This window comes from Peptoniphilus asaccharolyticus DSM 20463 (genome assembly GCF_900176115.1).
Taxonomy (GTDB): domain Bacteria; phylum Bacillota; class Clostridia; order Tissierellales; family Peptoniphilaceae; genus Peptoniphilus; species Peptoniphilus asaccharolyticus.
This window is the reverse complement of record NZ_FWWR01000009.1, coordinates 749,728-865,070: the sequence shown is the minus strand read 5'-3', so window position 1 is coordinate 865,070 and position 115,343 is coordinate 749,728. Positions and strand designations below refer to the sequence as shown.

Genomic DNA, 115,343 nt, shown 5'->3' with positions numbered 1-115,343 from the left:
TCTAATCTGCCTGATTCCACTGTATCTGCTTCCCAGTGGCCTAATTCTTGCCTTCTGTATATCTCTTTAGGTCTTTTCTTAATTGTTCTACCTTTATCATTGAATTTTCCTCTTTTTCTGCTGGCCTTTTAAATTTAGCTTTTCTTCTCAAATTTTTCATACTAGTTTTTGGCAGCTTTTTGGCGTGTATCATTCTATATATCGTTGATGTAGATGGTAATTCATGAATCTCATTTGTGTTTCTATTTGATATTTGTTCAGGGGACCAATGTTCGTTAATCCTTACAGTTAAATAATCAATAACATCTTTAGAAAATTTACTTTTTCTATGGCAGTCTTTTCTTCTATCAATATATTTATCATTTGCCTTTATCGGAAAGTACTTAGTGTAACTTCCCCTACTAACTTTTATCTTAGATGAATTTCTTTTAATTTCTCTAGATATTGTACTAGGTGACCTTTTAAGTGCTTGTGCAATTTTTCCTTATACTCATTCCTAAATTTAAAAATTGGTAAATACAAGATCTTTCTTCTATGGTAAGATGGTTATAGCTCATAGTTAATCACTCCTTTTAATATGTTTTGTTTGGTCACTTACATATTAACACAGCTGATTAGCTATGAGTTTATTTATGTTGCACTTGTTATGATAAATTATCCTCCAAAATAAATGTTTTTAATTTTATACCCTAATGTATAAAATGCTAAAAGGTTTTGGAATTAGATCTAAATTTCAAAATTATATAAACTTGTAATTAAAATATAAATTAAATTTAATTTTAAAAGCTTTAGATTATGATTTTAACACAATATTATAAATGTGTCATTTTAAGAATTTATTATGATAGAAAAAATGCATTGAAGAGCATTAGTGGAATTGTTTTCGAAAGATAGTTAAAAGAGTTGAATAAAAAATAAGGTATGTTACAATAAAATTGAATGATAAATACATAGTAAATAAAAAGGAGAGATAAAATGAAAGCGTTAATGGTTGACTACATGTCAGAAGTAATTGATGAAGGTTTAAAGGATTTAGGTATAGAATTAGATAAGGAAATGCTTCCTACAAGTGAAAGACTTGCAAGTATAATAGCTCCTTATGATATTCTTATCATGAGAGTTGACCCATTCATAAACAAAGAAGTTTTAGATGCAGCAACAAACCTTAAAGCTATCTTCGTAGGTTCAACAGGAACTAACCATATAGATAAAGAATATGCTAACGAAAAGAACATTCCAATTTTCAACTCACCAGGACAAAATGCAAACGCAGTAGCAGAACTTGTAATTGCAAAAGTTCTTGATCTTTATAGAAATACAGTTCAAGCTCAAAACGAAGTTAAGGGCGGAATCTGGAACAAATATAGATGGATTGGTCGTGAAATGAGAAACAAAACTATGGGCATCATAGGATTTGGTGCAATCGGTAGACGTGTTGCTGAATTCGCTAATGTTTTCCATATGAATGTTATCGCTTATGACCCATTCTTAAAACCAGAAGACATCAAACAAGAATATGTAAAACTTACTACATTAGACGAAGTTATTGAAAATTCAGACGTAGTTACTCTACACGTTCCACTAACTCCTGATACAAAGGATATGTTCAATGACGAATCTATGGCTAGAATGAAAGATGGAGCAATCATAATCAATGCTGCACGTGGCGGAATTGTAAATGAAGAAGCTCTTTACAAATATATCAAAAATGGTAAATTAGGTGGAGCAAACTTAGACACTATTTCTAACGAATTAGGAAGTGGCGGACTTGACACTATGGACGTTCCAGTTGAATCACCATTATTTGAACTTGATAGAGTTTATGTAACTCCTCACATTGGTGGATCTACAATCGATGCACAAGATGATATCGGAGCAGTTGTAATCAACAACTTAAAAACTCACTTCAATTTATAATTAAAAATTTGAGCTGGCTTAGCTGGCTCTTTTTTTATTGCCAAAAATCTTTTGTTTTTTTTAAAAACCGAGTTTCTGTGGTAAAATTTAAATAAAGAGGTGAATTTATGAATCAGTACGAAGGAGCCTATCATATTTTGGGAATGGTAGTTTTAATATATGCCGTTATATTTTTGTTTGGGCAATATCAAAAAAGTTCCTATTTAAAAAGCCTTATGCATATAACATACAGTAGGTTTGGAAAAGAAGAGACGGATGTAAAATTATCCGAAGATGTGTTAAAAGAAATATATGAAGAAAATCCGTCCGACGTGGATGATATAACTTTTAAGGATTTGGAATTCTATAGACTTTATAAAAAATTAAATCACACTGATTCAATCATGGGTTCTCAAGCTCTATACAATATGCTGAGAAATCAACATTATACTATTAAAGAACAAGAGGTTTTGAGAAATAAAATAGTAGAACTTGAAGAAAAAGCTGACCTGACAAAAGAAATCAAGTTTGAATTTGCAAAGGTGGGTTTCTTTAAAAAATCTCTAACCAATTTATTAAAAAATGGTATTGATTATGAAAAGTTTAAAAATCTAAAACTTCCAACTCGTATTATGAGATTTGGGATAGTATTTGTGGCATTAGCCGTACTTGTAGACAAAATGTTTGCAGTGATGGTTTTATTTTTGGTTCTGCTAGCTAATTTTTATATCTATAGAGAACTTAATAAAGCAACTGCAGGGAGTATTTTAGATATTGTAAATTTAAGATCAATATTTAATCTGGGGATACAAATAGGAAAATATAAAATAGATTCTCTATCAGAAGAAATAGCTGAAATAAATGAACTTAACAGTAGACTAAAGAGAATACAAAAAAAATCTAAAGGCATAAGATATTTTAAAACATTTGATGAGTCTGAGGGGATAAGAAAGATATTTGACTTGTTGTTCTTAAATGAGGCAAATAAGTTTTATTCAATAGCTGATGAAATAAACAAGAGTAGAGAAGATCTTTTAAAATTATATGAAAAGCTTGGCTATATAAATGCACTAACATCAATTGTTTCATACAAGATAGCAAAGAATTTGAATTTTGTAGAATTTGTTGAAGAAGATTTTATCTTAGAAGCAGAAAGTTTAAGACATCCTCTACTTGGAGAAGAACAAGTGTCTCAAGATTTTGATTTTTCAAATAAAGATATATTGATAACTGGCTCAAATGCCTCAGGTAAATCAACTTTCTTAAGAAATTTGGGCATAAACGTTATCTTGGCAAACTCGCTTGGGCTAACTCATTCTAAGCGATTAAAGACTTCTTTCTTCAAAGTGGAATCTGCGATTGATATATCAGACTCTTTAGAAGAAAAGATGAGTTATTTTATGGCTGAGACAAAGGCGATAAAGAGAATGATAGAGAGTTTTGAAATTAAAAAACTCCTTATTTTGGATGAGATATTCAAAGGAACAAATACAATAGATAGAATATCTGCGGCTTACAACACACTTAGTTATATTGCTAAATCAGCTACTGTTGTTGCTGCAACGCACGATATAGAACTTACAGAACTTTTAAAAGAGTATACCAACTACCATTTTGAAGAGCAGATAGAAGATGAAGATATAAGATTTGACTATAAGTTAAAGATTGGTAGAGCTGAATCAAGAAATGCAATAGCAATTTTAAATCTTATGGGTTATCCAAGAGAAATAATAGATGGCTCATATAAATTGGCTAGTTATTTGGAGGATAAGAAGAATATTTGAAAATATATTTAACAAGACATGGGGAGACTGAATGGAACAAGATGGATAGAGTTCAAGGAATATTGGACTCTAAACTCACTGAAGATGGAATAAAAATGGCAGAAATTCTCAGAGAGAAATCTAAAGATATAAAATTTGACAAGGTTTATTCTTCAGATTTAAAAAGAGCAGAAGATACTGCTAAGATAGTGGCTCCAGAAAATAAAATTATCACTACACCATATCTAAGAGAAATAGACGTTGGGAATTGGAGTGGAAGATATTTTTATACCCTAAAAGAAGATGATGAAGAACTATACACTACGTATTTTAAAGAACCACACAAATATGAAAGACCTGATGGGGAGTCTTTGCACGATGTTATGAATAGAGTTGAAAAATTCTTTGAAGAATATATTTTAAACTCTGAAGATGAAAATATTTTGGTAGTGAGCCACGGAGTTACTATTGTTGCAATACTTGATTATGTAGAAAAAATAGATTTAAAAAATTTCTGGACGAATAGAGTTCTTAGAAATGCAACTTTCAACATAATTGAGTATGTAGATGGTGAACTAAAAGTAATTAAAAAAGCACCTAAAAATCCAGTGGCAACAATTTAATTAAATTGATTAATTATAAATAAAATATTATAATAAGTATAGGAGAAATAAATGGCAATTCAAAAATTTAAAGTAAATGAAAATTCAAATGTAAAGCACACAATAGGAATAGTGAGTGGAAAAGGTGGAGTAGGAAAGAGTTTTGTATGCCAAAGTTTGGCGTCTGAACTTAGCAGACAAGGTTATAAAGTAGGTATTCTTGATGCTGATATAACAGGTCCATCAGTTCCAAGTGCATTCGGTATTTCAGAAAAAGTGCTTAGTGATGGTAAAAATATAAATCCGGCAGTTACAAGCAAAGGCATTAAGTTAGTGAGTGTAAACTTGATACTTCAAAATACAACTGATCCGGTTCTTTGGAGAGCACCGGTAGTTGGTTCTGCAATTTCTCAATTTTATCAAAATGTAAATTGGGGAGAGTTAGATTATCTATTAGTGGATATGCCTCCTGGAACAAGCGACGTTCAACTTACAGTGTACCAATCAATACCGCTTGATGGAGTTGTAATAGTCTCAACACCTCAAGATTTAGTACAAATGATAGTAGAAAAAGCAGTTAAGATGGCACAAATGATGAATGTTAAAATTCTTGGCTTAGTTGAAAATATGTCATATTTTAAATGTGGACATTGTGGTGAAGTAACTTATATATATGGAGAAAGTAAAATAGAATCTGAAGCAGCAAAACATGAAATCAAAAACACTTTGAAATTGCCAATAGATCCTGACTTTTCAAGATTAGTTGATGAAGGACTAATAGAAAGTTTGAAATTAGACGGTATGGAAGATTTTGCAAAATCATTGGGTGTTTGATTATGTATGATTTGATAATAATAGGCGGAGGGCCAGCTGGGCTTTCCGCTTGTGTATATGCAGGCAGAGGTCTTTTAAACACTTTGATAATTGAAAAAAAGAGTTTCGGTGGAAGAATAAAAGACACTGAGATGGTTAAAAATTATCCTGGAATAAGACAGACAAGTGGAATAGAATTATCTGATATGTTCAGAGTGCATGCTCTTGGTATAGAAAATGTAGAGCGAATTAAAACTACTGTAACAGGTGTCGAAAAAGATGGAGATGTATTCAAAGTACATACTAAGAGAAGAGGTACTTTTGAAGCTAAAGCGGTTATATTAGCTCTTGGAACCAGAGAGAAAATCCTTGGGATAGAAGGGGAAATAGAGTTTTCCGGTAGAGGCGTAAGTTATTGTGCAACTTGTGATGCAGAATTTGTAAAAGACAAAGACGTGCATATACTGGGAAGTGGGAATGTGGCACTTGAAGAAGCTGAATACATTTCAAAATTTGCCAACAAGGTAACTATAATTTCAATCCATCCTGATGGAGTTGTGGATGCTGATAAAGATATTTTTAAACAAGTTTTGAGAAATCCTAAAATAGATATAATCTATAATTCATATCTAACCAAGATTCAAGGAGAAGAATATGTAAATTCAATCACTTTATCTACTCTAGGAAAAGAAAAAGACTTGGAAACAGATGGGATATTTATGTTTGTTGGAATGGAACCTCAAACGGAGATAGTTGCAGATTTAGGTATACTCAATGAAAATCATTTTATAGAGGTTGACGATAGAAAGATGACTAAAATTCCTGGGCTATTTGCAGTGGGAGATTGCACTGACACAGTTTTAAGACAAGCTGTTGTAGCAGCTTCGGATGGAGCGATAGCCGCAGTATATGTAGATAAATATTTAAGGGGGGAATACCGATGATATTACCGACAGGCACTACGATCTATAAAAAAGAAAAGTGTTGTAGCGGATATAACTTAGTAGCTACTCCAAACTCTGGTGTTTTATTATTTGATATGAATGGAAATGAAATAAAGCACTTCAAAATGAATGCAATGCCTGCCAAGATGTTGAGTAATGGTAATGTGATTGGTACGACCAAGTTTAGAAAATCAGATTATTCTTCACAAGATGGAGAGAGTTTAATTGAAGTAAATCAAGATGGTAAAGTTGTCTGGTCATATAACAAATTTAGGTTTCTTGAAAAAGAGTCTATATGGAGTGCAAGAGCTCATGGAGATTACCACAGACTAGAGAATGGGAATACGCTTATCTTAGGTCATGACACAATAGTAAACACAGAAGTTTCTGATAAAAAATTACTTGATGAAGTAATATACGAAGTGGATTTAAATGGGAATGTAGTTTGGAAATTTTCTTTTTCAAACCATTTTAATGAAATAGGATATACGGAAGTACAAAAAAATGTAATCTATAGAAATCCAAATATAATTTCAAACTTAGAGCTTGGCGACTATTTGCACATATCTTCGTTTGGATTGGTTGGAGAGAACAAGTGGTATGAGCAAGGCGATAGACGTTTTAATCCTGAAAATATAATCTTTGCTTCAAGGCAATCTAATTTTATAGGAATAATTGATAAAAAGAAGCGAAAAATAGTTTGGCAAATAGGACCAAAGGAAGACAGTTTGTTTAGAAAGCTACATGGGATAATAGGTCCTACTCATATACAAATTATTCCAAAGGGGCTAAATGGAGAGGGCAATATTCTTTTATTTGAAAGTGGAGCAGAGTCAGGCTACGGAGTTCCAAATCTGAATTCAAGCACAGGTATAAATAACTATAGAAGGGCTTATTCGAGAGTATTGGAATTTAACCCTATAACTTATGATATCAAGTGGATGATAAGTCCAAGAAATTTAGGATACTCAACTTCATTAAATGGATACAAGTTCTATTCTCCATACGGAGGAAGTTTGCAGAGACTTCAAAATGGAAACACTTTGGTATCTATGGGTTCTGCCGGCACGATTTATGAAATAACAGAAGACCATGAGGTGGTTTGGAGGTGGGTTTGCCCTTATAGAGTAAATTCGGAACAGGACTTTGCAATTAAAAACTATATATATCAAGGGTTTAGATACCCTTACGAATATTTAGACAGAGAAAAGCCGGAGGAAATTTCCATAGACCAAAACCAGGAAATTAAATTTAATAACTTTGTGAAAGTAGAAGAGACCTTTGTAGAAGGAGCTCAAATACAAAATGATATAGATTTCATGACCATGGCTATGGAAAATGAAGATGAAATAGCACTTCAAAGAGAAATAATAAGCATGGAGTCTTCAAAAGTTAAATTTATATCTACAAAGAATTTTGAAAAGAGAATTTCTGAAAATCCTAAATCAATTGTAATCTATGGAGGAAAGAGTTGCGTTCATTGCAAGAGCGTAAGAGAGATAGTAATTGAGTTGATAGAAGAAGAATTTGACGAAATATCAGCATTTTACTTAGACATAGACGAAAACAAATCTGTGAGAAGAACTCAAAACATAGATAATGTCCCATTAACGGTGATGTATAAAAATGGTGTAGAAGTCCATAGATTTGTAGGAGAAGTTACCTACGATGATATGGCTCTCAAGATAGAGGAGTATCTACTATAGACTATAGCTTATAGCACTTTGGGATAATATAACTTCAAAACGATTGTTAAGTGCTGTAAAATATGGTAGAATTAATTAACTAAATTAATATTGAGGAGGTAATTTTAATGAACAAACGATTCAAAGGTTTAGTAGCATTACTAATCTTAACAGCAGTATTCCTAACTGCATGTGGTGGAAGCAAGTCCGCTAATACAGCTGTAGAAGGAACAGTACTTGTAGTAAACAATGGTAGTGAACCAGGGACTTTAGACCCAGCACTTTCACAAGGAACTCACGAATCATACTTACTTAACCACTTATTTACTGGTCTTTTAAGATATGATAAAGAAGGTAATTTAGCTCCTGGTATGGCTAAAGACATGCCAACAGTATCTGAAGATGGATTAACTTACACATTCACACTTAAAGATGATGTTAAGTGGTCAAACGGAGATCCTGTAACAGCAAAAGATTTCGAATTCTCTTGGTTAAGAGTATTAGATCCTGAAACTGCATCTCTATATGCATTCCAACTTTACTATGTAAAGGGTGGGGAAGCTTACAATACAGTTGAAAGACCTGGCGTATACTATGTAAAAGACGCTGATGGAAACGACACTAAAGAAGTTGACCACGAAGTAGTAATTACAGATGCTGACAAAGGAGGTCTTGACCTTAAAGGAAAGAGCGAAGACGAAATCGCTGATGCAGTATATGCTAAATGGTTAGAAGCTAAAAGAGCGGAAGTTGGAGTAAAAGCTATTGATGACAAAACTTTAGAAGTTACTTTAGAAAAACCAACACCATACTTCACAGACTTAACAGCATTCTACACACTATATCCAGTAAATCAAAAAGTTGTTGAAGAAAATCCTGATTGGGCAAAAGATGCTTCAACATTTGTATCAAACGGTGCCTTCAAGCTAATCAACTGGGAACACAATTCAAAAGTTGAAACAGCTAAGAATGAAAATTGGTTTGATGCATCTGAAGTTAAACTTGGCGGAATTACTTGGGAAATTCTTGAAGATAACAACACTGCATACCAAAACTTTGATACTAAAAAATATGGAGTTCTAACAGATCCTCCAACAGAAGTTTTAGCACAAAAGATTTCTGAAAATGATCCAGTTGTAGTAATTGGAAAACAAGTAGGAACTTACTACTATACTTTAAATATGCTTCCAAAGGATGGAAAGAATCCATTTACAAATCTTAAAATTAGACAAGCCTTCTCAATGGCTCTTGATCGTAAATCAATAGTTGAAAATATCACTAAGGGTGGACAAATTCCTGCAGAAGGTATGGTACCATTTGGTTTAATCGATGAAAACAACAAAGAGTGGAGAGATCTTAACGGCAATTTAATTAAAGAAGATGTAGCAGAAGCTAAGAAATTACTTGAAGAAGGAATGCAAGAATCTGGAATAACTATCGAAGATATCAACAAGCAAGTTCTTCTTTATAACACAAGTGAATCTCACAAGAAGATAGCTCAAGCAGTTCAACAAATGTGGAACCAAAACCTTGGCGTAACAGTAGGTCTTGAAAATGCAGACTTTAACGTTAAGTTAGCTCGTGAAAACGCTCATGACTTTGATCTAAGCCGTGGTGGATGGGTTGGAGACTACTATGACCCAATGACTATGTTAGACTTATTCGTAACAGGTGGAGAACAAAACTATCCAAGTTATTCAAACCCAGAATTTGACGCTCTTATCAAAGAAGCTAAAAACACTGGCGACCAAGCTGTAAGAATGGAAAATATGAGAAAAGCAGAAAAGATATTAATGGAAGATATGCCAATAATACCTGTATATTTCTACACTCAACCTTACTTTGTACAAGAAAATGTTAAAGGAGTTTACAAACCACTTCTTCAATATCCAATCTTAACTTACGCAGAAGTTGAATAGAAAAATATTATGAGCCCCATTTGAGGGGCTCTGCTTTTTAGAAAGGAATAAAGATGTTAAAGTTTATAGGAAAAAGATTTGCAATGTCATTTTTGACAATATTCTTCATAATAACTCTTACATTTTTTCTAATGCATGCTGTACCAGGAAACCCACTACAACAAGAAGGTAAAATTCCGGCAACAGTTTATAGGAATTTGGAGATAAAATACGGACTTGATAAACCTGTATTTGAACAATATAAAATGTATTTATCAAATGTTATTAAATTAGATTTCGGAGAAAGTATGAAATCTAACACTGAAACAGTAAATCAAATGATACAAAGAGGATTCCCAGTTTCTTTAAGACTAGGATTGCAAGCACTTATTTGGGCGCTTATATTTGGACCTACTTTAGGTTCTTTAGCAGCTCTTTATCAAAATAGATTCCCAGATTACATAGCTATGTTAATCGCCATAATAGGTATCTCAGTACCATCATTTATAATGGGTACTCTGTTAATACAGGTAGTAGGTAGGAATTTAGGTTTGCCACTTAGTGGTTGGGGTTCATTTGCCCACACAATTATGCCATCAATTGCACTTTGTATGATGCCAACAGCTCAAATAGCAAGACTTATGAGATCTTCAATGCTTGAAGTATTGGGACAAGATTATATTAAGACTGCAAAAAGTAAGGGGATATCAAGTTCAGCTGTAATTTTAAAACACGCTGTTAGAAACTCAATATTACCAATCGTATCTATTTTAGGAACACTTACAGCAGATTTGTTGATGGGTTCATTTGTAGTTGAAAAAATATTTGGTATTCCAGGGCTTGGAAGATTCTTTATAAAGGCAATAACTGACCGTGATTATACACTTATAATGGGAACTACAGTATTTTATGGAATAGTATTAGTACTTATGATTTTACTTGTAGATATAGCTTATGTACTTGTTGATCCAAGAATCAAATTTGAAGGAGGGGGAAAAGCATAATGGAAAGACAATTTTCTCCTGAATTATTTAAAAAAGTTGATAGAAATGCAGCACATGCAGAAAGAATAAAAAGACCAACTATAAAATATTGGGCAGATGTTTGGAGAAGACTAAAAAATAATAAACTTGCTATGTTTGGTTTAATAATAATAGTTTTAATGGTGCTCTTCGCAATAATAGGCCCGATGATTAGTGGATATACTTATTATGAAATGGACATGGTTAAGACAAATCAAAGACCTTCAGCGGATTTTTGGTTTGGTACAGACTCTTTAGGTCGTGATTTATTTACTCGTGCAACATATGGAGCTAGATTCTCTCTATTAATTGGTTTCTTAGCTGCATTTATAAATATAACTGTTGGAGTTTTATACGGTGGTATAGCCGGTATGAGCTCTGGAAAAGTGGATGCTATATTAATGCGTATAGCAGAAATAATTTATTCAATTCCATACTTATTGATAGTAATCTTACTATCAGTTGTATTTGCTGAAAAAGGTTCAGGAACTTCATTTGCGGTAATGGTATTCGCAATGACATTATCCGGATGGATTCCTACAGCGATTTTAGTAAGAGGACAAGTGCTTTCATTAAAACAATCTGAGTATGTTATGGCAGCACGTTCTATGGGAGCTAATGATGCTTGGGTTTTATTTAAACACATAATTCCTAATACATTAGGACCTATACTTGTCAATTTAACACTTATTATACCTAGAGCGATATTTTCAGAAGCAACACTATCTTTCGTTTCATTAGGTTTACAAGACCCACTTCCATCACTTGGAAACTTAGCTAACAGTGGTCTTGAAGTACTTGCTATAGGATTAAGTTATCAAATGATAGTACCAGCGCTTATGATTTCGCTAATAATGTTTGGATTTAACGTATTGGGAGACGGACTAAGAGACGCTTTAGACCCAAGACTTAGAAAGTAGGAGAAGGAATGGATAAATTACTAGAAGTAAAAGATTTAAAGATATCATTCAAAACTTTCTTTGGAGAAGTTGAAGCGGTTAGAGGGATATCTTTCAATGTAAATAAAAAAGAAACTGTAGCAATTGTAGGAGAAAGTGGATGTGGGAAGAGTGTAACAGCTAATTCCATTATGAAACTTCTACCTAATCCACCAGCTTTTTATAAGGGTGGTTCAATACTATTTGATGGAGAAGAAATTATTACAAAGTCTGAAAAGGAAATGCAAGATATCAGAGGAAAACAAATTTCTATGGTATTTCAAGACCCTATGACTTCTCTAAATCCAACAATGAAAGTTGGAGACCAAATAATAGAAGGTTTAATGAAACATGAAAAAATTTCAAAAGCAGATGCTTTGAAAAAAGCCATAAGAATTCTTGATATGGTAAGTGTGCCAGAACCTGAAACAAGAATAAACCAATATCCACATGAATTTTCAGGTGGTATGAGACAACGTGTTATGTTGGCGATAGCTCTTGTAATGAATCCGAAGCTTATGATTGCGGACGAACCTACAACAGCACTTGACGTAACAGTACAAGCTCAAATTTTGGAACTTATGAAACAACTACAAGATGAATTTGGAATGAGTATAATCCTTATTACCCACGACCTTGGAGTTGTAGCGGATATGAGTAATAGAGTTGAAGTAATGTATGCGGGACAAATTATGGAAGAGGGAACAACAGATGATATCTTCTACAATACTAAGCACCCATACACTAAAAAACTACTATTGTCAGTTCCAAGACTTGATATGAGCAAAGAAGAAAAACTTCATGCAATTCATGGTTCACCACCAGATCTGTATATCCCACCAAAGGGATGTCCATTTTTTGACAGATGTGACGAAGCAATGATAATCTGTGAAGACAATATGCCGCCAGTTACTGAACATGGCGAAGGTCATAGATGTAGATGTTGGTTACACAGTGAAGAGTACTTAAAGGAGGCTAATAATGACTGAAAATAAGAATACTAATATAAGTCCTCTAATAAGTGCAAGGGGAGTAAAAAAATATTTCAACGTAAAAAAAGGATTATTAAAAGCTGTAGATAATGTTAGTTTTGATATATATCCTGGAGAAACATTTGGACTTGTAGGAGAAAGTGGTTGTGGTAAATCTACAACAGGTAGAACTATTACAAGACTTTTAAATCCAACAGGTGGAGAAATGTTCTTCGATGGAGAAGATTTATTCAAATTATCAGAGTCAAAGCTTAGAAAGAAAAGACGTGATTTTCAATTTATCTTTCAAGATCCTTATGCTTCTCTAAATCCAAGAATGACAGTTGAGTCATTAGTTGAAGAACCAATGCTTATAAATGGACTTTATAAAAATGATGCGGAGAGAAGAGAAAAAGTAATTGAATTGCTTAACTTAGTAGGATTATCTGAAGAACACGCATCTCGTTTTCCACATGAGTTTTCAGGAGGACAAAGACAACGTGTTGGTATAGCAAGAGCATTGGCACTTAATCCAAAATTTATAGTTTGTGACGAACCTATCTCAGCACTTGATGTATCTATACAAGCCCAAGTAATAAATATACTTATAGAATTACAAAAGAAAATGAATTTGACTTATCTTTTCATAGCACATGACCTTTCAATGGTTAGATATATATCTGATAGAGTTGGGGTAATGTATTTGGGAAATATGATGGAAGTTGCGACTTCTGATGAATTATATTCAAACCCAATACATCCGTACACAATAGCTCTTAAGTCAGCTATACCATTAGCAGATCCAAATCTTCAAAGATCAAGAAAGAGAATCATGCTTGAAGGAGAAGTACCAAGTCCAATAGATCCTCCAAACTGTTGTCCTTTTGTAGACAGATGTCCAAGAGCTCAAGCAATTTGTAGAGAATCTAAACCAGAATTAAAAGAGAGAAATGAAGGTCATTTTGTGGCTTGTCATTTAGTTTAAAAGTGAGTTTAAAGACTCACTTTTTTTAATGACGAATTGTCAAATCAAATGCAACACCTATGGTAAGAGACCAAAAAGTTCTTCTTTAGGTGTTTTATATTTTATACATTTTCTAGGTCTATTATTCATTAAACTTAAGTTATAATTTAATTCATCAATATTCACTTCTGATAAATCCATACCCTTAGGATAAAAACTCCCTCAAAAGTCCGTTACTATTTTCATTTGTACCTTTTTGCCATGCACAATAGGGATCACAAAAATAAGTTTTGCATCCTAATTCTTTTTCTATTTTCTCAAATTCTGAAAATTCTTTACCTCTATCAAAGGTTATTGTTTTTACTAATTCTTTTGGATAATCTTTTAATGCATTTATTATTGCTGGTGTTACGCTTTCCGACTTTCTATTTTCAACTAGGATTGCTATATAATATCTAGATTTTCTTTCTGCTAAAGTTACGAAACAACATCTACTTTTCCTTTTATGATCTAATCTGCCTGATTCCACTGTATCTGCTTCCCAGTGGCCTAATTCTTGCCTTCTGTATATCTCTTTAGGTCTTTTCTTAATTGTTCTACCTTTATCATTGAATTTTCCTCTTTTTTCTGCTGGCCTTTTAAATTTAGCTTTTCTTCTCAAATTTTTCATACTAGTTTTTGGCAGCTTTTTGGCGTGTATCATTCTATATATCGTTGATGTAGATGGTAATTCATGAATCTCATTTGTGTTTCTATTTGATATTTTGTTCAGGGGACCAATGTTCGTTAATCTTTACAGTTAAATAATCAATAACATCTTTAGAAAATTTACTTTTTCTATGGCAGTCTTTTCTTCTATCAATATATTTATCATTTGCCTTTATCGGAAAGTACTTAGTGTAACTTCCCCTACTAACTTTTATCTTAGATGAATTTCTTTTAATTTCTCTAGATATTGTACTAGGTGACCTTTTAAGTGCTTGTGCAATTTCCTTATACTCATTCCTAAATTTAAAAATTGGTAAATACAAGATCTTTCTTCTATGGTAAGATGGTTATAGCTCATAGTTAATCACTCCTTTTAATATGTTTTGTTTGGTCACTTACATATTAACACAGCTGATTAGCTATGAGTTTATTTATGTTGCACTTGTTATGATAAATTATCTAATGAATAAATTCTCAAAATAAAAAACAATAAAAGTAATATTCTTTAAAAATAAATGTATTTAGTATTAAAAATTTAGGGTATATTCAAGAAACATAGTTTTTAATACTATAGTAACTTATGGAGGAATTAATATGAAAAATATTTTAGATACAATAGGTAATACGAGCTTAGTTAGACTTAATAATATAGGTAATGGAAATATATATGTAAAGATAGAAAAAGAAAATCCAGCAGGATCAGTAAAAGATAGACCAGCATACCAAATGATAAAAGGAGCTATAGAAGATGGCAAATTAAAAGAGAGTATGAAAATCGTAGAACCAACAAGTGGTAACACAGGGATAGCAATATCTATGATAGGTAAAAATTTGGGATATCCAGTAACTATAGTAATGCCGGCCTCAATGTCTGTAGAAAGAAGAAAATTGATGCAGTCTTATGGATCTGAACTAATATTGACAGGAGAAGGCGGAATGCAAGCTGCCGTAGATAAGGCGAAAGAACTTGAAGCGACAGGCGAATACTATATGCCAAACCAATTTAAAAATAAATATAATGCAGTTGCACATGAAAAAACAACAGGGCCTGAAATATATGACGAGCTACCTGAAATAAAAGGATTTATCGCTGGAATTGGAACTGGAGGTACAGTTACAGGAGTTGGGCACTACCTAAAAGATAAAGACCAAAGTATAAAAGTTTGGGGATTAGAACCTGAAGAATCACCGCTCCTAACTAAAAATATAGCTGGGCCACATAAGATTCAAGGTATAGGAGCTAATTTTATACCAGAAGTTTTAGACAGAAAAGTTTTAGATAATGTCGTAACAGTTAAAGGAGAAGAAGCCATTGAAATGGCAAAGAGACTTTCGAGAGAAGAAGGAATTTTAGTAGGCATCTCATCAGGAGCTAATGTAGTTGGAGCTTTAAAAATGCTAGAAGAAGTCCAAGGACCTATAGTAACAGTGTTGCCTGATACAGGAGAAAGATATATATCAACAGAGTTATTCGACTATGAGTAAGTTTATTAAAACATTAATAGAACATGGAGATTTTATTTTAAAAAAAGATCCAGCATGTAAAAGTAGATTTGAAGCAATATTTTTGTATCCAATAGTTAGAGCTATGGTATATCATAGAATAGCACATCACTTTTACAAGAAAGGTAACACTTTAATTGCAAGATGGATTTCACAAAAAAGTAGGAAAAAAACTGGCATAGAAATTCATCCAGGAGCTAAAATAGGAAAAAATTTATTTATAGACCATGCAATGGCAGTTGTGATAGGAGAAACTGCAGAAATAGGAGATAATTGTCATTTTTACCATAATATAACACTTGGTGGAACGGGAAATGAGAAAGAAGAAAAACGACATCCATCAATTGGAAACAATGTAATTATCGGAACAGGAGCAACAGTTTTAGGACCAGTTAAAATTGGAGACGGAGCAAAAATTGGAGCAGGAGCAATAGTTTTAATAGATGTTCCGGCTGGGAAGACAGCAGTTGGATTACCTGCCAAAATAGTTGATTAAAATAGAGAGGAATATTCCTCTCTACTTTTGTAAATCTTAATAATTTTACTTGAATAAGTAATAGAAAAATTGATATAATCTAAAAGTTATTAATGTGGGAGAATCTAGAAGTTGTAATAGTGTATTCCATAACCAAAAGAAAGAGGATTAAATTTGTGAAATATATAAAAATAAATAATAAAAATTCTAAGCTTAAAATTTTAAATTTGGGATTAGCATCTTTAATGCTAAGTGGAGTTGTATTTACTACGCCAAATTTTGTAAACGCAATGGAAACTACAACTGCAGCAGTTGTAGAAGCTAAAAAAGAAATAGATATTAACGATTATGATATTATAGAAAGTTATACAACCATAGTTACTGATGCAAATTTAAAAGTATATAGAACTAAAGCGGCAGGAGAAGTTGTTAAAACAGCTGAAAATCCTGTGACTCTTTTCGGAGCTACGTGGCCACAATTATTAGGATATCGTGAGTTTAAAGCACAAGAAAAAGAAAATTGGATTTTTAAAGGTTGGAGATTTGAACAAAAATATAAAGGTCAAGAACTGTGGAATAGAAAAGATGCATTAAACCGCTATTCATTTACAAACACTCATGAGCATTGGACTGAAGAATATAAGTATATAGAAGGCGATACAATATCTGTAAATAGGATAACTACTTATGGAGAAACAGTTGGAAATCCAATGGAATATAAAATTTATGCCGACTACAACCCAACAATAATAGTTTCTACATCTAAAGAAGGAGAAATAACAAATCTTACAGATAAACCTGAAGAGATAGAATATCACGGAAATAAAAATTATGAGATTAAAGCGCCAGAAGGCTATGAAATAGAAAGTGTAATATTAAATGGAGAACCAATTCAAAATATTAAAAATGTTAAAACATATACTCATGAATTTAAAAATGTAATTGAACCACAAAAATTACATGCAAATTTAGTTAAGGTTAAAAATCAAGAACCACCAAAAGCACCAAAAGAAAAAGAAAATGTGAAACCTAACAAACCAGTTGTTCCTAAACAAGAAGAAAGAGACAACAGTTGGATAAGATTAGATATAACACATTTAAGCCCAACAAAACTACTACCACCACAAGGGAAAGTGGATAAAAAAGTTGAAAATGTGGAAATTCATGAAGCATACATGAAAGGATATCCAGATGGAACAATAAAACCACAAGGTTTGGTTACAAGAGCAGAAGCAGCAGCATTGGTGGCAAGATTAGAAAAGTTAAGTCTAACAGATACAACAAAATCAATGTTTAAAGATGCGGAAGATAACGCATGGTATACTCCATATATAAATGCAGTAGTTAATAAGAACTTACTATTAGCAGATGAAGATGGGAACATCAGACCAAACGAACCAATCACAAGAGCTGAGTTCGTAAGAATGTTAGCTCCAATAGATAAAAAGAATTCAACAGCATCAATATTTGCAGATATTAAGGGACACAAATTCGAAGCTGAAATAAACCAAGAATTTGGAAATAAAGTAATTGAAGGCTATGAGGATGGAACATTTAGGCCAGAAGGAAAAATTACAAGAGCAGAAACTACAGCTATGTTAAATAGAAAATATGATAGAGTTGCAGATGCAGATGGAATGGTGATGGATTACAAGGCAAAAATAGCTAAGTTTACAGACCTTGATGAGTCTAGCTGGTACTATTTTGAAATGATTGATGCAACAAATACTCATAAACTAACAAGAAGAGACACTAAAGATAAATACGGCAGAACAAACACAATCTGGAAAGAAATCATAAAAGAAGATGTGAAATAATATAAATATAATGCAGAGCTTAGGCTCTGTATTTTTATGGAATAAAATTAAACTTGTAGATAGGAATACAGATTAAAAATAGGGTGCGCAAGAGCGAAGTGAAGCCGTACCGTTTATAGTATAAGAAGGAAAAAAGGATAAGTTTTGTTGAAATATTTATATGATGATTGTTAACGAGTATTTTATGTTTCAACAATGATAGGGGCTTTTGTTTGGAGAATATATGCAAAAGGGCATCACTGTGTTTGTGCGTACCCTAAAAATTATTATATGTTTGTTTCAACAACAATACTTGTCTTTTTATAGGGATTACACAAAACTGCCACATATTCGTGTAATCCCTACAGCTTATAGATTTTTTTGTTCCAACATACCAGTTAAATCAATCTTTTCTGAATTTATAATATTCAAATTTGCTTTAATAAGAAATGCTATTGCAAGTAACAATAAAATAATTATAAATGATAATCCTAATAGATTGTCTACTTTTATTGAAACATGCCTATTTAATATCAAAATTAAGGCCATCAAAGGATATGAAAAATTTTTTAGTCTATATACAGAGTAAAATAGTTCATTGCACAATAAGACAATGATTATCCACATCACATTAGCTAAATAAGTTTGAGGCATTACAAGACCATTAAATAATATATCTGCTAACATAGAAACTACCAAAATTGAAACAACAATTTTAAATTTTGTTCTCACACAAGTTAAATAAATTTGCTTAGGAGTTATTGGAAGTCCTATGAGAGCAAGAGGAGCAAATCCATTTTCGTAAAATGTAAGTATTGCCATAGTGATGAACAATACATTATAGTTTAGCCCAGAAGTTATATAGTCAAGCCCATTAAGAGAAATATACACAATAAAAATTAATATTGAAAATGGACTTAATGATGACCACTTTAGTTTATTTACAATATTAATAGAATTTAGATTTTTCTCTAAAGAAGATTTATATCTTAATCTACCTTTAAATGTATTTCTGCGTTTTTTAGATTTCTTTTCTTTAATCCACCCCCAATTTAAAAATACAATCAGAACATAGAAAGCTAAAATAAATATTGTACTTCCTAAAAAGTAACTTGTTCTATCCAAAAATCTAATAGATAAACCAAGCAAAGGATTTATAAGCAAATATAATATAAAATTCATAAAACCATTGCTAAAAGTTCCATTTTTATTTTCAAAATGAGCCATTTTAAATAGTACTGCCATGATAGATATACTTGTAAATATATAACACAAATTTAAAGATAAAGGTAAATCCAAAAACCATTCATACAATAAAAATGTAGAAATATAGATAATATTGAACATAAAATACAAACAAATTAACACAACTGGATAGAGGTGTATTTTTTGTATCGGCATAGTTGAAAGCACAATTTTATCATAAGGCAAAGATGTAATCAAAAGCATTTGCGTTACAAGACAGCAACATAAAACTATTTTAAGCAACCCAGATTCATGGACCATTTCAGGGTGTAGTATAGTCGCAGATACATTTAAAATTAGAAATCCCAAATATATACAGAACAGAACTACAGAATAAAATTTAGAAGGATAAAGTGTCATTTTAAACATCTTTTTTAAGTCTTTCATATAATATCACCCCTTTGAGGAATTTTAAAATTATAATCTAGCTTTTCAGAATTCACCTTTAATATCTTATATACAATTATCGCAACTAGAATAATCAATAAAACACTATCTATACTTAAAAAAACTTTGGCATTGTAATTTGCAGGTGAAAAGTTTTTAAAAGTTGTTATGAGATAAATGAATGGCAAGAAAAATGCCTCATACTTAAATCTATTTGGCTTGTATACATATTCAAACAGAATTAAGAATGATAGTAACACTGTAAATTGCACTGCATAAGCATTTATGTGAACAGTTTTAATAAAAATATATTCAGCTGCAATATAGAGTGAAGAAACTACTAATATCAAAATAGCTCGTGTCTTAAGAGTGGCTAAATATATTTGTTTTGGAGTGATTGGAAGTCCTATAAGAGAGACAATTCCATTTCCATTTTCATATGCAAACAGAAAAAACAATACAATGTAGAGTAAGAAAAAATTATTTCCGCTTACAAAAGCATCTATTTTAAAAACATACAAAATAGCAGCAAATGTAAAAGCAAGTAAAAAGTGACCTAGTTTTGAATAAGTACTAAATTTAACATGAAGTATTAATTTAGTAATAGACATATTTTCTATTTTTCTTGCATCATTTTTAAGTCTTTTAATTTCTTTTTCAGTAGTTTTTGATCTCTTTAGCTTTTTAATATCTGTCTGCCAAGGGTCGCTCTTAATAGAAACTATTAATATAGTGGTTATTGCAACTACTGCAAAAATTTCAGGCAAGTAAATTATCCAATGTTCATTAATTTCAGGCACATATACCAAAAAACTTGAGAAGAATATTAAGACAACAATTGCGCCTGAAAGAGAACTTAATATGCTTGTCTGGAAGTAACCATAGCTGTTTATAATTCTAAATACATGTATAAACAAGACGATATTTATTAAACCCAAGAACAATCTATTGCTAATATCAAGTTCTGTAAAGTATTCAGAAAGCATTTGAACAACTATGTATGGCACTACCATGCTAAGATTTGCCAGTAGAGATGCAAAACGGTATATCTTTAAATTTATTAAAGGCATACTCTTTAGAATTTCTATACTAGTGGCTAAAGTTGGAGTGAAGAACAACTGAACCGCCATGCATAAAACCATTGCCGAACTCGAAAATATAAAGACTCCAAATCCGCCTCTATCTGTAGGATGGCTAAGTAAATTAACAGAGGCAAAAAATAGATAAATGGAAAATAAAATTCTAAATGGGAATAAAGCATTTATAATTTCCATCTTATACATTTTTTTGAAATCAGACATTGTTTTGTCCTCCATAATACATTATGTCTTGGATAGATGCGTCGCTAAAAGGAACTCCTTTCGGTAAATTTTCTTTAGACACAAGACCTGTAAAGAATGTTTCGTCCTCTTCATAGCCGAGAAAATCACTTTTGTTAAAAGCTCTTGCTTCATCATTATAGACTTTGATTATTTTATAGCTATCTCTTATAGATTCGATATCCTTGGAGAAAACCAATTTACCCTTGTTAATAAAAGTTAAATAGTCTGCGAAAGTTTCTAAATCCTCTGTCAAATGAGTTGAGTAGAGAATTGAGCAGTTTGTTTTGTCTCTATATTCACGCAGAATTTTTAAAGTCTCTTTGCGTACAATTGGGTCCAAGCCTGCAGTTGGTTCATCCATTACTATGAGTTTTGCGTTGTGGCTTAGAGCTAAGGCGATTTGCACCTTCATATTTTGTCCTTTAGATAAATCTTTAAAACTTTTTTCTTTACTTACCTTTAGACGTTTAACCAGTTCATTAAAATATTCTTGGTCGAAATTTGAAAAGACAACTTTGTGTATAGCTTCCATTTTTTCGAGGTTAAAGTTAGGAGGTAATATATTTTGGTCAAAAACAAAACCGATTTTATCTTTGATTTCAACGTTGTTTGATGGAGTGTTTTCCAAACCAAAAATTTTAATCTCGCCACCAGTTGGGAAGATTATGTTCATTATCAAGTTTATTATAGTAGTTTTGCCGGCACCGTTTGGACCTATAAGCCCCATAACATAACCCTCATCAAGAGAAAAACTTACATTTTTAAGTTCAAATCCAAAATCAAAATAATCTTTCGATACATTTAAAAGTTCTAACATAGCACACCTCACAATAAATTTATTATTTCAATAACCTTAGACTTGGAAATACCATGATTTTTTGCATCAATAAGTATTTCAGACAACTTGCCTTCTAGTTCAATCATCTTATACTCTCTAATAGTTTCCAAATTTTGATAATTAACAAAGGTACCCTTACCGGGGACGGTGTAGGAGAGACCTAACTCTTCCATAGTGTCGTAGGCTTTCTTGGCTGTTACCAAAGACACATTCATGCTCTTTGCAAGACTACGTATTGAAGGGAGTGGGTCATCGCTCTTTAACCGACCAGTTAGAATATCATGTTTAAAATTCTCAACTATCTGTAAGTATATAGGTAATTTTTCGTTATTAAATTTTTCCACAAAATCACCTCTCAGTTACAACTGTTATTGCTATTAATTAAATTATAATAACAGTTGTAACAGAAAGTCAAGGATTTAATTAATAATATAAAATTTGTTGTGATATAATTAATTCATGGTTATTAAAGGTTGTAGGGTGAAACTTAGAATTTTTTCACCGAACAGTTTGAAAGAGAAGAGAAGAATTTTAAAATCTTTAATTCAAAGAATGCAAAGTCGCTTTAAAAATGTATCAATTGCAGAAGTTGGAGATAACGATCTATGGCAAAGCGCTATTATAGGTATGGCGATAGTGTCAAAAGATATAAAATATGCAGATGAAGTGATGGATAAGTGTATAGATTTTATAGATGCATTTGGAGAAGTTGAGATTGTGGAGATAGATGTAGAGTATATATGAGAAAAATTTTAACTAAAAAAGAGGCAGATGAGGTTTTAGATTTATTAGAAGAACTACATCCCGACGCAAGGTGTGAATTGGAACACAGAACACCTTTTGAGCTCTTAATAGCAACTATACTTTCTGCGCAGTGTACGGATGTGAGAGTGAATGCTGTTACGGAAGAGCTTTTTAAAGTTGCAAATACCCCAAAAGATTTTGTTGAGATGGGAATTGAAGAGATAAAGAGATGGATAAAACCATGTGGGTTCTATAATAATAAAGCTAAAAATATATTGAGTGCATCAGAAGTATTGATAAGCGAGTACAATTCAGAAATTCCAACGACCATAGAAGAGCTTATGCAGTTGCCTGGAGTTGGTAGAAAGACGGCAAATGTTGTTGCATCAAATTGTTTTGGAGTGCCTGCTATAGCAGTTGACACCCATGTATTTAGACTTTCTAACAGAATTGGATTTGTAAATGAAAAAGATGTAGAAAAGACAGAACTTGCGCTCCAAAGGAAAATAGACAAAAAGAGATGGACTTTGGCTCACCACACTCTTATATTTCATGGTAGAAGAGTTTGTAAGGCGAGAAAACCGTTATGCGAAAATTGTAATATAACGGAATATTGTAGACATTATTTGGGAGGAGATAATGGTTGATAAAGTTTTAGAAAAATTAAAAGACAAAAAAATCCTCTCGGCAGTTTGTGTTGGAGTTTTATTTTTAATTTCTTTAATATATTATAACTATGAAATTAAAAATATCGATATACACAGCGGAGTGGGAATAGCGGGGATAAATATTTCAAATTTATCTAAAGAAGAGGCATTGAAAAAAGTTTCAGAACAAAAGCTAGAAGAGTTAAAAACTAAAAAAATGTCATTTTTACTTGAAGATAAGACTATAGAAATACCATACGAAAAGCTTGGATACCATGTAGATATTGAAAGGGCAGTGGATAAAGCTTATTCAGTGGGACGGACTGGAAATATATTGGTAGATTATTTCAACATAGTCACACCGTTTTTTAGAAAAAATATTGAGCTAAATGAAAAATTTGACGTGAGCAGCTTAGATAGATCTGTAGCTTACTTGGTGGATAAAGTGTTTAAAGAACCAGTTAATGCAGATGTAGTGACTACAGAAGATAAAGCATTTAAAGTTGTTGCATCAGAAACAGGAAGATTCTTAGACGCACAAGTCACAAGAGATAGTATTTTATCAAACATAAGTAAAAATGAAATAGTGCAGTTGAAAGTAAACACTTCATATCCAAAGATAACTGAAGAAAAATTTGAGGGTATAGATGCAATCTTAAGTGAATTTACCACAGATTACTCAAGTTCTGCACAAGGCAGAAAAGAAAATGTGGCAATAGGTTCAGGATTTTTCAACGGATTGGTAATAGATCCAGGTCAAAATATTTCATTTAACGGAACTGTGGGAGAAATTTCAGTAAAAAATGGTTTTCAAAAAGCCGGAGTTTTGGTGAATGGAGAGTTGGAGCAAGGCGTTGGCGGTGGAATTTGTCAAGTGTCTACAACACTATACAATGCACTTTTATTATCAAATATTCAAATAGACGAAAGACATAACCACACCAGACCTATAGCATACGTAGATATAGGAACAGATGCGGCAGTAGTTGAAGGCTATAAAGATTTAAAATTTACTAATAACCTAGCGCACAAGATTTATCTAAAGGCAGAAGCTGATGGGAAGAAGTTAACTTTCCAAGTTTTTGGAAACAAGGCTGATAAAATATATGATGTTGAAATATTTACAAAACTTTTGGGCTCAGAAGAACCAAGGACAATCACAAAATACACTTCCAAGCTTTATGAAGATGACAAAGAAGTCGAATCCTCAGGAGCAAAAGGTTATTCTTACGCAACGTATAAAAAGTTAAAAAAGGGAGAAGAAGAAAAGACAGAAAAGATTTCAAACTCCTATTATTTACCAAAAGACAAAGTAATATTAGTTGGAACAAAAGAGAGAGATAGCTCAAAAGATAAAAATAAAGACACAAAAGAAATCGCATCAAGAAAAGAAAAAAGCAAAAAGACAGTGGATTAAAACTCCATTGTCTTTTTTTTCTGTAATATATTAAATAAAGTTGTGTCGTTGTAGATAAATGTTTCATTTGGTAGCGACTTTAGATACTGTTCGACGATTTCTCGTATAGTTCCGAACTTATCATTGTTAGGTGTTTCGGTAGAAGAAATTATTTTTTGAACAGAGGAGTTTCTTAGTGGACCTCTATCGCAAGTTAAATAATTCATTCTGTATTGGTTCATGCCAATTGTGAGCACGTCTGAATCTAAAATTGGTTCCCCGGAGAGATATTGCAAATCAATAACTATGTCCTCTCTACTCAAATCGAGATTGTATTTAATATTTCCAAATATATCCAAGGTCTTATACTTAAATCGAGCACGTCTTTCTGAAATTTCAACATTGCCGTCAACTAATGAAAAATATCTGTAGCTCCAGTTGATATATTTTCTGAGTTGTTCTCCGGTTATCTTATAGACTGTTATTTCTCCACCGGTATAAGAATATATTTTAGATAGCTTGCTAAGAGTTAGTGGGCCATTTTTCAATACGGGGTTTTTAAAGTCAAATTGAAATGCCATTACATCACATGGATAGTATGATTTTATCGCATGGGTAAACAGATGAATTAGCGGGCCATCTTCCAAGTCGTAGTCATAGTCACCTTCCACGTTTTCTAAGTAGCCAATGACTCTACAAATGTTGTCGTAGATACTACGGTGAAAAGGGAGTAGCTTTTCCAATAAATCTGAATCGGGATAGAAATTTTTAGTCTGTATCAGCTTTGAACTCTTATTTGTGAGAATCTTATTTGAAAATTCAAGCTCTATAAGGGAGACAGACTTTGCATAAGCACCTGGTTGGGTGATTAGTGTGTCGCCTATATATCTTCTTTCTATCTCTTCGTGGGTATGTCCCGCTATGACAATGTCAAATGGAATTTGTAAGTCTTTTAAAATTGACTCAACTCCTGTATGCTCAATCGAATTTTCGTTTGTCATGCCGACATGAAAAAGGCCGATTATCACATCAGCTTTGGATTTGATTTCGGGCATTATTTTATTTAGGGTATCGACAGGATCTGTTATTGGTGGGTGAGACAACGTGTCGTTCCCAAAAGAATTTACCATCAGTGTATCAATACCAACAAATGCAATTTTAATCCCATCTCGTTCTATAATTTTATACGACTCCATAATTGGATGGTCTATATTTGCAATTAAGGCAGTGTTTTTAAATGCAGACACATTTTTTAAGAGAATTTCTTCTCCAAAGTTGAATTCGTGGTTTCCCATATTCCATATATCATATCCTATGTCGTTAATGGACATGATTGCGGGGTTATATTTATTTACGAAGTTTTCTACAAAGTTACCTTGTATCAAATCGCCATTGTCTATGATTATGGAATTTTCATCTGCAAGTGAATTTATAAGTGTTTTTATGTGGCAAATTGAAGAGTTTGACTCAGACATATTTCTATAGTCATAGGGATATAATTTGCCATGTATATCAGTTGTTGCAAAAATTTTTATCATATTTAAAATTCCTTTCATACTAAATTTAACATAATATAAAAAATTTTTAAAGGTGTGTTTAATATGGTAAAATTATTAGAGATTAGGAGGATGTCATGGGAAAAAGTTTAATCTTAGCTGAAAAACCTTCAGTGGCAAGAGATATTGCAAGAGTGCTTAATGTAAATGGAAATAGAAAGGGATATTTAGAATCGGATGAAAAAATAGTAACTTGGGCACTTGGACATCTGGTAACTTTAGCTACACCGGAAGAATATAATAAAACTTATGAAAAATGGAGAGCAGAAGATTTGCCTATAATTCCGGAACAAATGAAATTAAAGGTGATTCAATCTTCAAAAGCTCAATTTAATATAGTAAAAGAACTTATAAATAGAAAAGATGTTTCAGAAATTGTAATAGCAACTGACGCAGGAAGAGAGGGCGAACTGGTTGCAAGGCTTATTTTAAAGATGAGCGGAAATAGAAAACCTCTAAAGAGACTTTGGATTTCATCTGTAACTGATAAGGCAATAAGAGAGGGATTTAAAAATCTAAAGCCGGGAGATAACTATTTGAATCTATATAGCTCTGCAGATGCTAGAAGCCAAGCAGACTGGATTGTTGGGATAAATGCAAGCAGAGCCCTTACTGTTAAACACAATGCGAGTTTATCGTGCGGTAGGGTGCAAACTCCAACTCTGAATCTAATAAAGATTAGAGAAGATGCTATAAATAGTTTTAGAGAGGAAGAATACTACAGCCTTAGCATAATGGCGGGTGGTGTTGAATTCAAACCTGTAAAGGCTAAAAATTATAGTGATAAGAAAGAAATAGAGGGAGTAAAAAATAAATTTGGAAATAGCATAGAAATTAAAGAGATAGATACCAAGACTAAAAAGAAATATCCATCTCAACTTTACGATTTAACAAATTTACAAAAAGATGCTAACTCTAAATTTGGATATTCAGCAAAAGAAACTTTGAGTTTAATGCAAACTCTTTATGAAAGACACAAAGTCTTAACTTATCCTAGAACGGATTCAAGATATTTAACAGAAGATATTGTACCGACTTTGGAAGATAGGCTTAGCGCAATTAATATAAAAAATTATAGAGAAGATATACGTGAGATAAGAAAAAATGGAATTAAGGCATCAAACAGATTTGTAGATGACAAGAAAGTTTCAGACCATCATGCGATAATTCCAACAGAGGAGCCTGTGAGGATTGAGGAACTTAGCGACAAAGAGTTTAAAATATTTGATTTGGTAGTTAAGAGATTTATAGAAAATCTATTGCCACCGGAGGAATATTCAGAAACTACAATCACAGCAATGGCTGGGGATGTTGAGTTAAAAGCCAAGGCAAATGAGTGTAAACTTGAAAAGGGAAAGGTTAGAATAGATGAGGTAAAGATAAACATTCACCACACTAGACAACCTGAATATTATAACGAAGGAACACTTCTGCTTGCTATGGAAAATCCTACTTCGGCAGTTAAGGATTTGTCGGGAAAAGAGACAAAAATTTTAAAATCTACCGGTGGAATAGGGACAGTTGCCACTAGGGGTGATATAATAGAGAAACTCTATAGTGCTGATTTAATAGAAAATGTAGATGGAAAAATAAAGATAACTTCAAAGGGAAGACAACTTTTAGAAATAGTTCCTGAGCAGTTAAAGAGTCCTAAAATGACAGCTGATTGGGAGCAAAAGCTACTTAGTATTGAAAAAGGCGAATTAAAAGCTGAAGAGTTTTTAAAAGAGATAAAAGGCTACTCTAAAGAGAGCGTTGGGGAGATATTAAACTCTGAAAAACAGTATAGACACCAAAATGTGACCACTACAAAGTGTGAAATATGCGGAAAGCCAATGCTTAAAGTGAATAGAAAAGATAAAGAAATGATAATATGTCAGGATCCTAATTGTAGTGGAAGAAAAGCTATATCAGTTATGACAAAATCAAGGTGCCCTAATTGTCATAAGAGATTGAAACTTGTCATGGATAGTGGACAATATATTTGCGAAACTTGTGGCTATAGAACTTCAAAAGAGTCTATGGAGAAGAAATTTAAAGAAAAGGCAAACCAACCTAAGAAGGGTGAAATTAAGAAATTTTTAAACAAACAAGAAGACACCAGTATAAACAATTCACTTGGAGATCTTTTAAAGGGACTGAAGTTAGATGAGTAGAAAAGATTCAATATACCAAAAGCTTATGGTAGAAGGGCGAACTGACTTTGCAGAATATAGGGCAGTGGAAGATAGAACGGGAACGGAAGAATTATTAAAAGCAGTCATGGACTACTATGAACGTGACAAAGAATCAATCGAAGAGTTTACAGAGTATTTTAAATATCATAGAGCAGAAAATATATGGAATGAATTTACGAGTAGACTATTTTCTTTAGAAGATTTTAAAGAAGATAAATTAGTAGGACTTTCAATTTTACTTATGAGAGATACAAAAAGTATTGAAGCTATAAAATTCGGTATGTTATTGACACAACTTTACATACTGAATAATGTATCAGCAGCATTTAAACTCATTGCAGATTTGGCGGTATTAGATGAATTCTATGAGTTAGGAATAGAAACATTGAAGAGTGTTAGAATTTTTCCAGTTATAAGAGATAGTATAAACAGAAAGAGGGACTATGAAACTAGGTAGACACAAATTAACAGTAAAAAAAGCAAGACCGAATGTAATACTTACTGATGGTAGAGAAGAAATTGAATTAAAAGAAAAGAGAGACCTTGAAGTTGGCGAAGTGGTTAGTGCATTTATTTACGACACTTCAAAAGACAGAAGAGTTGCAACTTTAGACAAGCCATATATAGAAGTTGGCGAAATTAAAGAATTAAAGGTAGTTGGAAAGGCTGGAGTTGGATACTTTGTAGATATCGGTCTTGATAAAGATATATTCCTACCATACCAAGAAAGAGCCGGCAGAATAGACGTTGGAGGTTCATATCTAATGGCTCTTTATATAGACAAGTCAGATAGATATTGTGTAACTATGAATATAAAAGAAAAGCTTAAGAAAAATGATAAGTTCAAAGTGAACGATATTGTAAAAGGTACAATATATCTTTTAGATGCAAGAGGAGCTCATGTTGCCATAGATGGAAAATATGACGGACTTGTTTTAAAAGAAGAACTTAAAGGAATTTATAAAGTTGGGGACGAAGTTGAAGCTAGAATTCAAAGAATTTTAAAAGACAACAGAATCACTCTAACACTTAGAGAAAAAGCATATAAGCAAATGCACTCAGATGCTGATATGTTGCTTGAGATGATAGAAGACAACGATGGAGTTCTAAACATTGGAGATAAGACTGACCCTGAGATAATAAAGGCAGTTACAGGACTTTCAAAATCAGCTTTCAAGAGAGCTGAAGGAACTCTTTATAGATTGAGAAAGATAGATTTATATCCTAATAAGATTGAGTTGAGACATGGACGTTAAGATTATAGATTTTGATCATAAGGGAAGAGGATTTGGCAGATACGAAGGCAAATCATTATTTTTAGACGGTGGCGTAATAGGAGACACCGTCTCTTTTGAAGTTACGGAGTCGAAAAAGAAATTTGATATAGGTAGAATAACAGAAATCATAGAACCGTCTATAGATAGAGTTGAGTCAAAATGCCCATATTCTAAAAAATGCGGAGGATGTGACTTTTTAGAATATAAATATTCTATGCAAAAGAAGTGGAAGAGAGACAATGTGTCTGCGACTATGCAAAAAATAGGTGGAGTGGATACTAAGGTAGAGCCTACAATAGGTATGGAAAACCCATTTTATTATAGAAATCACATTCAGCTCAAAGTAGAAGATGGCAAATTGGGATACTACGCCAAAAACAGCAATACACTTGTTGAAGTGAAAAGATGTTTGATAGCTGAAAAAGAGATGAACAAAGCAATAGACGTTTTAAGAAATTGGAAAGACCTTAAAAGTGTTGACGAGATAGTAGTCAGACAAAACAATGTGTCAGAGCTTATGATTGTACTTATAACCAAGACAGAAGTCAAAAAAGTGAATGGACTTTTAAGTGAGTTATTGGATTTGAATTTGAAGAGTTTATTTATAAATTACAGAAAGAATTCAAGATTTAGATTTGGAAGAGAATTTAAAAAAGTATACGGAGAAGATTATATTGAAGATGAACTATGCGGATTTAAATTCAGACTTTCAGCAGAATCATTTTTCCAAGTAAACAGAATTCAAACAGAAAAACTATACAAAACAGCGGTAAACTATATGGAAATCAAGCCTGATGATGTGGTTATGGACTTGTATAGCGGAATAGGTTCGATAAGTTTGTTGATGACAGGAGCAAAAGAAGTTGTCGGTGTGGAAGTTGTTGGGGCGGCGGTTGAAAACGCTAGACAAAACTCAGAACTAAACGGCAAATATAACACTAGATTTATTGCGGGAAAAGTTGAAGATGTGATAGATAAACTGGTTGAAGAAGGCACAAGATTTAACAAAATAATGTTGGACCCGCCAAGAGCTGGTGTTGACGAGAGTGTAATTGAAAAGATAAACGAATTGCAACCAGAGAGAATAGTATACGTTTCATGCAACCCATCCACACAAGCCAAAGACCTAAAGCTTTTCAAAGATTATAAAGTAGAAAAAATCCAGCCGGTTGATATGTTTTGTAACAGCGTGCATTGCGAATGCATCTGCCAGTTGAGCAGGGTTAATTAGAAAAATAAGTGCCAATATGGTTAAGACATAGAGTTAATTTATGTGAAATATAAATAAACCTAAGGGAGGAATATTATGGCTTATGAGACACCATTAACAATAGCTGAAGTAATGAAAGATATTACCGCAAATAAGTATGTTTTACCATCTATTCAGCGAGAATATGTTTGGGATACTGATCAGATTGAAGCTTTGTTTGATTCGCTTATGCGTGACTATTCAATTGGGACATTCCTTTTCTGGGAGATAAGTAAGGAACACGTAAACGACTATGACTTTTACGGGTTTATTAGAAATTATCATGAGTATAAAGGTGCGCATAATAAGAAAGTCGATTTAAAAGGTTTGGATGGCGTGACAGCTGTTCTTGATGGACAGCAACGTCTCACCTCAATTTATATAGGGCTTAAGGGAACATATGCCTATAAACTTAAATATATGGCAAAGAAAAATCAGGATGCATACCCAACTAGGAAATTATACTTAAACTTACTATCGAATCCTACGGACAGTAGTAACGAGTATGAGTTCAAATTTCTTACAAATAAAGAAGTGCAAAATGATGAAAATACATACTGGTTCGAAGTCGGTGAAATCCTTAATATGAAACAAGATGGTGACGTTGCGATGTTTGTCACTAAAAATATAGGCTTTTCAAAGGAGTTTGAGTATACAGAAGAACAGACAATATTCGCTATTAATGCTCTGTCTAAGCTATATAACATTATTAATAAAGTTGGCACAATTAGTTATTATAGAGAGAAGACGGTAAAACTAGATAAAGTTTTAAATATATTTATTAGAGTCAACAGTGGAGGGACACCTCTAAGTTACTCTGACTTGCTTTTATCCATAGCTTCCGCACAGTGGGAAAACCATGATGCTAGAGAAGAAATTATTGAATTTGTAGATGATGTAAATGCAGTAGGAGAAGGGTTTAAAATCAATAAAGATTTTGTGCTGAAGACGGCACTGGTTCTTAGCGATTTTACGGATATTGCTTTTAAGGTGGACAATTTTAACAAACAAAACATGACTAAAATTGAAAACAATTGGGATAATATAAAGAAAGCTATTAAACAGGCGGTTCTTTTGGTTTCATCATTTGGTTATTCAGGTGAAACACTAACATCAAATAATGCACTGATTCCAATTGCATATTACCTTTTTATTAATGGTATGCCGGATAACTTTGTTGATTCAGGGACAAACAAGAATAATAAGGATAAAATAAAGAAGTGGCTTATACGTTCTCTGTTAAAGAAGACATTCAGTGGACAACCAGATAATGTTATTAGACCAATTCGTGAAATTCTCAAAGTGAACGGAACAAATGAGTTTCCATTAGACAGTATCATCGACAAGTTTAAAGGTACAAATAAATCCATACAGTTCACGGATGAAGATATCGAGGAGTTCCTTTTGAAACTTAAATATGGAAAGAGTGACACACTTTCAACTCTTATGTTGCTATATCCATCACTAGATTTCAGTAATAAATTCCATGAAGATCATATGTATCCGAAGAGCAAATTTACAAAAACTTATCTCCAAAAACATGGTGTTCCTGAGGAACAATTAGATTGGTACATTGCAACGGTTAATGATATAAGTAACCTTCAGCTTCTTGCTGCACAGCTTAATGAAGAGAAGCTTGCTACTGATTTTGATGAGTGGTTTAACGAACAACATCCTACAGATACAGATAAGATTCAGTATAGGACTGTGAATTATCTGCCAGATATGGACTACTCATATGAAAATTATCCAAAGTTTATAGAGGAGAGAAAAGCGCTTCTAAAAAAACAGTTAAGTGCAGTTCTGCTTTAGGATAATATGGGTTGTTATACTAATAAAAGTGATATGTTCCCAAGAACTGACAAAGATATAAAAACATGGGTGATATGTTCCCAAGAACTATTAAGTCAACAGAATGTGCCAATGTAAGCTATGGTATCAGCTCGTCCCATGTGGAGACTGTCTGTTTGATGTCAAAAGTGCAGGACTAGAATCACCCAAACCGTTAAAAAAACAAGCTATCTGGTATAATATTTATTGGATTATTGCTTACACATTTTAGTAAGTGAGGAGAACCAAAATGAGCGAAATCGTAAAAGAGGAAAAATTGATGGATTTAAATAGACGTTTTAATAGAGAAAAAATAAAGAAGTTTCAGATTTTAAATGGTGCGCAACTCAAGTATATTGCATTTCTTTCAATGCTAATAGACCATGTAAATAACGGGGTAGTAGCACCGCTTTTAGATGGCAAAGGAGCGCTTCTATATATTTCAAATATATTTTCAATTCTAGGAAGGATTGCCTTTCCAATATTTATATTTTTCGTTGTTGAAGGATTTTTCAAAACCAGGAATACGAAAAAATATCTTATAAATTTAATTTTATTTGGAATTATTGCAGAAGTTCCATTCGATATATTCACTTCAAAAGTGTTTTACAATCCAAATTGGAACAATATAATGTTCACATTAGCCCTTTGCCTAGTAACGGTTTGGATAATCGATGAGTTTAAAGGCAAGGTAAAAAATAAATTTCTTTGGTACGGAATTTCTGTTGTAATCGTGATGACATTCGGACTTTTGGCGATGCTACTTAGCCTTGACTACGATTACCACGCAATTATCCTTGCATATGTTTTCTATATTTTCTACGATAGACCTGTGATGAGTGCTGCAATTGGATATATTTCTATAATCAAGGAGCTATATTCATTCTTAGGATTTGCTATGACCATAACATACAATGGCAAGAGGGGTAAACAGTACAAATGGTTCAATTATCTCTTCTATCCAGTCCATCTTTTAATAATTGGGATTATTCGTTTTTACTTTAATCTCTAATTATGCCGCAGTTAAGACTTGCTATTTATAAGAAATTATTGCTTCATAAGTATACCGAAGACAGAGCCACCAATGAAACCAACAACATCTTCGATATTGCACAAAAGAGAAGTGTGTGGAAGTTTTGTGGCATGGACAATTTGTCAGACTTTTCGTTTGATGATCATGTGTTTTTGAAAGACTACAAATATGAAGCAGAGATTTAAGAAGAGTATGAACTAGAACAAGAGGAAGAATTTCAATCTAGAATTGAAAAGACTATTAAATGAATAATCTAATAAAATAGCATACTTTCGCAAGAGGACTGAGTAGATGATTAAGAACAATAAAAGATGCTATAACCATTGAAAAATAGTGCTATAACCGATTATGCATGAAATAGCCTAATAATTTCATGTGGAGACTATAGTTCTACTGTCAAGAAAGTAAGAAGAAAAAGTATAGAAAAGCATTGAAATCAAAGGATTTAGAGAAAAATGCATAGGTTTGGACAGCGGGTTTAAATTATGCTTTTAAAGCGTTTGACAATAGTTCTGACCACTGGAAATAGGTGGCTGTGACTATAGAACTACTTTTTTCTCGTGCCGAGACTGTAGGACTATTGTCAAATAGGCTTTTTAGTGTATGGAGAGAATAGAATTATTGTCAAATTTTTTTGATTAAGAATTACGAGAATAGACTAATAATCATTATGCTAAATAAATGATTTAATTATACTAAAGTTGAAATAGGACTCGAGTTTGGATGAACTAAATAGAATTCCTGAAAATATAACAGTGATACAACCTCGGAGAGTGATTAGGGATTATGCTGTTGGTATCTATGCTCAAACCGTAAGGAACAAATGGAGAGCTTGGCTACACAAGTATCAGGACTTACTAGATTGGCATCAGCTCATAGGACTTGGTTTGTAGCAGATATTTTTCTAGATGTTACTTCTGCTAAAACAGCAACATCTAGAACCGAATTCAATAGGATGATAAGTGAATGTGAGAACGGGAGCATTGATATTATTCTTACAAAAAGCATCAGCCGATTTGGACGTGATACACAGGAATGTCTGGAAGCTATCCGGAAGATTCGTGCAGCAGGAAAAAGAATTATTTTTGAAAGAGATAAGATTGATACAGAAGCAATTGGCGATGAATTACTTATCAGTGTGATTGAAGCCTGTGAACAGTCTGAAAATAAATGGAGAAGCGAAAATATACGATGGGGAATGAAGAAGAGGGCAGAGAACGATACATCGGGATTATATAATCGTCCTTGCTATGGATATAAAAAAGATAAACACGGTATGCTTGTCATAAACGATGAGCAGGAGAATGTGTTCAGAAATATCTTCAACTGGTATTTGGAAGTGTACAGTATTGGCGGAATTATAAAGAGATTGGAAACAAACGGTATTAAATCGCCGAAAGGAAAAGACCACTGGAGCAAAAAAAGAAATTGAATCCACATTTACTAGGCATAAGTATATAGGAGATGTGGCAATTGCCGATTCCGGCGGCTTCGAGAATCAGTATTTGAATAAGAATCACTATGAAGGAATAATATCAAAAGAGCAATTTGAAGCAGTTCAACTTGAGATGGCGTCTCGCAGCAATGTGGAAGTTTTAGAAGATGGAACAGTGTGTAGAAAGAATAAAAAATATAGTTCGAAGAGATGGGAGGATATATATGGGAGATAAATATTCTAAGTCAAATATTAATAAGTTTTCAGGAAATGTTTTTAATGGACCAACTAATATCGTGGCAGGAAATAATAAATTTAGTGAACATGAAGAAGATAGGGCTGCTAAATATACACCAGATCCTGTTTGGAGAAGCCCTATAACGATGGCATTACTTTCATGGATGGGATTTTTCATTTCGTTGATAGGGGTTTTTCCGATGTATAAAGCATTAGAACCTGTAATTAATTTATTGACCAACAAGAGTAATCAAGTTAATACAAACAATAATATATATGCCGTAATTTTTGCTGTAACAATGCTGGTTTTGGTGCTGATATTCTGGTTAAGGAGTATCACAAAAAAAGAAACTAGACATCCATTATTCTTTAATTATGCAATAAGTGGACTTGGAAGGAAGATTACAATAGAAAAAATTCATATTGAAAAATGTCCTATATGTGGTGGAAAAATGAAATACTTCAATAAACCAGTAGAATTGATAGATGTACTAAATTCAGATGGGAAAATAAAACGTGAGGTTACAAAAAAGAGTGCCTGCATTACAGTGTAAAAGAAATTCAGAACATTGGTATAGAGTTGATCCAGCTGAAGACAAGTTAAGATAGATTTGTTGATTTGCAATAATTATTGCGACACTTAGCTTAATAAATTTAATTCATGTATAAAACATTCAAATGGTGTATCAAACTCTAGGCATTTTCTCGGTCTAGAGTTTATTTTATAAATAGCATCTATTAAATCTTCCTCTTCAATTTTAGCTAAGTCAGTTTTCTTGGAAAAAAACTCTCTAAGTAAACCATTGCTATTTTCGTTAGTTTCCATTTGCCAAGCACTATATGGATCTGCGAAATAAAAGTCTATATTTAATTCACTTTCTATATCTTCATAACAAGCAAATTCTTTACCTCTATCTGAAGTAAATGTCTTGAATGCTCCTTGTGGTAATTTTTTTGTTAAAGTGTGTATAGCATCTAACATAGATTTTTTACTGCGATCAGGCATTTTTATTGCAAAATATGCACGAGTCTTCATTTCTGCAAATGTCGCTAAGCATCCTTTACTTTTACCTCTAGATGATACTACTGTATCAAGCTCCCAATGACCAAATTCTACGCGTTTTTTTACAACTTTGGGTCTTTTAGCAATAGATGTTCCTATATTAAATTTACCTCTTGTTTCTCTAGAGTTTAAAGATTTTCCTTTTCTTCTTAAAACTTTAACTGATATATCTAAAAGCCCTTTATATAGCCAATTATAGATTGTTTTAAAGCTTAATTCACCTTTAAAACATCTGCCTACTATTTGTTTGGGAGACCAGGTGGCTTTTAGCTTTTCTTTGATAAATTGTTTTAACTCTTCAGTAAGTTTTGACTTTCTACCTTTGTTTTTAGAATTAATAGAATAATCAAGATCAGCCTTTTTTGCATCGTATTTGTCTTTACATTTTTTTAGCTCTCTACTAATTGATGAATGATGATAACCTAATATTTTTGCTATTTTTCTGGCTGAGTAACCTTCATTATTTAAAACTTCTATTTTATTTCTACAATCCATGATAATATATTTATGACTCATAACAATCTCCTTCATGTCTATGTTTTTGTGGTAATTACATTTTACATGAATTGATTTTGTTATGGGTTTTTATTTTATACTAGTGTCGCATTTTATTTTACAATATATCATATTAAAATAGGCATTAAAAATATAGGTGATATATTTGGATGACTAGTACTTAATAATATTTAAAAATATATGTTGATTACCACACATGAACTAGTATTAAGATATTTATTCAAAGTACTTATCGGTTAATTGCGAATGCATTTGCCAGTTGAGCAGGGTATAGTGGATAAATCTTGAGTTAGTTGTAATAGAATATAAAAATTATTATTAAATTATGGATAAAAACAAGACTTCTGTTAAAATATAAGAAGATGAATTAAAAGACAAAGTAAATAATATAGTCAGAAAGAGGAGAGAGAATATGTGTACAGAAAATAAAAAGATTGCAATTCAAGATACTTATGGTGAAAGATTCCAACATTGTTGGGGATGTGGGCCTAAAAATGAAGATGGACTTCACTTACATTCTTATCCAAGTGAAGATGGCGAATCTTGCATTTGCCAGTTTGTGCCGGACAAGAAATATACTGGAGGAGTGCCAGCTAATTTATATGGTGGTATGATTGCTATGCTTTTTGACTGCCACGGGACAGCATCTGCAGCATGGTTTGCACATAAAAACAAGGGACTTGAGCTTACAGAAGACACTGTAATTGGTCGTTTTATCACAGCAAGATTAGAGATTGACTTCAAAAAACCAGTTCCAATGGAAGAGGTTATAACTGTAACAGCAAGAGCTGAAGAACTTGGCGAAAGAAAGGCTATTATTGTAATGGAAATGGAAGCCAAGGGAGAAATCAGAGCCAAAGCTAAAATGGTTGCTGTGAGCGTTAAGGACAATATGTAGTTTTATATTCAATTTTTAATATTAGTGTTACGGAGTGAGTAAACATTCTGTAGCACTATTTTTAGTTTATTAGGGTGTAATACCAAAATAATTTTTCAATTTAAAAAATACAATTTACAAAACATGCGGACTTCGTTCCACTCATGTCGCCCCTACATAGTTGTGTAAGCAATTAAAATATAAAATTATAGGGAACGCACGAATGAAATGAGGTCGTTAAGCGTATTCAAAATTACACGAAACATAGGAAAAGTATCAAGAATAAATTTAAATCAATACAAGTGAGTTAAATTGTTATATGTTTTATTTTAAAGAAATTAACTTAGAAAAAATTATTGACAATTAATCTCTAAGGGTATATCCTTTAAGGGCAGCAATGAAATGAAGTTTGCAGGAAAGTGGTTTTTTAACCTACCGAAGGAGTAAAACTCTCAGGTGTCTTATTTTAAGATGAAAACTGTAAATGGATCATTACTCTGGAGAAGTCTTACCACAGCACTAGGTAAGATGCCGAAGGTGCAACACTGCTAAAAACAGTGAAATCTCTCAGGCAAAAGGGACAGAGATGCGGAAATAAAAATGTTTTGATTATTAATTTTTCTTTTTGTACATGGGCAAAAGGTTTTGTTTGTGTTGTTTTTTTGAATGGTTAATTTTCAAAATAAAAATATCAAAGTTTTACTTATAAAGTATTACTGACTATTTAACTATTATTATCCACATATTCCATTTTGACTTTGAGACCGTTTATGGTCTTTTTTTGTTTTTGTGTAACAAATTATAGTCTTACGGTCTAGGGTCTATTCGTTTTCCAGAAACGAAACAAATTCCAATCTGTTGCTGCAGAAAGGACTTGTAAAATGTTAAATGTAATTAATAATTTCTTAGTAAGAGTGGACGATTTAGTATGGGGAATTCCTCTGATGGTTTTAATTTTATCAGGCGGTATGTTTTTAACTCTAAGGCTAAAAGGACTACAAATTCACAAATTACCATTGGCTTTAAAATGGATGTACAACAATGAAAAAGGTGGTAAGGGCGAGGTATCAAGTTTTGCTGCTCTATGTACTGCACTATCTGCAACAATAGGTACAGGAAACATTGTAGGGGTGGCAACAGCTATTTCAACGGGTGGCCCTGGGGCTTTATTTTGGATGGAAGTGGCAGCATTTTTCGGTATGGCTACAAAGTACGCCGAAGGTTTACTTGCAATCAAGTATAGAACTGTTGCCGAAGACGGACATAGTCTAGGTGGACCATTTTACTACATTGAAAAGGGTATGGGTGAAAAATGGAAATGGCTTGCTAAAGCATTTTCAGTTTTCGGAGTATGCGTTGGACTTTTTGGTATAGGAACTTTCAGTCAAGTAAACGGAATTGCTAGTGCAGTTCAAGGTCTATTTGACCCTAATCACATTCACACTGTGGCTTTACCGAGACTAGGAGATTATTCAATAGCAGTTGTAATCTCATCTCTAATACTAACTTTTTGTGTTGCAGCAATATTAGTTGGTGGTCTTAAACGTATAGCAACTGTAAGTCAAATAATAGTTCCATTTATGGCAGTAATATATTTAGTTTTTGCAATTTTACTTATGATTTTTAATTATAAAGAGATACCAGGAGCATTTGCTCTAATCATTAAATCAGCTTTTGAACCAACAGCTTTAGCTGGAGGGATGATAGGAACGATGACTGTGGCAATGCAAAAGGGTATTGCGAGAGGTATCTTCTCAAATGAAGCCGGACTTGGTTCAGCACCGATTGCAGCTGCAGCAGCTCAAACAAAAGAACCTGTACGTCAAGGACTTGTTAGCATGACAGGAACTTTTATAGACACAATTTGTATCTGTACTATGACAGGACTTGCAATTGTTTTAACAGGGGCTTGGCAAGTTGAAGGGATAGAAGGAGTTCAAATAACTACTTACGCATTCCAAAATGGACTACCATTTTCACCACTACTATCTAATGCAGTGTTAGTAATGTGTTTAATATTCTTTGCATTTACAACTATTCTTGGTTGGGATTACTACAGTGAAAGATGTTTAGAGTATTTAACAGATGGAAATGAAAGAGTTATAAAAGGCTACCGTTACCTTTATATCTTAGCAATTTTTATCGGACCATATATGACAGTGAGCGCAGTTTGGACTATAGCTGATATATTTAATGGACTTATGGCTATTCCAAATATGATTGCAATCTTCGCTCTAAGTGGTGTCATAGTTAAGGAAACAAAAGACTTCTTTGAAGCTGAAAAACACTTTGACGAAAAAGCTGTAAGAAGAATAAAATTAGAAGGAAATGTTATGTAGACCTGGGCTTAGCCTAGGTTTTCTTTTGTTTTAAGGCAAATATTCAATGATATAGTATATTGTGTTAGAATGGATATTAAATTGAAGTATAGGAGGAAACATGCGTATATTAACAAGTATATTAAAAGCTATCATAGTAGTATCCATTATGACAGCATTTAATTGGATTTTTAGAAACAGAGAGAATAATAGTCTTTTAAATAAAATATACATTATCTTAGTTACAATCTTTTGGATATTGGCTGTGATTGTCACAGGCTTATTATATTGGGCTGGTGTAGGATATATTATGGAAGGAAACAGCAGTGTTGGAATAAAACTTTTGGTAACAGGAGTTGTGATGACACTTAGCGTTGGAAGTAGAGTTTATTTTTGGCTGAAAAAGTAAATTACAAAAAACTACAAATATTTATTAAACAAATCAAATTATGATTTGTAAAAATTATACTTAACATAAACAAAATTTTTAGTAAAGGAGAAGCAAAATAGGAGAGGTAGATTAGAGATGAAGTTTAGAAGTAGAAGTAAAAAATTATTTAAAGAAGTAGAAAAGCTTAAAGTATATTCTAAGATTGATGAAATACCAAGAGGGCAAGCTTCAGAAAATTTGACTAAAGGATGTTTGGTTATTGAAGGCGGAGCATTTCGTGGAGTTTACAATCAAGGGGTATTGGACGCTTTTATGTTAAATGATTTTAATTTTGAATCTGTAATAGGAGTTAGCGCTGGAGCACTTGCTGGAATCAATTATGTTTCAGGGCAAATAGGAAGATCGGCAAGAATAAATTTAAAATACAGACACGATTCGGAATACATAGGGATAAAAGCTCTTAGAATTAGTCACAGCCCTCTTAATTTAGATTTCATACTCCACACAAATAATAAAATAGAAGAATTAGATAGAGAAAGGTTCGAGAATTCAAAACAGAGATTTGTGGCTGTGGCTACAAATTGCCTGACAGGAGAAGCAGAATATTTTGAGAAGGGAAAGTGCTCAGATATTTTAGAAGCAGTTAAAGCATCTGCATCAATGCCATATCTTTCACCAATGGTTGATTTAGATGGCAAGCCATATTTGGATGGAGGTTGTAGTTGCAAAATTGCATACCAATGGGCGATTGATCAAGGATATGAAAAAATTATTGTAATAAAGACAAGAGAAAGAGGATTTAGAAAAACGGTTATTGAAAAGAAATACCACAGTGTAATATATAGAAATTTTCCAGAGTTTATGGAAAAATTTGAAAATAGCAATGCATATTACAATATGCAATGTGATGAGATAGATAGACTTGAAAAAGAAAAAAGAATTTTTGTGATTGCTCCATCTGAACCAGTTAGAGTTGGAAGACTTGAACCGAATATTGAAAAATTAGGTGGACTATATTGGCTTGGCTATAATGATGCAATGGCAGACATGGAAAGTCTAAAAGAATATTTAAAATAATAAGATAGGCTCTTTTGGTTTAAGTTAAATGAATTTTTAGACCAAAAATAAATTGCCATACAACTAAATATATGTTTTTAAATCAATACCAGCTAACTATTTTAATAGGTTTAGGTGGTATTTATTATATAAAGGATTGTATAATAAAAGAGATTTTTAATAAAAGAAAGAAAGAATTATATGTTGGCATTTTTGACTTCTGTAGTGAGTATTTTACCGATAATTTTTTTAATTATAATAGGATATTTAATGCAGAAATTTGGTTGGTTTGAAGATTCTTTTGCAAACAATATCTCTAAATTAATTATGAATATTGCTTTACCGTCCTCTGTATTTATGTCTGTTATGAAATATTTGACCGTAGATTTGTTGATGGATTTGTCGAATGGATTTATATATACGGGTTCGGCTCTAATTTTAAGTTTTGTGGCGGGATATATATTTTCGAAGCTTTTAAAAGTTAGGGTTGGAAGACGAGGTGCATTTATAAATATGTTTGCCATTTCAAACACTATATTTATAGGCATACCTTTGAATATGGCGCTATTTGGAGATAAAGGACTCCCTTATTTTTTGATATATTACATACCTAATATAATAGCTACTTGGACGATAGGAGCTATTATAATTGCAAATGACACGACTGAAAAGAAAGATACTACCATCCAATGGAGAAAGTTAATCCCAATTCCTTTTACTGGGATTATATTTGGAACTATATTTTTAATTTTTAATATTCCTGTGCCAACTGTTATGAGCTCAACTCTAACTTATCTTGGCAATATGGTAACTCCACTATCGCTAATATATATTGGAATAATATCTGCTAAGTCTGATTTTAAAAGTGTTAAGTTTGATTTGGATACTGTTGTTGCATTGGCGGGGCGATTCATAATTTCTCCTATGATAGTTTATCTTTTAGTCAAGACGGGGACTGCTCTTGGTGGTGGGGTTTCCGGAATGGAGTATCAAATCTATATGGTGCAATCGGCAACGGCGGGTGCGGCTGTGACTCCTATATTGGTCAATGAGGCTAAAGGTGATGTTGAGTATGCTACGGGTATAATAACTATTAGTATGATGCTCTGTATAATAGTGGTGCCACTACTCACTGCTATAATAATTTGATATGCAGTGGCAAGATAGTTATTGTTTGTGTAATATTGAATAAATTTTATATTTAATTTTGACTTTTCATTACTTTTTATTCACTTATTCTTCACAAAATATAACTATTATTAATTAAAAGTGATTTGGAGGTAAAGAGATGGAAGAAAATTATGGATATTATGATAAGAAACGCAAAAAAAAGAATAATAATATAGTAATAGTAGCTCTTATATGTGCAATAATAGGTGGAATTATAGGTTCTGCAATATCTTATGCAGTGATTAGAGAGCAAGCTGCAACTCCTACTATATCTGAAGAGGCTAAGAAGGTTGTTATAAATGCCAAGGATTCTACAACTGTTGCTTCAGCTGTTGCGGAAAAGGCAATGCCATCTGTAGTTGGAATTACAACTAAGGGTGTGGTTGAGACTTGGATGGGACAAGCTCAAGTTGGAGGAACCGGTTCTGGGATTGTGGTTGATAAGGAAGGTTATATCTTAACTAATGCACACGTTGTAAAGCTTAACGGGCAGACTATAGAAAAGCCAAGCATTCAGTTATATGATGGGACAACTGTTGAAGGGCACACTGTTTGGGTGGATTCAACTATAGATATAGCCATAGTTAAAATAGATTCAAAAGTGAACTTAGTGCCGGCAGAACTTGGTGATTCAGATTCACTAAAAATAGGACAATCTGCCATAGCTATAGGGAATCCTCTTGACTTAGCTTTTCAAAGAAGTGTTACACAAGGTATAATTTCTGGTTTGAATAGATATGTTGGCCAAGTTTCAGGCGGCGGATATATGAATGGTCTTATTCAAACAGACGCTTCAATAAATGGCGGAAATTCAGGTGGACCTTTGCTTGATGCTGAAGGAAAAGTAATAGGCATAAACACAGTGAAAGTTTCTACTGCTGAAGGTTTGGGATTTGCAATTCCAATAAATAGTGTAAAAACTATTTTAGAAGAGGTTATAAAAACTGGTGATTACAAAGTTGTTTCATTGGGTGTTCAAACTATGGATATGGTTTTGGCCAAGAGATATTACAATTTAAACACCAACTTGGATGCTGGAGTACTTATTATGGAAGTTATGAAGGAAACTCCGGCAGATGCTTCTGGATTAAAGAAGAGTGATGTAATTTTAAAGATAGGTGATACAAAAATAGAGGGTGTAGATTCTCTAAAAGCTGCTCTATATAAATACAAAGTTGGAGATACAGCTAAATTAAACATCTTGAGAAATGGAAAGACTATGGATATAGAAGTCAAATTTAATGAATATTCAATTTCTGATGATGAAAATTCACAAAAAGATAATAGATTTATGTTGCCAGATGCGGAACAAAGTAATTAGTAAATTGACAAATGTGATATTATTTTGTATAGTTATTTGACAATGTTAGAAGAGGCCTACAGACGTAAATTTAAGTTGTAGGCCTTTTATATGCGGTAAAAAGTTGTTTATAGAAAGGAAAATAATGAAAGATAAGTATTATGTTACAGGGCATAAAAATCCCGACACTGACTCAATATGCGCTGCTATAGCTTATGCAGAATTGAAGAGAAAGAAGACAGGCTTTGATGTTGAGGCAATTAGACTTGGAGAATTAAATCAAGAGACTAAATTTGTATTAGATTATTTTGGAGTAAAGCCATCGAGATTAAAGGACACTATCCAAGCTCAAGTAAAAGATTTGGAAATGGATAAGGCGTATTGTGTTTCTGAAAGTATTTCACTGTATAAAGCACTTCAATTGATACAAGAAAATGGGGTGAACTCTCTTCCTATAACAGATCAAGATGAAAAATTGTTGGGAATTGCAAGTTTATCTAATATAACCATGTCTTATATGGATGTTTGGGATGACTCAATACTTGGCAGAAGCAACACTTCATATCAAAATATATTAGAGGTTTTGGCTGGAAAATTTATCTATCAACCTGAAGTTTTAAAGGACATAGATGGAAAGATAACCGTCTATGCAATGAGTCCGGAGCATATAGGAGATAAGATTTCCAAAGGTGATATCATCATCTTAGGTGATAGAAAAGATGCTCAATTGGATGCGATGGATAGAGAAGTTAGCTTGATAATTGTAACCGGTGGATTTGAAATTGATGGCGAAGTTATAGAAAAGGCCAAAGCAACTGGCACAACAATAATCTCTACAAATTACAATACATTTATGGCAGGCAGATTACTTCCTCAAGCTGTACCTATATCTCATGTAATGACAAACAAAGATTTAGTCACTTTTGATTTAGAGGACACTGTGGAAGAAGTCAAAAAGATTATGGGTATGAGCAGATTTAGATCTTATCCTGTGCTTGACAACAAGGGAAGAGTTATCGGCTCAATAGGCAGATTTCATTTGATTTCGGGAAATAAAAAGCAATTGATTTTAGTGGATCATAATGAAAAAAATCAATCTATAGATGATATTGATTCAGCTGTTATAAGAGAGATAATAGACCACCACAGAGTAGCTAACATAGCAACTGATGAGCCTGTATATTTTAGAAATGAGCCAGTGGGTTCAACTTGTACAATAGTAGCAGAGATGTATTATGAAGCGGGTATAATGCCATCAAGAGAGATAGCTGGATTGTTGAGTGCAGCTATAATCTCAGATACTTTATTATTCAAATCTCCAACTGCAACTGAAACTGACAAGAGAATGTTGGATAGACTTTCTAAAGTAACAGGAATTGACCATGAAAATTTTGCCATGGAGATGTTCAGAGAAGGAACAAAACTTGAAAATAAATCTATGGACGATTTGGTTAATGGAGATGTTAAAAAATTTGTAGTTGATGATGAAAGTGTGAGAGTGTGTCAGATTTTTACAATGAATTTAGACGGACTTGGAAACATTGAAGATGGACTCAAGAAGAAAATGGAAGAGGTCAGAGTTTTAAATGGCGAAGCTACATTTGTAATGATGTTGACAGATATTTTCAAAGAAATTTCTGAAGTGATAGTAGTGGGAGAATACGTTGAAAGTATAAAAGATGTTTTCGGAGCAACTTCTGATTCTAATTCATTTAAAGTGCCGGGGTTATTATCCAGAAAAAAACAATTGATTCCAAATATAACAAGGGCTATACAAAAATAATTATCTTAAGATAATTATTTAATAATTGGGTAATAAGTAGACATAAAATTTAAAGGGGATGATTTTATAAACATTTCAAGTATTTTTAAAAATCTAAGAAGTGCATCTAATGTAGTTTATAATGATAAAAATAAATTTAGTAAGCTTATAAAAAATGCAGTTGATAAGTCAAATGGCAATGAAAATTTGTCAGCTATTAAACAAGATTTGATAACCATATTAAATCTTTCTAAGGATTTTTTGTCTGGGAGATATAAGGGGGTTAGCAAAAAATCTATGATAATGATTATAGCGGCTCTTATATACTTGGTTAACCCTATGGATATAGTGCCGGATATGTTGCTTGGAATTGGGTTTTTAGATGATATAAGTGTGTTTACTTATCTTATAGCGAAGATAAAATCGGAAATTGACAAGTATGATGAATGGTCACTTAGAAATCAATATTGAAAATATTTTAGATAGGGATTTTTATAAGAGAGATACTTTAGTTGTGGCGAGAGAGCTACTCGGCAAATATTTAATACGGAAGATAAATGGTCACACACTTATTTCTAAGATTGTTGAAGTGGAAGCTTATTTGGGTTTTGAAGACAAAGCTTCGCACACCTATGCTGGAAGAATGACAAAACGCAATGAAGTGATGTATGGTGAGTCGGGACTTGCTTATGTGTATTTTACTTATGGAATGCACAATATGTTAAATGTTGTTACAAGGGAAGAATCTATCGGTGAAGCGGTACTCATAAGGGGAGTTGAACCAATTTCAAACATCGACATTTTTTCAGATTTCAGATTTGGAAAAGAGTATATTAATTTAAGTTCGTATCAAAGAAAAAACATAACCAATGGACCAGCCAAGTTGACAAAAGCCATGGCTATCGACACTTCTTATAATGGTATGGATATGACAAAGAGTGATGAGCTTTATATAGTTCATGGAGAGAGTGATTTGAAAATCGTATCTTCAAGGAGAATTGGAATAGATTATGCTGAGGAGGCAATTGATTATTTATATAGATTTTATGTAGAAGATAATAGTTTTGTTTCAAAGTAATATTTCCAAAATATGTTTAAATATTATATATAGAGGTATATATAATTTAAGTTAGAAAGTTGTTGAAGAAGAAAGGAAGAAAAATTATGATAGCTTGGTTAATTTTAGGAGCTTTAGCTGGCTGGATAGCTAGTAAGATAATGAAGCGTGACGAACAAATGGGAGCTATTGCAAATATAGTGGTTGGTATAATAGGAGCCTTTATTGGAGGGTTCTTAGGTACTAAATTTTTAGGCGTTGATGTAACAGGGCTTAACATCACTTCTATACTACTTTCAGTTTTAGGAGCGGTTATATTACTTGCAATTTTAGGCGGTATTAAAAAATAAAATAATTTTTATTTCCTATGGAGAAATCCATAGGATTTTTTTGTTTGTATTTAAAATTAATATTGACTATCGAAGATTATAAGAATAAAATGAAGTTAGTATATATGAATAGATTTTCATAGGTTCATAGGAGGGGTTATGGAGAAAAATTTTGAATATAAAATTAAATTGAAAGGTCTTAACTGTGCAAATTGTGCTGCGAAAATAGAAGATAAGACTAGAAAACTAAAAGGTGTTGCAACAGCTGAATTCAATTTATCGAATCAAATATTCACTTTGGGTTTAGAAGAGAATTTGGATAGAGATAAGTTGATAAAGAATGTGAAAGAGATAGTTGATGAGACTGAACCTGGAGTTGAAACTCTTAGTATGGATGAGGAATTTCAAACTGAAAACAGCTATGCAGAGATTATAAAATCTGCCTTTGTATTTTTGGGTTTAATTTTAAATATAAGTGTTGAGCATAAATATAAATTTTTTGTGTTTTTACTGTTGTATCTTGTAGCGGGATATGAAGTTATATTCTCTGCGTTAAAAAAGATAAAGACAGGTGATTTTTTAGATGAAGAATTTTTGATGAGCATTGCGTCAATCGGAGCTTTTGTCATTGGAGAATATCCAGAAGGTATAGCAGTTATGCTATTTTATAGTGTTGGAGAATTTTTCCAAGATAGAGCAGTGGATAAATCGAGGGATTCAATCCAATCAGCTTTAAAATTAAAACCTGAATATGCAAATATAGAATCTAACGGAGAGCTGGTAAGAGTATCTCCAAGTGATATTTCAATAGGTGATGTGATAGTTGTAAAACCGGGTGAAAAAATTCCTTTGGATGGTGAAGTTATAGAGGGAAGTTCAAATCTTGATACGTCTATGATTTCAGGAGAGTCACTACCTAGGTTTGTAGATGTTGGCGACAATGTAGTTTCAGGTTGCTTAAATACAACATCTCTTTTAAAAATAAGAGTACATTCAACTTATGAAAATACAACTATAGCCAAGATAGTGGATATGGTAGAGAATGCATCATCAAGAAAGAGTGATACAGAGAGATTGATTACAAGATTTTCAAGGATTTATACTCCGATAGTGGTAGGAATAGCTATTTTGATGGCACTTTCTCCTATAGTTGGAATTCTTGAATGGAAAGATGCTCTTTTTAGAGCTTGTACATTTTTAGTAGTTTCTTGTCCATGTGCTTTTGTACTATCTGTGCCACTTGGAGTGTTTGCAGGTATAGGAGCAGCTTCTAAAGAGGGAATTTTTGTAAAAGGTGGAAATTATCTTGAAGCGTTGGCAAATATAAATCAATTGTTTTTCGACAAGACAGGAACTCTAACAAAAGGTATGTTCACTGTGACTAAAGTGGTGAGCAAAAAAGGAACTGAAGAAGATATTTTAAAGCTTGCGTATTCTGCAGAGAGAAATTCAAATCATCCAATAGCAAGAGCAATAGTGTCGGCATATAGTGGTAAGGCTGTAGAAGTTGAAGAATTAAGAGAGATAGCCGGACAGGGAATTGAATACACTTATGATAATAAAAGAGTGTTGGTTGGAAGTGATAAGTTATTAAATAGATATGGTGGAAATTTATCAGCAAATGAAAATGGAGTTGTAGTTTATGTGGCTGAAGATGATGAGGTGCTTGGATATTTAGTTGTTGAGGACACTTTGAAAAATGGTGTGGCGGATGATTTACAGAAGCTAAACGCACAGGGAATAAATTTAACTCTATTGTCAGGGGATAAGATAGAGAATGTAAGAGAAGTTGCAAATGAACTTGGAATAGACAATTTCTATGGCGAGCTGTTGCCAGCTGATAAAGTTAGATTGCTTGAAGAGAATATGAATTCAAGTGGAAAGGTTGCCTTTGTTGGAGATGGCGTGAACGATGCTCCTGTGCTTGCGAGAGCTGATATAGGTATAGCCATGGGAAGTATAGGTTCTGACATAGCGATAGAGTCTGCGGATGTAGTGCTTATGACTGATGAAATTTCTAAAATTATAAAAGGTATGAAAATTTCTAAAAAGACAAATAGCATAGTAAAACAGAATATAACTTTCGCATTACTTGTGAAATTTGCTGTTTTAATTTTAGGTTTCTTTGGGGTTGCAAGTATGTGGGCGGCAGTGTTTGCTGATGTAGGAGTTACTATAATTGCAATTTTTAATTCAATGAGAGCTTTGAATTCATAAATTTACTTTTACTTTTCAACCAATCCATTGTATATTTATTATTAATAAAAATAAGTAGGAGAGTTTATGGAGTATAGAAAAGCGAAAATTGATGAAATTGAAATAATAAATGAAATGTATAGAGCCGGTTCAAAAACTTTAAATGAACGTGGAGTAGATCAATGGCAAGGGGTAAATTTGCCAGTGGCATCTTTAGAGAACATAGAAAAAATTTATGTGTTAGAAGATGAAGAAGAAATAGTTTCAACTGCACTACACATGGACCATGACCCTGACTATAATAAAATCTATGAAGGTAAATGGTTGAGTGATGGTAGCTACTATGCAATTCATAGAGTTACAACCCAAATTTCTAAAAGTGGCAAAGGCTATACAAATAAAATGTTTGATGAAATAGAAAAGCTGGCTAAAGAAAATGGTAAAGATTCTGTAAGAGTTGATACACATAAGGACAATATGGCGATGCAAAAAACTCTTGCGAAGAGCGGATATACAAATTGTGGGATAGTATATCTTTATAATGGAGCGCCACGTTTAGCGTATGAAAAGCTTATAAAATAAAAAAGACCTCGGAGAAATCCGAGGTTATATTAATTTTGTGAGGAATACAGATGCAAGACCTAAGAATATAAAAAATCCGCATGTATCTGTAAAAGTTGTTAAAAATATTGACGATGCAACAGCAGGGTCGATATTTATTTTATCTAAGACAAGTGGTATTAAGAAACCTGTTATACCGGCTAAGATTATATTCAGTATCATTGAGAAGAACATAATTACCCCTAAGAAAGGATTTGAATATATAACAGCCAATATTATACCAGCTCCGACACCTATAATAGCTCCGTTTAAAAGACCAAGTCCAATCTCCTTGAAAATTAATCTCCAGTCTTTAAATAAATCCATATCTCCTCTTGCCAAAGAAGTCAGTACGATAGCAAGGGTTTGGTTTCCGGCATTACCACCCATTCCAGTTACAATTGGCATGGCAGCTGAAAGAGCAACTACTGCTTCTATGGTGTTTGAGAACATCCCAACAACAGCAGCAGCTAAGAAGGCGGTAAATAAATTCACTATAAGCCAAGGAATTCTATTTTTAAAACTCTCGAAAAATTCAGAGTCAAATTCTTCGTCTTGACTTACACCCCCCATTGCCAAGATGTCTTCTGTGTACTCTTGGTCAATGACTGAAACTATGTCATCAGCAGTGATAACACCCAGCACAGCCATGCTCTTATTTACAACGGGTAATATTTCTAAGTCGTACTTTGTAATCATATTAGAAGCTTCTTCCTGGTCATCAGTTGCAAACACATAGAAAGGGAAGTCTTCCAACAAATCTTTTAAAAGAGTGGTGTCATCAGCCACGAGAAGTTGTCGTAAATCGACTATACCTTGTAGCTTATGAAGTTTATCTGTAATTAAAAGATAATCGATTATTTCTGTAGTAGGTGCGATTTCTTTGATTTTTGTAATAGCTTGTCTAACGGTTAGATTTTCTTTTAGAGCGATGAACTCGGTGGTCATGATACCACCGCAACTCTCTGCGTCAAAAGATAAGATAAGTTTTAGGATATCTGAGTCGGAGGACTTCATATATCTCAAAAGTTCTTTTCGACGAGAAGTTGAGATAAAGCCTAATAAATCGGCTACGTCTGCATTAGTCATGTAAGAAAATATATTTACAAGCTCGGCATTTGTAAAAAATGGAGTAACAAGTAATTGGAAATCGTCCCAACTACTCTCCAACAGACCGGCTACATCTTCAAAAGGTAGTAACTTTACAAATGTTCTAACTTGGTCATCTTCCATTTCATCTAGTGCCTCGCAAATATCTACATAATGGACTTCTTTACATAAATTAACAGCACCTTCTGCGTCATTTGATGATACTATGTTTTCTATTCTCTGGATTATTTCTTTTTCCATGTCCATATCTATTTCCATAAGACACCTCCTCAGTATTTTGAAATTTCATTAATAAATGGCGAACTCAATACAGCTTGAGAATTATGCGTTTTGGGAGTTAAGAGATATAGAGATTCCTTAGCTCTTGTCATAGCAACATAAAATAATCTGCGTTCTTCTTCTGAATCTAGTTCATTTGTACTTTGGTTAGATGGTATGACTCCATCTACAATATCAACAACAAAGACGCAATCAAACTCCAATCCTTTTACGGAATGGATAGTTGAGAGTGTTAAGTTGGAATTTTTTACAGTTGGTTTTGAAAGGAGAGTTTCTAAATGTTTTAATCTTCCTATAAGGCTTTCTAAATCTTCAGAGCCTTCGGCTATAAATTTTAGATAGTGAATAAACTCCGCAAGAGAGTTGTAACTGAATCCAAATTTGTTGGCGAAGTCATTTAAATAATTATCGTATCCCATTGAATATAGAACATATTCTATTTGCTCATGAATTTTAAGAGATTTTAGTTTTTTAAAATCATTCATAAGAGAGAATATATTATCTCTATAGTATGTTGGGAGGTCAGGATAATTAATTAAAGCTCGAAGTATATTTTTAGAATAACTCTTTTTCAAAAATAAAATATGTTTTTTTGAAATATAACCTTTTATCTTATAATATATTTCAGAAAACAAATCTATATCATCCATATTATAACTAAAATTTATAATGTTTAGTACATCTCTAACTACAAAATGATTAAAAAATTTAAGTCTGTTTCCCTTTACATTAAAATCAATCTCGCTTCTTTCGAAGTATTCGACTAATCCTAAAGAAGAAAGATTGTTTCTGTATATGACTGCATAGGATTTGTCAGGAGATTTTAACATAGTTTTTTTAATAAATTTATACTGCTCTTTATTGTCCTCAACTTTAATTATATTAACAGGAGAGAAATAGTCATTCACTGTTACAATATTCTTTTCAAACCTATTCTTATTATTTTTAATAAAAAGATTTGAAGTTGAAACTATGTTTTTAGACGAACGAAAATTATACTGTAGATAGTAAAGTTTTACATCTTTATAAACATTTTTTATATTTAGCAGATAATTAGGATTGGCACCTCTAAAGGCATATATAGATTGGTCGTCATCAGCCACAATAAATAAGTTGTGGTTTGGAGCGGTTAGATATTTTAAGAGTTCAAATTGAGAAATAGAAGTGTCCTGTCCCTCATCAAGTTGAACATATTTATACATATTTTTATATTTGTTTCTTAAATTCGGCTCTGTTTTTAAAACATCTAAAGCTTTTACAACCATATCATCAAAATCAATCAGATTATTTTCATCTTTATATTTTTCATAAGCATTATATATTTTAGTGAAATTAATAATTTTAGCAGTCTTGTCAGTGGGAATTTCTAATGAGTTTTTGAAATAAGAAATTTTAGAAATAATTTGTTCAAGAGTTTCTTCACCTACTGTTTTGTGATTGATTTGAAAATATAATTTTCTAAGAATATCATATTTCCCCGAAGAACCATCATCTATTAAAAGCATATCTCTACCTTTTAGACGATAGTAGTCACGAATTATCTTGTATGCGTGAGCATGGATTGTAGAAAAATGGGGTTTAATAGAAAATGGTGTATCCATTTTTTCGAATCTATTTTTCATATCCATTTGAGAAGCTTTAGAAAAAGTGATGGTCAAAATTTCAGAAGGGTTAACTCCTGAATCAATAAGTTTTAAAATCCTGTGTAAAAGCATTGTCGTCTTTCCAGAACCGGGCACGGCAAGGGTAAGAGCAGGGCCTGTTTTGTGTTCAATGGCTTTTTTTTGTTCTGATGATAATTTCAACTCTCAATCCCCCTTAGATATAATTGTAATATAAATTAAGTAAAAGTTAAAGAAATAAGGATTTATAATTATATTTTAGCCAGATCTTTTATAACATAAATTAGTAAAAAATTTTTAAAGCCTGTAACCGTCTTGTTTACAGGCTTTATTTTTTCATTTGTTGTCCATTTGTTGTCCAAATATTACATCTAATTTGGTTGCTAAAGTTTCACTTTTATTCGTCCCCACATACATTTTTAAAGTTGTTGTTACTTGAGCATGACCTAAAATTTTAGCAACGTCTGCTATTGGAATACCGGTGTTAATTAATTTTGTCGCGAAATAATGCCTGAATTGGTGAAAATGATATTTACTTTTATAACGTCTTTTGAATAAATTATCTATATCATTGGTAGTAATAAACTCGCCATATTCATTTCTAAATACAAAATCCAACTCATTATTTTCTGATATAACAATATTATCACATTCTAAAGAATAATTTATTTTTGTTTTAATAAATTTCTTTAATTCTAATAATAAATCTTTCAATAAATTACTCATTGGAACTACTCTAATGGATGAATTGTTTTTTGGAAGAGTTAATTTATTAAACCTATTTAAATTTTTGTTAACAATTATAATATTATTCTCAAAATCTATTTTGTCCCACTTCAGAGCTAATATTTCACCTTTACGCATACCAGTTAATAGTGCAAATTTAAAAATATAATAATAAATGGTTTCAATAAAATCGTTTAAAATCGAATTTATTTCATCTTCATTTAAAATATCATTTCTGACTTTAGATGTTGTTTTAGGTAAAATAACTTTATTAAATTTTGGTTTATAATTAATAACTTCTGCAATATCATTTCCAAAGTTAAAGACTTGTTTTACTTTACTAAAAACTAATTTTATTGTAGATGGTTTTAGATCCAAAGAATTTATAAAATTTTGTAAATCCAAAACTTTAATATCTTTAATTAAATAATCTTTAAAAAATTCTATTGAATATGATAGCTGATACGCGGAAGAGACAAAAGTTGTTTCTCTAACATTATTTTTATGATATTCCAAAAACATATTAGCCAAATCTACATAATAAATTTTATTGTCTCTATAGCTTGTATCAGAAATATTTAATTCGTGCTCTAGAGCGATAGCTTCTTTTTCACATTCTTTTTTGGTTTTAAATCCGCCTTTGGTTATTCGGTTACGGCGGCCATCATTTCTAGGGCCTTCTACAACAAATGTCCAAGTGTTTCCTCTTTTATATATATTTATTTAAACTCACCTCCAAAGTTAGTTAAAATAACATCTATAACAAAAATAAAATCTCTATTTAAAGAGATATTATTTTTATTATTAAATCTAATTGATCAAGAATTAAATTTCTATTTTTATTTGAAATTAATCCGTCTTTATAAGTTAATTTATCATCTAAAGCAATTTGTTGTTTTAAATCGTTGATTAAAATCTCAATATCGTGAATTCCATTTTTTGTTGCTTGTCTTATTTTTGATGCCATGTCGGCATCATTTATATAATCACTTCGCCCTAATAAGTAATCAATACTAGTATTTAATAAAGATGCAATTTCTGGTAATTTTTCAGCCGTTGGAGTTATGTTACCATTTTCATAGTTTGTAATAGTCGAACGTTGAATATTTAATTTCTCTGATATTTCCCTCTGATTTAATCCTAATTGTAATCTTCTTGATTTAAATCTATCAGCAAAGAATTTTTTGGTATTCATAGGACCACCTCTTATTAGAAATAATAACATAAAAATAAATAAAAGTAAATAAAAATAACCTCAAATAAATATAAAAAAATAAAATTTAGAAGTTTTTTAAAAATGATAATAACACAATTGATATTAAACTAACAACCAAGTATGTTTTTCTATTTGGGTCCTCTTTTTTTACAGATAATTTATCATAACAAGTGCAACATAAATAAACTCATAGCTAATCAGCTGTGTTAATATGTAAGTGACCAAACAAAACATATTAAAAGGAGTGATTAACTATGAGCTATAACCATCTTACCATAGAAGAAAGATCTTGTATTTACCAATTTTTAAATTTAGGAATGAGTATAAGGAAAATTGCACAAGCACTTAAAAGGTCACCTAGTACAATATCTAGAGAAATTAAAAGAAATTCATCTAAGATAAAAGTTAGTAGGGGAAGTTACACTAAGTACTTTCCGATAAAGGCAAATGATAAATATATTGATAGAAGAAAAGACTGCCATAGAAAAAGTAAATTTTCTAAAGATGTTATTGATTATTTAACTGTAAAGATTAACGAACATTGGTCCCCTGAACAAATATCAAATAGAAACACAAATGAGATTCATGAATTACCATCTACATCAACGATATATAGAATGATACACGCCAAAAAGCTGCCAAAAACTAGTATGAAAAATTTGAGAAGAAAAGCTAAATTTAAAAGGCCAGCAGAAAAAAGAGGAAAATTCAATGATAAAGGTAGAACAATTAAGAAAAGACCTAAAGAGATATACAGAAGGCAAGAATTAGGCCACTGGGAAGCAGATACAGTGGAATCAGGCAGATTAGATCATAAAAGGAAAAGTAGATGTTGTTTCGTAACTTTAGCAGAAAGAAAATCTAGATATTATATAGCAATCCTAGTTGAAAATAGAAAGTCGGAAAGCGTAACACCAGCAATAATAAATGCATTAAAAGATTATCCAAAAGAATTAGTAAAAACAATAACCTTTGATAGAGGTAAAGAATTTTCAGAATTTGAGAAAATAGAAAAAGAATTAGGATGCAAAACTTATTTTTGTGATCCCTATTGTGCATGGCAAAAAGGTACAAATGAAAATAGTAACGGACTTTTGAGGGAGTTTTATCCTAAGGGTATGGATTTATCAGAAGTGAATATTGATGAATTAAATTATAACTTAAGTTTAATGAATAATAGACCTAGAAAATGTATAAAATATAAAACACCTAAAGAAGAACTTTTTGGTCTCTTACCATAGGTGTTGCATTTGATTTGACAATTCGTCTTACAAAATAATAGATAATTCCAACTATTGGGAGTAACAAACATATTACTAATAATAATTTATTTGTCTTCAAACTTAATCATCCCCTTTTATAACTAATTATAACATATTATAACTATTTGTATGTACAAAACTCATCAAATATGTTATTATTTATAACATACGGAGGTATAAAAAATGAAAAACAAAGGAGTTAGTTTAAAAGTTTCAAAAAATCAACTAAACCAATTAGATGATTTAGTTGAATTTTTTGAATCAGATAAAGGGAAAATTATTAGACGGGGAATTTATTTGATTAATAAGTATAATTTAGATTATTCAGAAATTCAAGATGAAGGAAGTAAAATTGAAATTATTAGAAGTAATTTTTCTGATGAAGATATGAAAATTATAAATAAAATTACGAATGAGTATAACATTAAAATGCAAGATTTAATAAGATTTTCCATAAATTTACAATACAATATTTTGGAAGATTTAAAAGAATATGAAAAGAAATTATTAACTGGAAGATAGTCCAGTTAATTTTTTTGCAAAAAAGTGTGTACAAATGGGGAAAAACACGTTATTATATAAATATAAGGTAACTTAAAGTTACTTAAATAAAAAACAAGGAGGTGCTTAAATGAAGAATAAAAAAATCAAGACCATACACTCGCAAAGTTAGTCTTGATTACAGTTACCGTCGAATTAATTACAAAGATAATTGATTTGATAGTAGCGATTATTAAGTTAGTAACAGGCAGTTAGCCAGTTACTAACCTAATAATAACATTTTATTTTTCATTTGTAAACTATGTTAAAAATTATTTTATTAGTTATTCAAATCATATTGTTAATTAAAATTATTAAGGAGGTATTAAATGTATTACATTAAAGGATTTATAGGAGATTGGAAACCCGTTTCGAAAGCTGAAGCGTTAGAATACGGAAAAAACCGATTAAAAGCTTTAGGTTTAAATCCTAACAACAAACACTTAGAACAAGAAGTAACTCAAGTAATTAAACGACACGTACAAGGAATTGATATAAAGGAATTTGAGATTAATGGGTAGAAAAATGAAAATTACAGGGGGTTTTAAAGCAACCCCCTCCGACGTAGAAAGAATTATCGATATTCAAAATCTATTAGGAGTTAGTCGAGCAAAAGCAGTTAGATCTGCTATCGAAAAACTTTATGAAGAAGAAAAAAATTAGATGATGAGCGAATAGAAGTTCATTTTTTCCACGATGAACAATTAAAAAGAAAGATCGAATTTCTAGAGAATAAGCTAAAACTCAACAAAAGTAGTATTTACAGACTAGCAATTAGATGGTTCTAAAAAGGACTTGAACAGATGTTCGAATAATACTATAATAAAAACAAAAATTTGAGGAGGAATAAAATATGCCTACAGTTAATCAAGAATTTATTGAAGAAGCGAAGAAGATTTTAAGTATTGAGAGCCTAACTTTAGAAGAAAGACTAAATATTATAATTTATATCAATTTAACAAGAAATAATGATGATGAATAGCACTAATAAGAAATAAAAAGCCCATAGAACGCGTTCTGGATGATGTTTCAAAAAGTTATAAAAAAATAACAAAAAACTATATATAAGTTAGAAAAAATAAAGTATAATATATAACAAATAAAACAAAGGAGATTGATAGAATGAATAAGTTTGAAAAAGATTTAATTAAAGATTTAGAAAAATTAGGATATAACGCTCACGTCTATAAAGGAACATTAAATGTTTTTATAGATGAGGACCCAGTGCTATATGCTTATGTAAATAAAAAGGAAATATGTACAGACGCACCTGGTTATGAGGAGATGTTATCTATTGAAGAACGCGATGAGCTGGTAAATACAGTTATTAAACATTTTATTTAAAAGGTTATTATTTCTAACTTAAAGGAAATTTATAATGAAAATAATAAGAGAGAATTTTAACTCAATTCAAGAGATGCTAAAAATTTTAAATGAAAGAAAAAATAATAATGTAATGATAGATGAATTTAGTTCACAAAAAAAGGATAGTCCCGACTGGTACGGGACTAATTCCTATGAAGAAGCTGAAGAATTAATAACAAATGGATATATTGAAATCTTAGATAAAATTAAAGCTGGTATAAAATTTGATGCTTCGGAAAATTCAAAAATAGTTCCTGAAAATAATGTTTTTGGATATATTCCAAATGTACCTAACGCCATGATGAATCTTCCAAAGTCTATGATTTATGCTAAAAGAATTCCAAGAAAAATAAATACAGTCGATTTGGTATATTGCCCGGTTGGTGCTGCTTTCACAGAACCACAAGAATTTATAGATAATGGAATTAAAGTTTTAAACGTTATAAATTCACTCGAAAAAAATAACATTAGAGTTAGTTTAAAGGTTGCGTTAAAATGCTCAGAATGTGGAAATGAAGTTACTCTTGCAACTGTAACTTTAAAGAATTTTAAAGAAAAATTAAATCTTCAAAAAATATGTTTTCCGATCGCTCATCCGTCAATGCTAAGAAGGTTTGGTTTTAAATGGTTAGAAACTACGCCTGAATTAACCAATCCTCTATGGACTGGCGGTTATGGAAGAACAACTACAAATTATCCCGAAACAAAGAAAATAATCTTCGGACTTACTGACATTGAAAATTTAAATGAAGAACAAATTATAAGTAGATTTATTAAAAGAATGTGAAAAAAGTTCTTTTTTTATATCTAGAAGTTATAAATAATAACAAATGGTAATTGAAGCAATCGAGAGCTTTAAATACCAAGATTATAAAATAAGTTTTAAAGGAGATTTATAATGAAAGTTTTAAAAGTTTTAGAAGGCGGATTATTAGAGATTAAAAATATTCCTGAGAGTTTAAAAGCTTCCCAGGAAGAAGTTGGAGGTCTTATAGATATAATAGAAATTAATGATAAAATTGATTTAGTAGTAAATGATGAATTCTTATTAAATGGATCAGAACCAACTTTATTTTTAAATAATAACTTAATTGTTTGTGGAGATTGTTTTTTTATGAATCAAAATGGAGATTTAACAGAAGAACAAATAAATTATTTATTTAGAAAAATGAGAAGATTAAAAAATGGAATTTTAGTTTGGATAGGTAATGTTTAAGGAGGAAATATGTTAGTTATTATTGATAAAGAAGTTAATGATAAATATAGAAACCAATATTTAAATTTAATTATGAAAGAAATAGAAGATGTAAAAGTTGTAGATTTTAGGGAATCTACAACTTTAAAAAATTATAAAAGTATTTTAGTATTAGAACCGATCGATGAAAAATTTAAATCCCAAATGAAAGATTTTTTTGCAGTTTATCCTGAGAAAGATATTGAAGGAAGTTATACAAAAAAATTAACCATAACAGCCGAATCTATTTTAAGTGTTTTGCCGATCAATTTACAATCTAAAACTCTTGTAATTATTAATCAGTCCGAAATTTTTGGAAAACCTCTTGCAAAAGAATTAATTGATAGGGGAGCTAATGTAATTAATTTAAATTCAAAATGCGTTATAACTTTTGAAATTTTAAAAACTAGACCTGATATTTTGATTTCTGCTTCTGGAAATAAAGAATTTAAAATTCCCGAAGAACTTTTAAAAAATATTGATTTAAAAATTGATTTGTCAAATGATTTGGTTACGAAAGACAAAATAACTTCAATCCCCACTATTGAAATTCTCAAAAAAAGATACAAAAAGTTATAAAAAATAACAAAAAACTATGTACAAGTTAGAAAAAATAAAGTATAATATATATAACAAATAAAACAAAGGAGAAAATAAAAAAATGACAAAGAAAATTGATAGTAGATTAATGGCGAAAGAAATAAACAGAATTCAAGAAAAAACAAATAAAAATGGTGTTGAAATTCACACATTAAATAATAAAGACGAACTAGATTTTAGAGTTAATCTAGGAATCAACTGGTCAGCTAAAGGAACTGTATCAATAGAAGAAGCTAAACAATTTATAAAAGATTTACAAGAAGCAGTAGAAGAAGCCGAAAATTTTAAATATGCTGGTTGCAAACCAAATTATGATTGGGAAAAATAATATTAAAAATGTTATAAAAAATAACAAAAAAGGAGATTTTTATGAACATATTAGCTACCGGAGAAAAAATTCAAGTTGTTGCAAAAACAGAAGATATTATTAAATCAAGAAAAATATTTTATGTAATTTACCAAAACGGAACTTATGAAACTACTGAATCTTTTAAATGTATAAGTCCTGGTCACGAAGACAAATATTTATATACAAACTTAAGAGGAGAATTTTTAGATTTAAAAGATGAAGCTGAAATTGAGTTCGATCGATTAACATTTACTTTAAATCCAAAGAGACCTGAAAGGAATTTAGGAGTTGCTCTTGAGGATATGATGCTCAGGGTTTTAGCGGAACAATCCACTGATAAAGTTTTGGAAATCGCAAAACCAATGCTTGATGAACATATAAAAGAAACTTATGGAACTCTTCCTCAAAAGTTCGAAGTTAAAACACCAAAAGCAACTTTTAAAGGCGAAGGTGTAACTCATGAAAAATTCGAAGATGTTTTAAATCTAGTAAATCTTGATATACCAGTTTATTTGGAAGGTCCAGCTGGTACTGGTAAAAACGTAATTTGTAAACAAGTTGCTGATAGCTTAGGACTAGAATTTTATTTCACAAATGCAGTTACTCAAGAATATAAATTAACTGGTTTTATAGATGCTAATGGAAATTATCAAGAAACTCAATTTTATAAAGCTTTTAAAGATGGGGGATTATTCTTCTTAGATGAAATGGATGCTTCAATTCCAGAAGTTTTAATTATCTTAAATGCAGCTTTAGCAAATAAGTATTTTGATTTTCCAAATGGCAAAATCGAAGCCCATGAAGATTTTAGAGTGATTGCAGCTGGAAACACTATGGGAACCGGTGCCACCAATGAATATGTAGGAAGGTTCCAACTAGATGAAGCTTCATTGGACAGGTTCGCTTTAGTGCATATTGATTATAGTCCACGCATTGAAGAATATCTTGCTCAAGGAGATGAAGAGTTGCTTCATTTTATTCGAGCTTTTAGAAGCACTACAGAGGATGCGGGAATTTACTGTATTTGTTCTTATAGGACAATCGAGAGAATCAAAAAATTAGAAGGTTTATTTGAGATAAAGGAAATCTTAAAGATGAGTTTAATTAAATCTCTCAATGTGGATGATGTGCAAATGATAAAAAATAATATTAATGATGAATCAAAATATGCGAAAGCCCTGTAAAAATTTATGCAAAAAGTTATAAAAAATAACAAAAAACTATGTACAAGTTAGAAAAAATAAAGTATAATATATATAGATTAAAGAGAGGTGGCAATGAGGCCACCCTCTAGGTTATTATTTATAACACAAAGGAGATTAAAAATGAAAAACAAACATTATTTAAACAAAATGAAAAATTATGATTCACTAAGAAACAATGGATTAAATGATGAAAGACTACTAAAACTTGATAAAAATATTAAAAAAGATGAAATTGGAATTTATGTTGAAGATATGGAAAGATTATGTAATTATAACACGTTATCAATAATTCTGAATAAAATGACAAGCGGAGTTTCACTTGAAAAAACTTTGGAATTAAATCATAAGATGTATGACGTAAAAGCAAAATTAAATATTTAACACAAAGGAGATTAAAAAAATGAAAAAAACTTTAAACGAAATCATGGCCGCCCTTCAAGAAAACGAAAGTTTAGAATTTGACAACGGACAATACACTTATTGGATCCACTTAAATGGAACTGAAATCATAGATGGCATCAATAAAGCAGACATGAGTTTCAGCAGTGCGTTTGATTATGATGTACAAGATGATTCCTATGACTGGGAAAATGAAGACAACCAAGAATTTATGAATTGTGTTGAAGATTTGACTAACCAAGTGAATACTTATTTATTCTAAAGGTTATTATTTATAACATATGAGAAAGGAGGTGATTAATTAATGAAGCTTTATACAGTAGCAGAAATTGCAGAAATTTTAAAAGTAAATAAAAACGCCGTTTATGAATTAATTAATTCGGGTGAACTTCCAGCAATTAAAGGTTTAGGAAGAATAAAAATTTCTGAAGATGCGTTTATTAACTATATTAAAAAAATTGAAGGGAGTAATGATGAAACCAATTAAAGGATATAATGTGGCAACTTCAACCATAACTAGTATTATTTACGGATTTAACTGGAAAGGAGTTGATTAAAATGTCAAGTATTAAGCTTTTTGAATATCAAGAAAAGATTTTAGACAAAACAAAAATATTTAATAATGTAGCTTATTACTTGGATTAGCAAGCCATGGGACTTGGTAAAACTTTTGTCGGTTCTGAAAAATTAATCCAACTGGGTGAAAAAATCAATTTAGTAGTTTGTCAAAAATCAAAAATTAATGATTGGTATCACCATTTTTGCGAATTTTATGGAGTTGGAAATGTGATTTTTAATTTAACTAATAAACAAGAATTTGATCAATTTATAAATTTTCCAAAGTATAACCAAAACTTAATTGGGATTATAAATTATGATTTGATTTTTAGAAGGCCAGAACTTTTAAAGTTAAAAGATTTTACCCTTTTATTAGATGAATCTTCACAAATTCAAAATGATAAAGCTAAAAGAACCGAATTCATTTTAAAGTTAAAATCTAAAAATAATATTTTATTATCAGGTACACCAGTTTCTGGAAAATATGAAAACTTGTGGAGTCAAGCTCAACTAATAGGTTGGAACATTTCAAAAAGAGTTTATGCGAAACAATTTATAAAATTTAAAGAAATTCAAGTTGAAGGTTTACCAATAAAAATTGTAGATGGTTATAAAAACGTCGATCGGTTAAAGCAAAAATTTAGAGATAATGGAGCCGTATTTTTAAAAACTGAAGAAGTTTTAAATTTACCAGACCAAAATTTTATTAATATTTCGTGCGAGTTAAATCCGGAATATAAAAAATTTAAGAAATCTAAAATTATTTCTATAAATAATAAAGATTTTATTGGAAGTAGGATTCTAACTTTTAGATTATATCTTAGAATGATGGCCGGATTATTTAATAAAAATAAACTTGATGCTTTTAAGGATTTAGTGGATTCTACAAACGATCGGTTAATAGTTTTCTATAACTTTAAAGAAGAATTAAATTTATTAAAAGAACATTGTTCAAGAGACCATATTTCTTATGTAAATGGAGATATTGAAGATTTGGAAGCTTATGAAAATTATGAGGATTCGATAACTTTTATCCAATACCAGGCTGGAGCTATGGGATTAAATCTTCAAAAAGCTAATAAAATTATATATTTTAGCCCAACTGAATCAAGTGAATTATTTGAACAATCAAAAAAGAGAATTCATAGAGTTGGTCAAGATAAACATTGTTTCTATTATTTATTAATTACAAAAAATTCAATAGAAGAAAAAATTTATGAAAATTTAAAACAAAGGAGAAATTATACAAATGAACTATTTAAAAAAGATATATCTTAATTGGTTTACTTTAGGTTTAACTATAGGTTTAATACCTTATGTATTCACATTAATTTTAAATAATAACAAAATAATTTTAAGTTCTTTTGCTTATATATTTTGTTTATTAATTCCAACATTGGTTTTAATAATATCAAGGAGGATTAAATTTAAAAATGCTAGAAAGATTATATGAATTAACGATAAAGAAAAAAGAAATTGAGGCTGAATTAAAAGCTATTAACGAAGAAATATTAAATAACGTTGATAATTTAGAATTAGAAGATGACCACATAAAGGTTTCTATTATTCCAGAAAGTTCTTATAAAACTCTAGATATGACTAAAGTTAAAAATAAAGAACCTGAATTATATAATGAGCTTTTAGATGTTTATCCAAAAGAAGTTTCAAGAAAAGCTTATGTAAAGGTAAAAATTAAATGAAAGAAAAAACCTTTGAAAATAAAATAAAAGGTTTTTTAAAGGATAATAATTGCTATTTTATAAAATACTGGGGAGGAGGTTACTTTACTGAATCCGGAGTTCCTGATTTGTTGGTTTGTTGTAATGGTTATTTTTTAGGTTTAGAAATTAAAGCCGATAATGGTATAGTTTCAGACCTACAAAAATATAATATTGAACAAATTAAAAAAGCAGGTGGTATGGCAATGGTTGTTTATCCAAAAGATTTTGATCGATTAAAAGAACTAATAAGGAGGTTAAATAATGAATAATTTATTATGGGCTGAATGGTCAAATGTAGATGAAGACAATGTAGACGAAGTTAAACATATTTTAAAAGCTTTTGAAGATGTGATTAATGGCTTGTCAACTTTAGAAGATTCGGATTGGATTTTTAATAATTTAAATTCTTCTGAATCTGAAAAAGATTGCTATTTTAATTTACATGGAGAATTAGATGGCGGTTTTATTGGTTTATCAGAAGAATTTGAAAAATTAAGAAGTGTTTTATTAGGTGGAGTTCTTGATTGGAACGAAATCAAGAGAAGTTTAGGATGAAATGGTCTTACTCTAGAGCTGAACTTTTAAAACAATGTCCTTATAAATTTAAATTAAGATATATTGACAAACTAGAAACCATTCCAAATCAGGATTTTAATAATCCTCTATATCTTGGAACTTGCCTTCATAAATCAATAGAAACTAATTTTGAAATTGCTAAAAAAGAACTTTATAAAAATTTTTATATAACAAATGATTCAATTGAAAATGAATTAATTAAAATTGAATATTTAACTACTAAATTAAATTTACCAATTGGAGAACATGAAATTCTTATAGAAAATAGTTTTTATAAAGGTTATATAGATTTTATGGATTTAGATAATAATTTATATGATTTTAAATATTCAAATAACATTGATAATTATTTAGATTCAGGCCAATTACATGTTTACAAATATTTTTATGAAAAAATAACTGGTAAAAAAATAAACAAATTATATTACTTATTTTTTCCGAAAACTTTTATAAGACAAAAAAAGTCTGAAACTCTAGAACAATTTAGAAATAGGTTAAGAGACACCTTAAAAGAGCTTGAGATAAAAAAAGTTGAGGTTCCATATAATCCAGAAAAAGTTAAGGAATTTATGGAAATTACAAAAACTTTACCAAAAGATTTTCCCAGAAATCCCAATAAGTTTTGCGATTTTTGTGAATATAAAAATTATTGTTACAAAGGAGATGATTTAATGATTTTGCCAGAAAATAAGAGAAGGGACTTAAACGAAGTTACTAAAAAAACTATTTGGTTATATGGAAAGCCATTCAGTGGAAAAACTACATTTGCTAATAAATTTCCTGATCCATTGATGCTAAATACTGATGGAAATATTAAGTTTGTAGATGCGCCGTTTATTCCAATTAGAGATGAGGTTTCTGTAACGGGAAGATTAACGCATAGAAAATTTGCTTGGCAAGTTTTTAAGGAAGCAGTAGATGAACTAGAAAAAAAGGAAAATTCATTTAAAACTATTATAGTTGACCTTTTAGAAGACTTGTACGAATATTGCAGGTTGTATATGTATGACCAACTTGGAATTACTCACGAATCAGATGATTCTTTTAGAGCTTGGGACAAAGTTAGGATTGAATTTTTATCCACTATTAAAAGACTTATGAATCTAGATTATGAAAATATTATTTTAATTTCGCATGAAGATTCTTCAAAGGATATTACTAAAAGAACCGGAGATAAGGTAACGACAATTAAACCTAATTTAAATGATAAGGTGGCAAATAAAATTGCTGGAATGGTTGATATAGTGGCAAGAGTTTATGTTGATGAAAAACAAAGAATTTTATCTTTTAAGGCTGATGAAGTAGTTTTTGGTGGAGGTCGTTTAAAACTTAGAACCAAAGAAATTGAACTAGATTATGAAAAATTTGAGGAGGTTTACAAATGAAATTAGAAAAATTTTTAGAAAAAACCGCAGCTTATTATTTAACAATAAAAAATAGACAAGGTTTTACAAATGCAAATGATTATTTAAAAGATTGTTTTACTAACTATTATATGACTGAACACGAAGAAGAACTTGCAGAACTTGTTTGTGATTATATAAATGAAAAATATCTTGAAGATAATGTTTTAGGTAAAATGGAACAATATGTAAATAATAATGAAGTAGATACAAAAAAATTAGAAGATTTAATAGCGATTATGGAGGAATTAATATGAGTAACATTTGGGAAAAATTTGATAAAGAAATTGATAAAGATATACAAAAACAAATCGAAGATGCAGAGAATTCTGAATATGCAGAAGTACCTCTTGGGGATTATGAAGTTAAAGTAGATAACATGGAACTTAAAATTTCTAAAAGTGGAAATCCAATGGTCAGTATTTGGTTTAGAATTATAGCAGGTGATTATAATAATAATTTACTATTTATGAACCAAGTTATAAATCAACCTTTCCAAATTGGCCTTGCTAATAAAATTTTAAGAGCTCTATACCCTAATAAAAATATTGAATTTGAAACTTATAGCCAATACGCAAATTTAATCATGGATATTTACGAAGAAATCGATGGAAAATTTGAATATGCTATTAGATACGGCGAAAAGAAAGGATTTTCTACTTTTGAAGTTCTAGATATTTTTGAGGTCTAAAAGGTTATAATTAATAACATAGAGGGTATTAATTGATGCCCTCTATAAAGGAGGTAAATATGATTTTTTATGACTTCGAAGTTTTTCAATATGATTGGCTTGTAGTTTTTATAAATCCGATCGAAAAGGAAAAGAAAATTATAGTAAACAATCCTGAGGAGTTAGAAAAATTTTGTACCAAAAATAAAAATGAGATTTTCATTGGTTGGAACTCAAAACATTATGACCAATACATTTTAAAAGGGATTTTACTTGGAATGAATCCAAAAATTATTAATGATGAAATAATTATTAATAATAAAAAAGGTTGGGAAATTTCACCTGAATTTAGAAAAGTAACCTTTTATAATTACGACTTAAAAGAAAGAAATGACCCAAGCCTTAAAACGATTGAAGGTTTTATGGGAAATAACATTAAAGAATCATCGGTTCCTTTTGATATTAAAAGAAAATTAACCGAAGATGAGATTCAAGAGACTATTGAATATTGTACTTGGGACGTTGAACAAACAATGGAAGTTTTTCTAAAAAGAAAAAAGTCTTTTAGTAGTCACTTAGATTTAGCAACTATAGCAAATAATGGAGTTTTAGATTTAAGTTTATTAAATAAAACTAAAACTCAATTATCAACTATGATTTTAAAGGCTCGAAAAAAAGATTATGATGATGAATTTGATTTAATAATTCCCAAAAATCTAAAAATTAAAAAATATAAAGAATGTATTGATTGGTATTTAAACCCAGAAAATTTATGTTATACAAAAAACGTAGAGGGAAAATCGGGAAAAACTTTAAAAGAAAAAAATCAACTTGATATTAATATTGCAAATGTACCTCACGTTTTAGGTTATGGAGGAATCCATGGAGCAATTGATAAATATCACGGAGTTGGAAATTTCGTTTTAATGGACGTTACAAGCTTATATCCAAGTTTAATGATCGAATATGATTTACTTTCAAGGTCGGTTCCTAAACCAGAAAACTTTAAAGAAGTTTACCAAAAGAATTTAGACTTAAAAGCAGCAGGTAGAAAAGCAGAACGTGAAGCTTATAAGTTAACATGTAATTCAACTTATGGAGCCATGAAAGATAAATATAATGGATTGTTTGACCCAAGAATGGCAAATAATGTTTGTATTCACGGACAACTATTTCTAGTTGATTTAATAGAACACTTAGAGCCTTATTGTGAAATTATTCAATCAAATACTGATGGTATTTTGGTAAAATATGAAGATTTTTCTAAAGTAAAAGAAGTTGCTGATGAGTGGCAAAAAAGAACAAACCTGGAACTTGAATTTGATTTTTTCAAGGAAATTTACCAAAAAGATGTAAATAATTATATTTTCATTTCAGAAGATGGTTACAAAACAAAAGGTGGATTTGTTAAACAATTAAATGCTTTAGATAATGATTTACCAATTATTAATAAGGCAATAGTTAATTATTTAGTTAAAAAAATACCAGTAGAAGAAACTATTTGGTCTGAAAATAAGTTAAAAGAATTTCAAATGATTAGAAAAATTACTAATAAATTCGAGCATATTCTTTATGATAACAAAATTCTAAATGAAAAATGTGTTAGGATTTTCGCTTCAAAATCTATTCATGATGGAGGAATTTTTCAAAAATCGGCAAGAACAGGAGCTTATGGAAAAATAACTGATTCACCCGAAAGATGTTTTTTAGATAACGAAGATGTGAATGATAAACTAGTTCCAAAAAAATTGGACAAAAATTGGTATATAAATTTAGCAAAACACAGACTTCAACTTTTTGGAGTGGTCGCTTGATTAAGGTTCCTTGTGAAAAATGTGATTATAGAGAAGTTGGTTGCCACTCAAAATGTAAACAATATAAAGAATTTAGAAAGTTAAAGGATAAAGAAAATGACAGAAGAAAAAGGGAGGCCTACAAATATGATAAACATTTTCAAAGGATTTATAGAAGTTAAGGATAAAAAAGCCGTAGAATCCTTTAAAAATGTTAAAAATTTAAAAAATCTAAATGAAGTTAAAAATTTAAATGGTTATGCTGGAGTTTTAGCAAAAAATACCATTCTTATTGATATTGACGATAAAGAACAAGCTGATATTTTATATAAGATTCTTAAAGATTTAAAAATAAAAAGTTTAATATTAGAAACTTCAAGAGGTAAACACTTTTATTTTAAAAATACAGAAGTTAAAAAATGTTTTACGCACTCAAATTTAGCAATCGGTTTAAAAGCTGATATTAAATCAGGATTTACGAATTGCTATGGAGTTTTAAAAAATGACGGACTTGAAAGAAAAATTTTAGAAAATCCTGAAAGTTTAGATGAACTTCCAAAGTGGTTAATTCCAATAAATTCAAACATGGATTTTTTAAATCTCGGAGCTGGAGAAGGTAGAAATCAATCTCTATTTGGTTATATTTTGCCTTTACAAACTAATGGATTTAATAAAGAAGAAGCAAGAGAAGTTATAAGGTTAATTAACGATTATATTTTAAAAGAACCTCTAACTGTAGATGAATTAGAAACTATTTTAAGAGATGAAGCCTTCTCAAAGGAAATTTTCTTTAATAACAAGACTTTTTTATTCGATGATTTTGCAAAATTTCTAATAGCAAATGATTATGTAATTAAGTTAAACAATCAATTACATGTTTATCATAATGGAGTTTATTTTAATAATGATGATTATATTGAGAAAAAAATGATTGAGCATATTCCAAGACTTAGTTCTGCAAGAAGAAGCGAGACTTTAAAATATATAAATTTACTTGCTGAATCTAAAGAAAGCCACGATGAAAATTTAATTGCTTTTAAAAATGGAATTTTCGATATAACTTCAAACGAGCTTTTAGAATTTAGTCCTGATTATATTATTACTAACTTAATTGATTGGAATTATGATTCTGAAGCTTATAACGAACTTACGGATAAAACCCTTAATAAATTAGCTTGTGGAGATAAAGAAATAAGAGCCTTATTAGAAGAAATGATTGGTTATTGCTTTTTTAGAAGAAATGAACTTAGGAAAGCTTTTGTTCTAATTGGAGGAACTCAAAACGGTAAATCTACATTTTTAGATTTAATAGCCTATATTTTAGGAGATTCTAATATTAGTTCTTTAGATTTAAAGGAATTAGACCAACGATTTAAGACAGCAGAACTTTTTGGAAAACTTGCAAATATTGGAGATGATATAGGAGATTCTTATATTCCTGATACTGCAATATTTAAAAAATTAGTTTCAGGAGATAGGTTAAACGTTGAAAGAAAAGGCCAAGACCCTTTTGATTTTAACAATTATTCTAAATTAATTTTCTCTGCAAATAATATTCCAAGAATTGGTTCAGGCCAAGATTCGTCGGCCATAATGAATAGGTTAATTATAATTCCTTTTAATGCGAGATTTTCAAAGTCAGACCCTGATTTTGATCCTTTTATTAAATATAAACTGAGAAAAGAATCTAGCATTGAATATTTAATTAAATTAGGTTTAGAAGGTTTACAGAGAGTTTTAACTAATGGTTTTACTATTTCAGAAAAAATTGAAAAAGAACTTAGAGAATATGAAATTATCAATAACCCTATGATTGAATTTTTAGAAGAAGTAAATCCTGAAAATAAATCTACAAAAGATGTTTATAAAGCTTATAAAGAATTTTGTCTTATGAATGGAAATAATCCAGTAGGCCATACAAAACTTAGTCAATATATAAAAACTAATTTAGATTTAGATATTGTTAACAAAAAGATAGGAGGAAAGGTTTTTAAAACGTTTATAAGAAAATGAAACTATATTTAAAAATAACAAAATTAATGAAAGAAAAAAATCTAATTCAAGCTAGACTGCTCGAAAAAATAGATTTAGACCAACCGAGATTGTCGGCCATCATGACTGGAAAAGAAGCGAAAAATATTAGTCTTAGAACAGCTTTACAAATTTGTAAAGGCTTAGATGTAGATATTTATGAATTAATAGAAGGAACTGAATATGACGAAGAAAACGCCGATGTATAACGTAACTTTTAAAGATATAGAAAATTATATCCAAAAAGGCTATGAAAAAGGAAGGAAAGAAACCATAGAAAGAGCTAGTCAATTATCAATGGCGGTTCCAATTATGGTCCTTCGAGATGAATTTGGTTTTGGTGAAAAAAGAATTGATAAATTCATAGTTGCTTATATTGAATTATATAATTCTATATCTGAAGGCTATTTAGATTTAAACGATATTATAAAAACAATAAATGAAGAAACAGGAGTGAAAATAGTTGAAAGAAATCGCTGAAAAATTAGTAAAAATTTACGAAGAAAAAAACAAACAATATGGAAACAGTTTTACAGAACTTTATAACGAGTTAGGTCCTATCAGTGCAATTACTCAAATTCTTCATAAGTCAAATAGATTAAAAGCCTTAGTTAAAACTAATAATATAGATTCTATTAAGGACACTTTAATTGATTTAGCAAATTATTCTATGATGACTTTACAGGAGATTGAAAAACGTGAACAACTTTCAAAAGATAACACAAAATATTAATTCTCTATTAGATTTTTTAGTAGAGAACACTCAATATTCTAGAGAATATTGGCTTGAGTATTTACAAAAGGAGGTTGAATATGAATAATGAGGTTTTCACTACTTTAGGAGTTTCTAATAGAGAAAGAGCTAAACATGATTATTATGCGACAGATCCGAAAGCCGTTGAAATGCTTTTAGAGTTAGAAGAGATAAGACCTATAGTATTAGAACCTTTTTGTGGAGAAGGTCACATTTCAAAAGTTTTATTAAATCACGGTCACCACGTTATATCAAGTGATTTAATCGATAGAGGCTTTGGATTTAGATCTGATATTAAAGAATATAAATTAAAAGATAATAATTTATATTGTAGAGATAAATTAGTTCTTGATACTGATTTTGATATTGTTACAAATCCACCTTATAAACATACAAATGAATTTACAGAATATGTTTTAAACTTGTTAAGACCTGAATGTAAATTAATTCAATTTTTAAAATTACAATTTTTAGAAACTAAAGGAAGAAGAGAATTATTTAAAAAATATCCTTTAAAAAAATTGTATGTTAGCTCAAGTAGGTTAGTAGCAGCAAAAAATGGAGATTTTTCAAAGGAAAAAGGAAGCGCTATTGCTTATGGTTGGTTTGTTTGGGAAAAAGGATTTTATGAAGATCCAATTATTAAATGGTTTAATTAACAGGAGGATGAATATGAGAATAATAATTGAAGGCGCTGATGGCGTTGGTAAATCAACTATAACTAAAAAAGTTGCTGATAAATTTAATTTAAGTTTAGTTCATTTTACAAATAAAGACCCTAGAGATTTAAATTTTTATTATCAATCCCTTAGAAAAGATAATGTTATATATGATAGAAGTTTTTTATCTGAAATGATTTATCCAAAGATCTTTAATAGACCTCAAAAATTAAAAGAATATGAGTTTCAATATTTATTAGAAAAAGCAAAAGAACTAGATATTAAAATATTAATTATTAATAACTATGATTTTAATCTAAAAAATTTTGAAGAAAAGGTTATTAAAGATAACATAAATTTAATAAAAGATGATTATTTAAAACTTGCTGGAAAATATAATATCCCTATAGCAAAAAAATGAGGAGGAAGTATGGAAAATATTAGCGTGAAAATTTTAAATCCAGAAGCGATCCCCCATATTGAAAAAATGGTGGCTTTTACTGCTAGATTAACTCAAAGAGGTCAAAAGCTTAAAAGTTTAGATGATTGTATAGATTTGTATAATAAACCCTATAAATCATTAAAACCTTTTTGTGATGTACCTCATCCGACTTTACAAAAATTTGGAACTATTGATGTGATAGTTTTTGGAGCTTCAAGAAGATTTTTAGCTCAAATTACTAGACACCAAAACGAAGTAAAGTTTATGAGCGCAAGTTTACAATATTCTGATTATTCAGGAAATTATGATTTTGTAGTTCCAGAAGGTATTTCTAATAAAGATGCTTATTTAAAATCTTGTGAGCAATCAATGAAGAATTACGAAGAATTAATCAAAAATGGAACAAATAATGATGATGCTGGTTATTTAGCACCGCAAGCTTTAAGAAATATTTTAATTATTAGCGCAATGCCTTTTGAGTGGAAGCATATTATAAATCAAAGAATTTGTTCAAGAAATACTAGAGAGATGCAATATGTTATGGAACTTATTTATAAAGAATTAAGTAAATATGAATTATTTCAATATGGAGTAGGTCCATTTTGTCACTTCGGACCTTGTAAAGAAGGGAAGATGTCTTGTGGTAAAAAATACGAATTTTAAAGAAGGACAACTTATTATTTATAAAAATATGATTGGAAAAATAAAAAAGATTAGAAATCATGAAGCCTTTATTTGGTTTCATACTGGAGATACAGCAGCTTTAACAAATTTAGATGATTGTATTCCAATTATTAATGATTATTGTATTGAGGAATTATTGAAAAAATGATTCTTTACCTAGGAGTAACGACTGACGAATTTGAACTTCCTTTATGTGTTTCAGATACTGCAGCAGAACTCGCAAGAATGTATGGAATGACCCCTAATGCAGTATATTGCAATATATATAATAATCAAGATGGAACGAGAAATGGAATTAAGTTTTTAAGAATAGAGGTAGAAGATGAAACGCACGAGAAAGAAAATCCTTAATAAAGGAGATATATATTTAATTTTACAAGAAGTTATGTATAGCGTTGTAGATTTAGCTAATAAGGATTGTGATGACCCCTTAGAAACTGCAAAAGATATTAAATACGGTTTAAATGTAATTATGGAACAAATTGATAAACATTATGTGGAGGTAGAAGATGAAACTGAAAGTTAAATTTGATTTTGTGCATGATTTAAATAAACAAATGGAAGAGGCTTCTGAGGAAGAACTTAGAGAATATAAAGAAAATAAAGATGATTTTATAAAACGAGGAATTGAAGATTTTAAAGAAAATCTAAAAAATGAATTAAATTACGATGATTATTGCTGGATTGAAAATTTAGAGGTGGAATATGAAGATTAAGTTATTAAATTTTGGTGGGATTAAACCTGATAGAGCTCATTATAATGATGCTGGAGCTGATGTTTTTAGTTTAGATAATTATGTTATTAATCCAGGAGAGACTTTAAAAGTCCCTCTTGGAATTGGTCTTGAAATTCCTGATGGTTATGTTGGTTTTATTTGTCCGAAGTCTGGTTTATCTAGCAGGGGATTAGTTTCAGAACTTTCACCAATAGATTCAGGCTATAGAGGAGAAGTTCATGTGATTTTGCATAACCAAAGCGATGAAAAAATTATGATTAATAAGAACAAAAAGATCGGCCAAGTGGTAATTTTACCTGTAGTTTTAGCTGAATTTACTGAAAATTTGGATAATTCTAGGGGAACTGGAGCCTTCGGGAGCACGGGATTGTGATGGTTTTGTGAAGATTGATAAAAAATTATTTTCAAATGGATATAAATAATTACAAAAAAATAAAATGATTTTTTACAAATAGTTAAATTTAGATATATTTAGATAAACTAACAAATGGTTAAAATTAGATAAATTTAGATAAAGAAAAAAGGTTACTCTTTTAATAAATAGTTATATTTAATTAAACATAGATATACAAAAGGGTAACTTTGAGTGTTTAGATAAATATAGTTAAACCTAAGCATGATTTGGTAAATGTTTAGATACATTTAGTTATATTTAGATAAAGAAAAAAGGGTAACCTTTTTTGTGAAGATTTTGTGAAAGAGTAACCTTTTATGTTTGTGTGATAATACAATAAAATATTGTATAAAATAAATACAATTCATTTGGATACATTTAGATAAAAAGGTTACTCTTTGGTTACTCTTTTAAAAACAAAAGAGTAACCCACTCTAGGTATTGGAATTCCAATGTTTGTTGACAATTGGTCGGTTACCCTTTTTTGATGCTTTTTTGAAAAGAGTAACCTCAATAGATGTGTAGATTCCAATACTTTAAGGGAAAAAGGTTACTCTTTTACTGTTTTTCTGCATACTTAGAACATTTTAGAAAATGGTACAAAAAATAAAATAAATAAATAAATATATAGTATATAGAGAAAGAGTAACCTGTAACTATATAGGAAGTGTTAAAAAATTAACAATCTTTTTTGAGTTTTTTATGATTTTTAAGGTGTGAAATTACATTGAACGTTATTTAGAATGACCAGAATATACCCAGAATTGATTTTTAATTTTTGCTAATATAAATCAATGAGTAAAAAGGAAAGTGAGTTTAGAGGCCATTATGGATGAATTAAATGAGATTTTAGTTTTTAAAGAAAAGATGAAAATTTTACAGGAGGAGATTGTGAAATTGGAAACTTTAATCACAAAAATAAATAAGGAATTAAATCCTATTGTTGTCCAAACTTCAAAATTGGTTAACAATGAAGATTTAATTTTAGAACTTATTGAAATGAAGAACGAATATTTAAACAAAAGCGTGGAATTTGCGAAATTAAAACGAAAAATCATTAAGAAAATTATAAAAATGAAAAATAAAAATGAAATTGTTTTGATTTATAGAAGATATGTTTTGGGAATGAAACTTACAGAAGTTGCTAAAAGTATGAAAATAACGTATAAATGGGCTCAAGTCCTTCATCAAAGGGGTGTTAATTCCTTTAAAAACATAGTATAATAGTATTAGTATAAAAGGCTTTCTAGGGGAAGTCTTTTTTTTATTGTGCAATTAAATGATTGATTAGTAATCAAAAGATTACAAAAAAGAGGTGAAAAATGGTGTCTAAACAGCTCAAACCCAATGTTTGTGGAGCTAAAAAGACAAACAAGGAAGGGACTTGTAAATTACCAGCTGGATATGGAACAGATCACCTTGGAAGTGGAAGATGTAAATGGCACGGAGGTTGTTCTACTGGTCCTAAAAAATATAATGCTGGAAAAAATGGAGAAAGAAACGGATTATTTGCTAAATATTTACCTGATGAAACCATGGAAATTGTTAATGGAATCGAAGATTTAAATTCTGAGATGATTCTATGGGATAACATTAAAATTCAATATGCAGCAATTTTAAGAGCTCAAACAATTATGGAAGTTAAATCTAAAAAAGATTTGGTTAAAGAATTAAAATCTTTTAAAGAGCTTCCTAATGGAATGACACAAGAAGAATTTGAAATTCAGTTTGCTTGGGACCGTCAAGAGAGATTTTTAAATTCTCAAGCAAGAGCTATGACAAATTTGACTAATATGATTAGTAAATATGAAGAACTTATTAATAAACATATTACTACAGAAGAACAAATCCTAAAAGTTGAGAAATTAAAGGTTGAAATTGATACTTTAAAGGGAATTAATCAGGAAATTGAAGATTTATCTGGAATTCAAGAGGCTATTTATGGTAAAAAAGAAGACAATTAATTTTAATTTCTCAGAAAAACATATTGATTATATAAGGTCTTGCTTAGATAGTACCTATAATATAGCAGAAGGTGCAGTTCGTGCTGGTAAAACAGTTGATAATATTTTCGCTTTTGCCCATGATTTGATGTTGTCAGAAGATAGGATTCATCTTGCGACTGGTTCTACTGTTGCAAATGCTAAATTAAATATTGGAGATGCTAATGGTTTTGGTCTTGAATATATTTTTAGAGGTCAATGTAAATGGTCTAAATATAAAGATAATGAGGCCTTAATTATCAAAGGTATTTATACTGGAAATAAAGAAAGAATTATTATTTTTGCTGGTGGTGCTAAAGCGGATTCATTTAAAAAGATAAGAGGTAATTCCTATGGAATGTGGATTGCAACGGAAATAAACCTTCATCATAATGACACTATTAAAGAAGCTTTTAATAGAACAGCAGCAGCAAAAACAAGAAAATTCTTTTGGGATTTAAACCCGTCACACCCTAAACATTGGATTTATACTGATTATATTGATAAGTATATTGGAAATGATTTATTAAAAGTAAATTATGAACACTTTACTATTGATGATAATATAAACATTTCAGAACAAAGAAGAAATGAGATAAAAGCACAATATGATAAGAATAGTGTTTGGTATAGAAGAGATATTTTAGGTTTAAGAAGTGTTGCAGAAGGTTTAATTTATAGACAATTTGCTGATAATATTAATGAATTTTCATGTAATGGTATGAATTACATGACAATAAATATTGGAGTTGACTTTGGAGGAAATAAATCAAAGCATGCTTTTGTTGCTACTGGAATAACTCATCATTATAAGGATTTAGTAGTTCTTAAAAGTGTTCGAGTTGAGCCTGAAGATATTAATTCTTTAGTAAATGCTTTTTTAAATTTTGTTTTGGAAATTCAAAGAAAATTTGGATCTATAACTGCTATTTATGCAGACTCTGCGGAACAAGTTTTAATAAAAACCTTACAAAATGCTTTGTTAGAAAACAATATAAATATAAAAGTTAGAAATTCAATTAAAAATGAAATTGTAGATAGAATAAGAATAGTTAATAGATTGATCGCTGAAAGGCGATTTTTTTATTTGGAAGATACTGAAAGTTTACAAGAAGCTTTAACTATGGCAGTTTGGAATCCTGATAAGTTAGATTTAGAAAGACTTGATGATGGAACTTCTGATATTGATAGTTTAGATGCCTTTGAGTATTCTTTTGAAAAATATATAAAAGCTTTTAGCTGGGGGTGATAAAAATGATTCAAGATGAAATAAGGTCTATGTATGGAATTAATAGAATAGAAAATAATTATGATTTATGGCTAGATTGTTATAGAGGAGAAAGTCCTTGGCTTGGTGGAGAAAATCTTGAAAGTTTAAATTTATGTGCAAGTATTTCGTCAGAGCTTGCTAGACTTACAACGATCGAATTTGAATCTGAATTGGATTTAGAAATTTATCAAGAAGTTATTGAAAATGCAAGAAAATTTGTCGAATATGGTTTAGCTTTAGGTGGTTTAATTTTAAAACCTTATAAATTAAATGATAAATTAGCTATGAATTACTTAACGCCTGATATGTATTTAATATTAGGTTTTTCTGTGTTTGGAGAAATTAATCATGTTGTTTTTATAGATAGGATTTATAAAAATAAAAGATATTTTACAAGACTTGAAGAACACGAGCAAATTAATGATTATTGGAAGATAACTAATACTTGTTACGAATCGGATAATTATTATTCCTTAGGAAAGAAAATTTCATTAAAAGAAGTTAATGATTGGAAAAATATAAAAGAAGCTGGAGTTATTAAAGTAGATTTTCCATTATTTTCATATTTTAAAAACCCTACAGCTAATAATTTAGATCTACACTCTTTTGAAGGCGTTTCTTGTTTTTCTAGAGCTTTATCCTTAATTCAAGATGCAGATGAACAATATCAAAGAATTTTATGGGAATTTAAAGGAACAGAAATTGCAATAGATGCTGATATTACTGTCGTTAAACAAAATGGAGAGCTTCCTCATGGTAAAGAAAGATTATTTAGAAATTTAGGTTTAGACCAAAAAGATGGTTTTTATGAAGTTTTTAGTCCGGATATTAGAGATTCTTCTTTATTTAATGGTTTAAATAAGATACTTAGAAGAATTGAATTTACTGTAGGTCTTGCTTATGGAACTATTTCAGAAGTTGACCAAGTTGAAAAATCCGCTACTGAAATTAAAGCTTCAAAACAAAGAAGTTATTCTACTGTTGTGGATATTCAAAAAGAACTTCAAAAAACTTTAGAAAACTTAATAAATGTAATTAATTTTTATCTGAATACTAATTATGAAGCTAGTTTTTCTTTTGATGATTCGTTAGTAGTAGATGCAGAATCTGAACAAAAGATAAGACTTCAAGAAGTTTCAGCTGGATTAATTAAACCTGAAGAATATCTAATGTGGAGATATGGAGTTACAGAAAAAGAAGCTCAAAAAATGATGCCTGAAGTTATAGAAGATGAAGAGGAGACTGAGGAAGAATGAAATTAGTGAATTTAGAATTTGCAGATGATAATACTTTACAACTTATTGTAGATACCGAAGAGCAATTGAATGAAATTATTAGGTGTTTTAAAGAAAAAGAAATAATTGAAATTACCATGGAGGATGAGACTTCATATGTTATTTACCCATGTAATATTAATTACATTTCAATTATAGAAATAGAAAAATAAGTGATTTAAGCATCATAAAACTTACAAAAGTTAGAGGTGAAGAATGAAATTTTTAAAAGTTATTTTTAAATCGGGAAGAGTTTATGATTATCCAGTAGAAAATGAGATTAAAATTTCAAATAATTTTTTAATTATTAAAAATAAAGATGATTATGCAAAAATATGGTTAAATTCTGTTGCATCTTATGTGGTGATATATAATGTTAACACCGAAGTACATGAAAAAACTTCCTGATAATATTCAAGGATATTATAGGAATTTAGAAGATAAAACTTTAAAAGATATTGTAAAGCGTATAAACGCGTCTTGTACAATTGCAGAAACTACTTCTGAAGTTAGGATTCAGTCTTTATTAAATCTTGGATATGATTTAAAAGATATTAAGAAAGAATTAAGTAAAGATTTATATATAACAGCTCATAAATTAGGGAGTTTAGTTAATAAAGCCGGTTTAAAATCTTATGCTGAAGATGCAAAATATTATGCAATCGGCGGTAAAAAATTAAAAGAAAATCCTGCGGTTTTAAAAATGATTGATGTTATGAGTAAATCATCAGTAGAAGATTTAAATAATTTAACTGGAACTGTAGGTCTTGCTGGAAAACCTCTTGAAAAATGGTATAAGGAAACTTTAAATCAAGCAGTTATTGATATAACTTCAGGAACTTACTCAAGAAGTGAAGTTATGAGGCAAGTTGTCAAAGATATTGGAGATAAAGGTCTTGAATATATAGAATATTCATCTGGAAGAAATTTTTCTGTAGAAGCTGCTGTAAAAATGAATTTAGTTTCTAGTGTGAACCGTTTATCTGCTGAAATTTCATTGAAAAATGCTGAAGAAATGAATCAAGATTTAATGGAAATTACAGCACATGCTGGAGCAAGGCCAACTCATCAAGAATGGCAAGGTCAAATCGTTTCTTTATCAGGTCAAGATGGCTATCTAACTTTAAATGATATTGGTTATGGTTCTGCTGAAGGATTTATGGGAGTAAATTGTCGCCATAATTGGTACCCTTATTTTCCCGGAAAAAGTAAAAGATTCTGGGACGATGAAACTCTAGAAGATTTTAAGTATAAAGGAAAAACCTATGATGAACATTCTGCTTACCAAAGAATTAGAAATTTAGAAAAGACAGCAAGAAAACATGAAAGAAAAGCTAAATTATTTAATGCTATTGGGGATAAAGAAGCAGAAACTACTGAAAAAGTTAGAGAACAAATTGTTAAACAAGAACAAAAAAAATTCCAAAAGGTTATAAAAAATAACGGAACATGTTATAATAAACCTAGAACCTTAGAAGATTTTGAAGAATACTCTAAAAATTATTATGAAAAAAATATTAAAGGTCAAATTTCCAAAGAAGGTGAAGACGCCATTGTGAATATATTAAACAACCTCGTTGATAAAAGTGAATTTTCAATGCGATTTAAAAGTAAAAATTTTGATTCATTATTAGAATCGGAAAGATTTTTAAATCAATTTGAGACTGGTACGAGTGGTGGGACAATAAGTAATAAATATAGAAAAGAAGCCACAAAACAATTATTCGGTACAGGAAATAAAAGGCTCAAAGCTTCCGAAAGGGAAAAATATGGTTATTTAGGGAATAACAATTTTGTAAAAGATTATCAATTTAACAATAAATATTATTCAGGTGTTAATCAATATGGAGATGTTATAGTTCGATTTAATAAGAATATACGAGACAGAGTAACATTTACTATTGATAATAGTTTAGGAGAAGCAGTTAATAAAAGAATTATTAGTTCAAGTGTTAATGATATAAATGTAAGTTGTATGTCAAAAATTCGTTTACAAGAATTTAATTATTATGTAAAGCATGATGGTGAAATTAATACTGTTGAACAATTAATAGAAAAATTTCATGTTAGATATATAGAAACTCAATATCATGGAGATTTAAAGTTAAGTGATGTATCAGAAATATGCTTTACTGATACTATACCTAATAATCTTGAAAAACTAAAAGATTTAGGAATTAAATTATTTAAAATTGAAGGTGAAAACATTGTTGAAATTTAAAGAAGCAATAATTGATTATGACGATCAGATCTTATGTACATTAGAAGATGGAAGATGTGCTTTAGTAGATTTAAAAAATAAAACATTAGTTATTGAAATTTTATTAGATTCTTTTATGAAGTGGTTCCCTTATGGTGGGAATACGAATATTTCAAAAGAAAAAGTTGAGTTAACTAAAAAAATAATTGAAACTACTGATAAAATTGGTTGTAATTATTATGCTGAAAAATATTTAGAAGATGAACAAATTAAAAAACAATATGATAAATTAAAACAAGAAGCCGGATATAATTATTGACCTGAATAAGTCGTAAAACTGTTTAAAATCTCTTTTGTTTTAGTCCTAGACAAGACTTTAAAAGGTCTTTTTTGTGTGGGAATATAGCTCAGTTAGGTAGAGCAATCGGCTGTTAACCGATTTGACACAGGTTCAAATCCTGTTATTCCCGCCATTTTGGTTGTAGGACCTAAAACCTACATAACTCTATTAGTATTGGTGATACTTAAAATTGACCTGAGGAGGAAATTATGAAAAAAGAAGAACTATTGGAATTAGGATTAACTGAAGAACAAATTCAAGGAGTTTTCAAGTTAAATGGTCAAGATATTAATTCTATTAAGTCAGAAAGAGACAACTTAAAATCTGAACTTGAGGTTGCAAATAATAAAATTTCTGAACTTGGAGATTATGAAAATGTTAAAGCAGAAGTTGAAAAATATAAAAATGAAATTTCTGATTTAAAACTTAACCATTCTATTGAAAATTCTCTAATGAAATCTAAAGTTAAGAATCCTAAAGCGGCTAAAGCACTATTGGATATAGAAGCTCTAAAGAATTCCAAAAATTTTGATTCAGATTTAGAAAATCAAATTAAGTCAATGAAAGAATCCGATTCATATTTATTTGAAGTCGAAGGAAGTTCTGTTGGTGGAGCCGGTTCTGTAAATGAACCTAATGTTAAGGATATGACTTATTCACAAATGGTGGAATATTTAGAAAAGAATCCAAGTGCTAAAATTTAAGGAGGAATAATATGCCAGCTATTTTTGATTCAAAATATTTTAATGCGGAAGTTTTTGGAAAATACGTGGAAACGATTCCAAAACTAAAGAGAAACGAACTTTTAAAATCTGGAGCTATTGTAGTTAATGACAGAATTAAATCCATGTTATCTGAACAAACTGGAGGAAATATTGTAACTACACCAATGCTTGGATTAATTGGTGGAAAACCAGTAAATTATGATGGTAATACTGATATTGAAGATAATTCTACAAAAACATTCTCTCACACAAGAGTTGTTGTAGGTCGTGCAAACGCTTGGACTGAAAAAGATTTTTCTTATGATATTACAGGTGGAGTTAACTTCATGGATAATGTAGCAAGACAAGTTGCCGGTTATTGGGACGATATAGACCAAGACACACTTCTTGCAATTCTTGATGGTATTTTTGCCATGACTGGAACTGAAAACAAAAAATTTGTTGAAGCTCATACTTTAGATATTACTAAAGAAAAAGAAGAAAATGCTTTTGGAGTTACTACTTTAAATAATGCACTTCAAAAGGCAGTTGGAGAAAATAAACAATCATTTTCTCTTGCTATTATGCACTCACAAGTTGCAACTAATCTTGAAAATCTTCAACTTTTAGAATATCTAAAATATACTGATGCGAATGGAGTTACTAGAAACCTTCAAATGGGAACTGTAAATGGTAGAACTATCTTAATTGATGATTCTATGCCAGTTACAGAAGTTACTGATGCAGGTGGAAACTACACAGCTTATACAACTTATGTATTAGGTAAAGGCGCTTTTGAGTTAACTAATGCAGGAGTTAAGGTTCCATTTGAAATGGATAGAAATCCAAAAGTTAATGGTGGTCAAGATACTCTATATTCAAGACAAAGAAATTGTTTTGCCCCTTATGGAATTTCTTTCACAAATAAGAAAATGACTTCTCTATCCCCTACTGATGATGAGCTTAAGAATGGAACAAACTGGACTTTAGTTGCATCTAATGATGGAGAAACTATAAACCACAAAGCAATTCCAATTGCAAGAATTATTACAAGAGGCTGATTATGAGAGAATTTTACAAGAGATTAATTGACTATTACACATTTAACAGAATTGATTATTCTGATGAGAATATGAAATCTCTTGTAGATGAATGTATAGCTCAATTAATGAGTTTAGATGAGAATTTAAAGGATAAAATGGCCAAGTTTGATTCGGATGGTAAAAAATCCGAATCTATTGGTTCACAAAAGGTTGAATATTTAACTCTAGATATTGATAAAATCGCAAGTCTTGAAAGAAGAAATGAAAGTAAAATTTATAAGATTATTAAGGTTTATTTTGGCCATACTGGTTTGATGTATAGAGGTGTTATAAATGCTAACTAATTGTGATGTTACTATTTATAATAAATATATTGAAAACAGAGAAACTAAATATAAAAAATCTTATATAAAAAATGTTCATTGGGAAGATTCTGAAGGATTTAATATTTTAAAATCTGGACTTACTTCTGCTGATAAATCTAAAATTTATATTCCATTTTATTCTTGCGGAGATTATAAAACACCAATTGAATTTAAAAAATCTAAAGAAGGTTTTACTTTAAAATCTGAAGATGTGATTGTTAAAGGTCTTATTGAAGATGAATTTACAACTATTAAGGATTTAGAGAAAAATTATGATTATGTTAGATTAATTACTACTGTTGATGTTAGAGATTATGGTTCTGAAAATATGAAACATTTTGAAGTAGGTGGAAAATGATATTTTTTAAAGATTTTATTCTTGATGCTAAAAGAGATTTTACACCGGCTCAAAGATTTATTGATTCGGAATGTATGAGGTTGATGGACCCATACACGCCATTTGATAAAGGAACTCTAAAATCTGCACCTAATATTCAATCTGGAGGAGGTAAAATCGTCCAGCAAACCCCTTATGCTAAAAGATGGTATTATGAGCATGCTAATTTTAAGGAAGGCCCTAGAAGGGGAAATAAATGGTTTGAGAGAATGAAAGAAAATCATAAAAAAGATATTTTAGCGGGAGCTGCAAAGATACTTGGAGTTAAAAATGAAAAAAATTGAAGCTATTAGAAAATATTTTGATAAATGCCCTTTATTAGATGAGGAAGCTAGAATAAATATTGATTATATTGGAAATGAGGCTATTGAATATGCAATTTATTCTGAGCCTATAAATCCTATATATAAAGAATATGTAGATGGAGGAAAAATAAAACAATTTGGTTTTACCTTTACTACTATTAATTATTATTCTGCTGAAATTTTACAGCAATTAGAAAATTCAAACTTTTTTGAAGATTTTCAAAAATGGATTGAAGATAATAACGAGAATTATATTTTACCTGAAGTTAAAGGTTCAATTAAAATTGAGATTTTAACTAATGGATTTTTGTTAGATGCTGAAGCTGATAAGGCAAAATATCAAATACAATTAAAACTTATTTATAAGGAGGATTAATAAGAATGAGTGAAAAGAAATTAGTTCAAAGAGCCGACAAAGTCGCTTTTATGAAGGTTAAAGATAAGTTTGAAAGAATGCAAGGTTTTACTGGAATGAGTACTTCCAAAAACCCTAAAGAATACACAAGACAATATGTAGACGAACTTTTTGAAACTACTGATGTTGTTGGTATTTCTGCATCTATTGAATTTGCGTTTGACCAATTTGTTGGAAATCCAGTTCATGATAAACTTACTGAAATGATCGATAACGAAGTTGTTGGTACTGATGCAGTTGTAGAAATTATGGTTGTAGATTTTACTAAAAAAGGTTCTGCTGAAGGTGAATTCCAAGCTAGAACAAGAAAATATTCAGTTATTCCAAATACTGAAGGTGGTTCATTAGATGCTTACACTTATGAAGGTACTTTTAGAGTTAACTCAAATACTGAAAAAGGAACAGCAACTTCTACTGATAAATTCATGACTGCGGATTTTAAGAAAGCAGAGTAATTTATAAATTAACCTGAAACAAAAAAATGAGGTGAATAATTAAATGGCTAAATTTAAGTTTAGAGATAATACGTTAAAACTTGATATTGAAGATAAGGTTTATAATATTGATATTTCGAATTTTGAACAATCCGAAAAACTTCTAACAATTGCGAAAGATGCAATGGAAATCGGAGATAAGGGAAACAGTGAAAAAACTGTGGAAACAATGCTTATGATGATTCAAGATGCAATTGACACAATTCTTGGAAATGGAGCTACAGAAGAAATATTTAAAGATAGAAAAGTTAATTTGTTAGATTTACTTGACCTACTCGCTTATATTACTGAAGAGATAACTGAGTTTAGGTCTAACAAACTTGAAAGAATTTATTCGGTAAATCGTAAAAATGAACTTGCTGATTGATGGAGCCCCTAAAGAAATATATATAGATTCTTTAAAGTATAACATTAACTATGATTTTAGATATGGACTTCTATTTGAAGAACTTATGAATGACACTACAATTTCTGATTCAGAGAAACTTACCTTAGCAGTTAAATTATATTTAGAAAACCAATACGTAGAAAATTATGAAGAAGCGATAACTCAAATCTTTAATTTCTATTTATGTGGAGAAACACCTCGTAAAACAAAGAAGAAAAAAAGAGAAAATCCAGTGTTTTCTTATGAGGAAGATGCTGGATTAATTTTTGCAGCTTTTAAAGAGGTTTATAATATTGACCTAGTTGAAGATAAAATTCACTGGTGGAAATTTAGAGCTTTATTTGATGCTTTACCTGATACTTGCCAATTTAGAAAAGTTGTTGGTTATAGAGCAATTGAAATCAATCAAAATATGACGGATTCTCAAAAGAAATTCTATAAAGAAATGAAGAAAATTTATGCTTTAGAAGATAAACGAACATTAGAAGAAAAGGAAGCTGATTTTGCCAATGCACTTTTTGGGTGATTTATGATATTATTAATCTATACATAAAGGAGATGATTTTATTTTGAATTGCCCAAAATGCGGAAGCGATAACACTCGAATTGAGGTAGTAAATACTATTCACTTAAAAAGAAAAAGAAACTGGTTTTACTGGATAAGCTGTTTATGGATGATAGATATTTTTTGGTGGATTGGAATGTTTTTTCCAAGATTGATAATTCAATTATTAAAAGGCAAAACGTATAAAACCACTAATAAAATTGAAAAGCATTTAATTTGTAATGATTGCGGATATGATGGAAAAATTAAATAAAAATTACTGATAAGTTTAGGAAAAATCCTAAACTTATTTTTTTGTTATGAGGAGGTGAATTAATGGCAAGTGATGGAAAATTAGTATTTGATACCAAAATTGATGATTCGGGGTTTAAACAAGGTCTTGGAAAACTTAAAGGAATTGTAGGTAAAGGAGCAAAACTTGCAATGGGTGCAATTACTGCTGTTACAGCTGCTTTAGGCGCAGCCGCTGCAGGTGCTGCAAAAGTTGGTTCTGAATTTGAAGCCGGAATGAGTCAAGTGGCAGCAACTATGGGAATGACAAAAGCAGAAATTCAAGGCGGTTCTAAAGAATTTAAAAAGCTTGAATCTGCAGCAAGAGAAATGGGTGCAACTACTCAGTTCTCGGCAACTCAAGCTTCAGAAGCTTTAAATTATATTGCCCTCGCTGGTTATGGAGCCGATGATGCGGTAAAACTTCTTCCAAAAACCTTAAACTTAGCAGCAGCCGGAGGTCTTGAACTTGGTTACGCAACGGATATTGTGACCGATGCGATGTCTGCTTTAGGTCTTGAAATAAAAGATGCTGATTCTTTTATAGACCAAATGGCAAAGACTTCTCAAAAATCAAATACTTCTGTTGGTCAACTGGGAGAAGCAATTCTTACTGTTGGCGGTACAGCTAAAGATTTAGCAGGAGGAACTGTTGAATTAAATACAGCTCTTGGAGTTCTTGCAAATAACGGTATTAAAGGAGCTGAAGGCGGTACTAAACTTAGAAACGTAATTATGAGTTTGACAGCCCCAACTGATAAGGCTGGAAAAGCTATGGCAGCTCTTGGAATTACTGCTTATGATGCAGAAGGAAACATGAGGCCTCTTCAAGATGTATTTAAAGATATTAACCTTGAAATGGCTAATATGACAACTCAAGAGAAAAAAGAATGGTTAAATACTGTTTTTAATAAGCAAGATTTAGCAGCGGTTTCTGGTTTATTAGCTGCAAATGCAGTTAGTATTGATGATATATCAACAGCCTTAGAGGCAGCAGGTGGTCCTGGAGAAGAATTTAAAGAAAATATTGCAGCCCTTGGAAAAGAATTTGACCAATTTTCTGATAAGCAAGATTTCGTAAATCATGTTATGGAATCCTTTGGTTTAACAGCTGAGCAAGCTGGAATTCTTTATGAAGGTTTAAAATCTTCTTTAGAAGGAAGCACTTGGGACCAATTAGCAGCCGAAATTGAAAATTCTAAAGGTGCAGCTGAAGAGATGGCTAATGTTATGAATGATAATTTACAAGGCGATATTACTAAAATGAAATCCGCCTTAGAAGAATTATCAATTTCATTTTATAAAACTTTTGATACGAGTTTAAGAGAATCTGTTCAAACAGCAACTGGTTATGTCGATAAATTATCCCTTGCGATGCGTGGAATTAATGCTGATGAATTGGCAAGTTCTTTAGATGCCGCCGGAGTTAGCGTTGATGGTCTTAATATTAATCTTGTTGAAGCAGTTTTAAAAATGGATCAGTTTGATTCCAAAGCGGATTATGTTTCAATGGCAATGGACAAATGGGGATTATCTTCAGAACAAGCTTCAACGTTATTTGATACTCTTTCAAATTCCTTAGAAAATTCTGGAGATAAGGCTCAAATCGTCGGAGAAGTTTTAGGTCAAACTATTTCTGATTTAAACACTAAAATAGCTGAAGCATTACCAAAATTCCTAGAACTAGGAATAAATATTTTAAAAAATCTTTTAGATGGACTTTCTCAAAATATTCCACAAATAGCTGATACGGCAATTCAAATAGGAACAACTTTATTAGAAGGCTTAGGAGATATTGCAGTTCAATTTTTAGATATTGGTTTAACAATTATTGAAAATCTAATTACTGGAATTGGTCAAAATGCACCGCAAATTATAGAAACTATGATTGATATTGTAGTTAAACTTGGAGATACGATAATTTCACATGTTCCCCAATTACTAGAAGCAGGTGCTCAATTATTATTAGGTCTTGCTCAAGGGTTAGCTGATAATTTACCAACGATCATTGAACAAGCACCAAGACTTATTAACGAATTTACAAATGCTTTAATAGGAAAAATTCCAATGCTAATAAAAGTTGGTTTCCAAATACTTGTAACTTTAGCAAAAGGATTAATTGAAGCAATACCAACTTTAATTGCAAATATACCTCAAATAATAATGGCAATTGTCAATGCCTTTACTTTATATAACTGGGCAAGTCTTGGAAAAAGTTTAATTACTAAAATAGGAGAAGGAATTAGCAAAGCTCCTCAAGCCATAGGAAATGCAATTAAAACTTTACTTGAAAATGGAACTAAATTTATTAAGGATTTTGCAGAAACCTTATATTTAAAAGGATTTTATTTAATTGAAAAACTTTCTCAAGGTATTTCTGGAGGAGCGGGAAATATTGCAAAAGCTGCTGGAACAATTATTAAAAACATTGTTTCAGGTTTATTATCAGGACTTACCTCTTTAATTAAAGCTGGTTTTGAAATCATTAAAAGCTTAGCAACCGGGATTGCTGAAAATTTGCCAAACCTAACTGAAGTTGGAAAAAATATAATAAGTTCAATAAGTAATTTTATATCAGAAGGAATTCCAACTTTACTTGAAAAAGGTCCTGAGATTATTAATGCAATTATTTCGGGGATTGCATCTGCAGCCGGAGCTTTAGTTTCTAAAGGTGCAGAAATAATTGGAAGTTTTATTGAAGGAATTAAAGGAAAAACTGGAGAATCTGAAGCGGCTGGAACAGAAATAACAACTTCAGTAAATACTGGACTTTCTAAAGGAAAAGATGAAGCTTCAAAGTCTGGTTCAGATTTAGGTTCTAATTATGCCAAAGGAATTGAAAGTTCCAAATCAAATGTAGAAACCGGAGCAAAAACTTTAACCGCTTCTGCAAAAAAAGGTTTAGAAACTGGAAAAAATGATATTTCAAAAGTTGGTACTGAAACAGGAAAAACTTATGCCGACAAAACTAAAGAAAAGAAATCTGATTCGGAAAATTCTGGTAAAGAATTAGGAAAGTCTGCGGTAAAAGGTGCAAGTGAAGCCTCTAAAGAAATGAGTAAATCAGGCCAAACAGCCGGAGATGAATTTGTTAAAGGAATTAAATCTAAATCTTCTGATGCTAAAAATGTTGGTTCTGAAATTTCAAAATCTCTTGCTTCTGGAGTTACTTCTTCAAAATCTGAAGTTGATAACGCAGTTAAAAAAATAATTCAAGATGCTATAAATGCAATTCAAAATAAGAAAAATGAATTCCAAACTAAAGGTCAAGAACTTATTAAAGAGCTTGCTAGAGGTTTTGATAATGCAAAAAGTCAAGTTGATAATAATTTAAAAAGAATACTTCAAAATTGTGTTAATGCTGGAAATTCTTATAAAAGTCAATTTGTAAGCGTTGGCAGAAACTTAGCTAATGGTATTGCTCAAGGTATTTCTTCAGGTTCTGGAGCTATTCAAGCGGCGGCTAGAAACGCAGTTCAAAAAGCAGTTAACGCAGCAAAAAGAGCTGGTCAAATTAGGTCACCTTCTAGGCTTATGAAAAAAGAAGTCGGTTTTTATTTGTCCGCTGGTATGGCCGAAGGTATTAAATCTGGAGAACCTTTAATTGAAGATGCGAATAAAAACTTAATTTATAAGGCAGAAGCTCAATTAAAAAAACTCATTGAAAGAGGAGCCAGCCAAGATGTTCTTAAGAATTATCTTGGAAAAAATATTGAAGATGCAGTTAAATATGGAAACTTATTATTGAATCAATCAAATTTAGATTTTGATAAATATAATTCAAGTTTTAAGTTAATTGACAAGATAAAAGATGAAATTAAGATGAGCAAAAATCTAATTGAAGATGCTTTTGAAGATGTTCAATTGAAATTTAAAATCGATAATATTTTAAATTTACCAAACAATCAAAAATCAAATAATGATTATAAACCTGTTGCGATTAATATTTATGGAGCTAATTTCAACGATAGAAATCAAGCTAGAGATTTTGGAAGAGAATTAAATGCTCAAATAGAAAGAGAGAGAAGACGTTATGGCGGATAAAAAATTTTTAGGAGATTCTTTTGAATTCAGAGGAATTAATTTTCTTGAAAAATTTAATATGAAGGTGGTAAAAGTTGATTATATTTTACCACCAAAAAGAGAACGTAAAATTCAAATCCCAAGAAGAAATGGTCGTTATGATTATGGAGCTGAATGTTGGGAAGAAAGAATCATCAGAATAGAGTGCGATATTTTAAAACCTTTAGAACGTTCTGAACTTAGAGAGATTTCAATGGTTTTAGGAAGTAAAGGTAAATTATACCTATGGGATGAGCCCGATAAATTTTATATTGGAGAAATTTATGAAGGCGGAGAAATTTTTGAATTCCCAAAGGCAAATATAAGAACCTTTACCTTGGAATTTATTTGTGAACCTTTCGCTTATAGAGAAACTTCTTTTGTAGATATTAAAAACGGTCTAAATAAAATTGAATATCGAGGAACTTTTAAAGCGCCTTGTCAAATTGTTTTAGAAAGCGAAGAAGTTTTACAAAATATAACGATCAATACAACTTATAGGAGGAAATAAAAAATGTATGCTACAAATTATTTAGAAAAATCATTTTTAAATATTATGAAAAATATAACTTTAACTGCCCCGAATGAAGTTTACGCTGGATTATATATAACAAATCCAGGAGAAGAAGGTAAAGGTGTTGAGGTTAATTATAAAGGTTATGAAAGACAAGTTATTAAGTTTAATAATGCTTCTGAATCTGATGGTCAAATCCAAATTAAGAATTTAAATCAAATTAATTTTCCACAATCCCCAACTGATGCCGGAACAATAACTTATATTGGAATTTCCGATTCAAAACTTGGTGGGAACATGCTTGCGTATGGAAAATTAGTTGAAGATTTAGATATAAGAAGCGGAGAATCGCCTGTTTTAATGGCAGAAGAAGTTGTTGTTTTTTCAACTGGTCAATTATCTAAAACTTATAAGAAAAAACTACTTCACGTTTTTAAGGGGGAATCTATCCAAGGAGTTAAACCTCATCTTGCTTTGTTTAATGGAAATCCTGAATCAGGAGGAGCTGAACTTCTTGGAGATAATTATGAAAGGGTAGCGATAGAATTTAAATCCCCTGAAGAAAGTTCGTCTGGTCAATCAATTATTTCAAATTCACACGAAGTAATTTTTAATAGACCTTCAACTGATTGGGGAGTTTGGAATTTTACAGCTGTTATGGATAATAAAACAAATGGTGAACCTATATGGATTTATGATAGAGGAATTGTAAAAGAACTTAAAAGAGGTTACATGCCAAAAGCTGATATAGGAGCCTTAAAGTTCGCTATGAATTAAGAGGTGATTAAATGAATAGTTTAAAGCCTTTTAATTTATCCGGTTTTAATATTGCAGGTTCTCAAAATGAAGAAGTTGATATTTCAATTTATTGTTATGAAAAATATGAAACTACAATAAATTTTTCTAAAAATACTTTATTAACTGTAACTTGTAATGAAAGAATATCTAATAATATTAAACTAACATTATCAATTCCTGAAAATATAGATTTAGAAGCTGATTTGGGAGTTATTCCTAAATTAGAATTTTTTATAAACCTTGAAAGTAATTTTCAAGAAAATATTTTAAGTAAAATAAAACTCGCTGAAGATATTAATTTCGAAATTGATGTTAATAATGATTTTAAAGTCTCTTGTAGTGTTGGTTTAAATTCTACATTTGATTGTAATCTTTTTGAAAATTTATATATTAAAGGTTCGACTCTTGGGAAAAATATTTTAATCAAAGATTATGTTAATTCTGAGGAACTTTTAACTAATTTAAAATCAAGTGTTTTAAATAATTGGATAACTAAAGTTAATGCGTCTGGTAAAAGAATTGAAATAGATTCTGATAAATATACAGTCTATATTGATGAAGAAAATGCCTTAGATAAATTTTCAGGAGATTGGATTTATCTTTCAAGAGATATTGAAGCAATTGAAATTTCTTCTAGTAATAATAAGAAGATTAAAGGAAAAATTATTTTTAGGGAGCGATTCTTATGATGCTTGAAGTTTTTGATAAAAATTTAAAAAGAGTTGCTTATTTAGAAAATGCTTTTGGTATTATTGAAGATTTAAAAATTAATTCAATTAATTATTTAAACTTTAAAATCCCTAATAATGACCCTAAAGTAACATATTTAAAACCCTTTTATTATGTAAAATGCAATGAAAATTTATACAGGATTTTACCAAAAGTTATAGAAACTGAAGAAGTGGAAGTTTTAAGTGTTGAATGTGAACATGTTTTAGCAACGCTTTTAAATGATGTAATTTTTGGAAATGTGATTATAGGTAACTTAGGAACCTATACCAGAGAAGTTCTTGAATTTGTTTTAAGTAAACAAAAAATTAAAAACTGGAAACTAGGAAGATGTGATTTTTCAAGACAATTCGAATATTGTTGGGAAAATGAAAATTTAGCATCCGCCTTATTTTCAGTTCCAAAACCTTTAGCCGAAGATTATATGTGGACTTTTGAAACTGAAAATTATCCATGGACTATTAATTTAATTAAATTAAATAAAGATTCAAAACCCGATGCTTATATTCAAAAAAAGAAAAATCAATTGAGATTAGTAAGAACTTCAGACCCTAAACAATTATTTACAAGAATTTATCCTTTAGGTTATGGAGAAGGAATTAATCAATTAACAATAAAAGATGTTAATAATGGTATACCTTATTTACAAAGTCCTCAAAATATTATTGATAAATATGGAATAATTGAAACAACGTGGATTGATAGACGTTATGAAAATGCTCAAAGTTTAAAAGATTCCGCACAAGTGATGTTAAATGAATTCCAAGAACCTTTAATGGAATATGAAGTCGATTATCAAGCTATAGATGTTAGAGAAAAATTAGGTCTTGGGAGTAAAATTAGAATAATAGACGAAGACGATTCTTTTGATGATTTTGTGGTTGGAATCCGCTATGAATATGATGATATTAAAAAAACTACGATTACAATTGCTAATAAATCAAGAACTGTTGCTACAAGTATTGCAGATTTAGCCGATCGTCAAAGAATAGAAATGACTTATTCTCAAGGAGCTACTCAACTTTATGCTCAATCTTTACAAGTTAACGCTGATTCAAAACATGGGGCAGAAATTAACTTTTTTATTCCAAATGAGATGAGAGTTATAAATAAGGTTGTAGCAAAAGTAAAACTTGAATCTTTTAGAGCTTATTCCAAAGCGACTGAAGGTGGAGGGGGATATGTTGATTCCACTTCTGCTGGAGGAGGGGACTATGGTTCAACTTCTGCTGGAGGAGGGGACTATGGTTCAACTTCTTCGGGCGGCGGAGAGTACGGAACTACTCACGGTATAGAAGATGTACAGGCTGGAGATTATAGATACAATGTTATTGGTGGAACTGGATATGTGGAAATTTATAAAGTAACTCACCACGAACATAAGCTTAGTATTTCAGACCACTCACATAGTTTTAGTATTTCAGACCACTCACATAGTTTTAGGATTGATGACCACTCACACACAATAAGAATTCCAGACCATGAACATAGAATAGTCCCTGGAATATATACTTTTGGAGATCCCAAAAGGTTTGAAATAAAAGTTAATGGAAAATCAAGAGGTTATGTTAGTTCTACAAATTGGGAATATGATGTTACTAAATATTTATTAGATAATAAAAAAAGAATATCACGAGGAAGTTGGCAATCAATAGAAATTATTCCTAATGACTTAGCTTATATTTCTATAGATTTAATGCTACAAGGTTTTGTTCAATCGAGAGGTGATTATACAGTATGAAAGAAATGTACAAAGGAAAAGTTAATAGTCCTGCAACTTTACTTGTTGAAACAATTGATTCAAGTGTTACGAGTATAAAAGTAGCAGATGGAAGCGTATTTCCGGAAGGTCCAAATGTAGTGGTTATTGGAACCGATGGAAATGCTGAAACAATAAAATATGATAGTATTAATGGAAATATTTTAGTAGGTTGTGTTAGAGGTTTTCAAGGGAAAGCTTCAGTCTGGGATAAAGACACAATTATTGCTAGAAATTTTACCGAATATGATTTAGATGCTTTACAAGAAAATATTTTAGAGTTAAATAATAATAAAATTGATAAAGTACAAGGTCAAGGATTAATTTCAGATGCAGAAAAAAACAAGCTGATAAATATTGAAGATGGTGCAGAAAAAAATAAGGTAAACTCAGTAAACAAGAAAGTGGGAGATGTAGTTTTAAAGCTTTCAGATTTAGAAAATGATAAAAATTTCAAAACAGAATCTGAAATCCAATCAATGATTAATAACTCTACAAAATTAAAAAAAGAAGTTGTTGCGTCTTTACCTTCTACTGGTAAAGATGATGTTATTTATCTTTTAAAGAATAAAAATGACACTAATAACTTTTATACTGAATATATGTGGATTAATGGAAAATGGGAACTCATTGGAGATACTAAAGTCGATTTAACCGACTACGCGAAAAAATCTGATATAAAAACTAAACTATCTGAAATGGAAAGTGATAAAGAACATAGGGTAGTGACTGATACTGAAAAATCTACTTGGAATAATAAAGAGGATAAGATTGTAGGTAAAGGACTATCCACTAATGATTATACAGATAGTGACAAGGCTAAGGTTGATGCTATTCCGTCAAATCCAAAGTATACTGATACGATTACGTATGTAGTTGATAATTTAACAAGCACAGATACAGAAAAAGCACTATCTGCCAATCAAGGTAAAGAACTTAAAAGGTTAATTGATAATAAACAAAACAAAATAAATATAGTAAATGATTTGACAACAGGTGGCAACTCAAATGTTTTAAGTGCTGAACAGGGAAAAGAATTAAAAAGACTAATAGACACAAAGCCGGATAATGATACTACTTATAGTGTAGCAACAACAAGCAAGGATGGTTTGCTTTCAAGTGCAGACAAAACTAAGATAAATTCTTTGCCTTCTAACTTTGTTAATATGGCAGAGGGAGATAAGGATTTAAATAATATCACTAAGGTTGGTTTTTATTATGTTTCAAGTCCTACTGCAAATAAACCTCCAACGAGTAATTCTTATATAGCTTTAATAGTAACAAACACTACAAGTTTTGCGGGGAGTTATGTTCAACAAATTGCTATATCAGAAGATAAAGACGAACACAAGATATTCCTAAGAAAGAAGTATAGTAGTAGCTGGGGAGAATGGAAAGTAATAGGTGCTGATGGTACTGTTGAAACAGCAAGATTAAGAGATAATGATGGAGTTTGTTATAAATATGGGAAAGTTGTAAACCTTGTTGTTAGAGGCGGAACAAAATATTCTCTACTTAATGATAAAATCCCAGAGGGATTCAGACCTATTAGAGGAATTACTATAGCAATGCCATCTAGTAGGGGTACTGCCGGTGTTGATATTAGTGCAGATGGTGATATTAATGTAATAGGTGATTATGATAGAATAGGGTTTTCTTGTACTTATATGACAGAATAAAAAAAGGTGAGATATGGATGAAAAACAATGTGAAGTGCATAGAGATTATATATTAGAGAGAGTTAACAGGAATGAAATAAGAATAAATGACCATTCTAAAAGAATTGACTCAATAGAACAGCACAATAGTAGGACAGATGGAAAGATAGAAAATTTAATAGATAAAATGGATAGTCTTATTACAACTTTACGTTGGGGAATGGGACTAGCAGTAGGAAGCTTTGTGGGCTTCTTTTTTTATGTGGTTCAGCATGGACTTTTTAAATAGGAGTTGAGAAAATGAAAATAATGTTAGACCCGGGGCATGGTGGTGGATTGATAGAGCAGTTTAAAGAGATAACTGGAGAAGATTTTTACGAGGTACGATCATGGAAATAGGAATTAATGAATTGATAGAAGCTTATAGCAGGATTGCCAAGGTAACCCACTATCATATTTTTATACTTGCGATAATATTAGATATTATTACGGGATATATTAAAGCGGTAGTAGTTAAAGATTTAGATAGTAAAGTTGGACTTAAGGGAATTTTAAAACACCTTTCTGTAGTTGGATTGGTGTTTTTAGTTTGCCCTTATATGTGGTTATTAGGTTATGGAGGAATTGCAGTTTTTTTAATTTACTCAATAACTTTAACTTATGTAATAAGTCTTATTGAAAATTATGATGCGATAAGTCCTGGAACTTTACCGCCTTGGCTAGGTCAATTTTTCAGAAGAACGAAGGAAGATATTGACAAAATGGATATTACAGATTTAAAAAGGATTGATAAAGAATGAAATTTTTATTTAGACCAATAAAAAGAAATGCGTATTCAAGAAAAGGAAACTTGATTCAATATCTAGTTATCCACGATACTGGAAATTCTAATAAAGGAGCCGGAGCTCTTGCTCATAGAAATTACGTAGAAAATAACACTCGAGGAGCAAGTGCTCATTATTTTGTAGATGATAAAGTTATAGTCCAATATGTTGGAGATTCTTTATCTGCGGGTTCAGTTGGAGATGGAAAAGGAAAGTATGGAATCACAAATGCAAATTCATTAAGTATTGAAATGTGTATAAATTCTGATGCTGATTATGCTAAAACATATAAAAATACAGTAGAGTTAACCAAAAACTTAATGAGAAAATTTAACATTCCACTAGATAGAGTTGTCCGCCATTATGACGCAAGTAGGAAAAATTGTCCTGGTCACATGAGCAAAAACAATTGGAAAGCTTGGTGGCAGTTCAAAGAGGATATTCAAAAGCCGATAGAATGGCAAATTGATTTATCCAAGGATTCTGAATTTGGAAATGATGACTTTATAACTCAAATCGCAAATTCCATAGAAGGTCAAAAACTTAATGTTTTACCAAGTGTTACTATTGCTCAAGCAATTTTGGAGTCCAATTGGGGAAAATCTGATTTAGCTATTAATGGAAAAAATCTTTTTGGAATTAAAGATTCTAAAGAATGGAAAGGCGAAATTTACACTAAAAAAACTAAAGAACAAGATTCTTTAAAAACCTATACAATTACGGCCAACTTTAGAAAATATGGATCGTGGTTGGAATCAATTCAAGACCACGATAAGTTTTTTATTTCCACACCTTGGAGGGTTCAAAATTATCAAAGAGTTTTAAAATCTACAAATTACAAAGAACAAGCTCAAGCACTTCAAGCTTGTGGGTATGCAACTGATAGAGAATACGCAAATAAATTAATTAACTTAATTGAGAAATATAATTTACAAAAATTTGATAAAGGAGTTATTAAAATGGAAAATAAACCTAGTAAATGGGCAGAAAAAGATTGGCAATGGGGAATTGACAATAAAATAACTGATGGAACTAATCCTCAAGGATTATGTACTAGAGAACAAGTTGTGGCGATGATTAAACGTGCCAAAGAAAATGAATCTAATAATTAAATTTAAACCTCGTTGTGATGAAAGACATTGGTTAATAGCTAGAGAAGATGGCGAATATTCTCAGCACGCTCATTTGAGAACTAAACAAGAAGCTTTAAAAGTTAGAAATTTAATAGATCGTTGGGTATATCCTTATAATAAAAATTATAAAATAGCGGTTCAACGTCTTCTAACTGAAGAAGAATTCAAATCTTTAGATAAAAAAGATAGGTATTTTAATAGACGTTGATTTGTTGTCCGTTTGTTGTCTGAAACCTAGTTATGATTAAATATGATAAATTATAAGAAAATAAAGAAATGTGTAAATCTAAATCAAAAAGTTATATTTAAATAAAATAAAATATAACTTTCAATTTATAACATAATTATTCCAATAGTGATTTAATATGCTGAAAAAGGCTTTCACAATACCATTGCTTGTTATATAATTAATCAGAGGTGCCTATGAAAAATCCATTTAAAATGCTTGACAACTTTTTTATAAAGTTGATAAACCAAAAAATGAATAATGCATACACTAATTTTTTATTTTATCATATAACAAATTTAGGTGGAGCAGTGAGTGTGATTTCAATTACGCTCTTATTGTTTATAATCGGTGGCAAACCTAGAGAGTTATCCTTGGAAATAATTTTGAGTTTAATTGTATCTACTTTGTTAGTGCAAATATTAAAGAGAATTTTTTCTAGGAACAGGCCATATTGGATACTGGAAAATTTAAATACTTATGGAATAGATCTTTCGGATTATTCGTTTCCATCTGGACATTCAGCTGCGGCTTTTACACTTGGAATGACTATTGCTTTAAATTATCCAGCTATAAAAATAGTAGTATTAATAGTTGCAACGCTTATTGCAATTTCAAGAATATACTTAGGTGTACACTACCCCACAGATGTACTTGCAGGAGTTATTATTGGAATAATTGCCAGTGTAATTGTACATGAGCATATATACCAAGTAGCTATTACATATTTAAGAGGAAAGTTTATTTAGGAGGAACTAATGTTAGTAACTAACTTTTTACAAAAGAGAAAATCTGTAAGAGATTTTAAAACAACAAAAGTAGATAAGTATGAACTTGCAATTATAAAAGATGCAATTGAGCAAATTTCAAAGGAAAATGATGATCTTCTCAAATTTCAACTTTTAGAAAATGGTTCAATAGTTTCTGAAGGATTAAAAGGTAAAGCTGGATACGGCGGAGTTATGATAGAAGCGCCACACTATGTTAGTATATCTTCAGAAAAAGAAACATTAGAAAATAAATTAAAAATAGGTTATACACTTGAAAAGTTAAATACTAAAATTGTAAATTTAGATATAGATACTTGTTGGATTACAGTGGATGAAGTAGATAAAGAAACAATGAACAGTGTATTTGGAGAAGATGGAGAAAGAATAAATTATCTTATTGGATTTGGCTATGGAAAAGCTAAAAAACTATTCTCTAAAGAAACTACAAGTTCAAGAAATCCTGTAAAAGAAATGGTATTTGAAGGCGAAATAGGAAATCCTGTTTCAGCAGAGTTACTTGAAGAAAGAGGATTATTAGATATATTCTCAACAATAATATACGCGCCAAGCCATAAAAATTTCCAACCTTGGAGATTTGTTTTAAAAGATTCAGAGGTTGAAGTGTATATGGAAAAATCTGATGAAGATTTGAGAAGCCTAATTGACATCGGAGTTATAATGTTCTATTTTGAAGAACTTGCTAGAGATAATAGCATAGATGGAAAATGGGATTTAAATATTCATGAAGAAGGAAACTATCTAAAGATAGCGTCTTTTAAATTATAGTTTATAGAGAATCGGCTTGAAGTCGATTCTTTTTTTATATATTTTTATCAAAAAATAAAATAATTGAAAATAAAATTTTATAACTAATACTTAAATAAATAGCTTAAATTCTAATGTTTAAGTAATTTAAAAAAATTTATAATAATATTTTAAAAAAACTAATCTATATGGTATAATTGAAAATGTAATAAATTCTAAGGAGAAAGAACACTATGTCGGCTAAATTTATAATAGATACTCATAATGTTTTTTTATTGAAGCATAAAATAAGTATATTACAAAAAGATTTAGAAACTTACTTAGGAGATAGTGTAAACTTTTTTAAGAGAGCTATAGTTGTAACTAAAAATATCTAATTATGAGAATCGGTGTACGATTCTCTATTTTTTTGGGGGAAATAAAATGGAAAAAATTTATGAAGGCAAAGCAAAGGAAGTTTATAGCACAGAAAATAGTTCTGAATATATTATTAGATATAAAGATACTGCAACAGCAGGTAATGGGGAAAAGAGAGCCGATATATTGGGTAAAGGTGAGCTAAACCTTGCAATTACAACTGCTATTTTTAAAATGTTAGAAGAAAATAGAGTAAAGACTCATTATGTTGAAACTATAGACGAAAGACAAATGAGAGTTAAAAAAGTTGAAATAATACCTTTAGAAGTAATCGTTAGAAATATTTCAGCAGGTTCTTTTGCAAAGAGATATGGAGTTGAAGAAGGAATCACATTTGAAACTCCTACATTTGAATTGTCATACAAGAATGATGATTTAGGAGATCCTTTAATGGTTGAAGACCATGCGATAGCTTTAGGAATAATTACAAAAGAAGAATATGATTATTTAAAGAATGAAACATTTAAAATAAATGAATTACTAAAAGAGTTCTTTGGAAAGATAAACTTAAAGTTAGTAGATTTCAAAATTGAATACGGAAAAGATGAAAATGGAAATATATTGTTAGCAGATGAAATCAGCCCAGATACATGCAGACTATGGGATAAAGACACTAATCAAAAATATGATAAAGATATTTTTAGAAGAGACTTGGGAGATTTAATCGAAGGTTACAAAGAAGTATTGAATAGGATAAATGGCTAATGTGTGGAGTAATAGGAATATATTCAAATAAAGAAGTTAATAAGAAGCTATTTTACGGTCTTAATTCACTTCAACATAGGGGGCAAGAGTCAGCCGGTATATGCGTATACGATGGTGAAAAAATGCGTTTAGAAAAGAGTATGGGACTTGTTTATGACATCTTCAGCGAAGAAGTTTTGAACAGATTGCCAGGAAACATGGGAATAGCCCATGTAAGATATTCAACAGCGGGTGGTTCTTTTGAATACAACACTCAACCTCTAATTGCATTTAGTAGGGGAAAAGAAATAACTTTAGCGCACAATGGCAATTTAATCAATCATCAAATTTTAAAGACAAGACTTGAAGAAGAGGGAATTATGTTCCAAACTACCATCGATAGTGAAGTAATTTTATTCTTAATTTCAAGATACTATAAAGACGATATTGTAGAAGCTATCAAAAAGACAATGTCAATAATAAGAGGTGCATACTCTGTAGTTATGATGTTCGATGGAAAATTGGTAGCATTTAGAGATCCAAATGGTTTTAGACCTCTTGTAATGGGAACGGGAGAAGATGGAGAGTGTATAATTGCTTCTGAAAATGCTCCTCTTGAAATAATCGGAGTTACAGAAAAGAGAGATATTGAACCAGGAGAAATTGTTGTTGTAGATAAAGATGGTGTGAGAACTGAATTCTTTGAGAGTGAAGAAAAGAGACACCACTGTATTTTTGAATATGTATATTTTGCAAGAGATGATGCAACTCTTGATGATATAAATTCATATAATTTCAGAAGAAGATGCGGAGAGGTTCTATCGAGAGAAGCTCCTGTTGATGCTGATTTAGTAATAGCAGTGCCTGATAGTGGTACACCTGGTGCTATAGGGTATGCACAAGAAGCTGGAATACCATTTGCAGAAGGACTTGTTAAAAATAGATATATGGGAAGAACTTTTATCAAGCCTACAAATGAAGAGCGAGAAATCAGTGTAAAAATGAAATTAAATCCTCTTGGAACTGTGCTAAAAGGAAAGAGGATAGTTGTGGTAGATGACTCTATTGTAAGAGGTACTACTTCTGCAAATCTTATTAAGAGAATGAAAGAAGCTGGCGCTAAGGAAGTGCACATGAGAATAGTTTCTCCACCGGTTGAATACCCTTGCTATTATGGAATTGATACTCCAAGTAGAAAAAATTTAATTGCTGCAAATTATTCTATTGAAGAAATACGTGAGAAGATAGGTGCGGATTCTTTAGCTTTTATTTCCATGGACGGAATGATAGAAGCAAGTTTAAAGTATAAAGATATATTTTGTAAAGCTTGTTTCAACGGAGATTATCCCGTTGATCCGATACTCATTTGAGGAGGATATAAATCATGAATGAAGATATAAAAATAATTTATGTCAGGAAAAAAGAAGAATTTGATTATGAGTCTGAGGACCTAAAAAAAGAAATTAAAAATTCTCTAAATATAGACATTGGTGGATTGAGAACATACAGAAGGTATGATTTAGTGATAGATAATGAAACTTTAGACTCTATACTATATACAATTCTTTCAGAAAAACCTGTAGATGAAATCTATTTTGGCGAAGAAGTTAAGAAACTTGAAGATGGTTTTGAAAATGTGATTAGAGTTTCTTATCTTCCAGGTCAATTCGACCAAAGAGAGCAAGGTTTATTAGATACTATAGCCCTATTTACAGACAAGAAGATAGTGGCTAAAGTTTCTAAAGTTTATAAATTTACAGGGGTTGAAGCAGAAGAACTTAAGAAGATTGAAAATCTACTTGTAAATCCAGTGGACTCTGAAAGTGTTGAATTAGAAGACAAGTCTCAACTACTTGGTCAAACTTTAGATTCTAATGTAGAGAATATAGTATACGATGGATTTATAAATTATTCTGAAACTGAATTAGATGAGTTTTTAAAAGATAAAAATTTAGCTATGAGTTTAGAAGATTTAAAAGTTTTACAAGATTATTTCAAGAGCGAAAACAGAAATCCAAATGAAACAGAAGTGTCAATTATAGATACTTACTGGTCTGACCACTGTAGACACACAACTTTTAACACAGGTCTTGAAATCGAGTTTGAAGAAAAGACTGCACTTGATAGAGAAATAAAAAATTCTTTTGAATACTATTTAAAATTAAGAGAAGAATTAAACATAACAAAACCTATAAGCTTAATGAGTTTTGGAACTATCTTGGCAAAATATTTGAGAAAGAATGGAAAGCTTGAAGATTTAGAAGTTAGTTCTGAAATAAATGCTTGTTCTGTAAAGATAAAAGTTAAAGTGGACGTTGATGGAAAAGAAGAACTTAGAGATTATCTATTGATGTTCAAGAATGAAACTCACAACCACCCTACAGAAATTGAACCTATAGGGGGAGCTAGCACTTGTCTTGGTGGAGCTATAAGAGATCCATTGAGTGGAAGAGCATTCGTATACCAAGCTATGAGAATAAGTGGGGCAGCAGATCCTTTTACATCTATAAAAGATACTTTAGAGGGTAAATTACCTCAAAAGAAAATAACAACTGAAGCCGCTAAAGGATATTCTTCTTATGGAAATCAAATAGGTCTTGCTACAGGGTATGTGGATGAAATGTATCACCCTGGCTACGTTGCTAAGAGACTAGAAGCGGGAGCTGTTATAGCAGCTACACCTTTAGAGAATGTAAAGAGAATAGAGCCGGTTGATGGAGACATAGTTATTCTTCTTGGAGGAAAGACAGGAAGAGATGGAATAGGTGGAGCGACAGGTTCTTCTAAATCTCACGTGGTTTCTTCTATAAAGACAGAGTCTGCTCAAGTACAAAAGGGAAATGCACCTGAAGAAAGAAAAATTCAAAGACTATTTAGAAGAAGAGAAGCTGCTGAGCTAATTAAGAAGTGTAATGACTTTGGAGCAGGTGGAGTGAGCGTTGCTATTGGGGAATTGGCAGACAGCATAGAAATATACTTAGATAGAGTTCCTTTGAAATATGATGGATTAAAGCCAAGAGAAATAGCAATATCAGAATCTCAAGAGAGAATGGCTGTGGTAGTTGCTCCGGAAGACAAGGAAGCTTTTGTAAAATTAGCTGAAGAGGAAAACTTGGAAACTACACATGTTGCCACAGTAACTGACAACGGCAGAATGGTAATGTTGTATGGTGAGCAAACTATAGCTGATATGAGCTATGAGTTTATAAATTCAACAGGAGCGGACAGAAGTCAAAAAGTTGTAGTTGAGTCTGAAAGCATTCCATTATCTTTAAGAGTTGAGGACAAAGACCCTAAGCATTTAAAAGAATACTTAAAAGATTTGAATATAACTTCAAAGAAAAATTTAATAGAGCTATTTGACCAATCAGTTGGAAGAGCGACAGTGCTTTCTCCTCTCGGTGGGGTAAATCAAACTGTTCCTATCCAAGCTATGACAGCTAAAATTCCGTCATTTGATGGTGATGTAAAGACAGCATCTCTTATGAGTTACGGGTGTAATCCTAAACTATTAGAAGAATCTCAATACTTAGGTGGATACTACGCAGTAATTGAATCAATTGCAAAATTAATTGCTACAGGTAGTTCGCTTGAAAACATTAGACTTTCTTTCCAAGAATTTTTCGAGAGACTTGGTTCAGAAGAATCTTGGTCAAAACCACTTAAAGCTTTAATTGGAGCTCTTGAAAGTTCAGCATTTTTCGAAGCACCTCCAATAGGTGGTAAGGATTCAATGAGTGGTACTTTTGAAAATATAAATGTACCTCCTACACTAATTTCATTTGCGGTATCAACAGCAGATGTAGATGATATTGTATCGCCTGAATTTAAAAAGATGGGTAAATTGGGATTAGTCGAAGTTGAATATGACGAAAATGGAAAATTAGATTTACAAAAACTAAAAGAAAACTTTGAAAATATTCACAGAGATATATTGGCTAAAAATATAGTAGCTATAAGTGCTATAACAGCAAAGGGAACTCTTCCTCAAATATATGAACAAGCTATCTATAAAACAGGATTTAATATAGAACTTGAAGATTTATATTCACCAAGATATGGTAGCTTTATAGTTGAATATAAAGAAGATAGAGATTTTATTAAGAATATAGGAAAGTTTGCTGAAGATATAATTGTAAATGGAGTTAAACTTGAAGAGGCTGAACTTGAAGAAAGCTATATCCATACATTAGATAAGATATTTAAAGGAAAAGATAGTATATCTTTAGACAATAAAATTGAAAATAAAAAATCTGAACCAAGAAGATTAAAATCAACCAAACCAGTAGATACAGTTAGAGTTGTAATACCAGCTTTCCCCGGAACCAACAGTGAATGGGACACTAAAAAGGCCTTTGAAAAAGAAGGTGCTGAAGTAGATATACTATTATTCAGAAATAGAACTACAGAAGAGATTACAGAGTCTATAGAAGAGTTTGCTAAGTTGATTATAAACTCTCAAATCTTAGCGATACCTGGAGGATTCTCAATGGGAGATGAACCGGACGGATCTGGAAAATTTATAGCTAATGTAATCAGATCTCCAAAGGTAAAAGAAGCTATAGAGTATATGCTTGAAGAAAATGATGGTCTTATCCTTGGAATATGTAATGGATTCCAAGCACTTATAAAGACAGGACTACTACCTTATGGAAAGATTAAAGAGCTAAGAGAAGACGACCCAACACTTACATTTAACACAGTTGGTAGACATATAGCTAGTTTAGTAGATACAAAGCTGTTGACTACTAACTCACCTTGGTTGACATATTTAGATGAAACTAAATCTTACAAAGTTCCAATATCACACGGAGAAGGTAGATTTATAGGAACAGAAGAAACTATAAAATCACTATTTGAAAATGAACAAGTTGTGGCAGTGTATGAAGATTGCCCTAACGGTTCAGTGAATAATATAGAAGCTGTGATTTCAAAAGATGGTAAGATATTAGGTAAGATGGGACACTCTGAAAGAGTTGACAATGGTTTGTATAAAAATATAGAAGGTATAGAGTATCAAAATATATTCAAATCTGGAGTTGAATATTTTAAGGAGAGATAATGAATAGAGAAGTTTATAATAGTCCTTTGAATACAAGGTATGCTAGTAAAGAAATGAGCTATATCTTTTCTGATATTGAAAAATTTAAAACATTTAGAACTTTATGGACAGAACTTGCAAAGGCAGAGAGAGAACTTGGTTTAAATATAACATTAGATCAAATTAAAGAGCTTGAAGAAAATATAGACAATATAGATTTTGACAAGGCAGCTGAGTACGAAAAGGAACTTAGACACGATGTAATGGCACACGTAAAGACTTACGGAGAGGTTGCTAAGAGTGCAGCTGGCATAATACATCTTGGAGCTACAAGCTGTTATGTAACTGACAATACAGACATTATCGTAATGAAAAATGCTCTAAAGTTGATAGCAAATAAATTAGCAGTTCTTATAAAGAATCTTTCTGAATTTGCAGATAAGTATAAATCTCTTCCAACTCTTGGATATACTCACTACCAACCAGCGCAACTTGTGACTGTAGGTAAGAGAGCAACTTTATGGATTCAAGATTTTTTAATGGATTTAGAAGAGATAGAATATAGAATAAATCATTTAAGACTTAGAGGAGTTAAGGGAACTACCGGAACTCAAGCATCTTTCTTAGAACTTTTTGATGGAGAACATGAAAAGGTAAAAGAGCTTGAATCTAAAATTGTCAAAGCGCTTGGTTTTGAAAAAGCAGTATATGTTTCAGGTCAAACATACACCAGAAAAATAGATTTCCAAGTTCTACAAGCACTATCTCAAATAGCACAGTCAGCTCATAAGATGACAAATGATTTAAGACTTTTACAAAACTTAAAAGAAGTTGAAGAACCTTTTGAAAAAAATCAAATAGGTTCTTCGGCCATGGCATATAAGAGAAATCCTATGAGAAGTGAGAGAATAGCATCTCTTGCAAAATATGTTATAAACATTGCACAAAACCCTGCAATGGTAGAAGCAACTCAATGGTTTGAAAGAACTTTGGATGATTCTGCAAACAAAAGATTATCTGTTCCGGAATGTTTCTTGGCAACTGATGCAATTTTAGAGATAGCTATAAACGTGACAAGTGGACTTGTGGTTCACGAAAAAGTTATAGAAAAACACGTTGAGCAAGAACTTCCTTTTATGGCAACTGAAAATATTTTGATGGAAGCTGTAAAAAGAGGTGGAGACAGACAAGAACTTCACGAAAAGATAAGACAATACTCAATGGTTGCGGCAAGTAGAGTCAAGGACGAAGGTAAAGACAACAATTTATTAGAACTACTTGTCCAAGATGAAGATTTTGCAATAACAGAAGATGATATTAAAAATATTTTAAATCCTAAAAAGTTTATAGGTAGAAGTGAAAAACAAGTAGAAGAATTTTTAAAAGAGATTGTAAATTCTTCAATATTGGATTATGATACACAATATAAAGTTAATTTAAAAGTTTAATAAGGTATGTGAATAAAGAGTCATTTTTAAAATGATTCTTTAAATTTAATATATGTAGGAGGTAAGTTATTATGGAAAATGGCTTTTTAGAGAGAAAATTTCATCTAAAAGAAGCAGGAACAGATTCCAAGACAGAATTATTAGCGGGACTTACGACTTTTATGACCATGTCATATATTTTAATAGTAAATCCAAGTATACTTTCTGACGCTGGAATGGACAGGGGAGCTGTATTTACATCAACAATTATAGCTTCTTTAATAGCAATTTTAATAATGGGATTATATGCAAATCTTCCATTTGTTCTTGCCCCAGGAATGGGACTTAACGCCTTCTTTACCTACACAGTAGTACTTGGTATGGGTAAGAGTTGGCAATTTGCATTAACAGCCGTATTTTTAGAAGGTATAATATTTATTTTAATGAGTTTATTTAAGATCAGGGAAACTATTTTTACATCAATTCCAATAGGTCTTAAAAAAGCAGTTAGTGTTGGGATTGGATTGTTTATAGCCCTTATAGGGTTCACTAATGCCGGTATAGTAAAGCCTGGAGAAGGTGTCATAGTTCAAATGGGAGAACTAATGACAAAGAACTCAGCAGTATTTTTCTTTGCTCTTATATTGATGGCAGTTTTAACTGCAAGAAATGTTAGGGGGAGCTTTACTATATGGAATAATTGGTTCTACAGTACTAGCTTTAATTTTAGGCGTATCAAGCTTACCTGATGGTAATACAATATTCTCATTACCACCATCAATGGCTCCAGTAGTTTTTAAGCTTGAGTTCCACAATATTTTTACATTAGAAATGTTCTCTGTAATGTTTACTTTCTTATTTGTAGATTTATTTGATACACTTGGAACACTTACAGGTGTTGCGACAAAAGCGGGATTATTAAATGAAAAGGGAGAACTTCCAAACGTTGGAAAAGCTCTTTTAGCAGATGCAGTTGGTACAACAGCAGGTGCTTTACTTGGAACAAGTACAGTTACAACTTTTGTTGAATCAGCAAGTGGAGTTGCAGATGGAGGTAGAACTGGTCTTACAGCACTATCTTCAGGATTTTTCTTTGCAATTTCATTATTCTTATTCCCTCTATTCTCAGTTGTACCAGGAGAAGCTACTGCAGCAGCTCTTGTAATAGTTGGTCTATTTATGATGTCTCCAATATTAGAAGTTGATTTTAGTGACTTTACAGAAGCTATGCCGGCTTTCTTGACAATAGTGCTTATGCCTTTTGCATATTCTATAGCAGATGGTATTAGCTTTGGTATAATGTCATATGTAGTTATGAAATTGCTTTCAGGAAGAAGAAAAGAAGTATCTCCAGTTATATTTGTATTGGCGATTATATTCTTCGCAAGAATAGTGATGAAAGCTTTTTAGTAGTTTAGATTAGATTAATAAATGTAGGGAATCTATTGATAAAATAGGTTCTCTACATTTTTAATTTAGTTGTATATAGATAAATTTTATAATTTATAATTTTGATGTGATGTGATATTATAATAAGTAGAAAAATGTTTTCTTCAAACATATGGAGGTCAAAATGAGCAGAAAGTTGAAAAATGTAATACTGTTTGGAATTTTTATTGTTATTCTTTTTTTATCTACATTAACAAGACAATTTTCAACCGATATTTTATGGAAACAAGATGAGAATTCGGCTAAAGAGTTTCAGGGGATTTTATTCCAAAACCCTTCAGATGTAACTAATTTTAGAGTTTCAAGAAGTTCAGTTGATGGATATGATGGAAATCTTATAAAATATAATGTTGAGTTTTCATACATAGGGGACGGTTCAAGTTTTAGAGTTTTAGGAACTCCAGTAAGACAAATATTCTTCGAAGCTCCTATAGAAGCTAAATATAGTGTGGCGAATTTAAAAGGAGATTATGACAAGATAAGCAATATGTTGTTTAATGAAAAATTGTCATTAAAACTTCCACTTGATCCTAAAGAAACAAAATTACAAGCTAAATCTGAAATTAGAGTAAAGTTAGATTCAGAGGTTGAAAATTATAATTTTTCACTATATTACACACCTATGGATATAAAATACAGACAAAAGGATATAGTATCAAGAACATCTGTATTTTTAACAAATGCTAAAGTAGATAAATTTACTAATTTACAAAAAGTTACAGATGCACAAAATATATCTTTCTCAGATTCTGGATTTACTGTTAATGCAGAAGAGTTTAAAGATAATGCAAAACTTTCAGGGATATCAATTCTAAATAATCTATCAAGAATTATATTCATAGTTTCTACACTATTAGTATTGGCACTTATCTGGATAGATAAAAAGAATGTTTTATCTATAAATATTCTTCTCACTATGCTTATGACATTAACTTTTTATAGATTATTGGATATGGGAGCAACATCTATAGGAGCGCTTGTGATAATGCCTATAATAGGCTATATTGCAACTTGTATATCAAGACTTATGAGTAAGGATACTTTAAAACTTACTTCAAAGGAATTAAAACAAAATTTAGCTTACACTATAGTGTTCTTTACAGTAATACTTATTGTGGTTATAATTCCAAGAGCAATTTAAAATTAATCCTCTCTACTAAAATTAGTAGGGAGGATTTTTTTATGCTAATATTTATTGATTAAGTATATGTCTTAGGGTTTTAAGTTAAGATTGGTAGAAAAGATTTTGATCTAAAAATGATATTAAAAAAGTAAATTTGCAAATAAAAATAAGTGCTGTTTCCAGCACTTATTAATTTTAATCATTGTTTTTAGAAGAACGCTTTGTCTTTTCAGTGTCTTTGCTTTTATCTTTAGATTTGCTCTTCTTATCCTTGTTGTTATTGTTATTATTGTCTTTATCTTCGTTTTTCTTTTCTTCTTTTTTATTTTCGTACCAACCAAGTTTGTTAGTGTAATGAGCTTGAGTTCCTTTTAAGAAGTATTCACTTCTTCCGATAGCTCTTACATATTTCTTCTCAACATCATTTGGTTGCTCTGGAACTTTATTTTCCAAGTCTTCATGGATAGGTTTCATAATTCCTTTCCAAAGAGTGGCTGCGGCGTAAGACATGAAAGGAAGTCTTTCATTTTTGTCGTTACCAATCCAAACTGAACATACATAGTAAGGAGAGTATCCAACAAACCAAGCATCTTTTTGTTTGTTAGTTGTACCAGTTTTACCAGCCAAGTACATTCCAGAGAAGTTGGCATTTGTACCGGTACCTTGAGTAACTACATCGTGTAAGATGTTTGTCATTATAAAAGCTGTACCTGGTTTTATTACTTGAGTTCCAACTGGATCTTTTTTATAAATTACATCGCCTTGCGAATTTGTAATTTGGTTCACAAAAGTAGGTTTTTGGTAAATTCCTTCGTTTGCAAGTGGAGTATATGCTCCAGCCATTTCAAGTGGAGATATTCCGTGTGTCATACCACCAAGTGCAAGAGCAGCTGCATTTGCATCATTGTATTTAGGATTATCTTCAGGGCTAATAACAGTAGTAACTCCAATTTTCTTTAAGTTATCTATTATTAGCTTGTAGGCTTTATCTGTGTCGACAGCTTTTGAATAAGTTGTCTTAGTGTGTGCATTTAAATCTGAACCGATGTCTCTTGATACTAATATTGCACCAACGTTTGAGGAACGTTTAACTAAATTTCTAATAGTTGTCCAACCTGCGTAGCTTCCTACATTTGATGGACTCCAACTGCTTGTCCCAAGAACTTTGGCAGGTATCTTAGCATCTAAATATACATCAGCTGCAGTAGAACCATTTTCTAAAGCTGTCATATAGACTGAGATAGGCTTTATAGATGAACCAGGTTGACGAGGTACGTCAGCACGATTTAGTGTCTTTCCTCCTGAAATACCACGTCCGCCGATTAAAGCTTTTACTTGGCCGTTGTGTTGGTCCATAAGCACGGCTGAAACTTGTGGTTGAGGAATTCCATTGTCATCAGTTCTGTTGCCAGGGTAGTATTTAGCATTTGAAGTTACTTCTTCAAGATGTCTTTGCATATCTAAGTTCATAGAAGAAACTATGTTAAAACCACCATTGTATAATTTTGCATGTGCTTCTTCGCTTGAATATCCAAGGGATTCTAAAATGCTGACAACTTCTCTTTTTACTTCATCAACAAAGAAAGAGCTCAAACCTTTTTGGCTTCTTGTTCCTATTTTGATTTCTATCGTTTGATTTTTTGCTTCGTCATGCTCATTTTGAGTTATATAGCCTTGTTTTAGCATAAGGTCTAAGATAAGTTCTTGTCTTTCTTTTGAAACAGGATTGAATTCAGCCTTAATAGGTGTGTAAACACTGTTTTTAATTTGATTTAAATCAAACTTATCAATTCTACCTAAGTCAAAAAGAGCTTGTCCGATTTGAATAGTTTCTTTTGTGTTTTCTTTATCTTTTGCCGTAGGGTGAAGTACAAATTGTACAGTTTCCATATTATCTTCTAATGTCAAAGTTGCATTATTATATGGAGAGTACTTAGTCGGTCTATTTGTAACACCGGCAAGTAGAGATGATTCTGCAAGAGTTAATTCTGAAACGTCTTTGTTAAAGAATGTTTTAGAAGCTGCTTGAACTCCAACTGTACCTTTAGAAAAACCAGCAGAGTTTAAATATGCTTCAAGTATCTGATCTTTTGAAAGATGACTTTCTATGTTAAAAGCATAGAAGATATCTGTAAGTTTTCTGTTTACATCTTTTGATGAAGATGTATATAGATTCTTAGCAAGTTGCATTGTAAGTGTAGATGCACCTTGATCAAAAGAACGTGTCTTTAGGTCGTGGATTAACGCTCCGACCACTCTTTTAAAGTCAACACCATTGTGTTCATAAAATCTTTCGTCTTCAACTGCGATTACGGCTTTCTGTAAATGTTCCGGAATTTTATCCAGTGTGACATATTCTGAAAACTCACTACTTACTAAAGTTTCAACAAGTTGTCCATCGTCTGAATATACTTCGGAAGTTTCGTTGATTAAAGATCTGTAATTGCTCGGGTCTATTTTAGGAGCGGCTTTTAGCACGGAAAGTACATAGCCACCTGTGAATGTAGCCAAGCTTATCATCACTATCAAAAAAAGTATCAAAAATATTTTAATAAGGCCAGATATACCTATGCCTCGTTTTCTATTTTTCATCTTTGCCTCCTTGATTTTTTTATTATAACAGATTTTGACAGATTAGGATATAATGTAGATAAATTATAAACTTAAGTGGTGAATTTATGGCAAATAAAAGCAATTTATTTTTTAATATGGATAATGAAGAATTAGAAAAATTTTTAAAAGACTCGGGAGCTTTTATCAAAACTTTTAAAGCTGGAGAGTATATTTTTAATCAAGGAGATAAACCAAAATACACTTTTATAATTGAAAGGGGAAGTGTAGTAGTTGAAAATGTTGACTCAAACGGAAAGAAGAGTATAGTGAATGTGTTTAATACTATAGGAACAGTGTTTGGAGAAGTATATATGTATTTAGACACTGATGAGTATGACTATTCAAGTTATGCTAATGAGGCTAGTGAAATACTTTTTTTACCAAAGGAGAGTCTTGTAATAGATGATAATTTAAGTCCATCAAGGCTTAAGATAGTGAACAATATGCTAAATATTTTAGCGAATAAATCTTTTTTCTTAAATCAAAAGTTATTGATGATGAGTGCAGTAACTCTTAGAGAAAAGTTGATTAAGTATATTTTGAATCATTCAGAAGGCAATGAATTGATTTTGTCTTTAACTCGTGAGGAAATGGGAAATTATCTTGGAGTGCCAAGGCCATCTATCTCAAGGGAGCTTATGAATATGAAAAAAGAGGAGCTTATAGAAATAACTAAGACCAAAATAATTTTTGATAGAGAAAATTTAAAAAATTTAATTTAAGGTAACATATGTTACGGATTACATTGACAGTAAAATATATTATTTAATTACGAAAAAGGGATACGACAACTTTGTGTGGGATATAAAAATTTTACTTTGGAGGAATTAAAAATGGAAAATAAAATGTTTTGCTATCAATGTCAAGAAACTGCTCAAAATAAAGGCTGTACTAAAATGGGAGTCTGCGGAAAGACTGCCACAGTAGCTAATCTACAAGATATGTTAATTTGGATTACTAAAGGACTTGCTCAAGTTATGATTGAGTCAAGAGCACAAGGAAAGGATATTTCAAAAGAACTTAATCATGTAGTTTCATATAATATGTTCACAACTATAACTAATGCTAATTTTGATGAGGCGGCGTTTAATGAAATTATACTTAAGACAATTGATATAAAAGAAAAATTATTGAGTGAACTTGAAAACAAAGAAAATTTATTTGAATCGGCTTTATATAATGAAAGAGATTTAGAAAAGATATATCAAAAGGCAACTGAAGTTGGAGTTTTATCAACTGAAAATGAAGATATCAGAAGTTTAAGAGAACTTACAATTTATGGTCTAAAGGGATTGGCTGCTTATTCAAAGCATGCAAATGCACTTTTAAAAGATGATGGAGAAGTAGACGAATTTATTCAAAAGGCTTTAGTGGATACTCAAAAAGATTTGAGCGTAGATGAGTTAGTGAATTTAGTTTTAGACACAGGAGCCCACGGAGTTAAGGGAATGGCTCTTCTTGATGGAGCAAACACATCAGCTTATGGAAATCCAGAGATTACAAAGGTGAATATTGGAGTTAGAAATAACCCGGCTATATTGATCTCAGGACATGACCTAAGAGATATGGAAATGCTTTTAAAACAGACAGAAGGCACAGGAGTTGATGTGTATACTCACTCTGAAATGCTACCAGCTAACTACTATCCAGCATTTAAAAAGTATGAACATTTTGTAGGAAACTATGGAAATGCTTGGTGGAAACAAAAAGAAGAATTTGAAACATTTAATGGACCGGTTCTATTTACAACAAACTGTATAGTACCGCCAAAAGATAGCTATAAAGATAGAATTTATACTACAGGTGCTGCTGGATTCCCAGGTTGTAAACACATAAAAGGTGAAATTGGAGAAGAAAAAGATTTTTCTGAAATTATTGAACATGCAAAGAGATGCCCAGCTCCAATTGAAATTGAATCAGGAGAAATCGTAGGTGGGTTTGCTCACAACCAAGTATTTGCACTTGCAGATAAAATTGTTGAAGCAGTTAAAAGTGGAGCAATAAAGAAATTTGTAGTAATGGGCGGATGTGACGGAAGACACAAGGGTCGTGACTACTACACTGAATTTGCAAAGGCTCTTCCACAAGATACTGTAATCCTTACAGCAGGCTGTGCAAAATATAGATACAATAAGCTTAACTTAGGAGATATAGGTGGAATACCAAGAGTATTGGACGCAGGACAATGTAACGACTCATACTCACTTGCACTTATAGCTTTAAAATTAAAAGAAGTTTTTGAATTAGAAGATATAAATGATTTACCGATAGTATATAATATCGCATGGTATGAACAAAAGGCTGTAATAGTGTTACTTGCACTTCTATCACTTGGAGTTAAGAATATCCACTTAGGACCAACTCTACCAGCTTTCCTATCACCAAATGTGGTTGATGTGTTAGTTAAGAATTTTGGAATAGCCGGAAATCAAACTGTTGAAGAAGATATAGAATTATTCTTTGGCGAAGATGAAGTACAAGAAACAGTGGTTACAGGAAGCATAAATCCAAACACAACAATAGGTGATTTAATTAGAGAAAATCCAAGATATATTTCAGTGTTGATGGAAATGGGAATGGGTTGTATATCATGTCCAGCTTCTCAAATGGAAACTTTGAGCGAAGCAGCAATGGTTCACGGATATGATGTAAATGAAATTGTAAAGAGATTGGAAGAGGTAAAATAATGAGTGCATTTTTAGGATTTATTCACCACTTGATGTGGCAAAAGATAAACTTTACAAATAGCTTAGCTGAAGAAGTAATAAAAGATTTTGAAAATGTTGAGTCGGCAAGAGAAGAGATAGATGCGCTTGGCACTTTGGAAACTGGAGAGCTAAGTGAAATTATAGATACTTTTAATATACATGGCTGGCTTGCTGATAGAGTTGAACTAGTTGAAGAAAGACTTGCCAAAGCTGTTGAAATGTATTTAAAAGATAAAGATATTGAGAGCTTAAAAGTTAAATTTTTTGAAAAAGGGAAATCTGAAAACTTTAAAGGTTCAAAGTCTGAAGCTTATGC

121 protein-coding genes, 1 tRNA gene, 4 pseudogenes and 1 riboswitch (2 of these 127 only partly in view) are annotated in these 115,343 nt (G+C 30.9%); of the genes and pseudogenes, 112 read left to right on the top strand and 14 right to left on the bottom strand.

The annotated features are described in order from the left end of the window. A pseudogene (locus B8869_RS04960) lies at positions 1–557 on the bottom strand (IS30 family transposase) (it extends 430 nt beyond the left edge of the window). A gap of 418 nt (positions 558–975) precedes the next feature. On the opposite strand from B8869_RS04960, the gene B8869_RS04955 reads away from it, so the two are divergent. The 11 genes from B8869_RS04955 to B8869_RS04905 all read left to right on the top strand — a co-directional run bounded on the left by B8869_RS04955 (position 976) and on the right by B8869_RS04905 (position 13,517). Then, positions 976–1,917, top strand: coding sequence for a D-2-hydroxyacid dehydrogenase (locus B8869_RS04955; protein WP_084230598.1), 942 nt, complete (start codon positions 976–978; stop codon positions 1,915–1,917). A 107-nt stretch (positions 1,918–2,024) separates the two neighbouring features. Next, positions 2,025–3,680: a MutS-related protein gene (locus tag B8869_RS04950; protein WP_084230597.1), complete on the top strand. Its 1,656-nt coding sequence runs from the start codon at positions 2,025–2,027 to the stop codon at positions 3,678–3,680. Beyond that, positions 3,677–4,282, top strand: coding sequence for a histidine phosphatase family protein (locus B8869_RS04945; protein ID WP_084230596.1), 606 nt, complete (start codon positions 3,677–3,679; stop codon positions 4,280–4,282). Before B8869_RS04950 ends, B8869_RS04945 begins: the two co-directional genes overlap by 4 nt. Before the next feature lie 51 nt (positions 4,283–4,333). Continuing rightward, positions 4,334–5,095 carry an Mrp/NBP35 family ATP-binding protein gene (locus B8869_RS04940; protein WP_084230595.1) on the top strand — a complete coding sequence of 254 codons (762 nt, stop codon included), beginning with the start codon at positions 4,334–4,336 and terminating at the stop codon, positions 5,093–5,095. 2 nt (positions 5,096–5,097) lie between these two features. Further along, the gene (locus B8869_RS04935) at positions 5,098–6,018 is read left to right on the top strand and encodes an NAD(P)/FAD-dependent oxidoreductase (protein WP_084230594.1); all 921 of its coding nucleotides are present in this window, start codon (positions 5,098–5,100) and stop codon (positions 6,016–6,018) included. Next, complete coding sequence (locus tag B8869_RS04930) at positions 6,015–7,724, top strand: aryl-sulfate sulfotransferase (protein WP_084230593.1); 1,710 nt, start codon at positions 6,015–6,017, stop codon at positions 7,722–7,724. The genes B8869_RS04935 and B8869_RS04930 overlap by 4 nt, the downstream gene beginning before the upstream one ends. A gap of 107 nt (positions 7,725–7,831) precedes the next feature. Continuing rightward, positions 7,832–9,622 carry a peptide ABC transporter substrate-binding protein gene (locus B8869_RS04925; RefSeq protein ID WP_084230592.1) on the top strand — a complete coding sequence of 597 codons (1,791 nt, stop codon included), beginning with the start codon at positions 7,832–7,834 and terminating at the stop codon, positions 9,620–9,622. A 53-nt stretch (positions 9,623–9,675) separates the two neighbouring features. Further along, positions 9,676–10,605, top strand: a complete 930-nt coding sequence (locus tag B8869_RS04920; protein ID WP_084230591.1) for an ABC transporter permease — start codon at positions 9,676–9,678, stop codon at positions 10,603–10,605. Next, positions 10,605–11,543, top strand: a complete 939-nt coding sequence (locus tag B8869_RS04915) for an ABC transporter permease (protein WP_084230590.1) — start codon at positions 10,605–10,607, stop codon at positions 11,541–11,543. Before B8869_RS04920 ends, B8869_RS04915 begins: the two co-directional genes overlap by 1 nt. Before the next feature lie 8 nt (positions 11,544–11,551). Next, positions 11,552–12,550: an ABC transporter ATP-binding protein gene (locus B8869_RS04910; protein ID WP_084230589.1), complete on the top strand. Its 999-nt coding sequence runs from the start codon at positions 11,552–11,554 to the stop codon at positions 12,548–12,550. Next, positions 12,543–13,517, top strand: coding sequence for an ABC transporter ATP-binding protein (locus B8869_RS04905; protein ID WP_084230588.1), 975 nt, complete (start codon positions 12,543–12,545; stop codon positions 13,515–13,517). Before B8869_RS04910 ends, B8869_RS04905 begins: the two co-directional genes overlap by 8 nt. Before the next feature lie 57 nt (positions 13,518–13,574). On the opposite strand, the pseudogene B8869_RS12625 reads toward B8869_RS04905, so the two are convergent. Then, positions 13,575–14,562: pseudogene (locus tag B8869_RS12625) on the bottom strand (IS30 family transposase). A gap of 236 nt (positions 14,563–14,798) precedes the next feature. Here B8869_RS12625 and cysK point away from each other — a divergent pair. The 3 genes from cysK to B8869_RS12020 all read left to right on the top strand — a co-directional run bounded on the left by cysK (position 14,799) and on the right by B8869_RS12020 (position 17,999). Beyond that, entirely contained in the window at positions 14,799–15,689 is an 891-nt protein-coding gene (gene cysK / locus B8869_RS04895; RefSeq protein WP_084230587.1) for a cysteine synthase A, read from the top strand. Further along, positions 15,682–16,203: a serine O-acetyltransferase EpsC gene (gene epsC / locus B8869_RS04890; RefSeq protein ID WP_084230586.1), complete on the top strand. Its 522-nt coding sequence runs from the start codon at positions 15,682–15,684 to the stop codon at positions 16,201–16,203. Before cysK ends, epsC begins: the two co-directional genes overlap by 8 nt. Positions 16,204–16,358: 155 nt before the next feature. Next, positions 16,359–17,999, top strand: coding sequence for an S-layer homology domain-containing protein (locus B8869_RS12020; RefSeq protein WP_234989749.1), 1,641 nt, complete (start codon positions 16,359–16,361; stop codon positions 17,997–17,999). A gap of 348 nt (positions 18,000–18,347) precedes the next feature. Here the strand turns inward: B8869_RS12020 and B8869_RS04880 are convergent, their stop codons facing one another. Genes B8869_RS04880 through B8869_RS04865 form a run of 4 tightly spaced genes read right to left on the bottom strand, consistent with a single transcriptional unit; the run spans position 18,348 to position 22,114 of the window. Further along, positions 18,348–19,610: a hypothetical protein gene (locus tag B8869_RS04880; protein ID WP_084230585.1), complete on the bottom strand. Its 1,263-nt coding sequence runs from the start codon at positions 19,608–19,610 to the stop codon at positions 18,348–18,350. Continuing rightward, positions 19,607–20,911 (bottom strand): hypothetical protein, encoded by a 1,305-nt coding sequence (locus B8869_RS04875; protein ID WP_084230584.1) that lies wholly within the window; start codon positions 20,909–20,911, stop codon positions 19,607–19,609. The genes B8869_RS04880 and B8869_RS04875 overlap by 4 nt, the downstream gene beginning before the upstream one ends. Next, positions 20,904–21,749 (bottom strand): ABC transporter ATP-binding protein, encoded by an 846-nt coding sequence (locus B8869_RS04870; RefSeq protein ID WP_084230583.1) that lies wholly within the window; start codon positions 21,747–21,749, stop codon positions 20,904–20,906. The genes B8869_RS04875 and B8869_RS04870 overlap by 8 nt, the downstream gene beginning before the upstream one ends. Before the next feature lie 8 nt (positions 21,750–21,757). After that, positions 21,758–22,114 carry a GntR family transcriptional regulator gene (locus tag B8869_RS04865; protein ID WP_200805951.1) on the bottom strand — a complete coding sequence of 119 codons (357 nt, stop codon included), beginning with the start codon at positions 22,112–22,114 and terminating at the stop codon, positions 21,758–21,760. 136 nt (positions 22,115–22,250) lie between these two features. On the opposite strand from B8869_RS04865, the gene B8869_RS04860 reads away from it, so the two are divergent. The 3 genes from B8869_RS04860 to B8869_RS04850 are packed head-to-tail and all read left to right on the top strand — an operon-like array spanning position 22,251 to position 24,578. After that, positions 22,251–22,514, top strand: a complete 264-nt coding sequence (locus B8869_RS04860) for a DUF503 domain-containing protein (RefSeq protein WP_234989748.1) — start codon at positions 22,251–22,253, stop codon at positions 22,512–22,514. Then, a complete protein-coding gene (gene nth, locus B8869_RS04855) occupies positions 22,511–23,161 on the top strand; it encodes an endonuclease III (RefSeq protein ID WP_084230580.1) in 651 nt (216 codons plus the stop codon). Before B8869_RS04860 ends, nth begins: the two co-directional genes overlap by 4 nt. Continuing rightward, positions 23,154–24,578: a VanW family protein gene (locus B8869_RS04850; protein WP_084230579.1), complete on the top strand. Its 1,425-nt coding sequence runs from the start codon at positions 23,154–23,156 to the stop codon at positions 24,576–24,578. The genes nth and B8869_RS04850 overlap by 8 nt, the downstream gene beginning before the upstream one ends. On the opposite strand, the gene B8869_RS04845 is transcribed toward B8869_RS04850, so the two are convergent. Further along, entirely contained in the window at positions 24,575–26,095 is a 1,521-nt protein-coding gene (locus B8869_RS04845; protein ID WP_159445239.1) for a bifunctional metallophosphatase/5'-nucleotidase, read from the bottom strand. The two genes, B8869_RS04850 and B8869_RS04845, sit on opposite strands and share 4 nt — an antisense overlap. A 95-nt stretch (positions 26,096–26,190) precedes the next feature. On the opposite strand from B8869_RS04845, the gene B8869_RS04840 reads away from it, so the two are divergent. The 9 genes from B8869_RS04840 (at position 26,191) to B8869_RS04800 (ending at position 35,905) form a co-directional block, all read left to right on the top strand. Next, complete coding sequence (locus B8869_RS04840) at positions 26,191–28,269, top strand: DNA topoisomerase III (protein WP_084230577.1); 2,079 nt, start codon at positions 26,191–26,193, stop codon at positions 28,267–28,269. After that, a complete protein-coding gene (locus B8869_RS04835; protein WP_084230576.1) occupies positions 28,262–28,747 on the top strand; it encodes a hypothetical protein in 486 nt (161 codons plus the stop codon). Before B8869_RS04840 ends, B8869_RS04835 begins: the two co-directional genes overlap by 8 nt. After that, entirely contained in the window at positions 28,734–29,546 is an 813-nt protein-coding gene (locus B8869_RS04830; protein WP_084230575.1) for a CvfB family protein, read from the top strand. Before B8869_RS04835 ends, B8869_RS04830 begins: the two co-directional genes overlap by 14 nt. Next, complete coding sequence (gene rlmD / locus B8869_RS04825) at positions 29,536–30,798, top strand: 23S rRNA (uracil(1939)-C(5))-methyltransferase RlmD (RefSeq protein WP_084230574.1); 1,263 nt, start codon at positions 29,536–29,538, stop codon at positions 30,796–30,798. The genes B8869_RS04830 and rlmD overlap by 11 nt, the downstream gene beginning before the upstream one ends. Before the next feature lie 75 nt (positions 30,799–30,873). Next, positions 30,874–32,628: a DUF262 domain-containing protein gene (locus B8869_RS04820; protein WP_084230573.1), complete on the top strand. Its 1,755-nt coding sequence runs from the start codon at positions 30,874–30,876 to the stop codon at positions 32,626–32,628. A 298-nt stretch (positions 32,629–32,926) separates the two neighbouring features. Beyond that, a complete protein-coding gene (locus tag B8869_RS04815) occupies positions 32,927–33,658 on the top strand; it encodes a TraX family protein (RefSeq protein ID WP_084231059.1) in 732 nt (243 codons plus the stop codon). Between the two features lie 844 nt (positions 33,659–34,502). Continuing rightward, entirely contained in the window at positions 34,503–35,111 is a 609-nt protein-coding gene (locus B8869_RS04805) for a recombinase family protein (RefSeq protein WP_412458517.1), read from the top strand. A gap of 34 nt (positions 35,112–35,145) precedes the next feature. Next, positions 35,146–35,349 (top strand): recombinase family protein, encoded by a 204-nt coding sequence (locus B8869_RS11450; protein WP_327083032.1) that lies wholly within the window; start codon positions 35,146–35,148, stop codon positions 35,347–35,349. After that, positions 35,339–35,905, top strand: coding sequence for a hypothetical protein (locus B8869_RS04800; RefSeq protein ID WP_200805949.1), 567 nt, complete (start codon positions 35,339–35,341; stop codon positions 35,903–35,905). The genes B8869_RS11450 and B8869_RS04800 overlap by 11 nt, the downstream gene beginning before the upstream one ends. Before the next feature lie 86 nt (positions 35,906–35,991). On the opposite strand, the gene B8869_RS04795 is transcribed toward B8869_RS04800, so the two are convergent. After that, positions 35,992–36,930 carry an IS30 family transposase gene (locus B8869_RS04795; protein WP_084230571.1) on the bottom strand — a complete coding sequence of 313 codons (939 nt, stop codon included), beginning with the start codon at positions 36,928–36,930 and terminating at the stop codon, positions 35,992–35,994. Positions 36,931–37,342: 412 nt separating this feature from the next. Here B8869_RS04795 and B8869_RS04790 point away from each other — a divergent pair, with 412 nt between their 5' ends. The 12 genes from B8869_RS04790 (at position 37,343) to B8869_RS04735 (ending at position 49,968) form a co-directional block, all read left to right on the top strand. Next, a complete protein-coding gene (locus tag B8869_RS04790) occupies positions 37,343–37,828 on the top strand; it encodes a hotdog domain-containing protein (RefSeq protein WP_084230570.1) in 486 nt (161 codons plus the stop codon). A 466-nt stretch (positions 37,829–38,294) separates the two neighbouring features. Next, positions 38,295–38,401, top strand: a riboswitch (glycine riboswitch). A gap of 287 nt (positions 38,402–38,688) precedes the next feature. Further along, entirely contained in the window at positions 38,689–40,146 is a 1,458-nt protein-coding gene (locus tag B8869_RS04785) for an alanine/glycine:cation symporter family protein (protein ID WP_084230569.1), read from the top strand. 100 nt (positions 40,147–40,246) lie between these two features. Continuing rightward, positions 40,247–40,534 carry a hypothetical protein gene (locus tag B8869_RS04780; RefSeq protein WP_084230568.1) on the top strand — a complete coding sequence of 96 codons (288 nt, stop codon included), beginning with the start codon at positions 40,247–40,249 and terminating at the stop codon, positions 40,532–40,534. A 117-nt stretch (positions 40,535–40,651) separates the two neighbouring features. After that, positions 40,652–41,593, top strand: coding sequence for a patatin-like phospholipase family protein (locus tag B8869_RS04775; RefSeq protein ID WP_084230567.1), 942 nt, complete (start codon positions 40,652–40,654; stop codon positions 41,591–41,593). A gap of 180 nt (positions 41,594–41,773) precedes the next feature. Further along, the gene (locus tag B8869_RS04770; protein WP_084230566.1) at positions 41,774–42,721 is read left to right on the top strand and encodes an AEC family transporter; all 948 of its coding nucleotides are present in this window, start codon (positions 41,774–41,776) and stop codon (positions 42,719–42,721) included. A gap of 139 nt (positions 42,722–42,860) precedes the next feature. After that, complete coding sequence (locus B8869_RS04765) at positions 42,861–44,063, top strand: S1C family serine protease (RefSeq protein ID WP_234989745.1); 1,203 nt, start codon at positions 42,861–42,863, stop codon at positions 44,061–44,063. Positions 44,064–44,187: 124 nt separating this feature from the next. Further along, entirely contained in the window at positions 44,188–45,825 is a 1,638-nt protein-coding gene (locus B8869_RS04760) for a putative manganese-dependent inorganic diphosphatase (RefSeq protein WP_084230565.1), read from the top strand. Positions 45,826–46,101: 276 nt separating this feature from the next. Beyond that, on the top strand, positions 46,102–46,275 hold the full coding sequence (locus B8869_RS04755) for a YkvA family protein (protein WP_234989744.1): 174 nt from the start codon (positions 46,102–46,104) through the stop codon (positions 46,273–46,275). Continuing rightward, positions 46,244–46,882 carry a DNA-3-methyladenine glycosylase gene (locus B8869_RS04750; RefSeq protein ID WP_234989743.1) on the top strand — a complete coding sequence of 213 codons (639 nt, stop codon included), beginning with the start codon at positions 46,244–46,246 and terminating at the stop codon, positions 46,880–46,882. The genes B8869_RS04755 and B8869_RS04750 overlap by 32 nt, the downstream gene beginning before the upstream one ends. A gap of 86 nt (positions 46,883–46,968) precedes the next feature. Next, positions 46,969–47,211, top strand: coding sequence for a GlsB/YeaQ/YmgE family stress response membrane protein (locus B8869_RS04745; RefSeq protein ID WP_084230563.1), 243 nt, complete (start codon positions 46,969–46,971; stop codon positions 47,209–47,211). A 138-nt stretch (positions 47,212–47,349) separates the two neighbouring features. Further along, positions 47,350–49,407: a heavy metal translocating P-type ATPase gene (locus B8869_RS04740; protein ID WP_084230562.1), complete on the top strand. Its 2,058-nt coding sequence runs from the start codon at positions 47,350–47,352 to the stop codon at positions 49,405–49,407. 66 nt (positions 49,408–49,473) lie between these two features. Beyond that, positions 49,474–49,968, top strand: a complete 495-nt coding sequence (locus B8869_RS04735; protein WP_084230561.1) for a GNAT family N-acetyltransferase — start codon at positions 49,474–49,476, stop codon at positions 49,966–49,968. Between the two features lie 24 nt (positions 49,969–49,992). Here the strand turns inward: B8869_RS04735 and mgtE are convergent, their stop codons facing one another. The 5 genes and pseudogenes from mgtE to B8869_RS04710 form a co-directional block, all read right to left on the bottom strand. After that, a complete protein-coding gene (gene mgtE / locus B8869_RS04730; RefSeq protein ID WP_144017941.1) occupies positions 49,993–51,354 on the bottom strand; it encodes a magnesium transporter in 1,362 nt (453 codons plus the stop codon). A gap of 11 nt (positions 51,355–51,365) precedes the next feature. Next, positions 51,366–53,180, bottom strand: coding sequence for an ATP-dependent helicase (locus B8869_RS04725; RefSeq protein WP_084230560.1), 1,815 nt, complete (start codon positions 53,178–53,180; stop codon positions 51,366–51,368). Positions 53,181–53,333: 153 nt separating this feature from the next. Continuing rightward, positions 53,334–54,245, bottom strand: coding sequence for a tyrosine-type recombinase/integrase (locus B8869_RS04720; RefSeq protein ID WP_084230559.1), 912 nt, complete (start codon positions 54,243–54,245; stop codon positions 53,334–53,336). 66 nt (positions 54,246–54,311) lie between these two features. After that, positions 54,312–54,440, bottom strand: a pseudogene (locus B8869_RS12435) (Arm DNA-binding domain-containing protein); the annotation flags it as partial. 64 nt (positions 54,441–54,504) lie between these two features. Continuing rightward, positions 54,505–54,918, bottom strand: coding sequence for a helix-turn-helix domain-containing protein (locus B8869_RS04710; RefSeq protein WP_159445238.1), 414 nt, complete (start codon positions 54,916–54,918; stop codon positions 54,505–54,507). 275 nt (positions 54,919–55,193) lie between these two features. Here B8869_RS04710 and B8869_RS04705 point away from each other — a divergent pair, with 275 nt between their 5' ends. From B8869_RS04705 to B8869_RS04360, 71 genes and pseudogenes are all read left to right on the top strand, one after another. Beyond that, positions 55,194–56,180: an IS30 family transposase gene (locus B8869_RS04705; RefSeq protein WP_084229742.1), complete on the top strand. Its 987-nt coding sequence runs from the start codon at positions 55,194–55,196 to the stop codon at positions 56,178–56,180. A 204-nt stretch (positions 56,181–56,384) separates the two neighbouring features. Beyond that, positions 56,385–56,723, top strand: a complete 339-nt coding sequence (locus B8869_RS04700) for a hypothetical protein (protein WP_084230557.1) — start codon at positions 56,385–56,387, stop codon at positions 56,721–56,723. 347 nt (positions 56,724–57,070) lie between these two features. Next, entirely contained in the window at positions 57,071–57,262 is a 192-nt protein-coding gene (locus B8869_RS04695; RefSeq protein ID WP_084230556.1) for a hypothetical protein, read from the top strand. After that, a complete protein-coding gene (locus B8869_RS11570; protein WP_159445237.1) occupies positions 57,255–57,404 on the top strand; it encodes a hypothetical protein in 150 nt (49 codons plus the stop codon). Before B8869_RS04695 ends, B8869_RS11570 begins: the two co-directional genes overlap by 8 nt. Before the next feature lie 190 nt (positions 57,405–57,594). Then, on the top strand, positions 57,595–57,723 hold the full coding sequence (locus B8869_RS12190) for a hypothetical protein (protein WP_268802055.1): 129 nt from the start codon (positions 57,595–57,597) through the stop codon (positions 57,721–57,723). 140 nt (positions 57,724–57,863) lie between these two features. Continuing rightward, entirely contained in the window at positions 57,864–58,085 is a 222-nt protein-coding gene (locus B8869_RS04690; RefSeq protein ID WP_084230555.1) for a hypothetical protein, read from the top strand. 34 nt (positions 58,086–58,119) lie between these two features. Then, positions 58,120–58,893, top strand: a complete 774-nt coding sequence (locus B8869_RS11705; protein WP_084230554.1) for a DUF7192 family protein — start codon at positions 58,120–58,122, stop codon at positions 58,891–58,893. Positions 58,894–59,004: 111 nt separating this feature from the next. Beyond that, on the top strand, positions 59,005–59,322 hold the full coding sequence (locus B8869_RS04680) for a DUF3846 domain-containing protein (RefSeq protein ID WP_084230553.1): 318 nt from the start codon (positions 59,005–59,007) through the stop codon (positions 59,320–59,322). Positions 59,323–59,331: 9 nt separating this feature from the next. Continuing rightward, positions 59,332–59,919: a Rossmann-fold NAD(P)-binding domain-containing protein gene (locus tag B8869_RS04675; protein ID WP_084230552.1), complete on the top strand. Its 588-nt coding sequence runs from the start codon at positions 59,332–59,334 to the stop codon at positions 59,917–59,919. Positions 59,920–60,001: 82 nt separating this feature from the next. Then, complete coding sequence (locus B8869_RS04670) at positions 60,002–60,268, top strand: hypothetical protein (RefSeq protein WP_084230551.1); 267 nt, start codon at positions 60,002–60,004, stop codon at positions 60,266–60,268. 41 nt (positions 60,269–60,309) lie between these two features. Next, the gene (locus tag B8869_RS04665) at positions 60,310–61,473 is read left to right on the top strand and encodes an AAA family ATPase (RefSeq protein ID WP_084230550.1); all 1,164 of its coding nucleotides are present in this window, start codon (positions 60,310–60,312) and stop codon (positions 61,471–61,473) included. Positions 61,474–61,614: 141 nt separating this feature from the next. Continuing rightward, positions 61,615–61,875 carry a hypothetical protein gene (locus B8869_RS04660; RefSeq protein WP_084230549.1) on the top strand — a complete coding sequence of 87 codons (261 nt, stop codon included), beginning with the start codon at positions 61,615–61,617 and terminating at the stop codon, positions 61,873–61,875. A 19-nt stretch (positions 61,876–61,894) separates the two neighbouring features. Then, on the top strand, positions 61,895–62,155 hold the full coding sequence (locus B8869_RS04655) for a hypothetical protein (RefSeq protein WP_084230548.1): 261 nt from the start codon (positions 61,895–61,897) through the stop codon (positions 62,153–62,155). A 42-nt stretch (positions 62,156–62,197) separates the two neighbouring features. Continuing rightward, a complete protein-coding gene (locus B8869_RS04650; protein WP_084230547.1) occupies positions 62,198–62,380 on the top strand; it encodes a helix-turn-helix domain-containing protein in 183 nt (60 codons plus the stop codon). Positions 62,381–62,544: 164 nt separating this feature from the next. Then, positions 62,545–63,729 carry an SNF2-related protein gene (locus B8869_RS04645; RefSeq protein ID WP_084230546.1) on the top strand — a complete coding sequence of 395 codons (1,185 nt, stop codon included), beginning with the start codon at positions 62,545–62,547 and terminating at the stop codon, positions 63,727–63,729. A 155-nt stretch (positions 63,730–63,884) separates the two neighbouring features. After that, the gene (locus B8869_RS04635) at positions 63,885–64,151 is read left to right on the top strand and encodes a hypothetical protein (protein WP_084230544.1); all 267 of its coding nucleotides are present in this window, start codon (positions 63,885–63,887) and stop codon (positions 64,149–64,151) included. After that, entirely contained in the window at positions 64,148–64,441 is a 294-nt protein-coding gene (locus tag B8869_RS04630) for a VRR-NUC domain-containing protein (RefSeq protein WP_084230543.1), read from the top strand. Before B8869_RS04635 ends, B8869_RS04630 begins: the two co-directional genes overlap by 4 nt. After that, the gene (locus B8869_RS04625) at positions 64,434–64,727 is read left to right on the top strand and encodes a hypothetical protein (protein ID WP_084230542.1); all 294 of its coding nucleotides are present in this window, start codon (positions 64,434–64,436) and stop codon (positions 64,725–64,727) included. The genes B8869_RS04630 and B8869_RS04625 overlap by 8 nt, the downstream gene beginning before the upstream one ends. Next, positions 64,697–66,133 carry an AAA family ATPase gene (locus B8869_RS04620; RefSeq protein ID WP_159445236.1) on the top strand — a complete coding sequence of 479 codons (1,437 nt, stop codon included), beginning with the start codon at positions 64,697–64,699 and terminating at the stop codon, positions 66,131–66,133. The genes B8869_RS04625 and B8869_RS04620 overlap by 31 nt, the downstream gene beginning before the upstream one ends. Beyond that, a complete protein-coding gene (locus B8869_RS04615) occupies positions 66,130–66,408 on the top strand; it encodes a hypothetical protein (RefSeq protein WP_084230540.1) in 279 nt (92 codons plus the stop codon). The genes B8869_RS04620 and B8869_RS04615 overlap by 4 nt, the downstream gene beginning before the upstream one ends. Then, a complete protein-coding gene (locus tag B8869_RS04610) occupies positions 66,405–66,842 on the top strand; it encodes a DUF669 domain-containing protein (RefSeq protein WP_084230539.1) in 438 nt (145 codons plus the stop codon). Before B8869_RS04615 ends, B8869_RS04610 begins: the two co-directional genes overlap by 4 nt. A gap of 59 nt (positions 66,843–66,901) precedes the next feature. Further along, complete coding sequence (locus tag B8869_RS04605; RefSeq protein WP_084230538.1) at positions 66,902–68,635, top strand: hypothetical protein; 1,734 nt, start codon at positions 66,902–66,904, stop codon at positions 68,633–68,635. After that, the gene (locus B8869_RS11700) at positions 68,632–68,796 is read left to right on the top strand and encodes a hypothetical protein (protein ID WP_200805948.1); all 165 of its coding nucleotides are present in this window, start codon (positions 68,632–68,634) and stop codon (positions 68,794–68,796) included. The genes B8869_RS04605 and B8869_RS11700 overlap by 4 nt, the downstream gene beginning before the upstream one ends. After that, positions 68,762–70,627: a phage/plasmid primase, P4 family gene (locus B8869_RS04600; protein WP_084230537.1), complete on the top strand. Its 1,866-nt coding sequence runs from the start codon at positions 68,762–68,764 to the stop codon at positions 70,625–70,627. The genes B8869_RS11700 and B8869_RS04600 overlap by 35 nt, the downstream gene beginning before the upstream one ends. Further along, complete coding sequence (locus tag B8869_RS04595; RefSeq protein ID WP_084230536.1) at positions 70,624–70,854, top strand: helix-turn-helix domain-containing protein; 231 nt, start codon at positions 70,624–70,626, stop codon at positions 70,852–70,854. Before B8869_RS04600 ends, B8869_RS04595 begins: the two co-directional genes overlap by 4 nt. Then, positions 70,829–71,125 carry a hypothetical protein gene (locus B8869_RS04590; protein ID WP_159445235.1) on the top strand — a complete coding sequence of 99 codons (297 nt, stop codon included), beginning with the start codon at positions 70,829–70,831 and terminating at the stop codon, positions 71,123–71,125. Before B8869_RS04595 ends, B8869_RS04590 begins: the two co-directional genes overlap by 26 nt. Next, positions 71,109–71,378 (top strand): nucleotide modification associated domain-containing protein, encoded by a 270-nt coding sequence (locus B8869_RS04585; protein WP_144017938.1) that lies wholly within the window; start codon positions 71,109–71,111, stop codon positions 71,376–71,378. The genes B8869_RS04590 and B8869_RS04585 overlap by 17 nt, the downstream gene beginning before the upstream one ends. An 80-nt stretch (positions 71,379–71,458) precedes the next feature. Next, positions 71,459–72,058, top strand: coding sequence for a TRM11 family methyltransferase (locus tag B8869_RS04580; RefSeq protein WP_084230534.1), 600 nt, complete (start codon positions 71,459–71,461; stop codon positions 72,056–72,058). 13 nt (positions 72,059–72,071) lie between these two features. Beyond that, entirely contained in the window at positions 72,072–72,479 is a 408-nt protein-coding gene (locus B8869_RS04575; protein ID WP_084230533.1) for a hypothetical protein, read from the top strand. Positions 72,480–72,488: 9 nt separating this feature from the next. Next, positions 72,489–73,163: an FAD-dependent thymidylate synthase gene (locus B8869_RS04570; RefSeq protein WP_084230532.1), complete on the top strand. Its 675-nt coding sequence runs from the start codon at positions 72,489–72,491 to the stop codon at positions 73,161–73,163. Further along, positions 73,141–73,332: a hypothetical protein gene (locus tag B8869_RS04565; protein ID WP_084230531.1), complete on the top strand. Its 192-nt coding sequence runs from the start codon at positions 73,141–73,143 to the stop codon at positions 73,330–73,332. Before B8869_RS04570 ends, B8869_RS04565 begins: the two co-directional genes overlap by 23 nt. A gap of 174 nt (positions 73,333–73,506) precedes the next feature. After that, a complete protein-coding gene (locus tag B8869_RS04555; protein ID WP_084230529.1) occupies positions 73,507–73,710 on the top strand; it encodes a hypothetical protein in 204 nt (67 codons plus the stop codon). Further along, the gene (locus B8869_RS04550; protein ID WP_084230528.1) at positions 73,694–73,900 is read left to right on the top strand and encodes a hypothetical protein; all 207 of its coding nucleotides are present in this window, start codon (positions 73,694–73,696) and stop codon (positions 73,898–73,900) included. Before B8869_RS04555 ends, B8869_RS04550 begins: the two co-directional genes overlap by 17 nt. After that, positions 73,890–74,294 (top strand): dUTP diphosphatase, encoded by a 405-nt coding sequence (locus tag B8869_RS04545; RefSeq protein WP_084230527.1) that lies wholly within the window; start codon positions 73,890–73,892, stop codon positions 74,292–74,294. The genes B8869_RS04550 and B8869_RS04545 overlap by 11 nt, the downstream gene beginning before the upstream one ends. Positions 74,295–75,143: 849 nt before the next feature. Continuing rightward, complete coding sequence (locus B8869_RS04540; protein WP_084230526.1) at positions 75,144–75,539, top strand: hypothetical protein; 396 nt, start codon at positions 75,144–75,146, stop codon at positions 75,537–75,539. A gap of 98 nt (positions 75,540–75,637) precedes the next feature. Next, complete coding sequence (locus B8869_RS04535; RefSeq protein ID WP_084230525.1) at positions 75,638–76,279, top strand: HGGxSTG domain-containing protein; 642 nt, start codon at positions 75,638–75,640, stop codon at positions 76,277–76,279. Beyond that, positions 76,257–77,546 carry a PBSX family phage terminase large subunit gene (locus B8869_RS04530; RefSeq protein WP_084230524.1) on the top strand — a complete coding sequence of 430 codons (1,290 nt, stop codon included), beginning with the start codon at positions 76,257–76,259 and terminating at the stop codon, positions 77,544–77,546. The genes B8869_RS04535 and B8869_RS04530 overlap by 23 nt, the downstream gene beginning before the upstream one ends. Before the next feature lie 5 nt (positions 77,547–77,551). After that, entirely contained in the window at positions 77,552–78,823 is a 1,272-nt protein-coding gene (locus tag B8869_RS04525; RefSeq protein ID WP_084230523.1) for a phage portal protein, read from the top strand. Then, a complete protein-coding gene (locus B8869_RS04520) occupies positions 78,820–79,014 on the top strand; it encodes a hypothetical protein (RefSeq protein WP_084230522.1) in 195 nt (64 codons plus the stop codon). Before B8869_RS04525 ends, B8869_RS04520 begins: the two co-directional genes overlap by 4 nt. Positions 79,015–79,057: 43 nt before the next feature. Next, positions 79,058–79,249 (top strand): hypothetical protein, encoded by a 192-nt coding sequence (locus B8869_RS04515; RefSeq protein WP_084230521.1) that lies wholly within the window; start codon positions 79,058–79,060, stop codon positions 79,247–79,249. Next, the gene (locus B8869_RS04510) at positions 79,215–81,062 is read left to right on the top strand and encodes a phage minor capsid protein (RefSeq protein ID WP_084230520.1); all 1,848 of its coding nucleotides are present in this window, start codon (positions 79,215–79,217) and stop codon (positions 81,060–81,062) included. Before B8869_RS04515 ends, B8869_RS04510 begins: the two co-directional genes overlap by 35 nt. Further along, a complete protein-coding gene (locus B8869_RS04505) occupies positions 81,052–81,360 on the top strand; it encodes a hypothetical protein (RefSeq protein ID WP_084230519.1) in 309 nt (102 codons plus the stop codon). Before B8869_RS04510 ends, B8869_RS04505 begins: the two co-directional genes overlap by 11 nt. A 77-nt stretch (positions 81,361–81,437) precedes the next feature. Beyond that, positions 81,438–81,514: transfer RNA gene (locus B8869_RS04500), tRNA-Asn, on the top strand. A gap of 76 nt (positions 81,515–81,590) precedes the next feature. After that, on the top strand, positions 81,591–82,085 hold the full coding sequence (locus B8869_RS04495) for a phage scaffolding protein (protein ID WP_084230518.1): 495 nt from the start codon (positions 81,591–81,593) through the stop codon (positions 82,083–82,085). 11 nt (positions 82,086–82,096) lie between these two features. Next, positions 82,097–83,146, top strand: coding sequence for a phage coat protein (locus B8869_RS04490; RefSeq protein WP_084230517.1), 1,050 nt, complete (start codon positions 82,097–82,099; stop codon positions 83,144–83,146). Between the two features lie 2 nt (positions 83,147–83,148). Beyond that, a complete protein-coding gene (locus B8869_RS04485; RefSeq protein ID WP_084230516.1) occupies positions 83,149–83,472 on the top strand; it encodes a head-tail connector protein in 324 nt (107 codons plus the stop codon). Beyond that, entirely contained in the window at positions 83,462–83,851 is a 390-nt protein-coding gene (locus B8869_RS04480; protein ID WP_084230515.1) for a DUF6751 family protein, read from the top strand. Before B8869_RS04485 ends, B8869_RS04480 begins: the two co-directional genes overlap by 11 nt. After that, the gene (locus B8869_RS04475) at positions 83,848–84,174 is read left to right on the top strand and encodes a minor capsid protein (protein ID WP_084230514.1); all 327 of its coding nucleotides are present in this window, start codon (positions 83,848–83,850) and stop codon (positions 84,172–84,174) included. Before B8869_RS04480 ends, B8869_RS04475 begins: the two co-directional genes overlap by 4 nt. Then, positions 84,161–84,571, top strand: a complete 411-nt coding sequence (locus B8869_RS04470) for a hypothetical protein (RefSeq protein WP_084230513.1) — start codon at positions 84,161–84,163, stop codon at positions 84,569–84,571. The genes B8869_RS04475 and B8869_RS04470 overlap by 14 nt, the downstream gene beginning before the upstream one ends. A 5-nt stretch (positions 84,572–84,576) precedes the next feature. Further along, entirely contained in the window at positions 84,577–85,065 is a 489-nt protein-coding gene (locus tag B8869_RS04465; protein ID WP_084230512.1) for a hypothetical protein, read from the top strand. Between the two features lie 43 nt (positions 85,066–85,108). Next, on the top strand, positions 85,109–85,471 hold the full coding sequence (locus B8869_RS04460) for a hypothetical protein (RefSeq protein ID WP_084230511.1): 363 nt from the start codon (positions 85,109–85,111) through the stop codon (positions 85,469–85,471). Further along, complete coding sequence (locus B8869_RS04455) at positions 85,455–86,018, top strand: bacteriophage Gp15 family protein (protein ID WP_084230510.1); 564 nt, start codon at positions 85,455–85,457, stop codon at positions 86,016–86,018. Before B8869_RS04460 ends, B8869_RS04455 begins: the two co-directional genes overlap by 17 nt. 43 nt (positions 86,019–86,061) lie before the next feature. Then, positions 86,062–86,310 (top strand): hypothetical protein, encoded by a 249-nt coding sequence (locus tag B8869_RS04450; RefSeq protein ID WP_084230509.1) that lies wholly within the window; start codon positions 86,062–86,064, stop codon positions 86,308–86,310. A 62-nt stretch (positions 86,311–86,372) separates the two neighbouring features. Further along, on the top strand, positions 86,373–90,371 hold the full coding sequence (locus B8869_RS04445; protein ID WP_084230508.1) for a phage tail tape measure protein: 3,999 nt from the start codon (positions 86,373–86,375) through the stop codon (positions 90,369–90,371). Further along, positions 90,361–90,900, top strand: coding sequence for a phage tail domain-containing protein (locus B8869_RS04440; protein ID WP_084230507.1), 540 nt, complete (start codon positions 90,361–90,363; stop codon positions 90,898–90,900). Before B8869_RS04445 ends, B8869_RS04440 begins: the two co-directional genes overlap by 11 nt. A 3-nt stretch (positions 90,901–90,903) precedes the next feature. Continuing rightward, positions 90,904–91,680 carry a phage tail fiber protein gene (locus B8869_RS04435; RefSeq protein ID WP_084230506.1) on the top strand — a complete coding sequence of 259 codons (777 nt, stop codon included), beginning with the start codon at positions 90,904–90,906 and terminating at the stop codon, positions 91,678–91,680. Between the two features lie 11 nt (positions 91,681–91,691). Beyond that, the gene (locus B8869_RS04430) at positions 91,692–92,390 is read left to right on the top strand and encodes a hypothetical protein (RefSeq protein WP_084230505.1); all 699 of its coding nucleotides are present in this window, start codon (positions 91,692–91,694) and stop codon (positions 92,388–92,390) included. After that, complete coding sequence (locus B8869_RS04425) at positions 92,387–94,171, top strand: phage tail spike protein (protein ID WP_084230504.1); 1,785 nt, start codon at positions 92,387–92,389, stop codon at positions 94,169–94,171. Before B8869_RS04430 ends, B8869_RS04425 begins: the two co-directional genes overlap by 4 nt. Continuing rightward, positions 94,168–95,868, top strand: coding sequence for a pyocin knob domain-containing protein (locus tag B8869_RS04420; protein ID WP_084230503.1), 1,701 nt, complete (start codon positions 94,168–94,170; stop codon positions 95,866–95,868). The genes B8869_RS04425 and B8869_RS04420 overlap by 4 nt, the downstream gene beginning before the upstream one ends. A 13-nt stretch (positions 95,869–95,881) precedes the next feature. Next, positions 95,882–96,136: a hemolysin XhlA family protein gene (locus B8869_RS04415; RefSeq protein WP_084230502.1), complete on the top strand. Its 255-nt coding sequence runs from the start codon at positions 95,882–95,884 to the stop codon at positions 96,134–96,136. Between the two features lie 100 nt (positions 96,137–96,236). Next, positions 96,237–96,647 carry a phage holin family protein gene (locus B8869_RS04410; RefSeq protein ID WP_084230501.1) on the top strand — a complete coding sequence of 137 codons (411 nt, stop codon included), beginning with the start codon at positions 96,237–96,239 and terminating at the stop codon, positions 96,645–96,647. Next, positions 96,644–97,783: a glucosaminidase domain-containing protein gene (locus B8869_RS04405; protein ID WP_084230500.1), complete on the top strand. Its 1,140-nt coding sequence runs from the start codon at positions 96,644–96,646 to the stop codon at positions 97,781–97,783. The genes B8869_RS04410 and B8869_RS04405 overlap by 4 nt, the downstream gene beginning before the upstream one ends. Next, complete coding sequence (locus B8869_RS04400) at positions 97,767–98,012, top strand: hypothetical protein (RefSeq protein WP_084230499.1); 246 nt, start codon at positions 97,767–97,769, stop codon at positions 98,010–98,012. Before B8869_RS04405 ends, B8869_RS04400 begins: the two co-directional genes overlap by 17 nt. Positions 98,013–98,227: 215 nt before the next feature. Next, positions 98,228–98,779, top strand: coding sequence for a phosphatase PAP2 family protein (locus B8869_RS04395; RefSeq protein WP_084230498.1), 552 nt, complete (start codon positions 98,228–98,230; stop codon positions 98,777–98,779). A gap of 9 nt (positions 98,780–98,788) precedes the next feature. Further along, a complete protein-coding gene (locus B8869_RS04390; protein WP_084230497.1) occupies positions 98,789–99,586 on the top strand; it encodes a nitroreductase family protein in 798 nt (265 codons plus the stop codon). Positions 99,587–99,988: 402 nt separating this feature from the next. Beyond that, positions 99,989–100,687 carry a phosphoribosylaminoimidazolesuccinocarboxamide synthase gene (purC, locus tag B8869_RS04385; RefSeq protein WP_084230496.1) on the top strand — a complete coding sequence of 233 codons (699 nt, stop codon included), beginning with the start codon at positions 99,989–99,991 and terminating at the stop codon, positions 100,685–100,687. Beyond that, on the top strand, positions 100,687–102,036 hold the full coding sequence (gene purF, locus B8869_RS04380; protein ID WP_084230495.1) for an amidophosphoribosyltransferase: 1,350 nt from the start codon (positions 100,687–100,689) through the stop codon (positions 102,034–102,036). Before purC ends, purF begins: the two co-directional genes overlap by 1 nt. Positions 102,037–102,047: 11 nt before the next feature. Continuing rightward, positions 102,048–105,728: a phosphoribosylformylglycinamidine synthase gene (locus tag B8869_RS04375; RefSeq protein WP_084230494.1), complete on the top strand. Its 3,681-nt coding sequence runs from the start codon at positions 102,048–102,050 to the stop codon at positions 105,726–105,728. Next, the gene (gene purB / locus B8869_RS04370; RefSeq protein ID WP_084230493.1) at positions 105,728–107,155 is read left to right on the top strand and encodes an adenylosuccinate lyase; all 1,428 of its coding nucleotides are present in this window, start codon (positions 105,728–105,730) and stop codon (positions 107,153–107,155) included. Before B8869_RS04375 ends, purB begins: the two co-directional genes overlap by 1 nt. Positions 107,156–107,226: 71 nt before the next feature. Continuing rightward, positions 107,227–108,544: pseudogene (locus tag B8869_RS04365) on the top strand (NCS2 family permease). A 163-nt stretch (positions 108,545–108,707) separates the two neighbouring features. Continuing rightward, on the top strand, positions 108,708–109,724 hold the full coding sequence (locus B8869_RS04360) for a hypothetical protein (protein ID WP_234989742.1): 1,017 nt from the start codon (positions 108,708–108,710) through the stop codon (positions 109,722–109,724). 177 nt (positions 109,725–109,901) lie between these two features. On the opposite strand, the gene B8869_RS04355 is transcribed toward B8869_RS04360, so the two are convergent. After that, entirely contained in the window at positions 109,902–112,298 is a 2,397-nt protein-coding gene (locus tag B8869_RS04355) for a transglycosylase domain-containing protein (protein ID WP_084230491.1), read from the bottom strand. An 86-nt stretch (positions 112,299–112,384) separates the two neighbouring features. Between B8869_RS04355 and B8869_RS04350 the strand changes: the two genes are divergently transcribed. From B8869_RS04350 to B8869_RS04340, 3 genes are all read left to right on the top strand, one after another. Continuing rightward, positions 112,385–113,041 carry a Crp/Fnr family transcriptional regulator gene (locus B8869_RS04350; protein WP_084230490.1) on the top strand — a complete coding sequence of 219 codons (657 nt, stop codon included), beginning with the start codon at positions 112,385–112,387 and terminating at the stop codon, positions 113,039–113,041. A 111-nt stretch (positions 113,042–113,152) separates the two neighbouring features. After that, positions 113,153–115,006 (top strand): hydroxylamine reductase, encoded by a 1,854-nt coding sequence (hcp, locus tag B8869_RS04345; RefSeq protein WP_084230489.1) that lies wholly within the window; start codon positions 113,153–113,155, stop codon positions 115,004–115,006. Beyond that, on the top strand, positions 115,006–115,343 hold the 5' portion of the coding sequence (locus tag B8869_RS04340) for a hypothetical protein (protein ID WP_084230488.1). Its footprint extends 232 nt past the window's final position; only the first 338 of its 570 coding nucleotides appear in the window; its start codon is at positions 115,006–115,008; the stop codon falls past the right edge of the window. Before hcp ends, B8869_RS04340 begins: the two co-directional genes overlap by 1 nt.

Bases quoted from the DNA above. Each gene is read 5' to 3' on its own strand.
- B8869_RS04955 (WP_084230598.1), top strand. From the start codon at position 976: ATGAAAGCGTTAATGGTTGACTACATGTCAGAAGTAATTGATGAAGGT.
- B8869_RS04950 (WP_084230597.1), top strand. From the start codon at position 2,025: ATGAATCAGTACGAAGGAGCCTATCATATTTTGGGAATGGTAGTTTTA.
- B8869_RS04940 (WP_084230595.1), top strand. From the start codon at position 4,334: ATGGCAATTCAAAAATTTAAAGTAAATGAAAATTCAAATGTAAAGCAC.
- B8869_RS04935 (WP_084230594.1), top strand. From the start codon at position 5,098: ATGTATGATTTGATAATAATAGGCGGAGGGCCAGCTGGGCTTTCCGCT.
- B8869_RS04930 (WP_084230593.1), top strand. From the start codon at position 6,015: ATGATATTACCGACAGGCACTACGATCTATAAAAAAGAAAAGTGTTGT.
- B8869_RS04925 (WP_084230592.1), top strand. From the start codon at position 7,832: ATGAACAAACGATTCAAAGGTTTAGTAGCATTACTAATCTTAACAGCA.
- B8869_RS04920 (WP_084230591.1), top strand. From the start codon at position 9,676: ATGTTAAAGTTTATAGGAAAAAGATTTGCAATGTCATTTTTGACAATA.
- B8869_RS04915 (WP_084230590.1), top strand. From the start codon at position 10,605: ATGGAAAGACAATTTTCTCCTGAATTATTTAAAAAAGTTGATAGAAAT.
- B8869_RS04910 (WP_084230589.1), top strand. From the start codon at position 11,552: ATGGATAAATTACTAGAAGTAAAAGATTTAAAGATATCATTCAAAACT.
- B8869_RS04905 (WP_084230588.1), top strand. From the start codon at position 12,543: ATGACTGAAAATAAGAATACTAATATAAGTCCTCTAATAAGTGCAAGG.
- cysK (WP_084230587.1), top strand. From the start codon at position 14,799: ATGAAAAATATTTTAGATACAATAGGTAATACGAGCTTAGTTAGACTT.
- epsC (WP_084230586.1), top strand. From the start codon at position 15,682: ATGAGTAAGTTTATTAAAACATTAATAGAACATGGAGATTTTATTTTA.
- B8869_RS04880 (WP_084230585.1), bottom strand. From the start codon at position 19,610: ATGAAAGACTTAAAAAAGATGTTTAAAATGACACTTTATCCTTCTAAA.
- B8869_RS04875 (WP_084230584.1), bottom strand. From the start codon at position 20,911: ATGTCTGATTTCAAAAAAATGTATAAGATGGAAATTATAAATGCTTTA.
- B8869_RS04870 (WP_084230583.1), bottom strand. From the start codon at position 21,749: ATGTTAGAACTTTTAAATGTATCGAAAGATTATTTTGATTTTGGATTT.
- nth (WP_084230580.1), top strand. From the start codon at position 22,511: ATGAGAAAAATTTTAACTAAAAAAGAGGCAGATGAGGTTTTAGATTTA.
- B8869_RS04850 (WP_084230579.1), top strand. From the start codon at position 23,154: ATGGTTGATAAAGTTTTAGAAAAATTAAAAGACAAAAAAATCCTCTCG.
- B8869_RS04845 (WP_159445239.1), bottom strand. From the start codon at position 26,095: ATGATAAAAATTTTTGCAACAACTGATATACATGGCAAATTATATCCC.
- B8869_RS04840 (WP_084230577.1), top strand. From the start codon at position 26,191: ATGGGAAAAAGTTTAATCTTAGCTGAAAAACCTTCAGTGGCAAGAGAT.
- B8869_RS04835 (WP_084230576.1), top strand. From the start codon at position 28,262: ATGAGTAGAAAAGATTCAATATACCAAAAGCTTATGGTAGAAGGGCGA.
- B8869_RS04830 (WP_084230575.1), top strand. From the start codon at position 28,734: ATGAAACTAGGTAGACACAAATTAACAGTAAAAAAAGCAAGACCGAAT.
- rlmD (WP_084230574.1), top strand. From the start codon at position 29,536: ATGGACGTTAAGATTATAGATTTTGATCATAAGGGAAGAGGATTTGGC.
- B8869_RS04820 (WP_084230573.1), top strand. From the start codon at position 30,874: ATGGCTTATGAGACACCATTAACAATAGCTGAAGTAATGAAAGATATT.
- B8869_RS04815 (WP_084231059.1), top strand. From the start codon at position 32,927: ATGGATTTAAATAGACGTTTTAATAGAGAAAAAATAAAGAAGTTTCAG.
- B8869_RS04805 (WP_412458517.1), top strand. From the start codon at position 34,503: ATGGAGAGCTTGGCTACACAAGTATCAGGACTTACTAGATTGGCATCA.
- B8869_RS04800 (WP_200805949.1), top strand. From the start codon at position 35,339: ATGGGAGATAAATATTCTAAGTCAAATATTAATAAGTTTTCAGGAAAT.
- B8869_RS04795 (WP_084230571.1), bottom strand. From the start codon at position 36,930: ATGAGTCATAAATATATTATCATGGATTGTAGAAATAAAATAGAAGTT.
- B8869_RS04790 (WP_084230570.1), top strand. From the start codon at position 37,343: ATGTGTACAGAAAATAAAAAGATTGCAATTCAAGATACTTATGGTGAA.
- B8869_RS04785 (WP_084230569.1), top strand. From the start codon at position 38,689: ATGTTAAATGTAATTAATAATTTCTTAGTAAGAGTGGACGATTTAGTA.
- B8869_RS04780 (WP_084230568.1), top strand. From the start codon at position 40,247: ATGCGTATATTAACAAGTATATTAAAAGCTATCATAGTAGTATCCATT.
- B8869_RS04775 (WP_084230567.1), top strand. From the start codon at position 40,652: ATGAAGTTTAGAAGTAGAAGTAAAAAATTATTTAAAGAAGTAGAAAAG.
- B8869_RS04770 (WP_084230566.1), top strand. From the start codon at position 41,774: ATGTTGGCATTTTTGACTTCTGTAGTGAGTATTTTACCGATAATTTTT.
- B8869_RS04765 (WP_234989745.1), top strand. From the start codon at position 42,861: ATGGAAGAAAATTATGGATATTATGATAAGAAACGCAAAAAAAAGAAT.
- B8869_RS04760 (WP_084230565.1), top strand. From the start codon at position 44,188: ATGAAAGATAAGTATTATGTTACAGGGCATAAAAATCCCGACACTGAC.
- B8869_RS04755 (WP_234989744.1), top strand. From the start codon at position 46,102: ATGATAATGATTATAGCGGCTCTTATATACTTGGTTAACCCTATGGAT.
- B8869_RS04750 (WP_234989743.1), top strand. From the start codon at position 46,244: ATGATGAATGGTCACTTAGAAATCAATATTGAAAATATTTTAGATAGG.
- B8869_RS04745 (WP_084230563.1), top strand. From the start codon at position 46,969: ATGATAGCTTGGTTAATTTTAGGAGCTTTAGCTGGCTGGATAGCTAGT.
- B8869_RS04740 (WP_084230562.1), top strand. From the start codon at position 47,350: ATGGAGAAAAATTTTGAATATAAAATTAAATTGAAAGGTCTTAACTGT.
- B8869_RS04735 (WP_084230561.1), top strand. From the start codon at position 49,474: ATGGAGTATAGAAAAGCGAAAATTGATGAAATTGAAATAATAAATGAA.
- mgtE (WP_144017941.1), bottom strand. From the start codon at position 51,354: ATGGAAATAGATATGGACATGGAAAAAGAAATAATCCAGAGAATAGAA.
- B8869_RS04720 (WP_084230559.1), bottom strand. From the start codon at position 54,245: ATGTTTTTGGAATATCATAAAAATAATGTTAGAGAAACAACTTTTGTC.
- B8869_RS04710 (WP_159445238.1), bottom strand. From the start codon at position 54,918: ATGAATACCAAAAAATTCTTTGCTGATAGATTTAAATCAAGAAGATTA.
- B8869_RS04705 (WP_084229742.1), top strand. From the start codon at position 55,194: ATGAGCTATAACCATCTTACCATAGAAGAAAGATCTTGTATTTACCAA.
- B8869_RS04700 (WP_084230557.1), top strand. From the start codon at position 56,385: ATGAAAAACAAAGGAGTTAGTTTAAAAGTTTCAAAAAATCAACTAAAC.
- B8869_RS04695 (WP_084230556.1), top strand. From the start codon at position 57,071: ATGTATTACATTAAAGGATTTATAGGAGATTGGAAACCCGTTTCGAAA.
- B8869_RS11570 (WP_159445237.1), top strand. From the start codon at position 57,255: ATGGGTAGAAAAATGAAAATTACAGGGGGTTTTAAAGCAACCCCCTCC.
- B8869_RS12190 (WP_268802055.1), top strand. From the start codon at position 57,595: ATGCCTACAGTTAATCAAGAATTTATTGAAGAAGCGAAGAAGATTTTA.
- B8869_RS04690 (WP_084230555.1), top strand. From the start codon at position 57,864: ATGAATAAGTTTGAAAAAGATTTAATTAAAGATTTAGAAAAATTAGGA.
- B8869_RS11705 (WP_084230554.1), top strand. From the start codon at position 58,120: ATGAAAATAATAAGAGAGAATTTTAACTCAATTCAAGAGATGCTAAAA.
- B8869_RS04680 (WP_084230553.1), top strand. From the start codon at position 59,005: ATGAAAGTTTTAAAAGTTTTAGAAGGCGGATTATTAGAGATTAAAAAT.
- B8869_RS04675 (WP_084230552.1), top strand. From the start codon at position 59,332: ATGTTAGTTATTATTGATAAAGAAGTTAATGATAAATATAGAAACCAA.
- B8869_RS04670 (WP_084230551.1), top strand. From the start codon at position 60,002: ATGACAAAGAAAATTGATAGTAGATTAATGGCGAAAGAAATAAACAGA.
- B8869_RS04665 (WP_084230550.1), top strand. From the start codon at position 60,310: ATGAACATATTAGCTACCGGAGAAAAAATTCAAGTTGTTGCAAAAACA.
- B8869_RS04660 (WP_084230549.1), top strand. From the start codon at position 61,615: ATGAAAAACAAACATTATTTAAACAAAATGAAAAATTATGATTCACTA.
- B8869_RS04655 (WP_084230548.1), top strand. From the start codon at position 61,895: ATGAAAAAAACTTTAAACGAAATCATGGCCGCCCTTCAAGAAAACGAA.
- B8869_RS04650 (WP_084230547.1), top strand. From the start codon at position 62,198: ATGAAGCTTTATACAGTAGCAGAAATTGCAGAAATTTTAAAAGTAAAT.
- B8869_RS04645 (WP_084230546.1), top strand. From the start codon at position 62,545: ATGGGACTTGGTAAAACTTTTGTCGGTTCTGAAAAATTAATCCAACTG.
- B8869_RS04635 (WP_084230544.1), top strand. From the start codon at position 63,885: ATGCTAGAAAGATTATATGAATTAACGATAAAGAAAAAAGAAATTGAG.
- B8869_RS04630 (WP_084230543.1), top strand. From the start codon at position 64,148: ATGAAAGAAAAAACCTTTGAAAATAAAATAAAAGGTTTTTTAAAGGAT.
- B8869_RS04625 (WP_084230542.1), top strand. From the start codon at position 64,434: ATGAATAATTTATTATGGGCTGAATGGTCAAATGTAGATGAAGACAAT.
- B8869_RS04615 (WP_084230540.1), top strand. From the start codon at position 66,130: ATGAAATTAGAAAAATTTTTAGAAAAAACCGCAGCTTATTATTTAACA.
- B8869_RS04610 (WP_084230539.1), top strand. From the start codon at position 66,405: ATGAGTAACATTTGGGAAAAATTTGATAAAGAAATTGATAAAGATATA.
- B8869_RS04605 (WP_084230538.1), top strand. From the start codon at position 66,902: ATGATTTTTTATGACTTCGAAGTTTTTCAATATGATTGGCTTGTAGTT.
- B8869_RS04600 (WP_084230537.1), top strand. From the start codon at position 68,762: ATGATAAACATTTTCAAAGGATTTATAGAAGTTAAGGATAAAAAAGCC.
- B8869_RS04595 (WP_084230536.1), top strand. From the start codon at position 70,624: ATGAAACTATATTTAAAAATAACAAAATTAATGAAAGAAAAAAATCTA.
- B8869_RS04590 (WP_159445235.1), top strand. From the start codon at position 70,829: ATGACGAAGAAAACGCCGATGTATAACGTAACTTTTAAAGATATAGAA.
- B8869_RS04580 (WP_084230534.1), top strand. From the start codon at position 71,459: ATGAATAATGAGGTTTTCACTACTTTAGGAGTTTCTAATAGAGAAAGA.
- B8869_RS04575 (WP_084230533.1), top strand. From the start codon at position 72,072: ATGAGAATAATAATTGAAGGCGCTGATGGCGTTGGTAAATCAACTATA.
- B8869_RS04570 (WP_084230532.1), top strand. From the start codon at position 72,489: ATGGAAAATATTAGCGTGAAAATTTTAAATCCAGAAGCGATCCCCCAT.
- B8869_RS04555 (WP_084230529.1), top strand. From the start codon at position 73,507: ATGAAACGCACGAGAAAGAAAATCCTTAATAAAGGAGATATATATTTA.
- B8869_RS04550 (WP_084230528.1), top strand. From the start codon at position 73,694: ATGAAACTGAAAGTTAAATTTGATTTTGTGCATGATTTAAATAAACAA.
- B8869_RS04545 (WP_084230527.1), top strand. From the start codon at position 73,890: ATGAAGATTAAGTTATTAAATTTTGGTGGGATTAAACCTGATAGAGCT.
- B8869_RS04540 (WP_084230526.1), top strand. From the start codon at position 75,144: ATGGATGAATTAAATGAGATTTTAGTTTTTAAAGAAAAGATGAAAATT.
- B8869_RS04535 (WP_084230525.1), top strand. From the start codon at position 75,638: ATGGTGTCTAAACAGCTCAAACCCAATGTTTGTGGAGCTAAAAAGACA.
- B8869_RS04530 (WP_084230524.1), top strand. From the start codon at position 76,257: ATGGTAAAAAAGAAGACAATTAATTTTAATTTCTCAGAAAAACATATT.
- B8869_RS04525 (WP_084230523.1), top strand. From the start codon at position 77,552: ATGATTCAAGATGAAATAAGGTCTATGTATGGAATTAATAGAATAGAA.
- B8869_RS04520 (WP_084230522.1), top strand. From the start codon at position 78,820: ATGAAATTAGTGAATTTAGAATTTGCAGATGATAATACTTTACAACTT.
- B8869_RS04515 (WP_084230521.1), top strand. From the start codon at position 79,058: ATGAAATTTTTAAAAGTTATTTTTAAATCGGGAAGAGTTTATGATTAT.
- B8869_RS04510 (WP_084230520.1), top strand. From the start codon at position 79,215: ATGTTAACACCGAAGTACATGAAAAAACTTCCTGATAATATTCAAGGA.
- B8869_RS04495 (WP_084230518.1), top strand. From the start codon at position 81,591: ATGAAAAAAGAAGAACTATTGGAATTAGGATTAACTGAAGAACAAATT.
- B8869_RS04490 (WP_084230517.1), top strand. From the start codon at position 82,097: ATGCCAGCTATTTTTGATTCAAAATATTTTAATGCGGAAGTTTTTGGA.
- B8869_RS04485 (WP_084230516.1), top strand. From the start codon at position 83,149: ATGAGAGAATTTTACAAGAGATTAATTGACTATTACACATTTAACAGA.
- B8869_RS04480 (WP_084230515.1), top strand. From the start codon at position 83,462: ATGCTAACTAATTGTGATGTTACTATTTATAATAAATATATTGAAAAC.
- B8869_RS04475 (WP_084230514.1), top strand. From the start codon at position 83,848: ATGATATTTTTTAAAGATTTTATTCTTGATGCTAAAAGAGATTTTACA.
- B8869_RS04470 (WP_084230513.1), top strand. From the start codon at position 84,161: ATGAAAAAAATTGAAGCTATTAGAAAATATTTTGATAAATGCCCTTTA.
- B8869_RS04465 (WP_084230512.1), top strand. From the start codon at position 84,577: ATGAGTGAAAAGAAATTAGTTCAAAGAGCCGACAAAGTCGCTTTTATG.
- B8869_RS04460 (WP_084230511.1), top strand. From the start codon at position 85,109: ATGGCTAAATTTAAGTTTAGAGATAATACGTTAAAACTTGATATTGAA.
- B8869_RS04455 (WP_084230510.1), top strand. From the start codon at position 85,455: ATGAACTTGCTGATTGATGGAGCCCCTAAAGAAATATATATAGATTCT.
- B8869_RS04445 (WP_084230508.1), top strand. From the start codon at position 86,373: ATGGCAAGTGATGGAAAATTAGTATTTGATACCAAAATTGATGATTCG.
- B8869_RS04440 (WP_084230507.1), top strand. From the start codon at position 90,361: ATGGCGGATAAAAAATTTTTAGGAGATTCTTTTGAATTCAGAGGAATT.
- B8869_RS04435 (WP_084230506.1), top strand. From the start codon at position 90,904: ATGTATGCTACAAATTATTTAGAAAAATCATTTTTAAATATTATGAAA.
- B8869_RS04430 (WP_084230505.1), top strand. From the start codon at position 91,692: ATGAATAGTTTAAAGCCTTTTAATTTATCCGGTTTTAATATTGCAGGT.
- B8869_RS04425 (WP_084230504.1), top strand. From the start codon at position 92,387: ATGATGCTTGAAGTTTTTGATAAAAATTTAAAAAGAGTTGCTTATTTA.
- B8869_RS04420 (WP_084230503.1), top strand. From the start codon at position 94,168: ATGAAAGAAATGTACAAAGGAAAAGTTAATAGTCCTGCAACTTTACTT.
- B8869_RS04415 (WP_084230502.1), top strand. From the start codon at position 95,882: ATGGATGAAAAACAATGTGAAGTGCATAGAGATTATATATTAGAGAGA.
- B8869_RS04410 (WP_084230501.1), top strand. From the start codon at position 96,237: ATGGAAATAGGAATTAATGAATTGATAGAAGCTTATAGCAGGATTGCC.
- B8869_RS04405 (WP_084230500.1), top strand. From the start codon at position 96,644: ATGAAATTTTTATTTAGACCAATAAAAAGAAATGCGTATTCAAGAAAA.
- B8869_RS04400 (WP_084230499.1), top strand. From the start codon at position 97,767: ATGAATCTAATAATTAAATTTAAACCTCGTTGTGATGAAAGACATTGG.
- B8869_RS04395 (WP_084230498.1), top strand. From the start codon at position 98,228: ATGAAAAATCCATTTAAAATGCTTGACAACTTTTTTATAAAGTTGATA.
- B8869_RS04390 (WP_084230497.1), top strand. From the start codon at position 98,789: ATGTTAGTAACTAACTTTTTACAAAAGAGAAAATCTGTAAGAGATTTT.
- purC (WP_084230496.1), top strand. From the start codon at position 99,989: ATGGAAAAAATTTATGAAGGCAAAGCAAAGGAAGTTTATAGCACAGAA.
- purF (WP_084230495.1), top strand. From the start codon at position 100,687: ATGTGTGGAGTAATAGGAATATATTCAAATAAAGAAGTTAATAAGAAG.
- purB (WP_084230493.1), top strand. From the start codon at position 105,728: ATGAATAGAGAAGTTTATAATAGTCCTTTGAATACAAGGTATGCTAGT.
- B8869_RS04360 (WP_234989742.1), top strand. From the start codon at position 108,708: ATGAGCAGAAAGTTGAAAAATGTAATACTGTTTGGAATTTTTATTGTT.
- B8869_RS04355 (WP_084230491.1), bottom strand. From the start codon at position 112,298: ATGAAAAATAGAAAACGAGGCATAGGTATATCTGGCCTTATTAAAATA.
- B8869_RS04350 (WP_084230490.1), top strand. From the start codon at position 112,385: ATGGCAAATAAAAGCAATTTATTTTTTAATATGGATAATGAAGAATTA.
- hcp (WP_084230489.1), top strand. From the start codon at position 113,153: ATGGAAAATAAAATGTTTTGCTATCAATGTCAAGAAACTGCTCAAAAT.